This is a genomic window from Nostoc sp. FACHB-110, assembly GCF_014697425.1.
Lineage (GTDB): Bacteria > Cyanobacteriota > Cyanobacteriia > Cyanobacteriales > Nostocaceae > Nostoc_B.
Map to the genome: position 1 here is coordinate 1 of NZ_JACJRU010000011.1, position 115,343 is coordinate 115,343.

General features: G+C 40.3%; 91 protein-coding genes and 1 pseudogene (1 of these 92 running past the window's edge). 45 read left to right on the plus strand and 47 right to left on the minus strand.

Annotation, left to right across the window (positions count from 1 at the left end; all coding sequences use genetic code 11):
• Positions 1-168: 168 nt before the first annotated feature.
• A complete protein-coding gene (locus tag H6G69_RS12785; protein ID WP_190686966.1) occupies positions 169-591 on the plus strand; it encodes an EamA family transporter in 423 nt (140 codons plus the stop codon).
• Between the two features lie 3 nt (positions 592-594).
• Here H6G69_RS12785 and H6G69_RS12790 read toward each other — a convergent pair whose 3' ends face one another.
• Positions 595-2,436 carry a bifunctional serine/threonine-protein kinase/formylglycine-generating enzyme family protein gene (locus H6G69_RS12790; protein WP_190686979.1) on the minus strand — a complete coding sequence of 614 codons (1,842 nt, stop codon included), beginning with the start codon at positions 2,434-2,436 and terminating at the stop codon, positions 595-597.
• Positions 2,437-2,949: 513 nt separating this feature from the next.
• Entirely contained in the window at positions 2,950-3,759 is an 810-nt protein-coding gene (locus tag H6G69_RS12795) for an ABC transporter permease (protein WP_190686982.1), read from the minus strand.
• Between the two features lie 339 nt (positions 3,760-4,098).
• Between H6G69_RS12795 and H6G69_RS12800 the strand changes: the two genes are divergently transcribed.
• The gene (locus tag H6G69_RS12800; RefSeq protein WP_190686985.1) at positions 4,099-5,184 is read left to right on the plus strand and encodes a glycosyltransferase family 4 protein; all 1,086 of its coding nucleotides are present in this window, start codon (positions 4,099-4,101) and stop codon (positions 5,182-5,184) included.
• A 253-nt stretch (positions 5,185-5,437) separates the two neighbouring features.
• Here H6G69_RS12800 and H6G69_RS12805 read toward each other — a convergent pair whose 3' ends face one another.
• On the minus strand, positions 5,438-5,839 hold the full coding sequence (locus tag H6G69_RS12805) for a DUF4189 domain-containing protein (protein WP_190686987.1): 402 nt from the start codon (positions 5,837-5,839) through the stop codon (positions 5,438-5,440).
• A 321-nt stretch (positions 5,840-6,160) separates the two neighbouring features.
• Positions 6,161-6,556: a DUF1499 domain-containing protein gene (locus H6G69_RS12810; protein WP_190686990.1), complete on the minus strand. Its 396-nt coding sequence runs from the start codon at positions 6,554-6,556 to the stop codon at positions 6,161-6,163.
• A gap of 180 nt (positions 6,557-6,736) precedes the next feature.
• Between H6G69_RS12810 and H6G69_RS12815 the strand changes: the two genes are divergently transcribed.
• A complete protein-coding gene (locus H6G69_RS12815; RefSeq protein WP_190686994.1) occupies positions 6,737-7,885 on the plus strand; it encodes an alanine--glyoxylate aminotransferase family protein in 1,149 nt (382 codons plus the stop codon).
• A 215-nt stretch (positions 7,886-8,100) separates the two neighbouring features.
• On the opposite strand, the gene H6G69_RS12820 is transcribed toward H6G69_RS12815, so the two are convergent.
• Positions 8,101-8,337, minus strand: a complete 237-nt coding sequence (locus H6G69_RS12820) for a hypothetical protein (RefSeq protein WP_190686996.1) — start codon at positions 8,335-8,337, stop codon at positions 8,101-8,103.
• A gap of 686 nt (positions 8,338-9,023) precedes the next feature.
• Between H6G69_RS12820 and H6G69_RS12825 the strand changes: the two genes are divergently transcribed.
• From H6G69_RS12825 to H6G69_RS12845, 5 genes are all read left to right on the plus strand, one after another.
• Entirely contained in the window at positions 9,024-10,031 is a 1,008-nt protein-coding gene (locus H6G69_RS12825; RefSeq protein WP_190686999.1) for a cyanophycin synthetase, read from the plus strand.
• A gap of 561 nt (positions 10,032-10,592) precedes the next feature.
• Positions 10,593-11,861 (plus strand): pitrilysin family protein, encoded by a 1,269-nt coding sequence (locus tag H6G69_RS12830; protein ID WP_190687002.1) that lies wholly within the window; start codon positions 10,593-10,595, stop codon positions 11,859-11,861.
• Between the two features lie 225 nt (positions 11,862-12,086).
• A complete protein-coding gene (locus H6G69_RS12835; protein ID WP_190687005.1) occupies positions 12,087-13,370 on the plus strand; it encodes a pitrilysin family protein in 1,284 nt (427 codons plus the stop codon).
• Positions 13,371-13,534: 164 nt separating this feature from the next.
• Entirely contained in the window at positions 13,535-14,413 is an 879-nt protein-coding gene (locus H6G69_RS12840; protein ID WP_190687019.1) for a peptidoglycan-binding protein, read from the plus strand.
• A 118-nt stretch (positions 14,414-14,531) separates the two neighbouring features.
• A complete protein-coding gene (locus tag H6G69_RS12845) occupies positions 14,532-14,888 on the plus strand; it encodes a phage holin family protein (protein ID WP_190687023.1) in 357 nt (118 codons plus the stop codon).
• Positions 14,889-14,962: 74 nt separating this feature from the next.
• Here the strand turns inward: H6G69_RS12845 and H6G69_RS12850 are convergent, their stop codons facing one another.
• The 3 genes from H6G69_RS12850 to H6G69_RS12860 form a co-directional block, all read right to left on the minus strand.
• Positions 14,963-15,352 carry a cobalamin biosynthesis protein gene (locus tag H6G69_RS12850; RefSeq protein ID WP_313950788.1) on the minus strand — a complete coding sequence of 130 codons (390 nt, stop codon included), beginning with the start codon at positions 15,350-15,352 and terminating at the stop codon, positions 14,963-14,965.
• A 614-nt stretch (positions 15,353-15,966) separates the two neighbouring features.
• Positions 15,967-16,143: a hypothetical protein gene (locus H6G69_RS12855; protein WP_190687029.1), complete on the minus strand. Its 177-nt coding sequence runs from the start codon at positions 16,141-16,143 to the stop codon at positions 15,967-15,969.
• Between the two features lie 271 nt (positions 16,144-16,414).
• Complete coding sequence (locus H6G69_RS12860; protein ID WP_190687032.1) at positions 16,415-16,942, minus strand: sigma-70 family RNA polymerase sigma factor; 528 nt, start codon at positions 16,940-16,942, stop codon at positions 16,415-16,417.
• A 594-nt stretch (positions 16,943-17,536) separates the two neighbouring features.
• On the opposite strand from H6G69_RS12860, the gene H6G69_RS12865 reads away from it, so the two are divergent.
• Positions 17,537-18,391, plus strand: coding sequence for a hypothetical protein (locus H6G69_RS12865; RefSeq protein WP_190687035.1), 855 nt, complete (start codon positions 17,537-17,539; stop codon positions 18,389-18,391).
• A gap of 74 nt (positions 18,392-18,465) precedes the next feature.
• Here the strand turns inward: H6G69_RS12865 and H6G69_RS12870 are convergent, their stop codons facing one another.
• On the minus strand, positions 18,466-19,743 hold the full coding sequence (locus H6G69_RS12870; protein WP_190687038.1) for an ankyrin repeat domain-containing protein: 1,278 nt from the start codon (positions 19,741-19,743) through the stop codon (positions 18,466-18,468).
• Between the two features lie 329 nt (positions 19,744-20,072).
• Here H6G69_RS12870 and H6G69_RS12875 point away from each other — a divergent pair, with 329 nt between their 5' ends.
• Positions 20,073-20,543: a DUF4079 domain-containing protein gene (locus H6G69_RS12875; RefSeq protein WP_190687041.1), complete on the plus strand. Its 471-nt coding sequence runs from the start codon at positions 20,073-20,075 to the stop codon at positions 20,541-20,543.
• Between the two features lie 98 nt (positions 20,544-20,641).
• Here H6G69_RS12875 and H6G69_RS12880 read toward each other — a convergent pair whose 3' ends face one another.
• Entirely contained in the window at positions 20,642-21,325 is a 684-nt protein-coding gene (locus tag H6G69_RS12880) for a DUF1997 domain-containing protein (protein WP_190687044.1), read from the minus strand.
• Between the two features lie 171 nt (positions 21,326-21,496).
• Here H6G69_RS12880 and H6G69_RS12885 point away from each other — a divergent pair, with 171 nt between their 5' ends.
• Complete coding sequence (locus H6G69_RS12885; RefSeq protein WP_190687047.1) at positions 21,497-22,153, plus strand: NAD(P)H-binding protein; 657 nt, start codon at positions 21,497-21,499, stop codon at positions 22,151-22,153.
• 191 nt (positions 22,154-22,344) lie between these two features.
• Positions 22,345-23,022 carry a glycoside hydrolase family protein gene (locus tag H6G69_RS12890; RefSeq protein WP_313950861.1) on the plus strand — a complete coding sequence of 226 codons (678 nt, stop codon included), beginning with the start codon at positions 22,345-22,347 and terminating at the stop codon, positions 23,020-23,022.
• Position 23,023: 1 nt separating this feature from the next.
• Here H6G69_RS12890 and menH read toward each other — a convergent pair whose 3' ends face one another.
• Entirely contained in the window at positions 23,024-23,836 is an 813-nt protein-coding gene (gene menH / locus H6G69_RS12895) for a 2-succinyl-6-hydroxy-2,4-cyclohexadiene-1-carboxylate synthase (RefSeq protein WP_190687050.1), read from the minus strand.
• Positions 23,837-23,913: 77 nt separating this feature from the next.
• On the opposite strand from menH, the gene H6G69_RS12900 reads away from it, so the two are divergent.
• A complete protein-coding gene (locus H6G69_RS12900) occupies positions 23,914-24,921 on the plus strand; it encodes a molybdopterin-dependent oxidoreductase (RefSeq protein WP_190687053.1) in 1,008 nt (335 codons plus the stop codon).
• The gene (locus tag H6G69_RS12905; protein ID WP_190687056.1) at positions 24,918-26,375 is read left to right on the plus strand and encodes an adenylate/guanylate cyclase domain-containing protein; all 1,458 of its coding nucleotides are present in this window, start codon (positions 24,918-24,920) and stop codon (positions 26,373-26,375) included. Before H6G69_RS12900 ends, H6G69_RS12905 begins: the two co-directional genes overlap by 4 nt.
• A gap of 87 nt (positions 26,376-26,462) precedes the next feature.
• Here H6G69_RS12905 and H6G69_RS12910 read toward each other — a convergent pair whose 3' ends face one another.
• Positions 26,463-26,909 (minus strand): hypothetical protein, encoded by a 447-nt coding sequence (locus H6G69_RS12910; RefSeq protein WP_190687059.1) that lies wholly within the window; start codon positions 26,907-26,909, stop codon positions 26,463-26,465.
• A 314-nt stretch (positions 26,910-27,223) separates the two neighbouring features.
• Between H6G69_RS12910 and H6G69_RS12915 the strand changes: the two genes are divergently transcribed.
• Complete coding sequence (locus H6G69_RS12915; RefSeq protein WP_190687062.1) at positions 27,224-27,901, plus strand: TrkA family potassium uptake protein; 678 nt, start codon at positions 27,224-27,226, stop codon at positions 27,899-27,901.
• 5 nt (positions 27,902-27,906) lie between these two features.
• Entirely contained in the window at positions 27,907-28,452 is a 546-nt protein-coding gene (locus tag H6G69_RS12920; protein ID WP_190687065.1) for a DUF3124 domain-containing protein, read from the plus strand.
• Positions 28,453-28,463: 11 nt separating this feature from the next.
• Here H6G69_RS12920 and H6G69_RS12925 read toward each other — a convergent pair whose 3' ends face one another.
• Entirely contained in the window at positions 28,464-30,014 is a 1,551-nt protein-coding gene (locus tag H6G69_RS12925) for a cation:proton antiporter (RefSeq protein ID WP_190687068.1), read from the minus strand.
• 556 nt (positions 30,015-30,570) lie between these two features.
• On the opposite strand from H6G69_RS12925, the gene H6G69_RS12930 reads away from it, so the two are divergent.
• On the plus strand, positions 30,571-31,167 hold the full coding sequence (locus H6G69_RS12930) for a hypothetical protein (protein ID WP_190687071.1): 597 nt from the start codon (positions 30,571-30,573) through the stop codon (positions 31,165-31,167).
• A gap of 257 nt (positions 31,168-31,424) precedes the next feature.
• Here H6G69_RS12930 and H6G69_RS12935 read toward each other — a convergent pair whose 3' ends face one another.
• The 5 genes from H6G69_RS12935 to H6G69_RS12955 form a co-directional block, all read right to left on the minus strand.
• A complete protein-coding gene (locus tag H6G69_RS12935) occupies positions 31,425-31,763 on the minus strand; it encodes a P-II family nitrogen regulator (RefSeq protein ID WP_015111218.1) in 339 nt (112 codons plus the stop codon).
• Positions 31,764-32,018: 255 nt separating this feature from the next.
• Positions 32,019-32,624 (minus strand): hypothetical protein, encoded by a 606-nt coding sequence (locus tag H6G69_RS12940; RefSeq protein WP_190687074.1) that lies wholly within the window; start codon positions 32,622-32,624, stop codon positions 32,019-32,021.
• Positions 32,625-32,814: 190 nt separating this feature from the next.
• Positions 32,815-33,636: a bifunctional hydroxymethylpyrimidine kinase/phosphomethylpyrimidine kinase gene (gene thiD / locus H6G69_RS12945; protein ID WP_190687077.1), complete on the minus strand. Its 822-nt coding sequence runs from the start codon at positions 33,634-33,636 to the stop codon at positions 32,815-32,817.
• 172 nt (positions 33,637-33,808) lie between these two features.
• Positions 33,809-35,419, minus strand: coding sequence for a hypothetical protein (locus H6G69_RS12950; protein WP_190687081.1), 1,611 nt, complete (start codon positions 35,417-35,419; stop codon positions 33,809-33,811).
• Between the two features lie 235 nt (positions 35,420-35,654).
• Positions 35,655-36,092 (minus strand): hypothetical protein, encoded by a 438-nt coding sequence (locus H6G69_RS12955; protein ID WP_190687086.1) that lies wholly within the window; start codon positions 36,090-36,092, stop codon positions 35,655-35,657.
• A 124-nt stretch (positions 36,093-36,216) separates the two neighbouring features.
• On the opposite strand from H6G69_RS12955, the gene H6G69_RS12960 reads away from it, so the two are divergent.
• Both H6G69_RS12960 and H6G69_RS12965 read left to right on the plus strand, forming a co-directional pair.
• Positions 36,217-38,061 (plus strand): S8 family peptidase, encoded by a 1,845-nt coding sequence (locus H6G69_RS12960; protein WP_190687089.1) that lies wholly within the window; start codon positions 36,217-36,219, stop codon positions 38,059-38,061.
• A 109-nt stretch (positions 38,062-38,170) separates the two neighbouring features.
• A complete protein-coding gene (locus H6G69_RS12965; RefSeq protein WP_190687092.1) occupies positions 38,171-38,404 on the plus strand; it encodes a hypothetical protein in 234 nt (77 codons plus the stop codon).
• On the opposite strand, the gene H6G69_RS12970 is transcribed toward H6G69_RS12965, so the two are convergent.
• Positions 38,391-38,714 (minus strand): thioredoxin family protein, encoded by a 324-nt coding sequence (locus H6G69_RS12970; RefSeq protein WP_190687095.1) that lies wholly within the window; start codon positions 38,712-38,714, stop codon positions 38,391-38,393. The genes H6G69_RS12965 and H6G69_RS12970 overlap by 14 nt on opposite strands.
• Positions 38,715-41,287: 2,573 nt before the next feature.
• Here H6G69_RS12970 and hetF point away from each other — a divergent pair.
• Positions 41,288-43,789 carry a cell division protein HetF gene (gene hetF / locus H6G69_RS12975; RefSeq protein ID WP_190687098.1) on the plus strand — a complete coding sequence of 834 codons (2,502 nt, stop codon included), beginning with the start codon at positions 41,288-41,290 and terminating at the stop codon, positions 43,787-43,789.
• Positions 43,790-43,804: 15 nt separating this feature from the next.
• On the opposite strand, the gene H6G69_RS12980 is transcribed toward hetF, so the two are convergent.
• Both H6G69_RS12980 and H6G69_RS12985 read right to left on the minus strand, forming a co-directional pair.
• Positions 43,805-49,804, minus strand: a complete 6,000-nt coding sequence (locus H6G69_RS12980; protein WP_190687101.1) for an eIF2A-related protein — start codon at positions 49,802-49,804, stop codon at positions 43,805-43,807.
• Positions 49,801-51,111, minus strand: a complete 1,311-nt coding sequence (locus tag H6G69_RS12985; protein ID WP_190687104.1) for an AAA family ATPase — start codon at positions 51,109-51,111, stop codon at positions 49,801-49,803. Before H6G69_RS12985 ends, H6G69_RS12980 begins: the two co-directional genes overlap by 4 nt.
• Positions 51,112-51,770: 659 nt before the next feature.
• Here H6G69_RS12985 and H6G69_RS12990 point away from each other — a divergent pair.
• The 3 genes from H6G69_RS12990 (at position 51,771) to H6G69_RS13000 (ending at position 54,990) form a co-directional block, all read left to right on the plus strand.
• Positions 51,771-53,672 carry a DUF3352 domain-containing protein gene (locus H6G69_RS12990; RefSeq protein ID WP_190687107.1) on the plus strand — a complete coding sequence of 634 codons (1,902 nt, stop codon included), beginning with the start codon at positions 51,771-51,773 and terminating at the stop codon, positions 53,670-53,672.
• A gap of 307 nt (positions 53,673-53,979) precedes the next feature.
• The gene (locus tag H6G69_RS12995) at positions 53,980-54,570 is read left to right on the plus strand and encodes a chromophore lyase CpcT/CpeT (RefSeq protein WP_190687110.1); all 591 of its coding nucleotides are present in this window, start codon (positions 53,980-53,982) and stop codon (positions 54,568-54,570) included.
• A 144-nt stretch (positions 54,571-54,714) separates the two neighbouring features.
• Complete coding sequence (locus tag H6G69_RS13000; RefSeq protein WP_190687113.1) at positions 54,715-54,990, plus strand: DUF5132 domain-containing protein; 276 nt, start codon at positions 54,715-54,717, stop codon at positions 54,988-54,990.
• 93 nt (positions 54,991-55,083) lie between these two features.
• Here the strand turns inward: H6G69_RS13000 and H6G69_RS13005 are convergent, their stop codons facing one another.
• The 4 genes from H6G69_RS13005 to ndhL all read right to left on the minus strand — a co-directional run bounded on the left by H6G69_RS13005 (position 55,084) and on the right by ndhL (position 57,546).
• Positions 55,084-55,728 carry a cell division protein ZapB gene (locus tag H6G69_RS13005; protein WP_190687117.1) on the minus strand — a complete coding sequence of 215 codons (645 nt, stop codon included), beginning with the start codon at positions 55,726-55,728 and terminating at the stop codon, positions 55,084-55,086.
• A 288-nt stretch (positions 55,729-56,016) separates the two neighbouring features.
• Complete coding sequence (gene trpA, locus H6G69_RS13010) at positions 56,017-56,814, minus strand: tryptophan synthase subunit alpha (protein ID WP_190687120.1); 798 nt, start codon at positions 56,812-56,814, stop codon at positions 56,017-56,019.
• 183 nt (positions 56,815-56,997) lie between these two features.
• A complete protein-coding gene (locus H6G69_RS13015; RefSeq protein WP_190687122.1) occupies positions 56,998-57,309 on the minus strand; it encodes a DUF3007 family protein in 312 nt (103 codons plus the stop codon).
• A 24-nt stretch (positions 57,310-57,333) separates the two neighbouring features.
• A complete protein-coding gene (ndhL, locus tag H6G69_RS13020; RefSeq protein WP_190687124.1) occupies positions 57,334-57,546 on the minus strand; it encodes an NAD(P)H-quinone oxidoreductase subunit L in 213 nt (70 codons plus the stop codon).
• Positions 57,547-58,782: 1,236 nt separating this feature from the next.
• Here ndhL and H6G69_RS13025 point away from each other — a divergent pair.
• From H6G69_RS13025 to H6G69_RS13040, 4 genes are all read left to right on the plus strand, one after another.
• Positions 58,783-60,621: a response regulator gene (locus H6G69_RS13025; protein WP_190687128.1), complete on the plus strand. Its 1,839-nt coding sequence runs from the start codon at positions 58,783-58,785 to the stop codon at positions 60,619-60,621.
• A gap of 164 nt (positions 60,622-60,785) precedes the next feature.
• On the plus strand, positions 60,786-63,437 hold the full coding sequence (locus H6G69_RS13030; protein ID WP_190687131.1) for a PAS domain S-box protein: 2,652 nt from the start codon (positions 60,786-60,788) through the stop codon (positions 63,435-63,437).
• Entirely contained in the window at positions 63,434-63,820 is a 387-nt protein-coding gene (locus tag H6G69_RS13035) for a response regulator (protein ID WP_190687134.1), read from the plus strand. Before H6G69_RS13030 ends, H6G69_RS13035 begins: the two co-directional genes overlap by 4 nt.
• 453 nt (positions 63,821-64,273) lie before the next feature.
• Positions 64,274-64,693, plus strand: coding sequence for a response regulator (locus H6G69_RS13040; RefSeq protein ID WP_190687138.1), 420 nt, complete (start codon positions 64,274-64,276; stop codon positions 64,691-64,693).
• Positions 64,694-64,768: 75 nt separating this feature from the next.
• On the opposite strand, the gene H6G69_RS13045 is transcribed toward H6G69_RS13040, so the two are convergent.
• The 9 genes from H6G69_RS13045 to H6G69_RS13085 all read right to left on the minus strand — a co-directional run bounded on the left by H6G69_RS13045 (position 64,769) and on the right by H6G69_RS13085 (position 75,120).
• Positions 64,769-65,632 carry a TauD/TfdA family dioxygenase gene (locus tag H6G69_RS13045; RefSeq protein ID WP_190687141.1) on the minus strand — a complete coding sequence of 288 codons (864 nt, stop codon included), beginning with the start codon at positions 65,630-65,632 and terminating at the stop codon, positions 64,769-64,771.
• Positions 65,633-65,695: 63 nt separating this feature from the next.
• Positions 65,696-66,793, minus strand: coding sequence for an aliphatic sulfonate ABC transporter substrate-binding protein (locus H6G69_RS13050; protein WP_190687144.1), 1,098 nt, complete (start codon positions 66,791-66,793; stop codon positions 65,696-65,698).
• Positions 66,794-66,990: 197 nt separating this feature from the next.
• Positions 66,991-67,815, minus strand: a complete 825-nt coding sequence (locus H6G69_RS13055) for a class I SAM-dependent methyltransferase (protein WP_190687147.1) — start codon at positions 67,813-67,815, stop codon at positions 66,991-66,993.
• 217 nt (positions 67,816-68,032) lie between these two features.
• Complete coding sequence (locus H6G69_RS13060) at positions 68,033-69,517, minus strand: amidohydrolase family protein (protein WP_190687149.1); 1,485 nt, start codon at positions 69,515-69,517, stop codon at positions 68,033-68,035.
• A gap of 177 nt (positions 69,518-69,694) precedes the next feature.
• A complete protein-coding gene (locus tag H6G69_RS13065; protein WP_190687152.1) occupies positions 69,695-71,179 on the minus strand; it encodes an amidohydrolase family protein in 1,485 nt (494 codons plus the stop codon).
• 80 nt (positions 71,180-71,259) lie between these two features.
• Positions 71,260-72,270, minus strand: a complete 1,011-nt coding sequence (locus H6G69_RS13070) for an ABC transporter substrate-binding protein (RefSeq protein ID WP_190687155.1) — start codon at positions 72,268-72,270, stop codon at positions 71,260-71,262.
• Positions 72,271-72,288: 18 nt separating this feature from the next.
• Positions 72,289-72,618 (minus strand): 4Fe-4S binding protein, encoded by a 330-nt coding sequence (locus tag H6G69_RS13075; RefSeq protein WP_190670343.1) that lies wholly within the window; start codon positions 72,616-72,618, stop codon positions 72,289-72,291.
• Positions 72,615-74,240, minus strand: a complete 1,626-nt coding sequence (locus H6G69_RS13080) for an FAD-dependent oxidoreductase (protein ID WP_190687158.1) — start codon at positions 74,238-74,240, stop codon at positions 72,615-72,617. The genes H6G69_RS13075 and H6G69_RS13080 overlap by 4 nt, the downstream gene beginning before the upstream one ends.
• A gap of 724 nt (positions 74,241-74,964) precedes the next feature.
• On the minus strand, positions 74,965-75,120 hold the full coding sequence (locus H6G69_RS13085) for a hypothetical protein (RefSeq protein ID WP_190687160.1): 156 nt from the start codon (positions 75,118-75,120) through the stop codon (positions 74,965-74,967).
• Between the two features lie 233 nt (positions 75,121-75,353).
• On the opposite strand from H6G69_RS13085, the gene H6G69_RS13090 reads away from it, so the two are divergent.
• The 5 genes from H6G69_RS13090 to H6G69_RS13110 all read left to right on the plus strand — a co-directional run bounded on the left by H6G69_RS13090 (position 75,354) and on the right by H6G69_RS13110 (position 81,364).
• Complete coding sequence (locus tag H6G69_RS13090; RefSeq protein ID WP_190687163.1) at positions 75,354-77,012, plus strand: iron uptake porin; 1,659 nt, start codon at positions 75,354-75,356, stop codon at positions 77,010-77,012.
• Positions 77,013-77,274: 262 nt separating this feature from the next.
• On the plus strand, positions 77,275-78,414 hold the full coding sequence (gene ssuD / locus H6G69_RS13095) for an FMNH2-dependent alkanesulfonate monooxygenase (RefSeq protein ID WP_190687166.1): 1,140 nt from the start codon (positions 77,275-77,277) through the stop codon (positions 78,412-78,414).
• Positions 78,411-79,235 carry an aliphatic sulfonate ABC transporter permease SsuC gene (ssuC, locus tag H6G69_RS13100; RefSeq protein ID WP_190687169.1) on the plus strand — a complete coding sequence of 275 codons (825 nt, stop codon included), beginning with the start codon at positions 78,411-78,413 and terminating at the stop codon, positions 79,233-79,235. The genes ssuD and ssuC overlap by 4 nt, the downstream gene beginning before the upstream one ends.
• A gap of 249 nt (positions 79,236-79,484) precedes the next feature.
• A complete protein-coding gene (locus tag H6G69_RS13105; RefSeq protein WP_190687172.1) occupies positions 79,485-80,258 on the plus strand; it encodes an ATP-binding cassette domain-containing protein in 774 nt (257 codons plus the stop codon).
• 158 nt (positions 80,259-80,416) lie between these two features.
• Positions 80,417-81,364, plus strand: coding sequence for a D-2-hydroxyacid dehydrogenase (locus tag H6G69_RS13110; RefSeq protein WP_190687175.1), 948 nt, complete (start codon positions 80,417-80,419; stop codon positions 81,362-81,364).
• A 103-nt stretch (positions 81,365-81,467) separates the two neighbouring features.
• Here the strand turns inward: H6G69_RS13110 and H6G69_RS13115 are convergent.
• The 4 genes and pseudogenes from H6G69_RS13115 to H6G69_RS13130 all read right to left on the minus strand — a co-directional run.
• A pseudogene (locus H6G69_RS13115) lies at positions 81,468-81,602 on the minus strand (IS982 family transposase); the annotation flags it as partial.
• Positions 81,603-81,642: 40 nt separating this feature from the next.
• Positions 81,643-82,227 (minus strand): Uma2 family endonuclease, encoded by a 585-nt coding sequence (locus tag H6G69_RS13120; RefSeq protein ID WP_190687180.1) that lies wholly within the window; start codon positions 82,225-82,227, stop codon positions 81,643-81,645.
• Between the two features lie 18 nt (positions 82,228-82,245).
• Complete coding sequence (locus H6G69_RS13125; RefSeq protein WP_190687437.1) at positions 82,246-82,830, minus strand: Uma2 family endonuclease; 585 nt, start codon at positions 82,828-82,830, stop codon at positions 82,246-82,248.
• A gap of 156 nt (positions 82,831-82,986) precedes the next feature.
• A complete protein-coding gene (locus tag H6G69_RS13130) occupies positions 82,987-83,625 on the minus strand; it encodes a peroxiredoxin (protein ID WP_190687182.1) in 639 nt (212 codons plus the stop codon).
• A gap of 292 nt (positions 83,626-83,917) precedes the next feature.
• On the opposite strand from H6G69_RS13130, the gene H6G69_RS13135 reads away from it, so the two are divergent.
• The 4 genes from H6G69_RS13135 (at position 83,918) to H6G69_RS13150 (ending at position 87,955) form a co-directional block, all read left to right on the plus strand.
• Entirely contained in the window at positions 83,918-85,630 is a 1,713-nt protein-coding gene (locus tag H6G69_RS13135; protein ID WP_190687185.1) for a VWA domain-containing protein, read from the plus strand.
• Positions 85,631-85,638: 8 nt separating this feature from the next.
• Positions 85,639-86,361: a hypothetical protein gene (locus H6G69_RS13140; protein WP_190687189.1), complete on the plus strand. Its 723-nt coding sequence runs from the start codon at positions 85,639-85,641 to the stop codon at positions 86,359-86,361.
• A 59-nt stretch (positions 86,362-86,420) separates the two neighbouring features.
• Positions 86,421-87,500, plus strand: a complete 1,080-nt coding sequence (locus H6G69_RS13145; protein WP_242072055.1) for an extracellular solute-binding protein — start codon at positions 86,421-86,423, stop codon at positions 87,498-87,500.
• 104 nt (positions 87,501-87,604) lie between these two features.
• On the plus strand, positions 87,605-87,955 hold the full coding sequence (locus H6G69_RS13150; RefSeq protein WP_190687195.1) for a hypothetical protein: 351 nt from the start codon (positions 87,605-87,607) through the stop codon (positions 87,953-87,955).
• Here H6G69_RS13150 and hpsP read toward each other — a convergent pair.
• From hpsP to H6G69_RS13185, 7 genes are all read right to left on the minus strand, one after another.
• On the minus strand, positions 87,952-89,127 hold the full coding sequence (hpsP, locus tag H6G69_RS13155) for a hormogonium polysaccharide biosynthesis glycosyltransferase HpsP (protein ID WP_190687198.1): 1,176 nt from the start codon (positions 89,125-89,127) through the stop codon (positions 87,952-87,954). The two genes, H6G69_RS13150 and hpsP, sit on opposite strands and share 4 nt — an antisense overlap.
• Positions 89,128-89,129: 2 nt before the next feature.
• Positions 89,130-90,305, minus strand: coding sequence for a hormogonium polysaccharide biosynthesis glycosyltransferase HpsO (hpsO, locus tag H6G69_RS13160; RefSeq protein WP_190687201.1), 1,176 nt, complete (start codon positions 90,303-90,305; stop codon positions 89,130-89,132).
• 67 nt (positions 90,306-90,372) lie between these two features.
• Positions 90,373-91,353: a hormogonium polysaccharide biosynthesis glycosyltransferase HpsN gene (hpsN, locus tag H6G69_RS13165; RefSeq protein ID WP_190687440.1), complete on the minus strand. Its 981-nt coding sequence runs from the start codon at positions 91,351-91,353 to the stop codon at positions 90,373-90,375.
• Between the two features lie 195 nt (positions 91,354-91,548).
• On the minus strand, positions 91,549-93,210 hold the full coding sequence (gene hpsL / locus H6G69_RS13170) for a hormogonium polysaccharide biosynthesis protein HpsL (RefSeq protein WP_190687203.1): 1,662 nt from the start codon (positions 93,208-93,210) through the stop codon (positions 91,549-91,551).
• A 394-nt stretch (positions 93,211-93,604) separates the two neighbouring features.
• Positions 93,605-94,687 carry a photosystem II q(b) protein gene (gene psbA, locus H6G69_RS13175; protein WP_190687206.1) on the minus strand — a complete coding sequence of 361 codons (1,083 nt, stop codon included), beginning with the start codon at positions 94,685-94,687 and terminating at the stop codon, positions 93,605-93,607.
• A gap of 649 nt (positions 94,688-95,336) precedes the next feature.
• Complete coding sequence (locus H6G69_RS13180) at positions 95,337-96,836, minus strand: MBOAT family protein (RefSeq protein WP_190687209.1); 1,500 nt, start codon at positions 96,834-96,836, stop codon at positions 95,337-95,339.
• Positions 96,837-96,925: 89 nt separating this feature from the next.
• Positions 96,926-99,931 (minus strand): DUF1574 family protein, encoded by a 3,006-nt coding sequence (locus H6G69_RS13185; RefSeq protein ID WP_190687212.1) that lies wholly within the window; start codon positions 99,929-99,931, stop codon positions 96,926-96,928.
• A 217-nt stretch (positions 99,932-100,148) separates the two neighbouring features.
• Between H6G69_RS13185 and H6G69_RS13190 the strand changes: the two genes are divergently transcribed.
• The 4 genes from H6G69_RS13190 (at position 100,149) to H6G69_RS13205 (ending at position 104,319) form a co-directional block, all read left to right on the plus strand.
• Entirely contained in the window at positions 100,149-100,385 is a 237-nt protein-coding gene (locus H6G69_RS13190) for a hypothetical protein (RefSeq protein ID WP_190687215.1), read from the plus strand.
• A 100-nt stretch (positions 100,386-100,485) separates the two neighbouring features.
• A complete protein-coding gene (ppc, locus tag H6G69_RS13195) occupies positions 100,486-103,521 on the plus strand; it encodes a phosphoenolpyruvate carboxylase (protein WP_190687218.1) in 3,036 nt (1,011 codons plus the stop codon).
• A 139-nt stretch (positions 103,522-103,660) separates the two neighbouring features.
• A complete protein-coding gene (locus tag H6G69_RS13200; protein WP_190687220.1) occupies positions 103,661-103,909 on the plus strand; it encodes a hypothetical protein in 249 nt (82 codons plus the stop codon).
• Between the two features lie 104 nt (positions 103,910-104,013).
• Positions 104,014-104,319, plus strand: a complete 306-nt coding sequence (locus H6G69_RS13205; protein WP_190687223.1) for a DUF4090 family protein — start codon at positions 104,014-104,016, stop codon at positions 104,317-104,319.
• A gap of 232 nt (positions 104,320-104,551) precedes the next feature.
• Here H6G69_RS13205 and H6G69_RS13210 read toward each other — a convergent pair whose 3' ends face one another.
• Both H6G69_RS13210 and H6G69_RS13215 read right to left on the minus strand, forming a co-directional pair.
• Entirely contained in the window at positions 104,552-105,115 is a 564-nt protein-coding gene (locus H6G69_RS13210; RefSeq protein WP_190687225.1) for a VCBS repeat-containing protein, read from the minus strand.
• Between the two features lie 265 nt (positions 105,116-105,380).
• Positions 105,381-106,799, minus strand: a complete 1,419-nt coding sequence (locus H6G69_RS13215; protein WP_190687227.1) for a DUF3370 domain-containing protein — start codon at positions 106,797-106,799, stop codon at positions 105,381-105,383.
• A 294-nt stretch (positions 106,800-107,093) separates the two neighbouring features.
• Between H6G69_RS13215 and H6G69_RS13220 the strand changes: the two genes are divergently transcribed.
• The 5 genes from H6G69_RS13220 to H6G69_RS13240 form a co-directional block, all read left to right on the plus strand.
• Positions 107,094-109,352, plus strand: a complete 2,259-nt coding sequence (locus tag H6G69_RS13220; RefSeq protein WP_190687236.1) for an ATP-binding protein — start codon at positions 107,094-107,096, stop codon at positions 109,350-109,352.
• A 320-nt stretch (positions 109,353-109,672) separates the two neighbouring features.
• On the plus strand, positions 109,673-114,226 hold the full coding sequence (locus H6G69_RS33890) for a PAS domain-containing protein (RefSeq protein ID WP_190687250.1): 4,554 nt from the start codon (positions 109,673-109,675) through the stop codon (positions 114,224-114,226).
• A 130-nt stretch (positions 114,227-114,356) separates the two neighbouring features.
• The gene (locus H6G69_RS13230; RefSeq protein WP_190687252.1) at positions 114,357-114,743 is read left to right on the plus strand and encodes a hypothetical protein; all 387 of its coding nucleotides are present in this window, start codon (positions 114,357-114,359) and stop codon (positions 114,741-114,743) included.
• On the plus strand, positions 114,743-115,075 hold the full coding sequence (locus tag H6G69_RS13235) for a hypothetical protein (RefSeq protein WP_190687254.1): 333 nt from the start codon (positions 114,743-114,745) through the stop codon (positions 115,073-115,075). The genes H6G69_RS13230 and H6G69_RS13235 overlap by 1 nt, the downstream gene beginning before the upstream one ends.
• Before the next feature lie 228 nt (positions 115,076-115,303).
• Positions 115,304-115,343, plus strand: the start of a protein-coding gene (locus tag H6G69_RS13240) for a histidine phosphatase family protein (protein ID WP_190687256.1). Its footprint extends 599 nt past the window's final position; 40 of the gene's 639 nt are visible here — the first part of the coding sequence; the start codon lies at positions 115,304-115,306; its stop codon lies beyond the right edge, outside the window.

Consider the following 115,343-nt stretch of genomic DNA (forward strand, 5'->3'; position numbering starts at 1 on the left):
CCTCCCTTGCCTATCGGCATCGGTCGGAAGATTGTCGTCAATTAGCCTGCCATTCATCTCATCACCTCCCTTCGGGTAGGTGAGAGGCTTCTGTCAGTTCAAGCTAAATTGGCTATGAAAGGTTTTTGAATTTCTGGGATAATTTCTTATATTTCACGATAATTGCCAATGCTCTCAAGTTTAAGCTGGCTGGTGTACGCCCTATTTTCAACTTTGTTATATGGCTTTTGGGGCTTTTTTAGTAAGTTAGCAACAAACCATATCAATTCTTATAGTGTATTAATCTACGAAGCTTTTGGCGTTATTTTAGTAGCGTTATCTGTATTAGCCAGAATAAATTTTAAACCGGAAATAGACGCGTGGGGAATTTTTTATGGGTTTTTAGTAGGGATTTGTGGGGTGTTAGCCACATTATTTTTTTTGCTGGCGGTTAGTCAAGGTCATGTTGCAGTAACGATAACTTTCACAGCTTTATATCCTGTAGTGACGATTTTATTGGCTGTTTTAATTCTCAAAGAACCAATTACTCTGCGCCAAGGTATTGGAATTGCCTTAGCTGTGACGGCTATGATATTTTGCGCGACTGAATAAAATTTAATCTACAGAAAAGACAACCCGAAAACCACAAATTCTCAAGCCACCATCGGCTTCATTCCAACTGCGGCTAGCACTACGGCACAGTTCAGCCCCAAAATTCCAAGAACCTCCGCGCAATACTCGACGGTTCATGTCGCCACCTTCTTCCCAAACTCTGCCATCTGTGGGTGCGCCATGATAATTGTTATGCCAAGGATCAGCACACCATTCCCAGACTAAACCGTGCATATCGTACAAGCCGAAGGCGTTAGCTACTAAAAAACTACCGACATCGGTGGTTTCTTTGCGATATCTAGTTTTGGACTCGATTAAATAAGTGTCGCTGTCGCTGTAGTTGACTAGTTCTGTGGTGATTTTTTCCCCAAAATGAAAGGCCGTTGTGGTTCCGGCGCGACAAGCATATTCCCATTCCGCTTCGCTGGGTAGGCGATATTCGCGTCCGGTTTTTTGGGAGAGTCTGAAACAAAATTCTTGTGCTTCGTGCCAAGAAACGTTTTCTACTGGTCGATTTGACCCTTTAAATCTGGAGGGATAAGGATTTAGGGTTTGTTTGACTTTGGGTAAGGCAGCAACAGCACGCCATTGTGCTTGGGTTATAGGATATTTACCCATAAAAAAGGGTGCGATCGCTACTCGATGTTGCGGACGTTCATCGGCATCACCTTCAAAGTTGGGCGAACCCATTTTAAAAGTACCACCGGCAATGGCAATCATGTCTAGGGTGACACCTTTACTCAATTCTTCCACAAAAAACTCGGCAGTTGAGCGATCGCGGCTAACTTCTCTACCACCTGTGTCTACTGTCACTACTTCAAATTCACAAGTTTCTAAAGCTGGTAAAGGTGGGGCTATTTTTGGTGGTGTTGTTGGTAATCTTAATAATGTCGTCTGCGTAATTTGTGGTTCAATAATCACTGTTTTAGCCGATTTCAAATCATTCAGAACTTCTACTGCCGATTGATATCTTTCACTGGCTAAATGTTCGAGTAATTTATCTAATATTCTGCTTAAATCTTCACTAATAGAAATACCTTGTGATTTCACATATTCCCGCCATAACCATTGTGCGTTCATGGCATCATAAAGGGGGTCTTTAATTTGCCCATAAGCATCTTGAATGGGCAAACATTGAGTTAATAACCGCACACAAGTTACACCCAAAGCATATAAATCACTAGCAGGACAAGCAAAGCCAGCCATTTGTTCACTAGGAGCATAACCCATTGTATAAATAACTGTAGCTTGTCTGGCTATACTAGTTTGGGTGACTTGTTTTGCACCACCAAAGTCAATTAATACCAATTTACCATCAGCATCACGGCGAATAATATTTTCTGGTTTAATATCTCGATGAATAACATTACTAGAATGAATAAATTCTAATACAGGTAATAAATCTGTTAATAACTGACGAATTTTTTCTTCAGTAAAAGGGTATTCTTGAACTTCTTCTAAAAGAGTTCTACCTTGAATAAATTCCTGGACTAAATATAGGCTAGAACCTTGGGCAAAATACGCCAATAGCCTAGGAATTTGGCTGTGATTTTCGCCTAATTCATACAAGCGAAAGGCTTCTTCTTTAAAAAATTCTGCTGCTTTTGTACGTTGTCCGGTTCCTTGAATTTGCGGAAAAAATTGCTTGATGACACAAGGTGCATCTAGTCTATCTGCATCTTCAGCTGCATAGGTTTTGCTAAATCCGCCTTCGCCTAATAGCCTTAAGACGCGGTAACGGTTTCTCAGTAGTGTACCAAAATTGCTTTGTCCACAAGTTATACAAAATCTGTTACCGTCAGCATTGAAAGGATGGGAACAATTGGGATTTTGGCAGATTTGCATAGTGAGGAGGAAATAGCATCTTGTCCAAAGTTAGCCCCAATATTATCGAATTGAAAACCGATTTCTAGACAAATAAATATACAGCAGGTAATAGATAAAAGAGGAAAGTCAACAAAGTTGAAAGCTTCTAATAAGATAGCTTTCTTCTAAAAACTTGCACCTAATTCACCTGTAATCTGCTGTTAATTATATTTCATCTGTATAAATAGCACCATGAAACAATCCAGATGAAAGTAATTAATTTATTTATCGCTTTGTGTTGGGTACTGTTGAAGTTTGAGAATGTATATTAGCAAATAATTTCCATTCCAAAAAGAATAATATTGTATAAATATTGAACTTGTCAAGGGTAGTCGAAAATTATAGATAAGTAGTATTTAGTTCTTAATTTATTTTTAATCTTAAGCAGGTAACAAAATTGCCAGTCTCTAATGCTGACTGAAAAATCACATCCCCGATTTCTTTAAGAAATCGGGGATGTGAAGTATATTAATTTTCACAAGTTCATGATTGCTAATTATTAATCTGGCGCTCACCAGCAATTCGTGTTGATTCAGCGATAAAAGCGACGATTGCTGATACTGTAATTAAAATAACACTTAGAGCATTAATATCAGGTTTTACACCAGTTCTAATCCGACTAAAAATTTCCATTGGTAAAGTGTTAGAACCACTACCTGCGGTAAAACTAGCAATCAGAAAATCATCTAAACTGAGAACAAAAGCTAATAAACAACCCGCGATAATTCCTGGCATTAATTGGGGTAGTAATACTTTAATAAAAGCTTGTACTGGTGTTGCGCCTAAATCTAATGCAGCTTCTTCTAAGTGGGGATCTAAGTTGTTGAGTCTAGAAGCTACAACTAATGCAATGTAAGCCAGACAAAATACTACATGGGCGGCAACAATTGTCCAAATACTCAAGGGAATGGCAAAGGCAGCGAGGAAAACAAGAGTAGCAACAGCGATCGCAATATCAGGAATAATTAAGGGTAAGTAGGCCACGCCCTGATACAAACTCTTACCAGGAAACTTATAACGCGCCAAACCTACCGCCATTAAGGTTCCTAATACAGAGGAAATACCCACAGCACAAAAAGCCACTATCAAGCTGTTACTCAAAGCCGATAAAATGCGATCGTCACTAAATAACTTACTATACCAATCAAGAGTGAATCCTTGCCAAGTTGCACTGTAAGGAGATTGGTTAAAACTATAAAAGCTTAACACTAGTATAGGTAAATACATAATAAAAAATACAATTACCGAGAAAACCGCTTGCCATAAGACACGCGGTTTTTTGTTGATTGGTGAAATATTCATAGTTATTGTTGATTAAATTTCTCCACTTTTTTAGTGTATTCTATTTAACCAAAAAGTCAATGAAGCCAGATGTATCAATTATGAGTATTTTTATTTCCTGAGATGAAGCTAATTTATCTACAAAGATAGACAAACAATGTAGAACTTAAAGATTAAAATTATAAAGCAATTACCGATAATTTTGATGTTAAACTTGAGTTAATAATAGTAGTAAAAACCTTTGAGTTACAACTCTAGTCATTACTGTTCATTCACAACTCATAGATATTTAACTGTAAACAACTGTGAAGCAAAAGTGAGACACCACTAATTCAAAATTTATTTTTTAGGAGGTTTGTAATGAGAATAGCTCAAGTTTCCCCACTGTGGGAGAGAGTACCACCTCCAGCTTATGGTGGTATAGAGTTAGTCGTGGGGTTACTGACCGATGAATTAGTCAGGCGTGGACACGAAGTCACCTTGTTTGCATCGGGTGATTCTATCAGTTTAGCCAAACTAGAATCTGTACATCCTCGTGCTATTAGACTCGATCAAGAGGTCAAAGAATATAGCATTTACGAAATGTTGCAGTTAGCGTTGGTGTACGAACGAGCCGATGAGTTTGATATTATTCACTCTCACATGGGTTGTGCTGCATTACCCTATGCAAATCTTGTAAGTACGCCTACCGTTCATACTTTACACGGGCCTTTTACTTGTGATAATAAAAAGCTATTTCAACATGCAAAACGTCAAAATCTTGTCAGCATTTCTCACGACCAAAGAGACTTATCGCTAGATTTAAACTATGCAGCCACAGTCTACAACGGTATTGATGTTAGCAGTTACAAATTTCATCCCCAACCAGAAGAACCGCCTTATTTAGCTTTTTTAGGCCGGATGTCTCCAGAAAAAGGGCCACACTTAGCGATAGAAATCGCTAAACAATCTGGCTGGCGTTTAAAAATGGCTGGTAAGGTAGATGTAGTTGACGTGGAATATTTTGAAAAAGAAGTTCAGCCTTTTATTGATGGCAAACAAATTGAGTATTTAGGTGAAGCTAACCATCAACAAAAAAATGCACTAATGGGAGGTGCATTCGCCACTTTATTCCCGATTACTTGGCGAGAACCTTTTGGATTAGTCATGGTAGAGTCAATGGCGGCTGGGACACCAGTGATTGCGATGAAACTAGGGTCTACATCAGAAGTAATTGCCCACGGTAAAACGGGTTTTGTTTGCAATAATATTGCAGAGTGCGTCAATGCCATTGACAAAGCGGCTGAATTAGACCGTTATGTTTGCCGTCAGTATGTGCAGAATCATTTTAGTTATCAAAGTATGACTGACGGCTATGAAACTGTTTATCGGCAAATTCTCCAACCGAAATTTACCAAGAATGGTCATTTGCGTAGTACAGTTCCTTCAGCAATTGCTAAGAGATAAATAAGTAAGTATACATCCGTCAGAAGCCAGGAGCCAGAAGGTGAGAAAATTTAATCACACTCTTCTGGATAACAATAGAATAATTCTCCTAAATTACTCTTAAATTCTGACTTCTATGGTATGAATCCTTACATAAATAATCTATTTGGTGAGGGAGCGAATGAGGTCATAAGTTACAGGGATAATAAAAAATCGCATCCTCACTTTTTAGAATGCGATCGCAGTTTTGTAAATTTTCTCAGCAAAATAAATATTATCGGGCTTGTTTCACAAAAACAACTTCACAATCCTGTCCACCGTATTTTTCGCAAGTTTCTACAGCATATTTTTCAGCTAGAGATTGGTCAGATCCCCATCCTGTACCATAACTACCATCAGAACCAACAGCTAAAGCTCCCCAAGCATTTCTAAACCACAGTGGTACTGTACAATCTTCTGCATCACTTTCACTGCGGCAATTTTGCAAAGCAGCATTAATCGCTGCTTGTTTTGTTCTAGCAATTCCTGATGAATAGGTTTTAGTTGAAGGAGAATAAGAAATGGCTCCAAAGATATTTCTGGTAGCACCAGCTTGAGCAGTTTGGGTAATGGCAGGTACTAAGGAAATTACAGCGATTGCGGTTAACAAGCTCTTGCGGAAATTAGCTTTTAGCATATTATTAATTCCTAATAATATTGGTTGTTGCAACTATTATTTGCCCAACTTGCTAATTTCTGGATTCGCATTTATACTAATTTTTTTATGAAGATACTCTTCATGGTGATAAATTTAGGACTTACGCAATAACTCTCTAAAACGCTTATTTCTTCGTGACCTTTTTAGTTCGTTTTTGCGTTACTTGTGCGTAAGTCCTAAAATTAATAAATGTTTACAGAAAAAACAACCTAGAGTCAATTGAAAATACCTATTTCGGCAGGCTGATCTATTGAGAATATCAAGCACAATTTTTCATCATGATGCCTGACTAAAATTGAACTATAATTCGTTGAATTTGTCCCGAATTGTTTCTATCCGTTGACGATTAACGCCCAAGTCACTTTGCCCCAAACGGGATGCGGAACGGACTTGGATAACATTAGCATTCCGGTCTAAGAAAAATTCAACATCATCAACAAATCCCATCAAAGCACTTTTAAACTCTGCATATAAATAGTCTTGGCTTTCGCTAATAATCGTTGTTCTTGGTAAAGATTGAACAATACTTTTGAGATGAGCGATCGCCTGTTCTGGGCTAGTATGAAAAGTTAAAGGCGCAATTTGATGAATTGCATCTGTACTTTGGCTAGAAACACAATTGGGCGAGTTAGGGCATGAGGCTAATTTGCCATCACGTACCCCTAAATTATGAGGACGCTTACCTGCAAATATCATAATGTTGCGAGCGGATAGAGGAATCTGATTTGATTACTTAACATATTTGTGTAGGCCAAGAACAGAGAACAGGGAAATATTGCCAAAGTAGGAGATGGAAACTTGTCGTCATCAAGACGATACAACGGTGATGCGATCGCTCTATGATGCGGTAAGTATGTCTATCAAACAACAATAATTATGTCGCAAACCATCTCAATTAACGACAGTCAACGCTTACAACTCAAACCTCTAGAAATTCCCACCAAACTGCTATTAGGGCCTGGCCCTTCCAATGCTCATCCTAGCGTTCTCCAAGCGATGAGTACCACACCTTTAGGACACCTCGACCCAGATTTTTTAGGTGTGATGGATGAGATTAAATCCTTATTACGTTATGTCTGGCAAACTGAAAATCCTTTGACTATCGCCGTTAGTGGTACAGGTTCCGCAGCAATGGAAGCCACCATTGCCAATAGTGTAGAACCCGGTGATGTTGTCTTAATTGGCGTGGCGGGATATTTTGGAAATCGTCTAGTCGATATGGCTGGCAGGTATGGTGCTGATGTGCGTACCATTACCAAACCTTGGGGGCAAGTTTTCTCTTTAGAAGAACTCCGCACTGCTGTGGAAATTCATCGTCCGGCTATTTTGTCCTTGGTTCACGCCGAAACTTCTACAGGTGCGCGTCAGCCATTAGAAGGCGTTGGTGAACTGTGTCGAGAATTTGGCACACTGTTGTTAGTTGATACTGTCACCAGTCTTGGCGGTGTACCCATCTTTTTAGATGAGTGGGGAGTTGACTTAGCCTATAGCTGTAGCCAAAAAGGCTTGGGTTGTTCGCCTGGTGCTTCTCCTTTTACCATAAGTCCCCGTGCGTGGGAAAAATTGCAGCGTCGCAGCACGAAGGTGACAAATTGGTATTTAGATATGAATTTGCTGAATAAGTATTGGGGTAGTGAGAGAGTTTATCACCACACAGCACCAATTAACCTTTACTACGGTCTACGAGAAGCTTTACGTTTAGTTGCCGAAGAAGGGCTAGCAAACTGCTGGCAGCGTCATCAAAAAAATGTTGAATACCTCTGGGAAGGCTTGGAAAGTTTGGGACTGAGTATGCACGTTGAACGCGAGTACCGTTTACCAACTCTTACCACAGTCCGTATTCCTGAAGGGGTAGACGGTAAAGCCATTGCCAAACAATTACTAACAGAACACAAAATTGAAGTTGGCGGTGGACTTGGTGAATTAGCAGGTAAAGTTTGGCGTGTCGGACTGATGGGTTTTAATAGCCGGAAAGAAAGCGTTGACCGATTAATAGAAGCATTAGGACAAGTTTTGCCTAAATAGCAGAGGTTAGGGGTGAGAGGTTAGGAGTTAGGAAAAATAATTTTTCATTACTCCCTACTCCCCATTCCCTAATTTTCATAAGAATTTTCATATTATTAGGTGCGTTAAACGGAAAGTAACGCACCTAACTAGTAACGGCAATTGCACCCTTAATCCTACTGAGAATTTGTAGTTAAATAACAGCTTGTCGTCAGATATCACTTCTGCCGACATTTTTAAGCTACAACTTCTTCACGTTGGCAATCAAAAACAACCATAAAAGACGAATTAGGCATCATTTGGCGTAAACGCTGCATATAGCCATCAGCATCAGAACGGCTGCGGAAGCGTGCGACTATTTCCCGTTCTGCATCGGGTTGTAAGCGGGCAATTGCCCAAGAATTTAGACGCTCTTTGTAGGCGATGGGGTGGTTTTCCTGGGAGGTAGCTTTGATTTCGGTATTTTGTGGCATGATGTATGATATCCGTGTGTAATTTTCAGTAAAGGCGTTACTGAGTCTCTTGGCGGGGATGTAATAACGCCTTTTTTCAGGCTGCTGCCACCTTGTTATTCCATTATTTTTGGATTGTCAAGACTGAAGACACTGCTTTACAAGAACTTAGCTTGAAAATCAAATTTGCGATCAGTCTCAAACCTTTTACTGGTAAGTAAAACAGTTAAACAATCAATCCAAATTCAAAATTGTGAACAAGTGTGACATCTCCATTAGTCTTACCTACATTTACAAGCAAATTTAATACCAACAGGAAAGATTTCTTAATGTCGTAAAGTATACAATAATTTGTTTTAATACTGAGAAGATTGTTGCTGATGCGATTTTTGCTACAGCCAAAATCTTATTAATTTTTCCAAACTTTTTAGATATCAACAGGACTTACGCGTGAAAACGAAAAATCAAAGGTCTGGAGAAGGGGGTAAGGGTTTAGGGGTGTAGGGGTGTATGTATCCAAAACCCATTAACCCCATGCCCGACACCCATTAACCCAGCCTCCACAGACAATCTTTGTGCGTAAGTCCTAATCAATTTCTCTGAATTTGCGACACTCTAAAAAAAGTGATTTTGTCTTGCTGAAATTTATTGACCAAGCCTGGTCAATTCGTTACAATTTCTGCGAATTATACTTGTGGATCAAGCAAATGCCATTAGTAACATCAATAATTCAAAAAATCGCTGCCCAGATAGGTGCAGTAGTCATAGTAGATCCAGAATACGAATTTGTCGGACACATCACATTTAAAAACGGAAATAAAGCTTGTTTTAGTAATAGCAAATTAAATATTAATGGTTTTGGCTCTGCTGAAATTGCTAAAGATAAAGCATATTCCAACTTTTTTCTGAAACAATTTGGCTATAAGGTAACTGAGGGTAAAACTTTTTTTAGCAAAAAATTGTGTGAAAAAATAGCTAGTCCGAGAAATATTGATGCCGGGTTTGAATATGCCAAAGAATTGGGTTTTCCAGTAATTGTGAAACCAATTAATCTGAGTCAAGGTAAATTTGTTGTTAAAGCTTATAATAAAACCGAATATTATCAGGTTGCCAAAAAAATCTTACGCATTACTCCAGGATTCATGGTTGAAAGATTTTATCCCGGTAATGATTATAGAATTGTAGTGATTGATAATGAAGTCATTGCTGTATATCAAAGAGTTCCCCTATGTGTGGTAGGAGATGGCAAGTCTACGATTTTAGAATTGTTACAGCAAAAAGAGGAAGAGTTTATTGCAAATGGCAGAAAGAAGATTATAGATTTTAATGACTTCCGCATCAAACGCAAATTAAAACGGCAAAGGCTGAAATTTGAAAGTATTTTACCCCAGAGTACTGTTGTGTATCTTTTAGATAATGCCAATTTATCAAGTGGCGGTTATGGAGTAGATTTCACTGAAAGTATTCATCTCGATTTTCAAAAATTGGCAATAAACATTACTAAAGATATGGGTTTGCGATTGTGTGGTTTGGACATTATTACTAATGATATTGCCAAATCCATGAATGATTATGTGATTATTGAGGTGAATGGTTCTCCGAGCTTAACTCATTATGCTTCTATAGGTGAGGCTCAAACAAGAAGAGTGGAGGCTCTGTATTTCAAAATTCTCCAAGCTTTGGAAAATGAACAAATTTACGTTCAGTCTAATTAATTAACATACAGCATTTTTGATATGGATGAGGTACATTTTCTAGTCTCTCCTCCTTGAAAGATGTACTGCACCAAACTGAGAAACGCTGTAAGTGCAATTTCTCGATTTTATTCAATATAAACAATCAAGAGTAACCCTACTTGTGGTTTATCAACTGATGTGTGCTTGTTACCCTTCAATTGAGGCTATCGTGTGTACCGTGAAGTCGCCGATTGAATCTAGGACTAGTACAGGTCGGCGTAAATAAACAGACTATCTAGAATTGCTCAAAGGCTTGTGGTATCGTTATTCTTTCTTTTTACTTTTGCCTTTTTACTTTTGCCTTGTTGTACTAGCCCATTTTTGGGGTTGTGTGATGGGCTGATTTGTAGTTGGGTAAAAAGAGGTGTAAATTTGTTGGGTGAAGAAAAAATGAAGCTGCGTAGCTGAACAAGCGTAATTTCCAACCCTTAATAGTACATTATTAATAAAATTGAATCTGTATCAAATGATTCTAATTTAGATTTCGTTAAGAGTTAAGATGTCCAAATTACGTTAAATTGTGGTTAAAACTACTAAAAATTGTCACAACAAAAATTCATCAATCCGGTTTTCCCAGCCTCAGTTATCAAACTAGACAATGGTTTAACGTTGATTCATCAAGAGATTCCCACAACGCCCGTGGTTGTGGCGGATGTTTGGGTGCGTGCTGGGGCTCTCAGAGAGCCAGAACCGTGGTTTGGGATGGCTCATTTTTTAGAACACATGATTTTTAAAGGCACAGACAAACTAGCCCCAGGTGCATTTGATCACAAAATAGAAAATCGGGGTGGAGTGAGTAATGCGGCAACTAGCTACGATTACGCGCATTATTGCGTGACAACGGCTGCACCTTATCTGGCAGATACCCTACCACATTTAGCCGAGCTTTTAGTTAATGCCACAATTCCGGATGATGAATTTGGGCGGGAAAGGGATGTAGTTCTAGAAGAAATTCGCTCTTGCAATGATGATCCTGATTGGTTAGGATTTCAGTCTTTAATCAAAAATATTTATCAGCACCATCCCTATGGACGCTCTGTATTGGGTAGTGAAATAGAACTCATGCAGCAGTCACCAGAAGATATGCGCTGTTTCCATCGCGCTCACTACCAACCAGAAAATATGACAGTGGTAGTAGTAGGGGGAATTGACAAAGCAACAGCCTGGGAATTAGTGAATCAATCATTTGCTGATTTTTCCCCACCAGTTGATTGTCCGCAGTCTGTTCAGGTTAAGCAACCAGTGATTACTGGTATACAGCGTCAAGAACTGTGTTTACCACGCCTAGAGCAAGCACGATTAATGATGGCGTGGACTGCACCAGGAGTTGACCAACTCCGCGCCGCCTATGGCTTAGATGTGTTATCTGTATTCTTGACAGAAGGGCGAATTTCGCGCTTAGTGCGTGATTTGCGTGAAGAAAAGCAATTAGTCCAGGGAGTTTGTAGTAATTTTTCTCTACAGCAAGAATCAAGTTTATTTACCATCACTGCTTGGTTAGAGCCAGAAAACTTAGATAAAGTTGAATATTTAATTCGGACTCATTTGTATGATTTGCAAACTGAAGGAATTAGAGAACAAGAACTGGCTCGAATGCGGAGGCTGTTATGTAATGAGTATGCTTTTTCGACGGAAACACCAAATCAACTGACAGGATTGTATGGTTATTACAACACTATCGCCCAAGCTGAAGTTGCGGTAACTTATCCGCAGCAAATTCAGTCATTTACTATCCAAGAACTGCAACAATTAGCTCAACAGTATCTTTCTCCAGAAAATTACGCTGTAACGATACTCAAACCATGCTAGTTCATAGCCTCTGGCTGTTTGGCTGTTGAGGCTTGACTCTCGAATTTTAGATTTTAAATTTTGGATTTTGAATTGTTCTTTTGGTTCAAGCTCCAGCCCACAAAATTTGAGATTTTGGATAAAGGAATTGTCCAATATAAAATCTTAAATCCAAAATTGGTTAATTCCTTTGTGGTAACAGTAAATCTAAAATCTCAAATCCAAAATCTAAAATTGTCTGATCTAATGACTCAAACTGTAAAACCTTCTCTTTCTCATTCTCCTATCCATCGCACTGTACTCAACAACGGCATTGTAGTTTTAGTAGCAGAAAATCCGGCGGCGGATATTATTGCGGCTCGGTTGTTTCTTCGTGCAGGTAGTTGTTACGAAAAACCAGAACAAGCAGGTTTAGCACATTTACTCTCGGCTGTGATGACTAAGGGCTGTGATGGGCTTTCCAGCTTAGAAATTGCTGAACAAGTAGAATCTGTGGGGGCGAGTTTAAGCGCAGATACATCGACAGATTATTTTTTACTGTCTTTAAAAACAGTTACCTCAGACTTTCCCGAGATATTAGCATTGACGGGAAAGATTTTGCGATCGCCCACTTTCCCCGAAGCGCAAGTAGAATTAGAACGGCGCTTGACCCTACAAGATATTCGCTCACAAAAAGAGCAGCCTTTTACCTTGGCTTTTGAGCAAATGCGTCAGGTGATGTACCAAAGTCACCCCTATGCAATGTCTTTGCTGGGAGATGAAACCACTGTTAACAGCATTACCCGCCAAGATTTAGTGCAGTATCATCAAGTGCATTTTCGTCCAGATAATTTAGTCGTGAGTATTGCCGGACGCATTACTTTAACAGAGGCGATAGCATTAGTAGAGCAAGTTTTTGGTGACTGGGAAGTGCCAGCACAACCACTACCAATTCTCCACTTGCCCCAAATTCCCGTCAACCCGCAACAACGCCTCAAGCCGCTACAGACACAGCAATCAATTGTGATGTTGGGTTATTTGGGAGCCGAGGTAAGTTCTCCAGACTACGCGCCACTCAAATTGCTGTCTACCTACTTGGGTAATGGCTTATCCAGCCGTTTATTTGTGGAATTGCGAGAAAAGCGGGGTTTAGCTTACGAAGTTTCTGCTTTTTACCCAACTAGGTTATATCCCGGCGCATTTGTCGTCTATATGGGTACAGCCCCAGAAAATACCCGCATTGCTTTAGAAGGACTGTGGACAGAAGTAGATTTACTTGGTTCTACAGAAGTACCAGCAAGTGCTTTCCAAGCAGCGAAAAATAAAATTTTGGGACAGTATGCCCTAGGTAAACAAACTAACGGACAAATTGCTCAAATTTACGGTTGGTATGAAATTTTAGGCTTGGGCATTGACTTTGACAGTAAATTTCAAGAGATCATTGCCGCAGTCAGTATTGACGACGCGAAAGCAGCTGCTAGCCGCTATCTACACAAACCTTATTTATCTTTAGTTGGTCAAGAGGATGCAATTAATGGCGCGTTAGGGTGAAAAGAGGCTAGGGGTTAGTTGGTTCATAACATCTGTGCAGAAACGACAAAACCCTCTCCCCTGCGGCTTTAATGATAAGTCTTTAACAGGACATGATATAACCTCTACTCCCTAGTCCCATACGGCTGTAAGATGAGCATCAGAAGATTCTGGGAGTAAATTCCATGAAAGGCAGTCTAACAGCAAGTATCTTGAAATACTTAGAGTTACCGCACGCATTTCGTTTTTTGAGCGTTAATAGGTTGTATTGGTTACTGCTGTTATCCTCCACACCTTGGTTAATTGGGTTTTTTGCGCAAGTTGCCGTTGCCGCACCTCAAGAAATTGCTCAAGCAGTTACCGGAGTAACTATCAGCCGTCCTACCCTCAAAGTTGGCAGCCAAGGAGAGCGTGTCTCCGAGTTACAAGCAGCACTCCAGCTTCTGGGGTTTTACACAGGGAAAGTTGATGGAGTTTATAGCGAAAATACCGCTAATGCCGTTTCTCGGTTTAAGCAAGCGGTTGGCTTAAACCCTGATGGTGTAGTGGATGCGGCGACTTGGCAAAAATTGTTCCCAAAAGAACCCACACCTACAGCTAATACGGCTGCGGCTTTACAAGCTCCAGCATCAACAAATGCAACCACTACTAAACCAGAACCCAGACCAGCTAACCCCCGAACTCGCGCAACTCAAGTACAAACTCTCGCACCGGAACCTAGACCAGTTAACCGCCGAACTTCTACACAAAGAACTTCTGCTCGCCCTTCTTCGTCAACTCGCAGCACGCCAGCTATCACTTTTCGCCAGGTTCCCGGCCTTCAGTACACCTCAGAAGGTTATCCAATTTTACGCTTAGGCAACCAAGGTGCAGAAGTGACGACATTACAACGACAGTTGCAAAGGTTTGGCTTTTTGGATAGTGGTGATGTAGATGGTGATTTTGGCAAAACTACCGAAGCCGCAGTTAAGACTTTGCAAAGACGCTATGGTTTAGAAGATGATGGTGTCGCTGGTGGTGCTACTTGGGAAATTCTCTTGCAGCGATCGCCTGGGCAACGATAGGCTAAACATCATTGTTAGTCGTTGGTCATTTGTCAAAAGGCAGGAGACCACTATGCTGAATGCTCAAGGATAAAACTTCATCCTTCATCCACAACCCCACTCCCTGTTTGAGTTTGATATGAAGCACTTTTTGTTAACTTGGTTGGCTACTGCGGTAGCTTTACTCATTACGTCTAGAATTGTTGATGGTTTTGAAGTAAATAACTTTGTTGCGGCTTTGGTTGCAGCCTTAGTTATTGGTTTGGTTAATGCCTTTATTCGTCCGATTTTGCGGCTTTTGGCTTTTCCCATTACTTTACTGACTTTTGGGTTATTTACATTTGTCATCAATGCAATTTCTCTTTGGTTAGCAAGTGCTATTACCCCTGGTACTGGTTTTGAAATCAAAGGTTTTTTACCAGCTTTACTTGGCTCAATTGTCTTATCAATTGTTTCTAGTGTAATTAATTATTTTTTGAGAGCTGTTGAGCAGTAAATTAACAGGGACAAAGGTTATAAATAAAAATGCGATCGCTATGTCCTCATCTATACATTTTTACTGGTAATTAATCAATACTGTTGTTCTTGGGCTACTGCTAGTGTTACTACCCCTGGTTGTCCGGATAAGCGAAAAATCTGCTTAGGTAGCAACAACTCAAAATCCCATCGCCCAGCAGCTAAGATAGCTGCTGCTTCTGCAACGCTTGGTGTTCCCACGGCTGTGGTGATGATTTCTTGTGGGTGGGGAACTTTGATAGTAGACAAATTTTTGGCAGAAAAAGTTTTTAGTTGCCAATTGTATAGGCGGCACAATTCTAATAAAGCTGCTTCTGAGGCTTTAGTATCAATGGTAGCAAGTCCGGCGATCGCATTTTGATTGAGTAAATTTTTTTGAAAAACTTCCTGAATAGCTATTGCCATTAATTGCTGCGAACTATCTCGTTTAAACCCAATTCCCACCCATAAAATTTGGGCGTTCTGGTGAATTTTTTGATTTAATTTATTAGTTGAATTAGCCAGAAGTCCCGAATTATATTAGTTTGTTGGCTTAACTTTGAGCTTGATACCTATAAATTGATCGATAGAATACTGTTTGCAGAAATTAAACACTATATATTTAGCAATGTCTAGCACAGTAGGAAGCACCAAGGGAGAGAATGGGGAAGATGCTTAGGTTATTTCCTAATCTTTTGCTTCATCATTATCTTTGATGCACAAACATTTTGCCTGTGCTTTACCTTGGTGTTTCAGTTTCTTTGTTCTCCGTCGCAGTAGGCGAAAAATAGCTGCGGTGGAGTTTTGCTTTGTTTGGGTTATTATGCACTAGAGTATTTTATCTATCCCTAGTATATTAAGTAAATACCGTGGATTTTATTCTTTGTCAAGTTCTTCGTAAAAATCGATAAATTTAGAACTTGAGGTTAAAATAAATAGTCAAAAAACTTGATATTTCTATGTAACTAAGCACATTTGGGTTAACGTTAATATTTTTGCTTTCTCGTTCTACGAGTAATAACAACCAAAATTATTCATCTGCAAGCATAATTTTGGTTGTTGCTTCTCTCAAAATATTACTATCTAGACTGAGATTTGGGAATTGTTAAACCAATATAACCCCCAACTCCAACTTTAGCTAAATCAACAAAGGTAGAACGGTAATTTTCATCCATAATTGCTAGGGCTAATGAACCACCAACCAGTGTAATCACGACTACTGCTAACACAGTATCCTTGAGCTTGTTGTTGTTCATAAAATTATTTTCAACTCATTTATCGGTGTAATTAATTAGTAGCTTTTAAAATCAAAATGTGACTTTAGTAATTCTAAATACAAATAGTAATTAAGCTAAAATAATTAAAATTAAATCTCGAACAAAAGTAGAGTGTATTGTCGCCCAGCGCAATATTATTATAAATAAAATCTAATTCTTTTAGATACTCACATTTAAAAGCCTCCTAAACAGACTTAGGAGGAGGTAGAATTGTATTCAGATTATGTTCTGATAAAATTTAAACTTAATCTCAATATTTTTCTCTCAACTCACATAATGCCCTCTCTCCACGTTTTCTGGCAGTTGAACTACTAATTTTTTTTCCTTCTTCTTGGCTGAGTAATTCGGCAATTTTATTCCAGGAAAGATGTTGAAAAAATCTCCAAAGCAAAAGTTTTTTATTTCCAGGTGTTAATTGCTGAAATTTTTGACAAATTTCTGCTTGTTCATCAAATGGAGTGTGTTGTTCTATTTGTCGATTAGCAAAGTATTCTATTTTATCTGAATCTGTTGTTTCCGAACTTTTCAACTTATTAGACTGGTTGCTAATGTAGCGTTCACTAACTACTTTAGCCCAGGCAATGGGGTAAGAAACTTGCTTTCCTGATTGCAATGTCTCAACTAAACACAGCAGCACATGATTAATGATATCTTCTTCGGATAGAGCATGATTCATGTTGCGTACACGTAGCCGCAGCTTTATGTAATTTCTTAGTTTATCTGATTGCAATATCTCAGCTACTTCTGGATAGGCATCTCTATTTCTTGCATTTGTCATCTTTTTGAGGTGATTTTTATCTAACCAAAGTTTTTGCGCTGAATTAGACTTGCTGTTGGGCCAAGTATTTGACTATCAATAAAATGGGACTTACTACCAATCTGAGCAGTTGTAATATTTCTTATTTCCCTTAATTACAAAAAAATCAAGGAAAAACCCCTCTTTACTCCCGTGTATAATGCCTTTCTAAATTATTAGTGCTTTTGCTTGATGGAATGTGACTAAAATTTTTTCTCATGGCACTTTCAAAACTGTCACAGTATCTTGATTTTCAACAACTCGTGGGCAACGAGAATGGGGAGTGGCGAGTGGGGAAGAGATTTGTTTATAATTCCCAAACGTACTGCTGTAGTAATAAAAATAAAATAAGTAATTAATAATACATATTTTTAATAAAAATACGTATTTCAACTTATTTCTGTGGTTCGTGTCACATTTTTGGGAAAGTCACCACTATCTATCTAGAGAGGGAATTGGAACGCTAAATACAAGATGGCTAAGATGCCTCAAGTCTTTTACCTTTGTTTTGATTCAGAGGTAGACATTTATCATGAATTGCAGTTTGTTAGCCAATAGAACAATACCTAATTGATTATGGATACTGTAAACCAATCAAAAAATAAGCACATTTATACAACGCCAAATAATTTGCTGAATACATTGTTATTTTGGAAATTGAAACCAATTGAAAATCAATCCAATACTTATGCAAATCAGCTTAAGGAGCTAGTTGGAGAATATCGCATATTAATAACTATTACTGAGCCTTCTCCAGTGGAACAAAGCCGGATTGAGGAAATTTTAGAATTAGCAATGTATGACACTGTTCTGAGCAAATTACTTGACAGTGTTGAGCAAGATATTGCTAAAAAGATAGGTTTATTTGAGAAAAAGAATAGTAAATTAGTTTATTTTCCTCGAGGTATTTCCCATCCAGTTCAAAAAACTGATGTAGACAGACCGCATATTGATATAGTTTCAGCAATTTTAGGTGGAGCCATAGCTCTGCTTGGAGTATATATTTTTAACCCATGTAACATATTGGGGATAAATTATGGTAAAGAAATGGATTTAGGCTCATCATACGATTCCAAATCAAAAATTGCATCAATCACTCTGAACGCACCAAATACTTTCTTAAATTCTGGAGATTTTGTTGTGGTTCACAGAGATGATTTTGACAACAAAAATCATATTTTATCGACAAATTTAAGACAACCAAAAATCCAACAAATAGCACAAGAGCAGCAAATTTGTTTTGAAAGTATGCAACAACAAGCAGAGCTAGAGCAAAGACTTGCTGAGAAACAGGAGTCTTTACAAGAGGCGAAAAAATGGCAAGAAAGAGCGCAGTCTTATTTACAGAAAGCCCAGTATTTCCGCAAGATTGCAAATACACCTGCTTTACGAAATACTTCACTCGGTATAGTTAAGACTGGTTGTCATTAAAAGCTGCGATCGCCCCTCAATTCTTGTGTAATTGTAGGGGTGATAAACTTGGTAAAGCAGTTAAATTGCGTCTACTATTCTTGCGCCCCAGCTTTTTGCAGTAATTTGACCACATTTTTATAGCCATTAAATTCTGCCAACATACAAGCAGTATAGCCACCGCGATTTTTGAGGTTGATATTTGCACCAGCTTGCACTAATATCTGCACAGTTTCAACATAACCGCCAGACGCAGCCCACATTAATGCTGTCGCACCTGCTGTATCTTGAAAATTGACATCTGCGCCTTTTGTTATCAATAGCTGAATAATTTCTCTGCGGTTACGTTCAGCCGCTTTCAGTAAAACTGATTTACCATCACTACTTACAGTATTAGGATTAGCACCATAGTCTAGTAATAGTTGGACTATTTGAGTTTGTCCTAAAGATAAGGCCGCCATCAACAGAATTTCTGTTTCGCCATCAGTTTTGCCCCCATGACTTAGCAGTGTGCTAGCAATTTCGCTATGTCCTTGCAATACAGCAACTAAAGTTGGGGTATCGCCTAAATTATTTCTCATTGTGACATTTGCGCCACGACTAAGTAATACCTGTACTATGTCAAGATGGCCTTCGACTACGGCAATATGTAATGCGGTTTCACCGTCTTTGTCTTGGTGATTAATTTGGGCATCTTTATCTAGTAAAGCATGAGCGATCGCACTATTACCTGTAGCGGCGGCGGCGAGTAATGCTGTACCACCATCTTTATTTTGCAGGTTTACGTCTGCGCCTGCTGTTAACAATGCTTGTACAACATCTAAATTACCTAAGTCAACAGCAATCATTAACAGTGTTTCGCCGTCTTCGTCTTGCAGATTTACATCCGCCCCACTTTGGGCTAAAAGTTTTACAACTACGGCGTGTCCCTGCTTCAGTGCCAATTTTAAAGCGGTGTCATCATCGTTATCGGCAATATTCACCTTTGCCCCAGCCGCGAGTAATATCCGCACTATCTCTACATAACCTTTAAGTGCAGCTGCCATCAAAGCTGTGCTGCCATCTTCATTGATAGCATCGACATTAGCACCTCTTGATATTAAAAGCTGTACAATATCCACTTGATTGTTACTTGCAGCCAACATCAACGCCGTCAAACCATAGCGTTTTCTGGGTAAGTTGATATTTGCCCCAGCATCTAACAGCGATCGCACAATTTCGGTGTAGCCTAAATTAGCAGCAAACATCAACGCTGTGGTTCCATCGAGATCGCACGCATCTACATTAGCACCAGCCGCTAAGGAAGCACTTAACCGTTTCATATCTCCAACTTTCGCAGCCTTCAGCAGCAAAATATCGTTGTTTTCAGTCATGAATTAAATTCTACCCAGGCAGTTTTCTCGTCTAGTCCCCAGATTTAGTTTGAAATTGTTTAGGTACTTTTGCAAGAGGGGGGCTAGAGGTTAGAAAACAGATATTTCGTAGACAAGCATTGTGGTGAAAAAGGTGTAGAAGGCTGTTTTGAAACTCAGTAGTGACCAAGCCCCGTTGGGCGGGGTGTGGGGTGTAGGGTGCTGACAAACAGATATTCATCTCCACTCCCTAATTTCTAGCCCCTAGCCTCTTATCCCTAGCCCCTAGTCCCTTTTTTATGACACTTGTGCTAATTTTTATTAAGATTTAAGAATTGGGCGAGAACACGATGAATCTGGAACTGTCTCCTGCGGTTAAATACTGGCTGAATTTTTTCCACCCTCTAATCATGTGGGTACTTTTAGCACTTTCACTTTATGCTGCTTACCTGGGACTGCAAGTACAGCGTACCAGAAACGCTCAAGGGGAAGAAAAAAAAGAACTAATCAAAGGCAAATATAACGTTAAACACTACCAAATTGGTTCTGTCATCTTAGCGTTGATGGTAGCAGGCGCAGTTGGTGGAATGGTTGTCACCTATATTAATAACGGTAAGTTATTTGTAGGAGCGCACTTAATTGCAGGGTTAGGCATGACGAGTTTAATAGCCTTTTCTGCGGCTTTATCTCCTTTTATGCAAAAAGGTGCAAATTGGGCGCGAGTGACGCATATTCTCTTAAATTTTGTAATTTTAGGTCTGTTTACTTGGCAGGCTATTACGGGCGTGCAAATTGTTCAAAGGATTCTTAGTAACGCATAGCCAAAGGTCAATAGTCTAAAAATTGACTATTGACCAAAACAGGATGAAATTTTTTGCTGTTTCATCCTTCATACTTCATCATTCACACTTGAGTTAACCTATCGTTTCCTTTTGGAATTTTTAGTAAAAGGTATACCCAAAGATTGATGAAAATCTTCTTGAACTTTGTGCGTTAAACGGCGAGAAACTTGACGAACGATTTGATTTAGCAAGCGATCGCCTGTAGATTGAATTAGAGATTTAGGTAGTTTTTGAATAAATCGGGGAAAGTGAAGGTATACTTTCAAATCTAATTCCCATTCTACCCGTGTGACCTGTGGGGCGATGGACTCAGCATCATCATTTACATATTCTTTGAGTTGCATTGATGCTCGATAATCTACATCATAGCCAGGTGCTTGGTAGTCAGGAATGGGGATAGTCCGAATGCGATAAATTCCTGCTTCCGGTGGTAAAAGTTCTAAACCAATTTTTGGTTCTACTTCATAACCAAAAGAGCCAAAACGCCCAATAATCAAAGCATAGCCATTTTCACCTAATGGCTGTACCTTCATTGGTTCAGCGCAACGTGTGAACCATGAAGCATGAGCATTCAGATATTCAGCAACTTGATGTACTGGGGCATACATTTCCATAAAATCGCTATAGGAACCGCAAAACTGAGTTTGTGTCCCCACAGTTACATCAGTAACCGCGTCTTGAGTTTCTAATAAATTGGAATCTACAGGTAAAATAGTTTCTTGTATTTCTAAAGATTGATATTCGCCGTTTGTTGAAAGCATGAATGCAGTCCCCTCAGATTTGGCGTTTGGCTATATTAATCATTCCCAGGTGGCTGGGCTAATTTCGCACGCAAGATTCTATTTTGGCTGAAATCTCAATATTCTGTCATACACTTCATCAAATTACTAAAATACTGATAAACATACTAGTTTTTGAGGATAGCGTTTGTCATGAAAGCATTTGTAGCAGGGGCCACAGGTGAGACAGGTCGGCGAATTGTTCAAGAGTTAGTAGCGCGGAATATTCCTGTACGGGCTTTAGTACGGGATATACAGAAAGCTAAAGCGATTTTACCTCCCGATGCTGAGTTGGTTGCTGGAGATGTGTTGCAACCGGAAACTCTCGCTACGGCTTTAGGAGATAGCACTGTATTGTTATGTGCTACTGGTGCAAGACCAAGTTTTGATCCAACAGGGCCATATAAAGTAGATTTTGAAGGTACGAAAAATTTAGTAGATGCTGCAAAAGCTAAAGGTATTGAGCATTTTATCCTAGTTTCCTCTTTATGTACATCTCAGCTATTCCATCCTTTGAATCTGTTTTGGCTGATTTTAGTGTGGAAAAAGCAAGCTGAGGAGTACATTCAAAAAAGTGGACTCACTTATACAATTGTGCGTCCTGGTGGGTTAAAAAATGAGGATAATTCTGATGCCATTGTTATGCAGAGTGCAGATACATTATTTGAAGGGAGTCTTCCTCGGCAAAAAGTTGCCCAGGTCTGTGTAGAAGCAATATTTGAGCCAGCCGCCCGCAATAAAATTGTGGAAATTGTGGCGAAACCAGACGCTAGTACCAAAACCTTGAGGGAACTATTTCAACAGTGCTAAGTCAAAGATGAATCAAATTAATTTTCATGGATGAAGAGATCCCTGACTGCTGGAAGAAGTTGGGGATCTCCACAATCTCATTCATCAAAATTAAAGCAATAATTCGCAGATTACCATTGACTATTGACTATTGACGAATAAAAAGGAGTGATAATCTGAAAGATTTTAAATTTAAAGGTGTTGAAAAACTAATTGGCCCCATAGCTGCGCTACTCGGCTTGGTATATTTGTTGCAGTGGTATATTTTTGGCGACTTGCGATCGCCATCTGATCCCGTTTTTAATGTTCAACAACCACCCTTAGTTATGAAAGGTGGCGATCCTTATGTGCGCGCTTTAATGCGAACTATTTCTGCTAGCGAAGCAAATGGTAATCGTCCTTACTCTTTGTTGTATGGCGGACAGCAAGTAACAGACCTGAGCCACCATCCGGAAATCTGCGTTACTATCACGGTTGGGCCAAACACTGGTAACTGTTCCACCGCCGCCGGAAGATATCAAATTATCAATACCACTTGGTATCACATTGCACCGCGCTATCATCCTGCACCGATGAGAATGGTATTTTGGACTTCTTATAGTTTTGAACCAGAGTATCAAGACGTAGTCGTGTATCGTTGGTTATCTGATTCTCAAGTTTGGGGAGTTGATATTTCTCAATTGCTGCGTCAAGGAAAATTAAACGAAGTTTTGCGGCGATTATCTCCTACTTGGACAAGTTTAGGATATGGGATCGAAACCAATGCCGTTAGTAGTTCTTTACCCAAGATTTATCAAAAAATGTTGCAAGAAGAATTAGCCGTCAATCAACCCATCCCTGAAAATACGACTACTAAACCTACCGCGAGTCCAAGCAAAACCCCTAATTAATTTAGGCAATAGATAAAAACTCTTGAATACTTATTACAAAATCTCTAGTATTTTCTAAATGAATATTATGTGCAGCATTTCTAATAACTGTTAAATTGGCAGATTTACAGACTTGAGACATTCTCTGATTAATATTTAAAAATTTTTCATCATTTTCACCTACTAATAATAGTAGGGGGTTTTTATTAGCTTCTAGCTTTTCCCATAAAGATGGTTGACTTCCAGTTCCCATCAATCGCAAAGACTTAGCTAACTCCAAAGGATGATTTTCTAACCGACTTTCTAACATTCTGTCAAAATTTGCATGATTTTTAATCGAACCAAAAATTGGCTGATTATACCAATTAAGTAAAAAGGCTCGAAACTCTTCTGGGGAAATACTTCGAGTTAACTTTCTAGCTATTTGTTCATCTTTTTGTATCCGCTCTAATCTTGCTTTTTCTGTAGCTAACCCAGGCGAAGCTGATTCTAATACCACTTTGTCAAAACGTTCAGGAAAATGCAGCGTTAGATATAAACCTAATCTTCCCCCCATTGAGTAACCAACCAAAAAGCATTTAGCAATATTTAAATTATCTAATAAATTGATTAAAGCCTGAGCAGTTTGTTCAATTTGATAATACTCATCTTTGCCGATAACTTTAGTATTACCATGTCCAGGAAGGTCAATTTTTAGATAAGAAAATTCTTTACCAAGTAATTTAACTACTTCATTAAATTCATCTAATTTACCAATAAATCCATGTAAAAAAAGAATTACTGGCTGTGCATTATTTTTGATTAAATTATAATTAAATTGATAATTATTTAGCATATTTAAGCAATTTATACGTAAACAAATTATAAAAGAATGTAGTATTTTTAGGCAATCACGGTAAATTCTACTTAATAATGTGGAAAAACTTAGCCTTAACATCTTTAACCATCGCCATTATCTGTGTAGGAGGTTGCAAAAACCAACCAACAGATAAACAACTAGAAGTATGGCGCAAAGAAGCGATCGCTCGCAATGCAGAAATTGTGGCAAATAACACTAAAAAAGCACAGCAAAATCAGTGGAATTTGCTAATTCAAGGTGAAACAGTTACGGGCAAATCTTTAAAGTTAAATTGGCAACAGTTACAGTCTTTAGCCACTAATCATGTTAAAACCACTGATCCTTTAGACATCTCCCATTCTCAAGAGATTTTTGATTTTCGGGGTGTAACAGTGTCGCAACTGTTACAACAATTTACTGAAGCTAGTCAAGTTACGGATGTGACTTTTGTTTCTTTTGATGCTTATCAAACTACCCTCAGCCTGAAAGATTTATGGCAATATCCAATTACACTAGCCATTGCTAAAAATAATCAACCAATTGCTCGTGCTCAAGGTGGGCCGCTTTATTTAGTTTTTCCCTATACTCAGTATCCCCAGCTAGAACAAAAGTATGATGCCAACAATTGGGCGTTTTATGTAAGCAATATCATAGTGGGAACAGAAGCAGTTAAATTACAAGTTAATCAACATCAAGTCAACTTAGCTAGCTTAGATAAATTACCGCAAGTCACTTTAGAGCAAACAGTTGGTTATCGCATTTCTTGGCCTAGTGGCAAAGTTAAGCTTTATGGAGTTAGACTGCGGGATATTTTCTCTAGTCTCCCAGAACCATTACCCGCCCAAGGAGGAGTCATCATTCGCGGTAAAGCACCGTTTTATGAAGATGCTCCCGTGCGGTTGTCTACTCAAGACTTATCTGAGTGCGATATTTTACTCGTGACTCGTTGGGGCGAAAGCCGCGAATTAATTCCCGCCAAGATGGGAGGCCCTTTAACTTTAGCTTTCAGTTCTCAATGTCCTGCCAAACTTAGCCAATCGCGTTGGGTAACATTTGTAGAAGAATTAACTACTACACCATGAAATTATTTAGTTTCCGCTCGATTCGGACGCGAATCATGACTGCAACGACATTATTAAACGTGGCGTTAGTAGGTGCAATTGTTTTGGTATGGGCAAAAACTGAAAATACCCTTTACCGAGAGCAGAAATTAAATGAAGCAAGATTTGTGTCTAGGGTGTTGGGGACTTCTACCTTTGCTAATCACCTCGAAGAGCGCAACTGGAGTCAAATGCGGCTTAACTTGAATGCAATGATGCGAGAAAACCCAGATTTTGTTTATATTTTAGTGTCGGATGCCCGGCTAGAAAATCAAATTATTGCTGCCTACCCAGAATATTTACAAGGTCAATATATTCCCGATATTGTGCCCTTAAAAGTAAGTGATGCCGCCTGGAAAGCATCGCCCAAGTCTAGCTCTATAGAGACATTTGCGTTAACAGATATCTACTTTGGCAATCATATCAGGGCTAAACGTGGCGATCGCATAATTGAAGTTGCTTTGACAATTGCCAGATTATCGGGTGAAAAAAGCGGCACTTTACGCATCGGTGTTTCTCTGCACCAAGTTAACTTGGCTGTCGCTAATGCAGTCAATAAAGCCTTGATAGTCGGTGCTATTGGCTTGGTGGTGAGTTTGGTTTGTGCATATATTTTGGCACGACGCTTGAGTAACCCTATTCGCCGCTTGCAAACTAGTGCGGCGCAAATTGCATCTGGAGATTTGCAACACCGGGCAGAAATTACCAACACCGATGAAATTGGTGCATTAGCAACTTCCTTTAATGAAATGTCTGCTGCATTGCAAAGTTCATTTAATAAATTACACAAAACTTTAGTATCGTTTGAATTATTCGTACCGAATAAATTTATTTTAGCGATCGCACCCCAAGGCATCGAAAATATTGAGGTAGGTATTGCCGTCACGCGCCACATCACAATTTTATTTTGTGACATTCGCGGTTATACCTCAATGTCAGAAATGATGACACCATTAGAGATATTTACATTTTTGAATGAATACCTAGGTTGTATTGGGCAAGTAATTGATCGTTCAGGAGGGTTTATTGATAAATATATTGGCGATGCTGTGATGGCATTGTTTGATGATGACAATACAGATGGCGCACTTAAAGCAGCAATTTTAATGCACCAGTCGTTAGAAAAATTTAATCAAGAACGCATCCAAAAAAATTTACCCAAAGTGAAGATTGGCATTGGCTTGCATCGCGGTGAAGTAGTCATGGGGACAGTAGGATTTACTTGCCGCATTGATTCTACAGTCATTGGTGATGCTGTGAATATTGCTTCGCGCATTGAAGGCTTAACTAAACAATATGGCTGCGATACTTTAGTAACTGAATCAGTGATTAAAAGCTTATCTCAACCGGAATCATTCTCCTGGAGATTGGTAGACCAAGCAGTAAAATTAAAAGGCAAAGATGAAGCGATCGCTGTTTACGAACTACTGTTATAAACTTTGAAAATGCAAAGGTGCGTTGCGCTACGCTACAACACACCCTACTAACTACTTTTATTTGGGCTTTTTTGTAGTATTTATTCTCTACTTACCAAAAGCATCTTTAACGCTATCAACGGCGCGCTCAACAACATTTTTGGTGTTGTCTACTGCTTTTTGAGTGCGTGCTGCGTCTTCTTCTGCTCTTTTGTGAATACGAGCCGCATCATCTTTTGCTCTATTTTCTAGCAGGTTATCACCATCGGTGGCGCGATCAACTTTAGAGGCATTGCTTCTAGCTGCTTCTTCCACTTTGTCTGCGGTATCGCGGATAAAATTCTTAGCGCGTCCAGCATCTTCACGAGTTTTGCTTTTAACTTTGTCGCCTGCATCTGCGGTGGCAATTAAGTTAACACTAGGAGCCGCAATTGCTGTGGTGTTAGAGAAAAATGCACCTTGCCAAATAAATGCGATCGCAGATACACAAAATACAGTTGTAGCTATCCAACGTCCTATAACAGAAAACTGTTTTGTAACATTATTTAGTTTCATAGAATTCAATTTCCTTGAACCTTAGCAATCTAATTTTTACTTGATTTGATAGAGATGCTAAATCGTTCCACAGACAGAGGTTTTATCGTCATAAGTTATTAGCTAAATTCACTCTTTTAATAGATTGATAAATTAATGTCATGTAATTTACTCTTTCATTAGAAATAGGGAATAAGGAACGGAGAATCAACAATACTAAAAACAGATTTTTATTTGGTGATAGTAAATCTTAATTTCCTGTTCCCTATTTCCTCCCCACACACCTAACTAAGCTGTAAAGTAAATTAAGAAACCATTAAGCATTAGGAGCATTAATGTACATCCTAATTGGTGGAGCAGGCTTAGTAGGACTGAGTTTAGCTCAAAAATTGGTAGAACTAGGGCATACAGTCGCTGTGATTGATATTGACCCTACTGCTTGCCGTTATGCACGCGAACAAGTCGGAGCAATAGCTTTTGAAGGTAGTGCTGTCAGTACAGAAATGCTATTAGAGGCGGGAATTCGCAAAGCCGATGCTTTAGCAGCAGTTTTAAGAAGTGATGCCTTAAATTTAGCAATGGTAACGCTAGCTAAACATTACGGCGTTTCTCATATTGTTTCCCGAATGCGTCATTCAGATTTTGTTGAACCCTTACGTTTAGCTGGAGCAAATCATGTAATCAGCACTGTAGAACTAGCAGTTTCCACAATGGTCAATTCCATTGAATATCCGCAAGTAGAATCAATGATGCATTTTGAGCAAGGACAAATTGAAGTTTTAAAACTTTCTCTTGCTAAAAATTGCTATGTGGTTGGTCGTAGTCTTGCCGAAATTGCTCAAGATGCCCGATTTCCGACAGGTTCATTAATTATTGGTTATCAATCTCATCCCCACCAAGATTTGATGATTCCTAACGGGAGTACAGTATTAGAACCTGATTCTACTGTGTTGATTGTGACTAAACCAGGTTCTTTACATCAAGTGATTGATTTTATTGAAGGCTGTAAATAATTTGAATGAAATTAAACCGCAATTTTTATTTAGCACTTGCTTTGATTTTACTGACATCTTGCCAATCATTAAATAGTTCATCCGAGCAAAAAAACACTAGTAACCCAACAAATTCACCGCCAAAAGTGGTCACTCTTGAGCAAAATTTTAAGAGAGTTGCAGGGCAAACTATTTATGTTCCCGTTTATTCGGAGATTTATCATCATAATCGACAAGAAATTTTCTATTTAGCTGCTACCCTCAGTATTCGCAACACAGATTTAAACAATCCCATCATTATTACATCTGTGCGCTACTATGATACAAATGGCAAATTAGTCAAGCAGTATCTAGACAAGCCGATTCAACTTAATGCTTTAGCTTCTACTGATTTTTTTGTCACTAGAGATGATACTAGTGGCGGTGTCGGTGCTAATTTTATCGTTGAATGGGTAGCAGCCCAAGCAATTTCTGAACCGATAATTGAAGCAGTCATGATTGGTACTGATTTTCAGCAGGGAATTTCGTTTATTAGTCCAGGGAGAGTGATTAAAGATATAGCCAAAAGATGAAATTGAAACGTTTAATCATCATCTAGTTGTAACAGCAATTCATCAATATTGTGAATGCGCGATCGCCCAATTTCTTCTGATAGAATGCGCTTACGTATAGCTTCAGTCAAGGCGACTTTTTCGGCTAACAATAACCGCCGTCGAATGGCATCAAGTTTACTGAAAGCCTCGCTACCTTCAAACTTACCTGTGCGGCGATTATAAAATTCACGTAATGTTTTTTCCGCAGCAGCTATTTGCACTTGATAAGCTGAACGCATTTCTTCATACACAGCTTTTGGCAAAACCCCACTTTTTAATAAACTATCTAATTCATCTTGTGCGGCTTTGGCTGTAATTAATTGTGCTTGCAATTGTTCAACTTGTTGATGTGTCTCCGAAAATTTAGATAAATTTAAACGTTTTATCATCCAAGGCAAATTTAATCCCTGCGCTACTAAAGACACTAAAACACTGCCAAACACTATAGCAATCAGAATATCTCTTCCTGGTAGTGTTGTAGGTAAGCTTAAAGCTAAGGCCATTGAAAGTGAGCCTTTAATATTACCTAAAAATAATAAATGTTGCCAACGCAGGGGAATTTTGCGGTCAAAAAACCTGACCCCAGCTAATAAAGGATAAACTGTAAGCACTCGCCCGACTTGATAGGCTAAAACTGCAATTAAAATGGCAGGTAAAGTTTGCCACAAAGTTATTAGGTTTATTTCTACACCAATCAACAAAAAAATAAATGTATTAGCTGTAAAACTGGCATATTCCCAAAAACTTAATAAGGTAATGCGATTAGAAGCAGAAGTATTGCGCGAAAGTCCAAAATTACCAAAAATTAAGCCCGCAATAACTACGGCAACAGCACCCGATACACCTAAAAATTGTCCGACTTGAAAAGTACCTAAAGCAACTGCAACTGTTAATAATAAACTGCTCAGGGGGTCATCTAAACGAGCAAATATCGGTATGCTTAAATATCCCAACACTAACCCGACAATGCAACCGCCTACAGCAATAAATAATAGTTGTTGAATTCCTTCAATGATGGTCAGTGAACCTGTAGAATAAACTTGCGCAACCAAATTAAAAGAAACTAAAGCAGCCGCATCATTAAATAAAGTTTCTCCTTCGACAATTGTCGAAAGCCGCGCAGGTACAGGTATTTCTTTAAAAACGGCAATCATCGAAACTGTATCTGTATTGGCTAAAATTACGCCTACAAATAAAGCAGGTATCCACGCTAACCCCAGCGCAAATTTTAACAGCACAGCAATAATTAAACTAGAACAAATCGCCCCTGGGCCAGCTAATACCGCAATTGGTTTAAACGTGCTGCGTAGGCGACTAATATCTGTATTAATCCCAGCATCAAAGATGAGTATTGGCAAGAAAAGATTTAAAACCAAGGCAGGATCTAAACCAATGCGCCGAGACAATAATTCTGTAATTGGCAAACCTGCTAATACTAAACCTGTTACGTAGGGAACGCGCAACTGTCGTGTGATGAGAGCTACAGATGTAGCTATCAGCAAAAGAATAATTGAAATACTAACTAATTCAGCAACACTCACGTTAATTATAGGAATTGGTTGTGACTACTTTGATAAACCTTGCCAAAAAAGTAATCCCTATGTCAAATCTGTTAGGGAAGAATAGGTGATTTTTCAAACTTAAAATATGATTTTTATGTACAGCAAATCTGTACATTATATTTCCAAGTTAACAAAATGTGTAAAAGCATAAAAGTAAAGTTACCAAATATAGATTTAGTTCATATATGAGGATTAATTGGGGAATTGTCCGACGGCGATCGCTACGAACATCAAGAGATTTAAGAGACTAAAAAAGACAGTTTAAAATTTTCTAAACATGCTTATATAGCAGACTGGAATGAACATTTTTATAGTCATCAATAAAATATCACAAAAGCTTCTACCCTTGACTATTCCATTAGGTAGAAGAAAAATCATCTTGCAATTATTTAAAGTAAGCCTATTCAGGAAATCGTCTCTCTTATTGTTGTGATTATCAAGTCTCAACACAAAATGTCTATTCCTGAATCACTAAATAAACTCAGTATTAACAATTAATAGTCAAACAGATAGTCGCAAATCTGGCTTAAATATCATGCAAATTAACACAAATTTTCTGACAAAATCTTGGCTTAGTAAAGCAGTATTTTTAACATTACTAGCAAGTGGATTTAGTGCTTGTAGCCCCAGAACCGAACAACCTGATCTGGTGGCTGTTCCTACATCGCAAGCAACGGTGACTGTTACTGCTACTCCTGCTGCACCACAGCCGACAACTACAGTGGTTGTCACCGCTACGCCGCAGGTAGTAACGACTGTAGTTCCCACCGAACCAATCACAGATGTATTAGTAATTACCAACGCCAACAAACAGACACTTGTCAATCGACCAGTGCGATTTTCTAATGTTAATGTTCAAAGTGTAGTAGGCGATCGCACTTTTTGGGTTGGTTCAAGCACTACCCAACGCGTATTTGTAGTTTTAGCTCCCAATTTAGACGCAGGTAGTATAGAAAACAAAGTCGTTGTCAAACCAGGCCAAACTCTCGATTTAGCTGGTGTATTAAAGCCTGTACCCAGCGTCCAACAAGCACAAAAGCAATGGAAAGGTTTAACTGCGGCGGAAGCTCAAGGATTAAAAAATCAAATTATTTATCTAGAAGCGAATCAAATTAGTTTTAAGCAAAGCTAAGGATATATAGGAGAATCTAGTTGTGTGGTGGGCGAAGCGCAGCGCAAGCGCGATAAGTAGGGAATGGGGAGTAGGAAAGAAGATTTTTCTGGGTGTACTGATTTTTTTCATCAATCAAAGATGAGTCCTATATAACAACAGGCGTTGCTAATTTTAGAGACAAGAAAACCTCTGAAAGTAAAAATTTTCAGTGTTTTTCATCCCTTTTCAGCAACGCCGATAATTTAGATGCAGTATATCGCGTCTTGATTCAGAACTTATACGGCTTCAGTATTCTTTTCTCCGGTACGAATCCGTACAACCTGCTCAACAGGAGAGATGAATATTTTACCATCACCGATTTCCCCTGTACGGGCAGCAGAGATAATTTTATCTACTACCATGTCAACTTGGTTATCTTCAACAACAATTTCTACCTTCAGTTTTTGCAGAAACTCAACGGTGTACTCAGAACCACGATAGCGTTCTGTTTGTCCTTTCTGCCGTCCAAATCCTCGAACTTCAGAAACGGTCATCCCGACAATACCAGCGTTGACTAAAGCTATTTTCACTTCGTCGAGCTTAAATGGACGGATAATTGCTTCTACTTTTTTCATGCATTCGGCTCCTAAATTTTCATAGGTTTGTTTATCTATCTAACCAGATTCACTGTCGGACTCTCTTACCATTAGCGCGATAACAAAAACATAATGTAATAATTGCAACTTTTTTTAAAGTGTATGGTTTTGTATATGCAATTTTCGCATCACGTTTTGAGTAGGAATAAGACAAGTGACTAGAGGAGTTTAACTCTAGATGAAAATCGTTGTAAATACTATGTTTAAGTATATTTGTTAACAATTAAAGTAAAGTTAACGACTTTGATTAGCAAACAAAGGACGGACAATCAAATATCCAGCACCAAAAGCTGTCAGCATAATTAATACAATCATAATGATTAACCACCAGCCATTGGTTTGTTTGGGTTCTGCTGCCATTGAAGGATAATAGCTGACTGGTTGTTCTTCGATAAATACTGTTTCTGGGAGGTTGGAAGTTATTTCTACCAGAGGTACAGCAAAATCTGGACGGCGTTTAGCTTTGGGTGCTTCCTTTTGGCGTGGACGCGCTGGCTTTGTCCGTGGACGCGCTTGATTTTTAGGCTGCTTGGGCGGATTTTTTACCTCAGCCTCAGTGCGGGGAGAATCATCAGCATCTATACTTCCCACACTCCGAAAATCTACTAACTTTTGCAGTTGTGAAACAGACTGTAAAACCTTAGTAATTTCCTGACGCAAAAATTGATTTTCTTGCGCGAGTTGGTGATTTTTGGCGGTGAGTGCATCTAACTTGGCTTGGGTAGCTTCTAACTCTGCTGCCAATTCCCGATATACGTACAATGGCACAGAAGAAGGATGATTTTGAGAAACGGGCCGTTTTGCAGGTTGGCTAGGAACAGCTGCTGTGGTTGTTCGCATCGGTGAATTGGTATCAAAAGTTAAGGTAATGAAATTGTACAGAGATGCTATTGCAAATGGCTAGATCGGAAACTATGCCCAAGAATAATAGATAAATGCTGAGATAGCAAAGATTTTTTTGGGTTTAGTTAACGACTAGCGATCGCCAAAATCTGCAACTTACAAATTACAATATTCCACGAGATAGAGGTCAATTTCGTAACAAAGGAAAAAAGTGTCCTACAGGGCCTTGACCTTTGCCAATACTGAGAGAGTAAGTGAGTGCAGTTGTAACATAGTCTTTTGCTTGTTTGACAGATGTTAATAAATCCTGCCCTTTAGCTAGATTAGCGGCGATCGCGGCTGATAATGTACAACCAGTACCGTGGGTATTTTGCGTGTCTACTTGCTGTGTTGTCAAGGTTTCTAAATGTTTGCCATCAAACCAGATATCAACACCACGGGCATTTCCCTGCATCCCGCCACCTTTAACCAAAACTGTCTTCGCCTTTAAATTGCGGTGAATAGTTTGGGCAGCTGCCCGCATATCATCCAAAGAATGAATTGGGAAGCCACTCAAAATCTGCGCCTCGTAGCGGTTAGGGGTGATAATAGCCGCCTGGGGAATCAACTGTTGACGCAGCGTTTTAATAGCATCATCATCAATTAACTGCGCCCCAGTGCGCGATACCATCACTGGGTCAACCACTAAGTTAGTGATTTCTAAAGCTGCTACTTGCTGGGCAACCGCCGCAATAATTTCCTGATTTAGCAACATCCCCGTTTTTGCTGCATTAACACCAATATCCTCCACCACCGCTTGCATTTGGGCTACAATCGCCTCTGGTGGCATCGCATCCACTCGCACCACCTCCAAGGTATTTTGTGCCGTAATGCAAGTCACAGCACTAGTACCGTGGACACAGTGAAAAGCAAAGGTGCGTAAATCAGCTTGAATTCCCGCACCACCGCCACTATCAGAACCAGCAATGGTTAAGGCAATAGGTATTTTCGATGTTGTTTCGGCATTCATAAGAGAAAAGTATGAAGTGTGAAGTGTGAAGTGTGAAGTGTGAAGTGTGAAGTGTGAAATTTAATGTCTTAGCCGGCCGCCTCCTGCTTGTTGACTACTAAACTATTTAATAGAAAACGTCATGACTTATCCCTCGATAAGCGAATTAATTTTATACTTCATACTTCATACTTCAGTTGACCTTCAATGGATTTGGTTGAGGGTTTTGGGGTCTGGTTTGCGGCACAACTGTAAGATACGGTTGCAGTTTAGCTGAGTCAACCCAACCAGAGTAATATTTTACGCTAGTAGATTTGGCAGATATCTCAACTAACTCTAAATCACCGCGCATAGCATTCCAATTCAGGGGAACTTCTGGGTTTAGTTGTCCTGAACCAATGCCTTGGGGGCCACCCCCAGATAAATTCAGCGATACTTCATCTAAGCTGCGAACAAAGCGTTCTCCGTTCCAATGCCATTCAAACCCAGGCCAGTCTATAGAGGGTTTTCCTGGCGGTAAGGAACGCCCAAACTCGTAATTGCTTGCACCTTCATTAAGTTTTGCCGTGAAGCCTTGAGGATATACCACTTCATAACGTCCTTGGTTCGTTGGGAAATTAATAGGACTCCACCACAATACTTCTACAGTATTATTACGAGACAAAGATGCTACTGAATTCTTATTAGTTGAGGCACTGTAAAGCGGTAATGTGTCTGTTAGTTTAGCCATTGCTGTAAACCGCCAACAAGACCAATTTTTTGGATTATCGGCAGCTTGCCATTTTACTTGACAAACTCCGTTAGCGGTACTCACCCAAAGAATGTCATTTTCTAATCTGAGTTTGTCAGGAATTGCCCCGACTATGGGACTATTATTTGTGCTGTATGCACTTAAAGAACCAGAGTTAGGACTTTTACCATCAGGACTATAAGCAACTAATCCTTTGGCTGGGATGTAGAGATTACCTTCACCACTAACATTCGTACCCATCCAAAAAGTAGGACTATTGGCATTGCCAGTAATAACTAAATCTGTGATTTGAGTGAACGCCAGTGCATCTGGTTGAATTAGGTTAAATTTAGCAGTTTTTGGGTCGTAACTAATAATAGTTGCAATCCCGTTGTTACCTTCACCTTGTTCAAATGCGATTGACCACCAAATTTTTTCTCCATACACTAAACTAGATGTCACTCTGGGAAAACCTAACTGATTTCCTTCGGCAGAAAACCCAGCTTTTACTACTGCATTTTGCAAATCTTTGAGAGTGTATACAGTTTGCCGTTGAGGATTTTTATTATTTGGTGTAATTAGTTCAAAAACAATCTTATCTTTGGTTGGATCGCTTACTTCTTGCCTGGTAATATTATTTTCTGAACCTAGGGAATACTTTGGTTCATGAAGGACGCGATACTGATAATTTTTACCTTGGAAATCGATATTCTTAAATTTGGGGTTTACCAAATCTTGCGCGAAGGCTGAATAATTTATGGGCGGTTGTAATTCTTTAGGTAGAGTCCCTTTTTGCACTGCCCAAGTATTATTAGCTCGACAGAAAACAAAATCTTGCTTTAAAGTTTGAAACTTAATTGTGTCATCATTCGCTATAATATTGCGAATATGCCAATCAAAGCGATCGTAAAAACCTTCATTTTGATTTTGTACTGGTAAAGAGACTACAGATGGTTTAGGGCAATTTTCGGCTTTAGCTTTATTGGTATTAGTTGCTAGAGAAGTGTCATCAAAGCCAGAACTACAAGCATTTATCAGTAAAAATGCACCCAAAACCGCAATATTTTTTTTCATATCTAACCGTCTTCTGACAATAAAGTTTTTTCTAAATTTACTAATTCAACTACAAATTCTCTTGAGGATATTTCTGATTTAATTGAGCGAAAATTATGTTTTTAATAAAAAAATATCTATGATTTATAGCAATTGCAATTTTTAGATCCCCGAATTATTTGAGAAGTCAGGGATCTATTTTTCTAGCAAGTTTTATCTAAGTTGCCAATCCAAAATCTAAAATTAGATGACTATTCTATGATTGGTTTTGTTCCGCAGGCAAATTTTGTAATGCCCCTTGTAAATACTCTGCCCATTTTGCAGCCAAGGGAATTTCTGTAAATGGAATAGATACAGATTTAGCAGGTTCAGCAGTAATAAACTCTAACTGAATAGAACGACCTTTTATTGGTGGTGTTTTAATATCAGCTATACTGTTATCTACCAAAAGATTGATTTCTTTAACATCAAGCAAAGAAAATGTTTTTAGATTAATTGGGCCTTTTGGTGTGGGTTTTCCCCAAGTTATATTGTTGTCTTTTTGACCCAAAACTGCATAAATATCATACTTCGCTCTGTCAAATTGTTCTGCCCAAATCCGGTATGATTCAACTTTTTGATACTCTTTTGAGCCTTGCCAAGCTAACCAAATAAAAGCTATCAAAAGAGGCAACCATAATAAACCACGTTCCATTGTTTCAACAGTCCTGAGTCGTAAGTAAGTGAAAGTTTAACTAACTAAAGTGACAAATGCAGCAATCAGGGAGACAGATAAGTTATGTTAGTGAGCAAACTGGCAATAGCGGTGACGAGTTAATATGAGAAGGCTAATATTATTGTGCCTGTTTATCGTTGGGCTAGGGGCTGCTGTTTTTGGCTTCTTGAATGTTCAGGGACTAGCAGCCAAAGGTAATTTTGAAACGATTGTGCTTGATTTTCGGGAAGATATAGCCAAAGATGAAATCAACCGAGATTTACAAGCGATCGCTCAACAATACAACGTCACACCCCAACTAGATAATAAGTTTTCTGCACAAGATAATGTGTATATTATCAAAGGCGATCGCCAACGGCTCAACCAACTGAAAAAATCTCAGTTCGCCAAAGCCACGGAATTTATCGAGCCGAATTTTATCTATACAATTCCCCCAGAACCCAAAGCTACTAGTTTAGGAGAATTGCCCCAACCCCAAGATAATGAAGCCAAACCTGCGTTAACTGGCCCCAACGACCCATATTACAGCAAGCAGTGGAACCTGCATAAAATCAGTGCTGAAGGGGCATGGAGTCAAACTAAAGGTAACGGTATTACCGTTGCCGTCATTGACACGGGTATTACCCAAGTGCGCGACTTAAAAGAAACCAAATTCGTCCAAGGCTACGACTTTGTTAACGACAGAGAACAAGCCACAGACGATAACGGACACGGTACTCACGTTGCTGGAACAGTCGCCCAAGCTACTAATAATCAATATGGTGTAGCCGGAATTGCTTACGAAGCAACACTTATGCCACTAAAAGTTTTAAATGAGTATGGTGGCGGTACAGTTGCCGATATTGCCGAAGCCATTAAATTTGCTGCTGATAAAGGCGCAGATGTAATTAATATGAGCTTAGGTGGTGGTGGTGAAAGCCAGTTAATGAAAGATGCCGTTGATTATGCCCACAGAAAAGGTGTAGTCATCATTGCTGCAGCTGGAAATGAAAGTGCCAATGGCGCAAGCTATCCAGCCCGTTACCCCCATGTCATCGGTGTTTCCTCCTTCGGCCCAGATGGCGAAAAAGCTGAATACTCAAACTACGGTGCTGGCGTTGATATCTCCGCGCCTGGTGGCAGTGAAGCAGGTAAAATTTTGCAAGAAACCATCGACGAAAATGGCCAAAGCACATTTTTGGGACTCCAAGGTACTAGTATGGCTTCCCCCCACGTTGCTGGTGTGGCAGCTTTAATTAAAGCTAGTGGTATTAAAGAACCAGATGAAATCTTAACAGTCCTGAAACAATCAGCAAGAGTCATGCCAGATGATGGCTTAAACTATTACGGTGCTGGACAACTCAACGCTGAAGCCGCAGTTAAACTAGCTACCCAAGGACAAATCAGTTTCACAGATTTCTTCCGTTGGTTGCGGGATAATGGTTATCTTAACCCTGGCTTTTGGATTGATGGCGGTGCAATTGCACTGTTACCTAAAATTTTGATGGTCTTAGGTTCATATCTACTGGCTTGGTTTTTGCGGGTTTACTTCCCCTTTGCTTGGAGTTGGCCTTTATCCAGTGGCTTAATTTTTGGCAGTTCTGGGTTATTCTTCCTCAAAGGTATTTATATATTTGACCTTCCCCAATGGCCTTTCCGCGTGTTAGGCAGTTCTCTACCAGAACTAGGCAACACCTTACAGGGTACTGATGCTTTAAATCCCATTTTTGCCAGTGTCCTCATTCCCCTAGCTCTGATTCTATTACTGCTGGGACATCCTAGCTGGAAATGGTTTGCTGTTGGTTCCACCTTGGGCGTAGCAGCTTGCTTGACAGTTAGTGCAATTTACAACCCAGCCGTTTGGGGCTTAGGTAACGGTTACTGGGCAAAAGCCTTTCTTCTTGTCAATGCTGTACTATGTTACGGACTAGCCCGTTTGGCAGTTAACAACGAAAAGCAAGTGGCATAAAATTAACAGGCAATAGTGAGTGGGGAATATAAAATAACCCCCACTTTCTACTCAGCACGGGCTAAACGCCCCGCTACCGCTAACAGCACTCAGCACTCAGCACTTAATTATGAGCATTACAGTTACAGGAACTATTGAACGTCGTGATATTGGTATGGGCGCGTGGGCTTTTGTTGCAGATGACGGCAAAACCTACGAAATTCTTAAAGGCGCGGATAAAAGCTTGCTAAAAGCTGGGCAGAAAGCCAAAGTTACCGGACAGGTGCGTGAAGATATCATGACAGCAGCAATGATTGGCCCAGCCTTAGAGGTAAAATCTTTTGAAGTGATTAATTCTGACTAGCTGCGGGATTTACAACTGCTTGCAGACGACTTCTAAACTCTCCTTTGGGATGTCCGCCTTTGACCTCGCCAATAATTTGAAATTCTCCTTCTGGAGATTCACAAATAATATAAGTAGGCCATCCCATATCTGCTTTATCGGGATATTGAGTTAGCAAAATTTTACGATATTTGCGATAGGTAGCTGTATCTTGCATTTTGACATCAATAAACTGCAAACCCAATTCTTCTGCTACTTTTTGGTCATAAAAAGACATTTTATGACAGATGCCGCACTCTTCAGAAGAAAATTTAATAACAGCTAAACTCATATAATTTTGCGCCTCCCTGGAATTAGGCAATGTATCTTATCATAGTTTTTACAACTATGCATCTTACTCAAGACTGAACAAGGTGCAATATAACAGTTAATGAGAATTTAATCAAAAAATTTATATTTTTAGCCAAAAATTATTTTTTAGAAAATATTTTGAGGATCGTATTTTGTGGAGTATGTGACAAAAATTAGCCAAAGTCTAAGCTAGGACTTTATTATGAGCAATTCTATAATTTGCTATCCACAATTTTTTTACAATCTGTAATCTGGCTTTGACAAATCACTAGAAATCTGACTATAAACTATGATAAGATAGACAAACTTACGATTCTCACCAGGGTAGCTTCTGCAAAGCAACTGAGCGATCGCAAACAGAATTTCCACAATCCATCTGCTAATCTACCAATAGTAGAAGGGTGAATAAGTGAATTCCATATTTTAGGCACTAAGAGTATTTTCAAACTCTATCTGTGGCAGGATAATTGCGAAAATTCAGAATCCATCTCGGTCAACAAATGCTGACACTGATAGACATAAAACACTATTTGCACTAGTATATTGTCTGAAACTTACGCTAGAATATACGCCTAAGCAACTACCAACAGTTTCAAGAAACAAACGCAAGAGATTTTTCTAAGAATCCCCAAGTAGGTGTTAGCCAATCAGGGGAGTTGAGTATCAGGGTGGATCTACCAATTAATTGTTCCAAAGTCTAGCAAAGTTCTCCGGATCAATTTTTGCAAAGGTCGTTTGTTGTTGTTGATTCAAGAATCAAGGTGACTACTAAGCCAGAAAGTTAGTTATCTTAGTACATCTACCAATAATCTGTTTCTAGGATTCCGAAGTATGTTCCGGATAAAAACGCCAAAAACTGATATGCTGTTAAATCAGCATAAAAAAATCTACCAGTTGTGGCCAGTACATAGGGGAGTTATTTATTAGGGCGCGTTGATGAAAAATTAGTTTATTCGAGAAGTTATTTATATCTTCCGAATAAGAGGTTGCTATTTACCAACCATAAAAAATCTCCCAGTGTTGGCAGTAACTAGGAGATTTAATTATCAGGGTGCATTAACTACAACTATTTTGTTCTCAAATTTCACAGCATCTACTGGAACAATTTATATCGACAATTTATCATTTACAAAAAAATCCCCCAACCAGTGTTAGCCAGCTAGGGGGAGTTAGTTATCAGGGTGCATCTACCAATTAACTGTTCAAGTTTCATACTGCATCTCCCGGATAATTTGCACAAAAAAATCCCCGAACCAGTGTTAGCCAGTCAGGGGAGTTAGTTATCAGGGTGCATCTACCAATTAACTGTTCAAGTTTCACATTGCATCTCCCGGATAATTTGCATAAAAAAAATCCCCGAACCAGTGTTAGCCAGTCAGGGGAGTTAGTTATCAGGGTGCATCTACCAATTAACTGTTCAAGTTTCACATCGCATCTCCCGGATGAATTGCATAAAAAAATCCCCTAACCAGTGTCAGCCAGTCAGGGGAGTTAGTTATCAGGGTGCATCTACCAATTAACTGTTCAAGTTTCATACTGCATCTCCCGGATGAATTGCACAAAAAAAATCCCCGAACCAGTGTCAGCCAGTCAGGGGAGTTAGTTATCAGGGTGCATCTACCAATTAACTGTTCAAGTTTCACATCGCATCTCCCGGATGAATTGCATAAAAAAAATCCCCGAACCAGTGTTAGCCAGTCAGGGGAGTTAGTTATCAGGGTGCATCTACCAATTAACTGTTCTCGTTTCACATCGCATCTCCCGGATGAATTGCATAAAAAAATCCCCGAACCAGTGTTAGCCAGTCAGGGGAGTTAGTTATCAGGGTGCATCTACCAATTATTTATTCCATAGTTAAACTGTATCTCCCGGATGAATTGCACAAAAAAAATCCCCCAGCCGGTGGCAGCCAGCCAGGGGAGTTAGTTATCAGGGTGCATCTACCAATTAATTCTTCTAGAGATAATTATTCTTTTCCGGACAAAAGTTGCTGCCATTTTGTTTGTTATTAGGACTTACGCTGCAATATGAAAAATCAAGGAAGTGTGCGTAAGTCTTGTCAAAAAAAATCCCCAGCCAGTGTCAGCTAGCCAGGGGAGTTAGTTATCAGGGTGCATCTACTAATTGATTGTTCCAAGTACGATCGCCCAATCCGGAGAAAATCCTTATAATTATTGCTATCAACCCAAAAAAAATCCCCAGCTGGTGGCAGCCAGCCAGGGAAGTTAGTTATCAGGGTGCATCTACCAATTAACTGTTCTAGATGCGATCGCCCAATCCGGATCAAATACTCGTAATATGATGGTTATTGGGCAGAAAAAATCCCCCAGCCGGTGTTAGCCAGCTAGGGGAGTTGAAGATCAAGGTGCATCTACCAATTAACTGTTCTAGGCAGATGCTCCCCAATCCGGATAAAGTAATAACAGCTAGGGTTAAACAATTTTGTTGAGAAACATTCAGTAGCGGGATGCATCTAAGCTATCAGAAGAAGCGAAAAATCGACTTGAAACTTTCGCGTTTCAAACCAGATTTAGGAGGCGAACAGGTAAGTTTGTGACCCAGGAATTTCACATTTCCGTGACTCCAGTAGGGCAGAATGACTACTTGGTGCGGACGGAACAAGTCGCGCCTGGGGTTCCTTTGGCAGAAGAACTGGTGACTTGGCCTGTGGCTGATTGGTTGGCGGCGGCGGGACATCTGATGAATGACCCTTTAAGGTCAGTATTGCAGGGAGACGCGTTGACGAAGTCCGCCTTAGGCATCGCCAGAAATTCTGTAAACTTAGTGGCATTAGGTCAGCAATTTTATAACGCCCTATTTCATGGCACTCTCAGAGATAGTTGGATTACTGCCCAAGGGATCGCCCAAAATCATCAACAAGTGTTGCGTCTGAGATTGGGTCTCAAGGATAACAGATTAGCACGTCTGCCTTGGGAAGTCATGCACGCAGGCGATCGCCCTTTGGCTACTGGCCCCTATGTTGCTTTTTCGCGCTATCAAAGTGGTCTGCTCAATACTGCCCGTTTACCATCAAGAAATTTACCGCAGCAACCTGAAGATGGCATAGTCAGAGTTTTAATGGTGTTGGCTTCGCCCACAGACCAAACACGGCTGGGTTTATTGAAGCAAGAAGCCGTCAGGCTACAAGCGGAATTGCAGCGTCATCTATCGCGCACTGATAACGGTCAATTGCCGGAAATTGACTTAACTATCTTAGACCAACCAGGCAGAGAAGAATTAACCCAAGCCTTAGAACAAGGCAGATATCAAGTTCTGCATTACTCAGGACATAGTAATTTAGGGCCAAATGGCGGCGAAATTTACCTTGTTAGTAATAGAACTGGCTTAACGGAAACTCTGAGCGGTGACGATTTAGCTGGTCTACTTGTTAATAACAATATCCAAATGGCTGTGTTTAACTCCTGTTGGGGTGCATACACAGCCACATCCGACACAGCAGAAGAAACAGGCGAACGCAACCTTACCGAAAGTTTAGTCAGACGCGGGATCAAATGTGTTTTAGCAATGTCAGAACGCATTCCTGATGAAGTTGCGCTGACACTGACCCAACTTTTGTATCGCAACCTCAGCCAAGGCTACCCGGTGGATTTGTGTGTGAGTCGGGTGCGTCAAGGATTAATTTCTGCTTATGGTTCGCACCAAACTTATTGGGCGTTGCCAATTTTGTATTTGCAACCAGAATTTGATGGGTTTCTTGGCCCGGAGATTTCTAACTCTACCAGTACCGAGTCATTGAATGATTATACCCGCAGTGTTAAGGCAACTACCTCTACAGCATACGCGGCGATCGCTGATGATGCACAGATGCCTTTACCAATTGAAGAGATGATCCCACCTGGTTTAGGTAGTCATGATGCTTCTGATTTGGACTGGTTAGGCGAAGAGACTTGGGGCGATTTAGTTGATGAAATTGAATATGACGATCCCACCTATGCGGAAGATTCAGCAATAGTTTCAGATTTATTTCGCCAGTTAGATCATCAAAAAGCCAGCAATAATCAATCTCCTCGAGTCGAAGAACCACCCTTAACTAATCCAGAAAATCATTTCCCAGCTAGACAAAATACAGGACAAGTCACACCTTTTCATCGCCAGGGATCATGGGGAAATCCCGGAGAACCACCCAAAGAAACGCCAAGCACAGAAAAACAACCCCATCCCGATTTAGTCTCACTGCCAACAGCCCCACCTCAACGCCGTCCCCGCCGTAATTTGCGGCCAGTGTTAGGGATTGTGGGTGCAGGTGCGATCGCTACAGTCATTGGTTTAGGATGGTGGTGGCATCGGCGCATCTCTGCTTTTCCCGATATTCCCCAAATACCCACTGAACAAGCTATATCAAGAAGTAGTCCCAAAATTAATTTGCAGGATAGCCCAACATCTGTGGTGACTAACACCGCGACAGAAAAATTAAGCCAAGGTGATTTACCTGCTGGGTTGGCTGCAGTCGAAGAATTATTAGACCGGAATGTCTTGACGGCGGCGCAAACTGCCCTAGATTTAATTCCCCCAAAGCAAGTTAATGAACCTTCAGTTAACTTTATGAAAGGTCGATTAGCTTGGCAGTTGATTCAAACTGGAAATAAAAAATATAGCATTGATGATGCCCGTCGCTATTGGGAAACCGCAGCCAAAGCCGAACCTGATTCGCTGTTGTATGCCAATGCTTTAGGGTTTGCTTACTACGCCGAGAATAATCTCAACCGGGCGAATGATTCTTGGTTTAAGGCATTGAATTTAGCTTTGAATCAACAAAAAACTAACTCTAACGCGGCAATATCACCTAAAACTCCGCCAGTACCTCGTGATGCTTTGACTCCCTATGCTGGTTTAGCCCTTGGTTTGTATAAATCTGCTAACAATCAACCTGCGACAAAACAAACGCAGTATATGAATGAAGCGATTAAGCTACGCAAACTAGTTATCAATCAAGACCCTGTAAACTTTCAGGCGAATAAATTGAGTAATAATTGGCTATGGACAGAAAAAGCCATCGGCGATTGGCGATCGCTTCTGGAGCAGAAAGTGGAATAATTACATAGGAACTAACTATTGCTTTTGATTGTAGATATCGTCACATAGATGGCGATCGCTTTCCGCCTTGGGATTATTCTTGAGATAATCACGCGCTGCATCACAACCACGCTTGAGGAGTTGATTTAAGTCAAAATCCCAAACAGATATTCTGTTATAATCACCAGCAGAAGCAATACTCTTCCCATCTGGACTAAAACTCACGCTACTGTTTCCAAAACGCTCATAAGTGCTTAATAAAGTGCCTTCAATACTCCAGATTTTAACTGTTTTAGGGTCTGCTGAGGCAATCATTTTGCCATCTGGACTAAAGCTGATGCTGGTCACAGTATCGTAATTATTTAAAGGAGTAACTTTTTCTTGATCCAGACTCCAAATTTTGACAGTGTTGTCTTTACTAGCCGATGCAATTAATTTCCCATCTGGACTAAAATTCACATTTGTGACACCGTTACCATGTTCTTCAAAAGATTTAATTACTTGACCGTTAAGTTGCCAAACTTTAACTGTTTTATCATCACTAGCTGAGGCTATTAACTTATTATCTAGGCTAAAACTTATACTATTAACCTTATCTTTATGCTCAGTAAAATTCTTGATTAAATTACCTTTAATTCCCCATATTTTTACAGTTTTATCTTCACTTGCGGCCGCAATCATATCACCATTAGGGCTGATACGAACACTGGTTATAGAATTTTTATGTCCTGGTAAAGACTTTAACAAATGTATTTTATTAACTGAATTAGAAGAAATACGCCATAACTTAGTAGTATCATTACCACCAATAATAGCTATTTTATTACTATTAGGGATAGCTATTACATCACTAACCCGATTACTTGGTTCCTTGAAGGACTGTAAATTTAATATTTTTGTAACTTTTTTACCATTAATTTTCCAGAATTGGACTGCATTGTCACTGGTGCTAATAGCCAGAGTTTGGCTATCTGAACTGAAGCTCATAGTGAAACTAGCATCATTGAAATAACCAAAGCGGTCAGTTTTAGAATTAGGAATACCTTGGATTGTTGTGAGGAAAGTGCCATCGGTATGCCAGAGTTCTATAGTATCTAAACCTGTGCGAATAGCTAAAATTTTACTATCAGGACTGAATCTGAAAGCAGAGTCACTATTCTCGCTTAAATTTATCCTTCTACTTTTAACTTTAATAGTTTTAATTAAAGTACCATTTTGCTTCAATAGTCTGACTGTGTTATTAATATCAACTTTAACAAAAATCTGATAATCAGGACTATAAATTCCCGTATTATTAGCAGTTGAAATTAGATGGCCATCACGCCTCCAAAATAAAAATTTTTCCTGAGAACTGGATACAGTTACTATAGTTCGTCCATCATTTGTAAACATTGTTTCAGAAATGGTCTGGCTTTCTTCTAGTGGACGAAGTGTTGTTAATAAAGTCCCATCCATACGCCAAATTTCTACTAATTCAGCTTCTTCATTATCTTTTATTCTATTGCTAATAGCTACTATTTCTCCATCATGACTAAAGTTAATAGACATTTTGTTCTTAGATTTTAGGCTTTTAATTAATTTTAATTGACCGTCTAGGCGTAAAAACTTGATGACATTATTCTTGTCCAAAATAGCTAAATTTTTACCATTACGACTGAACCCAATATTTTGGATATTACTATTCATAGTAGTAATCAGTTTTCCATTCTTCCTAAGCCATATTTTGAGTTTATTTTGACTAACAGTGGCAATGATTTCTCCATCAGGACTGAAGCGAATTTTCTCCACCTTATCTTCTGGGTTTGCCAGAGATTTAATAAGTTTACCATCAGTAGAAAAAAGATTTACACTGTTGTCATTTTGTACCAAAGCAATACTCCTTCCATCGGTGCTAAAACTACCATCAACAAACTCACCTGAAAGGGTTTTTAGTAAAGTACCGTTCTGTTGCCAAAGTTGTACTGTGCTATCTTGACTAGCAGAAACTAACATTTGGCTGTCAGCACTGAAATAGATTTTTGTATTACTACCTGGTAAAGTTGCTTTACTAATACCGTCACGCTGCCAAAGTGTTGCTGTACTGGCATCGTCAATAGAGGCGACTGTTTGAGGATTAGGGCTAAAAACTACTTCATTTATCCGTCTTTCGTTGGGAAACTGAAAACTGCTTTTTTCTAAACTCCAGAGTTTTACAGTTTTATCTTCACTCCCCGAAACAAGCATCTTACCATCAGGGCTAAAATTAAGGCTAGTTATTGTATTCCTATGTCCCTTGAGAGTAAAATTGACCCTACTTCCTTGATCTATTTGAATGGTGGATACTGTTATATCATTATAGGAACTGAAATCTATGCCAGCTACATTTATAGTTTTGGTATCACTACTCCAACTTAAAATGTATGTAATTCCATTAAAATTAATATCTTGTATAAAAGAGCCATCAACACTTCTAAGTTTTATGTTAGAGCTTGTTAAGCCGAATATAGCAACACTTTGATTATCAGGGCTAAAACTAACAGAGCTACCATTTATATTTTTTAATGTTTTAATTTTCTTACCATTATGATTCCATATTTTGATTGTATAATCTTCGCTGATAGAGGCAATTAGTCGCCCATCTGGACTGAAACTTACGCTGTTAATACTACTATCATGTCCCTCAAAAGGTATAAGTTCTTCAGATTTAATTTCTTCACCTTTTAAATTCCAAAGTTTTAACTTGCCATCTTTACCACCAGAAATAATTTTTTGACCATCAGGACTGAAGCTAAAACTAGTAACTTCATCTTCATGCCCTGGAAATTTAGTCAGTTCATCGCCTTCCAAACTCCAGAGTTTTAAAGTTTTATCTTCACTACCAGAGAGTATATTTTGACCATTGGGGCTGAAGCCAAGACTTGTAATTTTTTTGTCATGAGCTTTAAAATCTTTGAGCTTCGTCCCCTTTCTACTCCAAATTATTATCCTGCCATCAGCACTACCAGAAACTATTTTTTGACCGTCAAGACTAAAACTTACTTTAGTCACACTGTCAGTATGACCTTCTAAAGTGTTAATTTCTCTTGTGGTATAAACCGCATCTTGCAAAGCAGTCTTTACCTGCATTGCTGTTTCTGGTTTTACGCCAATTGACCACCATTGTTGTAATCGTTTGCCAGCTTTGATAGTTTCTATTAATGCTTCTAAATCTCGATTTGAATTCAGCTTGCCTTTTGCATTGCCACTCATGGCCAGCAATTGAGCATTATTCTGATTAACTAATATTAATGGTAAAAATATTGCCAATGCTCCTGTTATGGTTCCTAATGAAACTTTCCATAGTAACCCGCGACGTGTTTCTAGTAGTTGTTGTTTAAGAACTTCGTTTAATTTGGCTTCTGTTAACTTTCTTTGTTCTCGCTCTTTTTCTAGTTCTTTAATTAATCTTTCTGACTGTTGTTGGCGAACAAATGGAACTAAATAATCATGTACTAGTTGATAGCGCTCTGCGGGAACTGCTGGGATTTTAAATATTAGTCCTGATTTAATTAATATTTCTAAAATTAAGTCGAGTTTTTCAGGTTGGACTTCTAATTCTAATTCTAAATCGGCGCGAGTTTTTAAAGGACGCAAGTTGTTTTCATCTGTGAGCAGATATAACACTAGTTTGGCTATCTGCTCATTTTCCGTACCGCAGTCTTGAACTATTTCTTCTAAAAAGCGTCCGACAAATTTTTCTTTGGGGCCTTGTTGTTGATATTTTTCTAGTTTGGTAATTCTTTCAGTTTGCAGTTGCACGCCTACAACTTGCAATTCAATTGGTCGAACTTCTCCTAAGTCTCTGGCTAAATCTTTGACTAACTCATCTACGAGTGATGGTTCAAAAACAAATGGTGTTTTAGCTGTCAGGATATGGATAACGGCTCTTGCATCTTCTGGGGAGAAGTTATCTAAATAATAGAGAATATCTTTGTCGAGGATATTGTTGTTAATTACTTCAAAATCAGCTAATCGATTGTTACATTCCAATAGGTAATACAAGTAGTCTTCGCGCAAGGATAGAATGACTTTAACAAAGGGGATGTCTAAGCATTCGCGTAAAAATTCATAAAATGGTTTTCTACTAGCCGGGTCTTTGTAAACAAAGAAAAATTCTTCAAATTGGTCAAATATTAAGACTGTTAATAAGTTATAATCATCATGTTTGACAAACTGCTCTAAGATAGATTTATCATCAGTAAATATAGGTATATCTTCGCCTTCGTAGGGTTTGAGGGCTAAAGGTGTTAAATTAGCGATCGCCTCTTTCAATCTATCTCCTAATTCCCTCAACCAATCTGGATAAACTTGCTGCAAAACAGGCAAAACATCACGCGTTCCAATTGACTTTTGTTTTAATGCGGGAATTAACCCAGCTTGCAAAATTGAACTTTTACCTACACCAGATTGTCCATGAATAATTGTTAGTTTATGATCGTGGCGACCCATGCGTTCAATTAAACGCTTTATATCTGGTTGTCTCCCAGATGCAGCAATTTCTTGCGCGACTGTATCGGAGTTTTCAGCTAATGCTAAGGCGGGGTTATTTACTTGCTGTTGTGGCTGCAATCTTCCCGCACCAATAAAGGCACGATAACTATATTGTTGTTCAATAGAACGCCGATATTGCTTAATATTAAATGCCGTTAAATATTCACATTTTTTAAAATAGTTGTCGCGCAATTGGGCTAAAATGCCAATATAAAGCTCTGGATCGTATTGAGCTTTAGTGTCAGTTTTGGCAGTTTCTAAGGTTTGCAATGCTAATTCTGGTTGGTTGAGCGCAGCTTGCGATCGCCCCAATGCAAACAAGTACCAACCGCGATGATAAGAGTTTTCCCACTCCAAATCTGCCTTAGTTTCTTCACTAACTGGCTGCTGTATATTTCTTTGATAGTTGTCTAACAAACTTAGAGCCTGTTCAGCAGCAGCTTTGGCTGTATCTGGTATTGATTTGGCCAGTGCTACCTCGGCTTTGAAACTATATGCTCTTGCAAGTTTCAACGGATGTTCATAAATTTGATGCAAGACTAAGGCTTTGTTGGCTACAGCTTCTAATTCCTCCCAACGCTGGAGTTGTTGCAAAACTACACCCAAGGCGTTGATGAATTTGGCTGCTAAGTCTCGGCGATTTGCTTGCTCAAAGACTGCGATACATTTTTGAAGATATTCAGTAGAAGTCGCACGAGAACTTTCTTGTTCGGGGAGATACAGCACGGCAAATGTACTCCACCATATACCCAAGGAATAAAGTACCGCCGCACGACGTTCTAAAAATTGATCAGTTTGTTCAAACAGTGCTAAACTGCGCTCGTAATGTTGTCGAGACTCTTCCATAAAATTGGCAGTAGCTCGACCAAGCATAAATTCCAAGCTGGCTTCGAGTTCTAAAGAAAGACTCAAGCGACGATTTTGTAATTCATTGGCTGCGGCTTCTAACTCCACTCGGCGAGACGAGCCAATTTGTAAATTGAGTGCAACTTGATCAAGATATCTCCCCGCACCCGCAGCTAAAACTCTAGTAAAGATTTCATCGGCTGTTTGCTCAATAAAATTAATTAAATCAGCACTGGCGATCGCAAATTCAACTGTCGTACTCCAACTGTGTAAATCGGGGGCGACGCGGATGAGTTTTTGCAAGACTTCATCTGTCACCCACAACACCAAAGGAAAGTGAAAATTTTTGCGAAATTCTTCTCTGACTTGGTTGGCTGTAATTAAAACTTGTTCTAGATGATTGACCGACTCTAAACCAGAGACAACTAACGCTTGGGGATGCTGTTCACGGATGCTATTTTGGATAGTTTGGTAAATGGTTTTAACTGATTTATCTAAAACTATTTCTTGAATTTCTACTTCGCTTGATGCTTGCAAAGTTTGCATCAACCGTCTTCTGACACTTGTAGCATTACACAGTGCCAAAATTAGCGAAAATTCGCCGCCAGAAGTAGCGATCGCCCAATTTAATTCTTGTAAAGAATTTTCGTTATCTGTTTCGAGTCGGTACAATTCGCTCATAATTTTAACCCTGGTGCTTCTGCCAAAATTGGATTCAGGTCAAACCAAAAACCATCGCCATCGCAATATTCATACACAAATCGGCTGTGTACCAAACTGCGATAACCATCATCACCGTTGACTTTTTTGTTTTTTCCCACTTGACGCAGCAATTTCCATTCATCATCGGAAATTGCCAAGGTCATTTGATTGCAACGATACTTAATGACGTTTTCTAAAACATCACGTCCCAAAGGTAAGCGTCTTTGCTTTTTAATCCAGTCATAGAGAAGTCTGAGTAATTCTCTGACATGACCACCACTCACACAGCACAGCCTTTCTAAAGTATCGGGGTGATCAAAAATCTCTGGAATCAAATCCAGACGTTGTGCTTCTGGGACATCAGGAAAGGCTCTCGCCAACACCATTTGTTTGAGGAGATACATACCCTCTGCACAAACAGTCCCATCACGTTGTTGTACTGGAACCATTGGTAGTACTTTGGGATCTACTATAAATCGCTGAGTTAATCTTTCGATATCGTTAGAAAAGCGCAAAGATAAAGGAATTGTGTACACAACATGGCATTTAAGTTGACGTAACTGTTCACCCCGATCCACAAATAAATATTCTGGTTGGGGTCTTCCCCAAGGTTTTTGTGCAGTATCGAGGCGGTCAAGATTATCAACAATCACCACTAATCCTTTTTTGCCATGTTGCTGTAATTTAACGATCGCAGATTCGATGAGTTCTTCGTTAATCACATCTAAAATACTTTTGGTACGAGGGCCAAGATATTCGCGTAACTTGCTGCGAAATTCTGGACTATTTTTGGCCTTCGCGGTAATTTTACCAATCCCAATTGTGAACTCTGCCGACCACTCCAGTTCTACCTGCACTAGTTTGGCTGCGCCTTCGATAATTTTTTTCAAACCTTTGGGTTCAGGAATTTTGAGTTGTTTTTCTAGAGCGTCGAGACTTTCGGTAACACGACGTGCGATCGCTAGTAAAATATCACCAATATCAACATCACTCATTTCTAAGTCTTGACTAGACTCAAAATATACTACTTGATAGCCTACTGCTTCTAATTCAGCTTTGAGTTTCAGCAGTTCTGTAGATTTACCACAGCCGATATGTCCGGTAAATAGTTCACAAGTCGGCTCATGTGGCGAAAAAAACGTAATATTTTCTTTTAGCTCCTCAATAATCCTGCCACCACGCACTGAAGAGAAATCAATATAATATTTACGATCCTCAGCGTTTTCTACCGCCAAAGTTTTGCTAGGGTTGCACGCCTGGTAAAATTTCTGTAAGTCCAGTGTCATCAAATACCTCTTAACAAGGCTTCCTCTTAAATTTATACAAAAGCGTAGTTACTTATTTCTACAAACTTTTAAGTAAGTTTACATTTATTTAAAATAACTGTATTATTAATTTTCGCTGTTAATTTCAAATTAGCAACATTAAAAATTGTTGGGCAAAAATACAGATTTTTTGTTGAATAAGTAAAATTTACAGACAATTAAAATAAGACGACCTAGGCAAACACAAGGCTTTTAATATTTAATTTTTCATAAAAAATAAACGTATTTTGTAGAAAAATGTAGCTTTTGCCAAAGACTAGGTATACTAGTCATTCTAAAGCCACTATTTTTTAACAGTTATTTTTGAAGGCTCTTATCCGTTAAGAAGCCGGAAGTATTTTGATTGGGAATAATTGATGGATGTTATATAGCGATTCCCAGTTAAGTGAGGTACAGGTAATATTTTGAAACGCAGAGGGTCGCAGAGTTAAGCGCAGAGGTACGCAGAAATTTGTACTTCAGCAGACTAGGAAACGCTATATTCAATTATTAATAATTTTTATCAAAAAGTATTTTAAATAATAATAAAAATATAAGAAATAAATTCGCAAAAAGAGATTTTATGAATTATACATTGAGTTGCTAGTGCTAAATTTTAAATCTCAAATCTACCATTCAAAATGTTATCACCCATTATTACAGTATCTTTACTATCGGCTGTGGCGATCGCTTCTCCTGTTGCACAAACTAGTGAACCAGCAGCAGCAGAACCGACTGTGGCAAGTGCCAATATTTTGCCAGCAGACACACCACTAGTAGGCTTAGTCAATACTCAAGCCACAGCTTGGGAATCCTTAAATCGTTTTTATCTATTTGAGAGAGCCTTTACAGCCGCAGCGCAATTTTTACCTCCTACGATTAAATTCAACTATGCACGAGATATAGAGCCTTTGTTAAACGGGCCAGTGATGTTTGCGTTTCTGCCCAAGGTTGAGGGAACGACTGCAAGCATAGATAATAATTTTGTTCTGCTAGTTCCAGTCAAGGATGAAACACGCATCCAGTCTTTTCTAGATTCAATGAAGGCAGATTCACAACGGGTAAAAGTTCGGGAATATAAAGGCATCACTATTTTGGAAATGCAGCCTCCCAAGAAACCAAAAACACCAACACCGCCAAGTTTACCCGAACAAACACCATTACCAGAATTACCAAAAGCTCCTTCACCAACAAACGACACCCCAAAAAGCAAGCAACTTCCTACATTAGGCAAACTCAAAGCAGCAGCAATGCCTGATTTAACTAATCCAGATTGGCTAAATCAACAACGCGGATTTGCGATCGCTACTTTACCAGGTTATGTTGTCTCAGGCTTCACTGCTAAATCTATTGAACAAGTCATAGATACTTCTCAAACAGATAAAAATCTGGCGCAAAATCCCCAATTCCAGCAAACACTCCAGCATCCGCAGTATGGCAAATCGTTATTTACAATTTATGAAAACTTGCCGAATTTTGTACCGCTAATCAATGATCTAGCTAAAGACCCTAGTCTACCATTCCCAGTAATTGGTACTGATAGCATTAACCTCGATCAACTCAAAAATTTTGGCAGTGTCAATGGTTTTTTAACAGTCGAACCAGAGGGTTTACGCTTTCAAGCTACGGCTTACCGCCAAACACCTAAATCAGAAAAAGATAACTTTCAAGTAGAACAACCAGAGGCGATAATATCGAAATTGCCCGGTGCAACTTATTCAGCCTTTACTGGCAGAAATATCAATCAGCGATGGTTGATGTTAGCTGAAGCTGTGAGTACAAAGCCACAACTAAAAGATTGGTTAACTCAATTGCGTAGTTTTGTCCGCACTAGCACCGGACTTGATTTAGAAAAAGATATTACCAGTTGGATGGATGGCGACTATGCTTTCTTTCTGTTTCCCTCCAAAGGTGGACTTTTAGGTTCCATCCCCGATTTAAATTTAGGAATTGGCATAGCCATACAAACAAATAACCGCGCTGCTGCTGAAAATACGCTCAAAAAGTTAGATGAATTTATTAAATCTTTCTCCAACGGAGAAGTAGTAGTTAATACTCACGATATTAAAGGTAAAAGTGTTACTAGCTGGGATGTAGGCGGTGGAGCCTCACAAAGCTCACTGGTTGGTCAAACTGTTACTAGCTGGGAGGTAGGAGGTGAAGCTTCACAAAGCTTGCTTGCTTACACTTGGACTGACAACAATACCATCGTCATCACAACCGGATATGGGGCAATTCAAGATTTAATTCCCCAACCTTATATTCAATTGCCTTCTACTTATAACTTCCAAACTGCGACTAATTCCTTACCCCGTCCCAACTATGGATATTTTTATTTGAATGGTGGGTCTACTTTGTCATGGATTTATGGTTTCTTGCCTAGTATCTTTAATAATGAAAGTGTCCAACCTTGGAAATCACTGATCGGTTCAGTCTATAGCTTGAGTGCCACAACTGCAACCACACCAGAACAAGAACAATTTGACTTTTTAATGGTTTTGGCTCCCACCAGAAAGCCAATTGAGGCGGGGAAGAAAGAATAGGAGAAATGACGTTAACTAGTAGCTTGGAACTAGTTAACGCTCCTGCGGCACTAGTACAACAAGGCAAAAATAAAAAGAAAGAATCGTGATACCACAAGCCTTTTAGCAATTTCCGATGGTCTGTTTATTTACGCCAATCTGTACTAGTATTACCAGCTTCGCCAACTAACAAAAAATTAAGGTTTCAAACTGCACAGACTAGTTTTGCCGAATTCTAGTTCATAAAATTTCATACTTCCGACTTCACACTTCAGACTTCACTAAAATACTCAAAGAGATTTTTAAGCAACCAATAGATAAAGCCGTAATGACAAGTTCTACAGATATAGCTACCTTAGCCAAATGGATGGCAGCTGATTTTAGCAATCAAGCGCAAGCTTTTGAAAACCCACCATTTTATGCACATATTCGCGTGTGTATGCGTCCCTTACCGTTGGAATTGTTATCTGGGGTAAGTTTTTTTGTGGAACAAGCCTACGACTACGCGCTAAACGACCCTTATCGGTTGCGAGTGTTAAAATTAATCAACACAGGCGATCGCATCCAAATTGAAAACTACACTGTTAAAAAAGAAGAACAATTTTACGGTGCATCCCGCAAATTAGAACTCCTTAAAACCCTCACAGCCGATGACTTAGAGAAACTACCAGGTTGTAACATGATTGTCGAGTGGACTGGTAACAGCTTTAAAGGTCAGGTAGAACCCGGTAAAGGCTGTATAGTCTTTCGCAAAGGCCAAAAGACTTATTTAGATAGCGAATTTGAAATTGACGAAGAAAAATTCATCAGCCTTGACCGAGGACGCGACTTAGAAACCGATGAACATATCTGGGGTTCAGTCGCAGGGCCATTTTACTTCGTGCGCTGGGCTAGCTTTGCCGATGAAGTGAAGTGCTGATTGATGTACATCTTTACTTGTTGACTGTTAACTTTTAAGGGTTGACTGTCAACAAAATTCCTCAAACCTCCGCGTACCTTGGCGTTAAAAAATCTAGAACAGTATTAAAATAAACTTAGGCAAAACCAGGGAGGTGGACATATTATGTCAATTAAGCTTTTACCAGACCTTGGAGATTTAACCGAAGGACTTGGAGTCACGGGTATTATTGGGATAGTTCTGATCCCTATATTATTACCAGTAGTGACTGGTGTAGGCAGACCAGTCGCCAAAGCAGCTGTCAAACGTGGTCTTTTGTTCTACGAAAAGAGCAAAGAAGCGATCGCAGAAGTTAGCGAAACCTGGGAAGATATCATAGCCGAAGCTAAAGCCGAAATTGGCGAAGAACGTATGAAATCGGCTGAACCTAGAGAAATCTAAGTTTCAGCGTCACAACGTATACACAAAAAAATTAAGCATCAAGGCGAAAAATTCACCTTATGCTTGTTCAAACTGCAAATATCTAATTTTTCTTTAGTGCATTTCGTCGTACTCTTGCGCTTCAACGCGTCTTGCCTCACCCCGCGAAGGTGGGAGAAATTCAGCCCGACGGATAGGAACTAAAGGTTGTGTAGAACCTTGATAGGGATGAATTACCTGCACTGTCCGAGTAGGACGGTTACGCGGCGAGAACAAAGCCAAAACCCCAGCTACAACAATACCTCCACCAACGGTGATAGTTGCGCCGCCTACAGCCCAAACAATAGGTGATGACCACCAAGCATTTTGAGGTGGTTGAAACGCTTCAGATGCTACTTTTTGGCTATTTTGCTGTGCTAATAGCAATTGTTGGGCATTTTGATTATCGAATAGGCGTTGGTTTGCCCCTCTTAGCTGCTCATTATCGGTTTTTAAACGATTCACTTCAGCTTTTAACTGATCCAATTCTGTACGTAACTCAGGGTTGGGTGCAGTGGGTGGCTGTGTATTGGGATAAGGCTGCTGTCCATAAGGATATTGCGCAGTTGGCTGCATCACTTGGGGAGCCATTACAGTGGGGATTTGGGGTGTTGTAACCGCAAAGTTAGGTTGTAGGGGAGTATTTGTCCCCTTGAGCAATACTAAAGCCGCCAGCCCAGCCACAGCGACTCCACCGATAAATGCCATACTCTCACTCATCGCGCTTGCCCCTCAACAGCGACATAACTATTATTGTTGGTGACTGACACACTCTCACACTCATAATTGTTTGCTTACTCAAATTCACCTAATACTTTAAGTATAAGCGGCAGTATCAGCTAGTTTTTTTACAGCCTGCAATCTGCTGTTAATATTCAAAACTATAAATGTCAAATTGTCTACTAAACCAGGGTAAAAAAACTCTACTGTTATACTTTCTTAATCTAGTCATTGGTCAATAGTCAAAAGATATTTTACCGTATTCCCCAACTCCCTACTCCCTGAATCCTACTGAACTAGTGCAGCTTTCAAGCTTTGGCAAAATTGAGCGATCGCATTTAACCCCTCTTCAGGAGTACCTTCTGCGAGGCGTTTGACAAAAGCACTACCAACAATTGCCGCATCTGCACCCCATTCTTTGACTTGAAGGGCTTGCTCTACTTGGGAAATCCCAAAACCTACACCAATGGGTTTATCAGTAACATTACGAATTTGTTGGAGTAAATCTGATGCGCGTGATTCTAGTTGCGATCGCATTCCCGTCACCCCAGTTACGCTGACCAAATAAATAAATCCTTGGGAAGCGCTAGCAATGGCTGAAATTCTGTCAGCCGAACTAGTCGGTGCTACCAATAAAGTTAAATCAATTCCTATCTCACCCGCAGGTTTAAGCAAGCCAGCCGCTTCTTCTAGAGGTAAATCAGGTACTACCAAGCCTGATACTCCTGCTGCTGCAATTTGTTGCAGAAACTGTTCAATGCCCCGATGCAAAATCGGGTTGTAATAACTAAATAAAATAATTGGTGCTTGGAGATTGGGTGTAACTGTTTGCAGCATTTCTAGCACTGCTTCTAACTTCGTGCCTTTTTGTAAAGCCCGGGTAGCAGCTGCTTGAATCACAGGCCCATCCGCCAAAGGATCGGAATAAGGCACACCTAACTCAATCAAATCAGCACCGCTACGATCGAGAATTTGCAAAGCAGCTGCGGTGGTTGCTAAATCTGGATCACCAGCAGTAATAAACGGAATCAGAGCGCACTCTTGATTCCGTCTTAAAATTTCAAAGCGATCGGAAATGGCAGTCATTAGTCAAGATTCAAAAGTCAAGGGTCAATAGTCAAAAAAATGAATCAGAAACTAGAAAACGGGTAATCCTTATGGAAGTCAAGATTTTTATATCCCATAACGGAAACAAAAAATAAAAAATGTCCCCGTTCCCTATTTCCTTTTTCACTGACTATTGACTATTGACTCACAGAAAGGATCACTTTACACCTGAGATTGCTTTTCTTGTTCAACCTCAGCTTGGATTTTGGCTAGTTCTTCAGGGGTAAGTTCGTCCAGCCGCTTTTGAAAAAACGCTTGTTCATAATCTTCCCGTTGTTGATGGTAGGTCATATCTTGATTCACAGCGCGAAAAACATAAGTGCCTAACCAACCAATCAACCCAAGCATTAGCACAACTTGGCTCCATATCCCAGCTTGTTGGCTATCTAAGCCAAACAGCTGCAATCCCACATAAGCCAAGCCGCCAGCGATAAAAATACCCAAGCCAATTCCAAGAGCGTCAATGCGTCGCATGAGAGTTATGACCTACCCATCTGGTTACACTTCTATTTTGCGCGGTTGCGGTCGAAGATTCACAAACGGTGAAAGAACTAGCAACCCAGGAAAGAAAAAGAACACCAAAAAGTACATAAAACCACGCTCAATTGAGGTAGCTACATACCAGCGTTGCTTCATGTACAGGAGTACAGCCACGGGGAAGACTAACAAATAAGCTCCAGCCAAAATCAGATACAGCAGGGCTACGATCATAGATTTTTTCTCTTTTATAGACAAGGCCATTCAGTGCATCTGTTTTTCATCATAGGCTGAACGCGCAGCTTGAGGAAAGCTAAACAATTTTAGATTTTCGATGAACTATCAACTCTCGATAAAACTAGGACTTACGCACAGGCTACGGAAGAACGTAGACGCGATAGCGGCTTGCCGCAGGCTACCACAGAGGCGCAGAGTTCACGGAGAAATGAGAGTTTGAGAGAGTTTTTGCGTAAGTCCTAAAAACCTTGATAAACAAAGACTTTTTTGCTGCCTATCTAACCGTCGAAAAAATTTCGCACTTTTTACTAGACAAATCTCAGGATGATGCTAAAATGGCAAAACCAGTATCAAATCGGCGTGTTTGTTCACCCAGATGTATGATGCTTGTCTAAAGTTTGAGATAGCAAACAACTGCGATCGCCAAACACAGACAAATTTCTAAAATCTAGTTGCACAAAACGCACATTGATGGTGGAATAGATGAGGAGGTATTTACTGCCTCTAAAAAATAACTGACTCCTAAGTAAACTTGGGGGTGTGGCGGAATGGCAGACGCTACGGACTTAGCTAACTGAGCCTTGATCGAGAAATCTTTCAAGTGTCAGCTCTCAAACTCAGGGAAACCTAAATCTGATTACAGACAAGGCAATCCTGAGCCAAGCCTAAAGCAAGTAGTGAGTTAAAAGTGCTGAGTGCTGAGTAATTGTAAAACTCATACTCTAAAATTTAAACTCAAAGTTTTAGGAAGGTGCAGAGACTCGACGGGAGCTACCCTAACGTCAAGACGAGGGTAAAGGGAGAGTCCAATTCTCAAAGCCTAAATTAGTCTAAGCTACTAGGCAGTAGTGAAAGCTGCAAGAGAATGAAAATCCGTTGACCTTAAACGGTCGTGAGGGTTCAAGTCCCTCCACCCCCACTAAAAAGTAAAATCAATCAAGCTCGTTGTTGTGACTTAATGTACAAGATAGTCATAACGGCGAGCTTAAGTAGTATTAGGCTGATGCTTTTAAATTACCATTGTTAAAAAATCTATTTTATTAACAAAAGTAACAAAGTATTGCAATCACAGCATAGATTGATGTAGCAAACGATACTGAAATAGATACAACTCATAGCAAAGTGCTGAGTGCTGTTAGCGGAGCGGGGCGTTTAGCCCGTGCTGAGTAGTAACTCAGTATTCTCTGGCATTTCAGCTATAAACATCGTCCTAATCTATGCTTCGACTGCTATATGAGAATCTTGTTGGTAGAAGATGACAAAGTAACTTGTTATGCGTTAGCCAGCTTGCTGCAAGCAAATAACTATAGCGTAGACATAGCAAACGACGGACAAACAGGCCTAGACCTAGCAATATCAGGAAAATATGACTTAATTTTGCTGGATTGGTTAATGCCGCAACTGGATGGAGTCAGCCTCTGTCGGCAACTTAGAGCGCAAGGCTACCAGAAACCGATTTTATTGCTCACGGGAAAAAATTCTCAAGCAGATATTGTCACAGGCTTAGATGCTGGGGCAGATGCTTATGCGATTAAGCCCTATAGTCCAGAAGCCTTATTAGCCAAGATTCGGTCTTTGTTACGCCGTACAGGGGCAATTGTATCATCAGCGTTATGTTGGGGAAATCTTTGTTTAGACACCAATTCTGGCAAAGTAACCATTGAGGGCGAGTTAATTTCACTCACAGCCACAGAATATAAACTGCTGGAATTATTTTTACAAAACCCCAATCGCATCTTTAGCCGCAGGATGATTTTAGATCGGCTTTGGGGATTTGATGATGCGCCAGTCGAAAATGCGGTTACAACTCATATTAAAGATTTACGCAAAAAGCTCAAAGCCGCAGGATTTACACAAGAGATTCTGGAAACAGTGTATGGGATGGGTTATCGTTTAAAGTCATTTCCAGACAGCATTGTTGCTGATCAAAGAAAACTTCTGCAAGCACCTCAAACTCAAGATTTAAACTCTATTAACAAAGTCATAGAAAAATTTCAGAATTCGTTTAATCAACCAGTAAGAATACTAGAGCAATATTTACTGGCTCTTTTAGCTGGGAATTTAGATGAGGAACAAAAAAAACAAGCATTAAATGAAGCTCACAAATTAGCAGGTTCAATGGGGTCGTTTGGTTATCCAGAAGGTTCTAGGATAGCTAGAGCAATTGAGCATTTATTAATATCTCATCCGACTCTGACATCAGCAGAAATATTGGCTTTTTCTCAATTAGTCAAAGCATTACAACAAGAGTTAATCAAATCGCCAATAACTTTAACTACCCAAGCAAAACCGCTAAATCAAACCCATCATGTGCTGGTCATTGATGATGATACGATGCTGACCGAGCGTTTGCTGACAGCAGCAACAGGGTGGGGAATGCGAATGAAAATCACGCCTGATTTAGCCAAGGCTCGCTCGTACTTGAACTTAACCACTCCTGATGCAGTGCTACTAGACTTGAGCTTTCCCGGTACACAAGAAGATGGATTCAGCTTTTTACAGGAATTAGTAGCACAATGGCCCGACATTCCAATTGTGGTTTTCACTGGACGAGATAGCTTGTCTGACCGATTAGCGGTGTCACGCTTAGGGGCGAGACAATTTTTGCATAAATCTGCCACAACTGAGCAAATTTTTGAGGCGATCGCACGTATTTTAACACCAGCTAAATCATCCGAAGCCAAAGTATTAATCGTCGATGACGACCCAGTAATGCTAGCAGGATTAGCGCAGCTACTCACTCCTTGGGGATTAGAAGTCATCACCCTATCTCAACCACAGCAATTTTGGGAACTATTAACCACAACATCACCCAATTTAGTATTGCTGGATTTAGAAATGCCGATAGTGAATGGATTAGATTTGTGTCAAGTTGTGCGCCAAGATGCTCAGTGGGGAGATATACCGATTTTAGTGGTCACAGCCCACACAGATGCACAAACTCTCCAACAAGCTTTTGCAGCTGGAGCAGATGATTTTATCAATAAGCCAGTGCTAGGGCCAGAACTAGTAACAAGAGTACTCAGCCGGATTGAGCGAGTCAAGAAGAAGGGTGTGGGGTGTTGGGGGTAGGGTGTAGTGAAGTCCGCTTCAAGGGGCGAGGATGCCCCAGATAGTGCCATCGTCTTAAAAAACGAGGCTTGTGACGAAGGTGGTTGTTAGAGCAGTATTTTCCCCTACACCCCACACCCATTCCAATAGGGCTGGGAATTAGCAGTACTCAAAAATAAAGACTTATGAAAATTTATCCGCGATTTATGTCTTACGGTGTTGCTATTGGTGCAGCAGCGATCGCTTTAATATTATTGCTATGGCTAGAAACACTGGTATCTCGAACTATTAGTGCTTTTTTTTATATAGGTATCCTAGTCAGCACTTGGTATGGCGGTTTTCGTTTAGGGTTAGTGACAGTTGTTGTTTCAACACTGGCAATTGATTATTTTTTAATGCCCCCGCAATATCACCTGTTTCCTTCTCAGCCAGAGGATGCTATGCGCCTAGGCATTTTTATAGTGGTGGGATTAATTATTAATCTGTTGACTAGTCATTTTCTCAAAAGTAAACAACAGATTAAACAACTTAGCCAAAAATTAGCTCAAGAAAATGCCGAGCAACTACGAATGGTTTTAGAAATCAACAACGATATTACTGAGCGGAAAAAAGCAGAAGCAACATTACAGCAATATATCCGGGAATTTGAAGATTTGTACAATAATGCACCGTGTGGCTATCATTCTCTAGATGCAGAAGGTAAATTTATTCGGATTAATGACACAGAACTGAAGTGGCTAGGGTATAGCCGTGATGAAATTCTGCACAAGCAATTTTTAGATATTCTTACGGGTGACAGTCAACAAGTATTTCAAGAGAATTTTCCTCAGTTTAAGCAGCAAGGTTGGATTAATAATCTAGAATTTGAAATTGTCCATAAAGATGGTACAACCCGATGGATTAGTTTAAATGGTACAGCCATTAAAGATGAAGCCGGACAATTTTTGATGAGCCATTCAACAATTTTTGATATTAGCGATCGCAAATGTAGTGCCGCAGTACTTGAGCAATATAAATACATTGTATCTAACGTCAAAGACGGTATTGTTCTACTTAATCGAGACTACAATTATCAAATTGTTAATCAAACTTATCTCGATTGGTACAACAAAACTGAAACAGAAGTTTTAGGACATTCTGTCTCGGAAATTTTAGGTCAACAGTTTTTTGAAAGTTTTATCCAACCGCGCATAGATAAATGTTTGACTGGAGAAAATAGCCAGTATGAAAAATGGTTTAATTACCCAAATCGACCACCACAATTTATGAGTGTGACCTACACACCTTACCGTGAAGCAAAGGGCAATATTTCGGGTGTAATTGTCAGCCTGCGCGACCTCACCAGACTCAAACAAGCCGAACAACAGCTAGAATTTCAAGCTGTCATTGCCCGCAACATGGCAGAAGGAGTTTGTTTGGTACGTGCTAGTGATGCCACAATTGTCTACGCTAATCCTAAATTTGAGCAGATGTTTGGCTATGGTTGTGGTGAACTTAACTTTCAACACGTTTCAATTTTGAATTATGCAACTCAATCAATAAGTGCTGAAGATGTTAACCAAACTATTCGCTCTATGGTCTTCCAAAAAGGAGAAGCTACCTATGAAGTTCATAATGTTAAAAAAGATGGAACTCCATTTTGGTGTAGAGCGACGGCTTCTGTGTTTCAACATCCTGAATATGGTGATGTTTTGGTAGCCGTTCATCAAGAAATCACCGAACGCAAACGCATAGAAGATGCTTTACGTCAAAGTGAAGAGAAATTTCGGCAACTGGCAGAAAACATCCAAGCAGTATTTTGGATGACAAATATTCAAACTCAGCAAATTCTGTATATTAGTCCGGCTTTTGAAACCATCTGGCAAAGAAGTTGCCAAAGCATTTGTCAAAGCTTTTCAGCTTGGTTAAATGCCATTCATCCTGACGATCGCCCGCTTGTTGATCTGGCATTTCAAGAACAAGTAAAAACAGGAAAATCAGATACCAAATATCGCATTATTCGCCCTGACGGTTCCATTCGATGGATACGCGATCGCGCCTTCCCAATTAAAAATGAATTAGGGGAAATAGTGCGAGTTGCAGGGTTAGCAGAAGACATCACAGAACTACAAAAAGTAGAGCAAATTAAAACAGAATTTATTAGCATTGTCAGTCACGAACTCCGCACACCTTTAACAGCAATTCGAGCCGCTATGGGTTTATTAAAAACTGGTATTTACGACAAAAAACCAGATAAATTTAAACGCATGATTGAGATAGCCGCAATTGATAGCGATCGCTTGGTGCGCTTAGTCAACGATATACTCGATTTAGAACGCTTAGAATCGGGTCGCGCTGTTTTAGAAAAAACTAATTGCAATGCAACTGACTTAATCGAGCAAGCAGTCGCAGGAGTGCAAGCACTTGCGAAGGAGCAAAATATTAAATTTGATGTTCGTCCCAGCAATGCTGACGTTTGGGCTGCTGCTGATGCAATTATCCAAACACTGACCAATCTCTTAGGAAATGCAATTAAATTTTCCCCTGCTGAGGCCATGATTACTGTGAGTGTGGAACAGCAGAAAGATTGGGTTTTATTTAAAATTAGCGACCAAGGGCGGGGTATTCCTAGTGATAAATTAGAAGCTATCTTTGGCAGGTTCCAGCAAATAGATGCAACAGATTCCCGCATTAAAGGTGGTACAGGGCTTGGCTTGGCTATCTGTCGTAGTATTGTTGAGCAGCACGGTGGGCAAATTTGGGCAGAAAGTATTATTGGCGTAGGTAGCACATTTTTCTTCACTCTACCAAAAAGTCGCACAAGCCCAGAAATCAGGGGAGAAAATAATGACCTATGACTAGAAAATTATTGATTGTCGATGATGAAGAACGCATCCGCGAATTAGTGCAAGCTTGTCTAGAAGATTTAGGTGGATGGAATACCCTAACTGCTGCATCTGGACAGGAAGGATTAAAAATTGCTCAGACAGAAACTCACATTGATGCCATTTTGCTAGATGTTTCTATGCCTAATATGGATGGCTTTGCTGTGTATGAGCAACTTCAATCTCATACCTCCACCCAATCCATCCCAGTGATTCTGCTCACCGCCAAAGTTTTACCAAGCGATCGCCACCGTTTTTCTCAAATGGGAGTTGCTGGAGTCATTAGCAAGCCTTTTGAACCTACAAGTATTTCGGAAGAAGTAGCTGAAATAATGGGGTGGGCAGATGAAATGTAAAGTTTTGTAAACAATCTTGATTCTTTATTAGTTCTTTATTTTTTTTATTTATAGTTCTTAATTGAAAGAGAACAGAAGTTGTCGAAATTTGCCGACAAGATTTAGCTGGTTGGGATGTAACGATTGCTGACTCTCTGTATTTAGCTGGCTGGGATGTAATAATTGCTGACTCTCGATTAATCAGATTGCTCGTAGTCTAACTTACTAATTTCTAGACTACGATGATTTATCTGTACTCCAGATGAAGAATGAAATTAGATTCTGCAATACTTTTTATGCAAAAGTAGCGATTTTAAAAACCGAAAAGCTGACTCGACAAAGAAAATATACTTGTCTAACATCCATGTTTCCTGTTTTCTGTTCACAGGCGATTAACTCAGCATAAAAAGTACGGTATAGTCTGAAATTACTACTTTACCATGAAGATTTTTCAATTTTCTGGAGCTTAATTAAATGAATATTATCGAAGAGGTAAATATAACAACCAAAACGATATTACTCATCGATAATGAAGTTAGAGTACGCGAAGTTGTCGAACTTTGCTTACAAGATTTAGCTGGTTGGGACGTAATCATTGCTGACTCTCCATTAATTGGATTGCAACTATCTGCAATCAATAGTCCTGATGCGATTGTTATGGATTCATCAGGACATAACATAATTAATTTTCAGTTGATTAATCAGATCAGAAGCAATCCAAAAACTCAAGCAACTCCGATAATTTTCTTCAGTGCAGAAGCCAAGTGGCTTGATTCGCATATTTTAGAAAAGTATCAAATTGTCGGTGTTATTCTTAAACCCTTTGACCCTATTTCACTTCCTACTCAAATTGCTAAAGTATTAGGCTGGAATTTGCCATCAATTAGTGATTAATATCGTGTCCGGTGTCATGATAAGTCTTCAACCGGACACGATATCTCACATTTGGGATGCTTCCAGTGCAAGCTTTTAAAAAGGACGGCTACCTGCGAGGCTAACTCGCTTCATTACGCGGCGTTCATTGGGGTCAAAAGCTTGACGGTAGTGTAAGGTAGCTTGATTGTCCCAGTAAACAATATCGCCGACAGACCATTTATGTTGGTAGTAAAACTGCGGTTGATTTAAATGTTCTCGCAACTGTTCGATGAGTTCTGCACCCTCTTCTGGTGCTAAACCGACAATTTCAACTTCTGTGGCGTAGTCCAAATAAAGAATTTTCTTCCCGCTTTCTGGGTGTGTTCTGACCAAAGGATGGGGGAACACAGGACTAATTAACGGAATATTGCGGTCAAGACGATATTTGGTTCTGGGTGCGGAGCGATCGCGTAAAAATGGATTGTAGGTAATTAACTGTAAATCTGCAATTCGGCGTTTAGTTGCTTCATCCAAAGTTTCATAAGCCAAATTCAAGTTTAACCAATAAGTATCACCACCTTGGCTTGGCACTTCCAAAGCATAAAGCAACGAACCAGCAGAAGGACGCGGAGTCCAATGGTGATCGGAATGGAAGGCTAATTCTCCCGTACCTGTATAACCACCATCAACATTAGAAACGTTAATGACTACTGGTGTGACACCTGGTTGAGAAGCCAACACAGGAACGTCATCTGGGGGAACATATAAATCGCCAAAATAATAGGCAAAATTCACCAGTTGCTCATCAGTCAACTTTTGATTTTTGAAGATTAAAATGTGGCGATCGCGCAAAGTTTGTTTCAGTTGTAAAATTACTTCCGGTGCAACAGGTTGACTCGCATCCAACCCAGTTACTACTGCACCCAAAGGTGCATCAATTTGGGTAATTTTTACTTCTGTTAACGTCAATGTTGGCATAATTTCTCCTCACGGTTGCACGAAAAATTTCTACAAAATTCCCCACTCCCTACTCCCTATTTCTCACTTTTTCGCCAACACATCCGCCGGAGTGATTTTGGCATATTCTTCAGGAGTTAAAAATCCTTCTCTCACATTTACTTTTTTTGGTATTTGACCTAATGTAAACCATTTATCTGCAACTTCTTGCTGTTTAGCAATTACTTGTTCGGTAATTGGTTTCAAGCCATAGTCATACTTCTCGTGCATAATTTCTAGGGTAGGCTCATCAAGCTGAGTCACTGGAGCTAATAATTTTGCTACTTCTGCACGATGCTCCTTAGTCCAAATTTCTGCTTTTTCTAGCTCCTCAAAAAATACTTTGATGACATCGGGATGCTTTTGATAAAAATCTCTTGTAGTTGAGTAAAAATTACCTGTATCGCGTAAACTTCCCCCATCTAAAAGTACGCGACCAACTTTCTTTTGTACTGCTCTAGTTACAAATGGTTCCCAAATAAACCAGCCATCTACTTTGCCTTGGCTAAATGCTACGTTAGCATCTGGTGGAGGTAAAAATACAGACTGTACATCACTTAATTTTAATCCACCTGATTCTAAGGCTTTAACTAAAAGATAGTGACCAATTGATGCTTTTTGAAAAGCAACTTTTTTACCTTTTAAGTCAGCAATAGATTTCACAGGAGAGTTACTAGGAACTAGCAGTGAGACAGCTTTACCACTAGGTTGCGTAGTAGCTAGATAGACAAGAGGTGTGCCTGCGGCTTGGGAAAATACTGGTGGTGATTCTGCGGTTGATGCAATATCAAGTCCACCCGCATTTAAAGCTTCTAATTGTTGTGGCCCCGCAGCAAATTCTGGCCATTCTACTTTAAAACCGAGTGTTTCTAATCTTTTTTCTAAATTACCTTGTTTTTCTAAAACAGCTAGTGCTGAAAGTTGTTTTGAACGCACAATTCGCACCACTTGTTTTTCAGTATTAGTGTTAGTTGGTGCGGCATTATTTGGTGCGGCTGCTTGTGGTTGGTTATTGTTAGATGGTGCATTACAACTAAACAGAGTCGTTGATAATGCCAAAGAATAACCGGCTACAAATAGTAGAGAACGACGGTTAATTTTGAGATGTTTCAGGAAGTTAAATTTTTCGGGTGAGATTGACATAGTTTGCTGAGTAATGCCTGGATAAAAATTAAGAAATAGGGTGGATATTAATTACCCACCCTGTATTGACTCGATGAGGGACTGAAAACTCAATCAACTGTTAGGAGGCAACTTTTAAAAACCTATATTCTAGAAGGTTGTAGATTAATCAAAATCTATTACATCAACCCTCTTTTTAACTTGAAAATTTTGCTTGGTTAATGCTTCCAAACTACATGAATATTAGCTGTAATTTCTTCTGTAAATTCTCCAGAAGGTTCAACTGCTAATAATGTCTCTTGCAAATCAGCTTCAAATGCTGGCGCATTATCACCAAAGAAAATTTTTAAGGCAAAAGCTGTTGTGTATAAATAGCCAAGGTAACTAGAGACTGTCCAAGTTTTTTGAAATGGAACTTCAAACACTTCTTGACGAGCAAAAGCAGAATTAGCAATTACCACTTCATGGGGAGGATCTACTGGTTTACGAACACCTTGTCCTCTTTGTCCAGTCCGACGTTCTTCACCTAACCATTTTTTGACAACACTAATAGCGGCTTGTTTCCAAGGAAGATTACTTGACCAAGGATTTTCGTTAGTATTAATTAGGGCTATGCCACCATCATCAGCAAGTAGCTCATAAAGTTTTTCTAATACTAATTCTCGCTCCATCCAATGAAAAGCTCTACCGATGGTAACTAAATTAAATATTCCTAAACTAGAGTCAATAAGTTCTGCGCCTTTTTCTATCCAAGTAATATTATTTGCCCCCTCTGATGCTGCTTGACGTTGCGCTTCTTGCAACATTTCTGAAGAGGGATCTATCGCAATTACTTCGGTAAATTGAGTCCGCAAAGGAATAGCAATTAATCCTGGGCCACAACCTAAATCTAAAAGTCTGCCTTGACCGTTAAGCTTAAATATTTCTGTTAATTTAGCAAATAACTCAGGTGGATATTTAGTTCTGTACTGAGCGTAACCTTCCGCAGCACCTTCAAATAAGGTTGGGTCATAATTAGGAAGGGTTTTTAATGCTTGTACCATTATAAAATTTCCTTTTAAGTTAGGAAAATAGGATGGACATTTAATTATGCCCACCCTAGAGTTAACGAGTAGACAACTGTATTGAAGTGTGAAGTCTGAAGTATGAAGTGGGAAATTTTTATCCTTCAGACTTTTACTTCTTAATCATGATTTTTTTGACATGATCAATTGCAGAAAACCTGATTTATGAAGTTGTATTGATTTCAGAATTCTTACTTCATACTTCAGACTTTTGCAAATATTTTTCTGCATCTTTTTCAACTGCTGTACCTTTGAAAAAGTCGCGGTTGAGGCTGGTGTACAACTCTAAAGGATGGATGGAGAGGAAATAACGTAAATCTTCTTCAGTGATGATTTCCTGCTCTACCATTGCGTAAGCATTGGCAACAACAGCAGTAATATCCGGCACATCCCAGTGACCAGCATCGGAACCTAAGAAAGCTTTGACTCGATTGCCAAAAGGTAAGGCTGCTCGGTTAAATGCCTGTGATACACGGGTATCATCAGATTCTGTGCCGAAGTAGAAGTGATTCAAGAAGCGATCGCGCACATCTTCTGGTTTCTCAATTCCAGCTAAGGCAAATTCATCTAGTTCACCTGGGTCTTCGGGAGCCAATAAGTGATGGTGGAATCCTAAACCATCGCCAATTTGATCCAACCGACCATGCACTAATTCGCCACCATAACGCGCATAGTATTCGGTGAGGGCTTCTTTATCTACTAACCTGGGGTCATTCCCGCTTAACAAATGCTGTTTGTTGCGGGTTTCCCAATGCCAGATAATATCGGCGTATAAACTAGCACCCCAAGCCGAACCACCTTCCATAAAGGCAAATTTCAAGGAGGGGAAGCGACGGGTAACACCACCAAAGAATAGGGATTTACAGAGTGCTTCGGCGGCGATCGCAAAGTGGTTGATGTGATTATACTGGGCGTTAGTAACGGAGCGTTGAGTCGTCCAACCTTGGCTAGAAGCGTGCGTCGTTGGTATCACCTTTAATTCAACGCACTTCGCCCAAAATGGATCGTAATCATACTCACTATCCAAGCCAAAGTTATCAATCCAAACCACTTCATTCGCTACTTCCGGGCCATACTTCTCAAAAGCCGGAATCGGACGACGCACGTAACCAGGGATTTGAATTGTTTTCAGTCCCAAAACATTCACCGCATATTCCAATTCTTCAATCGCCTCTTGGGGCGTGTGCATTGGGATAGCTGCAATTGGGGTGATTCTATCAGCATAGGGACGGAAAATATCAGCGTGGTAAATGTTAATCGCCCGACAAACAGCCCGACGCATTTCTTCATTGCCAATATTGGGAGCCATCGTCGCCAAGTTAGGATAGACGACAGCAAAATCTGTACCCGATTCTTGCAGCCGTTCGTGCAGTAACTTTGGCAAGCTGATAGTAGCTAGATTTAAAGTATTTTTGGTAGGACGACCCCACCAGTTAGGCCGATTGGTGCGATATGCAAAACGCTCTTCCCAGCTTTGCTTGTACCACTTAAAGCGGGAAGCCCCTGGTAAATGTTCTTTGAATCGTTCGGCAATCGCACTTCCACCAACTTGTTCTAAATAATCTAAGACTGCTGGTTCAAATTCCTGGGTATGGACATCGGTATCGATGACCGGATAACCCAGCTTTTCCCGAATCTGCGCTGACCTAGATTTTTGTGGACGTTCTAAGGCAATGGTCATGATGGTTTACCTTAATTTAATTAAGAAGGCAGGAGGCAGAGGGCAGGAGGCAGGAGGTATGATTTATCTGTTAGGAAATTCACGCAAACAACTTCTCAAACTCTTATAACTTCGCGCCCTACCCTGCGGGAAGCCGCTAACGCGTCTATGCGCCCTTTGCGGTTCGTTTCTTTTTCCTCAAACTGATTGATTTGCCAAATACTCTTGTGCTGCTGTTTCCACCGCCGTTCCCTTGAAGAAATCGCGGTTGAGGCTGGTGTACAATTCCAACGGATGAATCGACAAGAAATAACGCAAATCTTCTTCGTTCAAAATCCCGCGTTCGACAAAAGAATAGGCATTAGCCGCAACCGCAGTAATATCAGGCACATCCCAGTGACCAGAGTCAGAACCTAAGAAAGCTTTGATGCGATCGCCATAAGGATTCGCCTTCCGATTAAAAGCATGGGCAACACGGGTATCATCTGATTCTGTGCCGAAGTAGAAGCTATTTAAGAAGCGATCGCGGATATCTTCTGGCTGCTTCACTCCTGCTAACGCAAACTCATCCAGTTCACCAGGATCATGAGGTGCTACCAAATCAGCGTGGAAGCCTAAACCACTACCCAAGCCATCCAAGCGGCCATGTACATGTTCGCCACCGTAGCGGAGGTAATACTCTAAGAGTTCTTCGCGGTTGACATTGGCCGGGTTGTTAAATTCCAGCATGTGGTCTTTATTGCGCGTATCCCAGTGCCAAATCAAATCAGTGTAGAGACTCGCACCCCAAGCCGAACCGCCTTCTAAAAAGGCAAATTTCAAGGTCGGGAAGCGATGAGTCACACCACCGAAGAACAAAGCTTTACACAGTGCTTCTCCAGCAGAAGCAAAGTGTCCAATGTGGTTGTATTGATAGTTGGATATAGAACGACGTTGTATCCAGCCCATACCACTAGAATGGGTGGTAGGAACAACTTTTAATTCGACACACTTCGCCCAGAAGGGGTCGTAATCATATTTACTATCTAAGCCGTAGGTATCAATCCAAATAGCTTCATTGGCAACTTCTTCGCCATACTTCTCAAAGGCGGGAATCGGACGGCGGACGTGTCCGGGGATTTGAATAGCTTTTAACCCTAAGACTTTGACTGCATATTCTAATTCGGCGATCGCTTCTTCGGGAGTGTTCATCGGGATTGCTGCGATCGGTGTCAGGCGATCGGCATATTGGCGGAAAATGTCGGCGTGGTATGTATTCACCGCCCGACAAACAGCCAACCGCATTTCCTCGTTACCGATGTGGGGAGCCATTGTTGCCAAGTTAGGATACACAACTGCGAAGTCTGTACCAGCTTCTTGCAGTCTTTCGTGTAGTAACTTTGGCAAACTAATAGTGGCTAAATTCAGCGCATCATTGGTTGGACGAGTCCAAAATGGTGGACGTGCAGTCCGATAAGCGCGGCGTTCTTCCCAAGATTGTTTAAACCATTTAGAACGAGATGAACCTGGTAAATGGTCTTGGAAACGTTCAACAATTTTGCTTCCAGCAACTTGCTCTAAATAATCTAAAAAAGCCGGGGGAAATTCTTGGGTATGAACATCTGTATCAATGATGGGATAACCCAATTTTTCCCGAATCTGCGCCGATTTAGTTTTTTTCGGCCGCTCTAATGCAATAGTCATAGGAATAATCCCGGTTATATGTTTTCAGTACATGGCGGGGATGGCAATCTTTTTTAACTCAGACTAGAGATGATGCAAGACTATTTCACCATCCAATCTGATAAAGCAAAGTCTGACTTCGCTAACTTTTGCGCTACCAGAAAATTTTTCGTACCTTCTAAAAGTTTCACGCCTTCAGATGGAAATGGTTCTTCAGGAACTTGATTGAGTGGGTACGATGTCTTGATAATGTTGACTGGATATTTACTAGTCTGAGCGTGATATTTGTAATATTCTTCGGAGTTAGCTTTTAAATCTTTGACAGATGTTGTCAGGATTGTATTGAACTTCTGAGGAAAATCTGGCTTTTGGGCGAGAAACTTTTCTGTTGCAACTACTAATGATGTCCCCGACAAACCTTGATGATCTGCCGATGAATCAATTATCGGAAACCCTTGGGATTTGAGAAAAGGCCCCATATCGCTAGAAGTTGCATAAGCCGCAATATCACCACGTTCTAAAGCTGACTTTGCCTCGGTACTCATTAAGTGAACAACTTTGACATCTTTAGCCAATTTTGTCTGATCTAATAAACCCAACAGGTAGCGGTGCATATATGAGCCTTTTTGGGTAGCTATTTTCTGCCCTTTGAGTTCAGCTAAAGAATTTGCCCCGTTTTTCTTTGCTACTAGCCAAGCGGTGTTATTAAATTGAGTAATCCGCAGCAACTTGGTATGAATACCCCTAGCTTTTAGAACTACGGCTGGTGTATCCCCCAAAAAACCAACATCTATTTGTCCTGCAACCAGAGACTCATTCAAATCTGGGCCGTTACCAAATCTGGCAAAGGTAATATTCTGAAATCCAGATTTTTGCAGTTCTCGTTCTAATATTCCTTGTTTTTTTGCCCAACCTAAAGGCCCTGTAGGTTCTGCACTCCCCACATAGCCTATGCGTAAGGTAGTTACAGCCGGACTAACATTTTCTGCTTGGACTTTAGAACTATTACTGCCTTGGCTACAAGCTGTTGTTAGTAGCAGCAGGAAGCAAACAACTACAGTTGATATTGTTTTTGGTCTGAAGAAACTATTTCCTACTGCGAACGACAGCATATCTATATTGATTACTCCTTATTTCATCTGTTTTAAGACTTGAAATGTTTGGTCGGTTTTGGCAGTAGAAGTTTGCTGCTTTCCCCAACCAACATTTTTGCGGTAACTGCCCAATAATCCGGTAGCCGCTAATTCTGCCTCGTTAACTGAGGTTTGTAGCTCCGTGTCTGGTGCTACATAAAGAGCGTCAACGGGGCAGTATAATTCGCACATAAAGCAGGTTTGACAATCACTTTGACGTGCAATTGTGGGCGGTGCATCAGGTACAATATCAAATACGTTTGTAGGGCAAACGTTAACGCAGAGATTACACTGAATACATCGTGACTCGCTGACTAACTCAATCACGCTGCTGCTCCTGCTACTGATAAAGATTTATCGGTACTGCTGAGTGGTTGAGTTTTAACCCAAACTTGATCTAAACCACCGCTAATTAAGTAATGCTGTTGATTCGTATCTTGTTGGGGATAGTCTTGGTGTTTGTGCATACCCCGTGTTTCTTTGCGTTCCAAGGCACTGTTGTACATCCATCTTGCTGTCGCTACCATTGCGGCGGCTTCTCGCGCTCGGATGAGTTGACTGTCTTCTATTTGGGTATCGCGGATTATTTGCCACAGATTATCCAGGCGGGAAAGAGAATCGGATAAGCCTTTTTCTGTGCGGAAATAATTGCGATTGTAGGGGAAGACTTCGGTTTGTACGGCTTGGATAAATTCGTTGATGTTTGGGCTAGAAACATTCTCAGCTTGTGGTTGTAATGCTGCTTCACCCACGCCGCGAACAAGGCGTTGATTTGCTTGTTCTCCTAAGTTTAAGGCATACTGCGCCGCCGAATTTCCCGCCCAATAACCAGAGGAAATTGCCCAAGCGGCGTTATGGCTACCGCCACCTGTAAACCCACCACAAATTAATTCGCGGGTAGCCGCATCACCAGCTGCATACAATCCAGGAACTGAAGCAGCGCAAGTTTCATCAGTAATCCGAATGCCACCTGTACCGCGCACTGTACCTTCTAGGCGTAAGGTAATGCGAAAACGTTGAGTAAATGGGTCAATTCGCGCTCTGTCAAAGGGTAAGAAGAAGTTGGGCTGGGCTGAACGCATAGATGAGCGCATTTCTGGGGACGCTTGATCTAAAATTGCGTAAACAGGCTGTTGCAGTAAGGTTTCTGCAATTACAGACCGTCCACGTTGGGAACCTGCGCCAGGTACGGGCGTGCCATCTTCATAGGTAAAGGTAGCCCAGTTGTAGAAGAGGGTTTTGGTGACTGAGGAAAAGGCAGGAGAGATGCCGTAAGCATTGGAAAACTCCATACCCGACATTTCGGCACCTGCTTCTGCCGCCATCAAGTAACCATCCCCAGTTAGGATGTTGCACCCTAACGCTTTGCTCAAGAATGCACAACCACCTGTGGCGATGATGGTTGCTCCTGATATGACTCTCCACTTTTCATGAGTTTGGCGGTTAATCCCAGTTGCGCCGGCAACTTTGCCTTCTGCGTCTACTAAAAGTTCTAAGGCGGGGCTGTGGTCTAAGATTTTTACACCTGCCCGTTGAATTTGCCGCCGCATTAGCCGCATATATTCTGGGCCTTGGAGCGATCGCCGATATGGTTTACCTTCATCATCAGTGGGGAAGGGATAACCCCAATCAGCTAGTAAGTTGACGTTCGTAAATGTCTGATCCAAAACACGCTTCATCCAATGGCGGTTGGCTAAGAATCCCCCTAATGATTCTCGACTCGCCATTGCAATTTCTCGTGCTTCTGGTTCGGGTGGTACATACCAAACTCCATTACCAGAGGCCGCCGCACATCCCGACGTACCACAGTAACCTTTGTCTACTAAAACCACCCTCGCCCCACCAGACGCAGCACTCCAAGCAGCCCATGTACCTGCCGGGCCACCTCCAATTACAAGCACATCAGCCTCTAAATTGAGTGCAAAATTATTTACTAACGTCTTTAACATTCACCTTCTCTCCCCATTGATAGCTGCACACCGGAGAAAATTGTTCGCTTTTTTACTAGCTGCTTACTAACAGCCTCGCTACAAATTTTGCGGTGGGTTGCCAGTAGATTCGCTGTAAGGCTTTTCGTACGGCAACTTGACCGATTTACCGTAGTTTAATTCATAACGAAGTTTCTCATGGTTCACTAAAAAAAGCAAGTATCTATGAGCAATTTTCAAGTAACGTTATATGAAGTCACCCTGCTGGGAAATAAAGTCTTGCTTTTTACATTAGTTTATGCAACTATCACAAGAGTAAGCATAAACAACGTAATATCGATAGACTTACTGTTGTTTAAATATCTGCTATTGATGCTAGACCACAAGTTGGCTTGTTTCTCAAGTAGTCTCAAAGTTACTAAAGAACTGCCAACTAAAAAAATATCCAATCATCAGGGGTGCAGATAAAGACAAAGATTCTTTTTCAATATCTATGATGCTTCATGGTTAAATAATTTAATTTTTGCCAGTCCCTATTCAATAGTCAGTGAGTGAAAAATAGCGTTAGTAGTATATTTTGTCATGGTACAGCCAGACTCAAAAAATGGTTTTAAAAATTCATGAAGATTTTTTGATAACCAGCATTTGTCATTAAAAATAGATATTTTTTTAAAAAAGTTACTTGACAAATTAGCTATAAAACCAGAGAAAATTAACAATAATTTATCTCTATTGTAGCCAAAAGTCATCTCAGAGATAAAAGCTGATTTTTGATGTTGAAGAAAGTTACAACTAAAGTCTTCTCATCAAAATCACCATAGCAATTAACAACAAAACAATTGCCTTCAATCATCGGTAATTTAAATTTTTTAGCCAAGATAAATCCTTCTATAGGACTCATATTTGATTGGGGAAAAAATCATTACACCCACAAAAAGCTTCTTTCCTACTAGCTCAACCCTATTACCTGATTACACAACTAGATTCGCAAATCAAACCGGGTTCCGATATTTGCGATTTATTCAAGCTAAAAAATCAACTGTTATCTGATGGTGTAAGCACTTGTATCTCTAAAATTTTTGTCTTGAAGACAGAAACAACATAAATCCAGTGAATAATTGTGAGTCCAGACCCATGTCTAAAGTTTTGTGGAAATATTTGCTAGTTATTCCAACTGTATTGAATGGCTTGTTATTTTTTGCGTCTGTAGCAAATGCAGATGTTGTTCCCAACATAGAAGCACAACAAGAGCCTGTCAAAGAAAATATCTTGCCCACGCAAATAACTCCAGAAGCTTCTTCTTCGCCAACAGAAATTACCGGACAAGTCACATCCGTGTCGCAACTATCGGATGTCAGACCTACAGATTGGGCGTTTCAGGCGTTGCAATCACTAGTAGAACGCTATGGTGCGATCGCCGGCTATCCAGATGGTACATTTAAAGGCAATCGCGCTTTAACGCGTTACGAATTTGCCGCAGGTTTAAATGCAGCACTTGACCGCCTGAGTGAGTTGATTGCTTCTAATACTGCTGATTTGGTCAAAAAAGAAGATTTAGCAACTCTGCAAAAGCTACAAGCTGAATTTGCTCCAGAATTGCAAGAGTTACGTGGGAGAATTGAAAACTTAGAAGTGCGGACTGCGGAAGTAGAAGCCAATCAGTTTTCCACCACCACCAAACTACTAGGTGATGCAATATTTGTTGTCGGTGATACCTTTGGCGATCGGGCCAATAATACAGCTGCTAATGATACAAAAGACGATAGTCGGAGCTTTTTCGCTTATCGTTCTCGATTGACTTTCCAAACCAGTTTTACAGGTAGAGATCAATTATCAATGATTTTAAGCAGCAACAATATTCCTAACCTCACTAACAGTACGGGGACAGCCATGACCCGTTTCACCTTTGATAGTGATGGAACCGAAGGAGTATATGTTAGTCAGATAGTTTACCGTTTTCCTGTGGGTAAAAACGGTACTGTTTGGGTAGGCCCGAGAGCATTGCAACCAGCCCTTTATACACCGACACTTAACGCTTCTATTGGTGGTTTAAATGGCGCGCTTTCTCGTTTTGCCACATTTAACCCAACTGTTTATCGTCCGGGTTTTGACGGTGCAGGGGCAGCTTTTGGATACAAATTTAGTAATCAATTGCAATTAAGCTTAGGTTACACAGTTAATAACACCCAAGCGAATCTACCAGACACCGGATTTTCTAACGGTAATAGCATCGCATTTGCTCAATTGACCTTATCGCCTAGTCGCCAGTTAGATGTTGGTCTAACTTATGCACGTAAATATTTTGGCACTGGTACTGGTTTTAACTTGACTGGTGGTACAGGTAGTGCTTTTGCTAGAAATCCTTTTCAACAGAATGCGACTACAAGTGATAATTTTGGGCTGGAATTTAACTGGCGAGCTAGCCGTCGTGTTGTTTTAGGTGGTTGGTTTGGCTATACCTTAGCGCATCAAGAAGTCGGCACTGATAACGATGCAACTATCATCAATGGCGCGCTGACGGTGGCATTCCCAGATTTGTTTAAAGAAGGTAATGTGGGTGGATTTATTGTTGGTGTACCGCCTAAAGTTACAAGTAACGACTACAGACCAACACCAAGTGCAGCACGTCGAGAAGATCCAGATACTGCTTTACATTTAGAAGCTTTTTATACCTTCCGCGTTAATGACAATATTAGGGTGACACCAACTGTTTATGTCATTACTAATCCAGAGCATAATGACGCTAACGATGCCATTTGGGTGGGTGCGTTACGGACAAGCTTTAGTTTCTAAGCAATCAGTGAGTTAGAGGTTTTTGGTAGACGGCAAAGTTACTGGTACAGAGTTTGAGCCTTCTGGAGCCTGTTTTTACAAGTAACCTTGACTTCCTCTATTAATCTCAAAACAACCTATCTTCTCACACTTGCTCTCTAAATTACTTCTTCAAATAGACAGAATAGGGTCTTGATTTTTTCATTATTTACGGTACAATCATCACTATTAAATACGGTAAGTCTACCAAAAAACCGTAGTTTATTAAGCTAGCTTAACAATAATGCAAATTCTTTGGTTTATACCCACGGCGCGTGACGGACAATATTTAGGAACACAGCTTGGAGGACGGGATGCAACTCCAGAGTATTTACAGCAAATTGCCCAAGCAGTAGATAACTTAGGCTATACAGGTGCTTTATTGCCCACAGGGCCTTTTTGTGAAGATGCCTGGATAACAGCCGCCTCTTTGATTTCTGTTACTAAGCGGATGAAGTTCTTAGTAGCAATTCGCCCTGGAATTAGCTCACCAAGCTTTGCGGCCCGGATGGCGGCAACCTTTGATCGGCTGTCGCATGGGCGATTACTAATTAACGTCGTCACAGGTGGAGAACCAAAGCAATTAGCAGGAGATGGCTTGCATCTAAGTCATGACGATCGCTATGACTTAACTGATGAATTCCTCACAGTTTGGCGGGGAATTATGAGTGGGGAAACAGTGAATTTTCAAGGTAAATACCTGGATATTCAAGGCGGTAAACTGTTATTTCCACCTCTTCAAAAACCCTATCCGCCACTGTGGTTTGGTGGTTCATCAGCAGCAGCCCAGCGAGTTGCCGCCAAACACGTAGATGCTTATTTAACTTGGGGAGAACCGCCAGAACAAGTAGCGCAAAAAATTGCTGAAGTTAAGCAACTAGCCGCCGCCCAAGGTAGAAGCGTGCGTTTTGGGATTCGTTTGCACGTCATTGTGCGCGAAACCGAGTCCGCCGCTTGGGATGCAGCCAACGAGTTGATTAAATACATCGATGAAGATGCGATCGCCCAAGCCCAAAAAGCCTTTGCTAGTTCCGATTCCGAAGGGCAGCGAAGGATGACACAACTACACAACGGCAGTCGAGAAACTCTAGAAATTAGCCCCAACCTCTGGGCAGGAATTGGATTAGTCAGAGGTGGTGCTGGTACAGCGTTAGTTGGTGATCCCGAGACTGTAGCTGCCAGGATGTTGGAGTATCAACAACTAGGGATAGAAACCTTTATCTTCTCTGGATATCCCCATCTAGAAGAAGCTTATCGGACTGCCGAATTATTATTTCCTCACCTGCCTTTGCAAAGTGAACCAGAACTAACACCGCCCACACAACCAGTTTTGACTTCCATTGCCCGGGAAAAACTTGCTAAACAACTAACGAGTGCCTCATGACTATAACTTTAAAAAACGCCAAAAATATCAGCATCTCGCTGAATGAGTTATTCCAAAATCAGCAAATCCAAAAAATAGTTCCTTGGATTGTGCCGATTAGTGTAGTCATACTTTGGGAGCTATCATCCAGAGTTGGTTTACTTTCCAACCGAATTTTACCTGCACCAAGCGGTGTTGTCATTACAGCAATTAAATTGGCTTCTACCGGAGAATTATTTCAACATATAGGAATTAGCGCTGGACGAGCAATTTCTGGTTTTGTAGTTGGGGGTAGTATTGGGTTTAGTTTAGGTTTACTCAACGGGATTTTTCCAATTGCCGAAAAACTCTTGGATAGTTCCCTACAAATGCTCCGAACCATTCCTAACTTGGCATTAATTCCCCTAGTGATTTTATGGTTTGGCATTGGTGATCAAGCCAGATTATTTCTAGTTTCTATGGGGGTATTTTTCCCTTTATATTTAAATACATTTCATGGAATTCGTAGCGTCAACCCAGGCTTGATTGAAATGGGAAGAGTCTACGGATTAAAGCCTCTACAACTTTTGTGGCAAATAATTTTACCAGGGGCATTATCTTCAATTCTTGTCGGTGTGCGCTTTTCTTTAGGAATTATGTGGTTGACACTAATTGTTGCCGAAACAATCGCTGCTGATTCGGGATTAGGTTACATGGCGATGAATGCCCGTGAATTCATGCAAACTGATGTCGTAGTTTTGAGTATTTTTATTTATGCCTTATTGGGCAAATTAGCAGATGCGACTGCCAGATTTTTAGAAAGAAAATGGTTAGCTTGGCATCCTAATTATCAAAATGTATAGCAATCCTAACGGAAGAATTCAGCACCCAGGAGCCAGAAGTCAGAATTTAAGAGTGATGAGCGCATAATTAATATATTTGATTGAGAAAGCTGCAACTAAATTTTCTAACCTTCTAAATCCTGAATTCTGAATTCTTACATCTTAACTTCTCTTCGAGAGAGGCAGTGGGGAATAGGGAGTAAACTTTTTACAACTCCTATAGACAGAAAACCCCACAAACAAAAATTAACTATGTACTAAGGAGTTATTATGAGTATTCATCCACAAGGAACACAATTAAGTATTTTAGATTTAACGAAGGCTTTCGGTAAAAAAACTGTTTTAAATTCCATCAATTTGGAAGTATCACCAGGAGAATTTGTGGCGATTGTTGGACGTAGTGGTTGTGGTAAAAGTACCTTATTACGCCTTGTCTCTGGTTTAGAAAAAGCAAGTGCTGGTGGGATTCTTTTAGATGGTGAACCATTGCGAAAACTGAGTAGTTCCGTCAGAGTGATGTTCCAAGATCCCCGCTTGCTGGAATGGAAGCGCGTCATTCAAAATGTAGGCTTAGGATTACAAAACAATTGGCGGGAAAAAGCCCAGTGGGCATTAGAACAGGTGGGATTACAAGATAGAAGCGACGAATGGCCATCTGTACTCTCTGGAGGACAAAGACAAAGGGTATCTTTAGCCAGAGCCTTAGTGAGTCAACCCCGCTTATTGTTATTAGATGAGCCTCTAGGCGCGTTAGATGCTCTGACTCGAATTGATATGCAAAAATTGATTGAAAAACTGTGGCAAGAACAGCAGTTTACCGCTTTTTTAGTCACTCATGATGTGGAAGAAGCTGTAGCCTTAGCTGACCGTGTAATTGTCATTGACGACGGCAGAATTGCTCTAGATTTACCTGTCAATCTACCACGCCCCAGAGACAGAAGTAATGAAGCTTTTGTTAGCATCAGAGAAACAATTCTTGACCAGGTAATGAATCGAGAAGGTAGCTATGCTTACAAACAATTGTTGCAGTTAGGCAGTTATTAATTCAGGATTGATGTGGTGATAGGGAAAGTAAAGGGTGTGCAAAATGAGTGTAGGGGTTGTCATAGTGTAGATGCAAACAAACCCTACACTTACATATTCTGATAACAGTCAAGTTTCCGCACAAATAATAATAACCCTGTAATTCGGTAACTTAAATTATGAAAATCATTTTGCCGATTGAAATTGCTGCCGAAATTGAACCGCATTTGCCATCAGATACTAAGGTTGTATTGGTTGATAGTGAAGGTAATCTGGATTATGATGGGACGGATGCAGAGGTTTATTTAAGTTGGTTTTTTCTGAAAAACCATATTTTGCATAAAGTGTTAGCAGCAGCACCCGCTTTACGTTGGCATCATGCGCCGAATGCAGGGGTAAATCATATTTTGACTCCGACTTATTTAGAACGTGATTTGATTCTGACGAATGGGGCAGGAGTTCATGCAATTCCCATCGCAGAATTTGTTTTAACTTATATACTCTCCCACGCTAAAAATTTAGCACAACTACAAGCTTTACACGCTGAACATCAGTGGAAAAGAGGTTTTCCAATCCAAGAATTAACTGATGCTACTTTATTAATTATTGGTGCTGGTGGTATCGGTCAAGCGATCGCTGCCCGCGCCAAAGCTTTTGGCATAAGAATTATTGGCACTCGCCGCCATCCACAACCACTAGCCAATTTTGACCAAGTTGTGGGTGCAGATGAATGGCGATCGCTTTTACCAGAAGTAGATTATGTAGTAGTTGCTACACCACTTACCCCAGAAACTACAGGTTTGATTGACGAGAGCGTATTGCGATCGCTCCCGCCTCATGCTTATTTAATTAATATTGCCCGTGGTGCTGTAGTTGATGAACCAGCAATCATCAAAGCCCTCACCGAAGGTTGGATTGCTGGGGCTGCCTTAGATACAGTCGTTACAGAACCTCTCCCATCAGACAGCCCTTTGTGGTCAGTCCCCAATCTTTTCATTACCCCTCATTGTTCCGGTCATTCTCCCAGAGGCAAACAGCGCTCCATCGAATTATTTCTCGACAACTTCAACCGTTACCAAACAGGTCAGCCTCTACGCAATGTCGTAGATAAGCAGGCGGGGTATTGAATTTAGGGAATGGGGAAGTATTTTTTGGAAGAGAGAACGGAAGAAATCAAAACACAAGACATCTTTTCCTATTCCCAATTCCCTAATTAACGCGATGTGCGACTTAATATTCCGTAACAAGTGCGTCGAATTGAAGAGGGTCACAATTGTGGCGATTAAGCCAAAAACAGACAGTATGAGCTAAAATCTGGCGATTGAGGCGACTGGTGAGATGCCACATATCTCTGGCTCGAACTTTTGACTAATGGAGATGAGAGCATAATGCCTCGACAATTGTTTTACCAGATTTTATTCATCTTTAAACTAAATCCCGGCAGTACAGGTTCACCACTGACTGTATCAGGATTTTCTAAACATTCTTCTAGTTGACCAGGACGATATATATATACTCGGTAATGTTTGCGGTCAATTAACCAACCTAACTGCACCCCTGGTTCTTGCATATATTCTGTCATTTTATCTTTTAGGGGTTGGAGGCTATCGCTAGGCGATCGCAATTCCACTACAAAATCTGGGCAAATGGGTGCAAATCTTTGTTTTTGTTCTGCTGATAAAGCATTCCACCGTTCTAGTTTCATCCAGGAAGCGTCAGGAGAGCGTTTTGCACCCGTGGATAAGGTAAATCCTGTACTGGAACTAAACGCTATTCCTGTACCATCTTGTTCTGACCAAACTCCTAGCTGTACAGCAATATTAAATTCTCTGTTACCTGTCTCTGAACCCGTAGGTGGCATAACTGAAATTTCTCCAAATTGATTACATTCAATGCGTAAGTCACGATTTATCTGACAGAACTCGAAAAATTGTTCGTCTGTCATTTGCATTGAAAGCGGCATTTGGATGACTAATGGAGATGAGAGCATAATGCCTCGACAATTGTTTTACCAGATTTTATTCATCTTTAAACTAAATCCCGGCAGTACAGGTTCACCACTGACTGTATCAGGATTTTCTAAACATTCTTCTGGTTGATTAGGACGATAAATATAAACTCGGCGATGTTTGCGGTCAATCAACCAACCTAACTGTACCCCTGGTTCTTGCATATATTCTGTCATTTTATCTTTTAGGGGTTGGAGGCTATCGCTAGGCGATCGCAATTCCACTACAAAATCTGGGCAAATGGGTGCAAATCTTTGTTTTTGTTCTGCTGATAAAGCATTCCACCGTTCTAGTTTCATCCAGGAAGCATCAGGAGAGCGTTTTGCACCTGTGGATAAGGTAAATCCTGTACTGGAGTCAAAGCAAATACCTGTACCATCTTGTTCTGACCAAACTCCTACCTGTAAAGCTAAATTAAAGTTACGATTTCCTGTCTCTGAACCCGTAGGTGGCATAACTGAAATTTCTCCAAATTGATTCATTTCAATGCGTAAGTCACGATTGACTTGACAGAAATCAAAGAATTGTGCATCTGTCATTTGCATTGATGCTGGCATTTGAAGTAATAAGGGATCTGAAAGCATAATGCTTGGGCGACTGGCTTTATTTTTATTCTCATGCAAAAGCGCAAAGTCGCCAAGAATAGAAACTTGCAACTTTGCGCCTTGATACAAAATTTTAATGACTTTAGCATACCCAGTACTGATTGCTGAATGCCATAATTCAGCACTCAGCACTCATTACTTGTTAGGCTGAGGAGTTAACCGCAGATAGGGTTTGACTACTTCATAACCTTTGGGGAATTTTTCTTTCAATACTTCGGGGTCTTTGAGGGAGGGGACAATAACAACCTTATCACCATCTTTCCAGTCTGCTGGGGTGGCTACGCTGTAGTTATCGGTGAGTTGCAAGGAATCAATTACCCGCAACAGTTCATCAAAGTTACGTCCGGTGCTGGGGGGATAGGTGAAGGTGAGACGCAGTTTTTTGCTGGGATCAATTACAAATACTGAACGCACTGTTACAGCCGCGTTAGCGTTGGGGTGAATCATATCGTAAAGGTCAGAAACCTTACGATCTGCGTCTGCCAAAATAGGATAGTTGAGTGTGGTGTTTTGTGTTTCTTCGATGTCGCCTACCCAACCATTGTGAGATTCTACATCATCAACACTGAGAGCGATCGCTTTGACGTTGCGCTGGTCAAATTCTGGCTTGAGTTTCGCAACTGTACCTAATTCAGTTGTACAAACAGGTGTGAAGTCAGCAGGGTGAGAAAACAGCACCACCCAGCTATCACCAGCCCATTCGTAAAAATCTATGTCGCCATGTGTAGAAGCTTGTGTAAAGTTTGGTACTGTATCACCAAGACGGAGAGCCATATGAGATTCCCTGTAGATAAAGAGGCAGATGTAGTCTACTTTGCCATCATCCCATAAAACATCGGTTTCCCTATCGACTTTTAGCTATTTGTAACAAAATTTTAATTTTTTAGCACAGAGGCAGGGAAAGATGCGTGTGACTAGATGAGGCTTGATTATTATACAGATATAATGTTTGTCTTTTACACTCCATCAGTTAACTGAAAATTAACTTTTTGATCGCACAATCAAATCAGGATTCACCAATTGATTGCAGAGATTGTTAGATTACTAATCATTTTGGGAGAAGTGCATGATTTGTCAAAGGTCGCGGTTTGCCACTCATCTTGTAGTAATCTCTGCTTTAGTGTTCATGACGGGGTGTAACACTAACTCAACTGCCGATAATAATTTTACAGGGTTAACAGTTAAATTACTGATTGGTAGTGCCTTGGGTGACTTTTGCAACCAAGCGGCAAAAAACTTTAATGCTACCCAGCCAAAGTTAGATAACGGTACAGCTTTTCAAGTGAAATGCGAATCTTTGGGTAGCGGTGATGTAGTAACTAAAGTGGTTACTTTAGCAGAACAGTTGCAAAAGGGAACAGTCCAAGCCGACGCAGCAGATTTTCCGACAATTATTTCTCTGGATGGAGATATATATCACAGCCAGTTAATTTACCGCATGAATCAACTTTTTCCCGGAAAAAATTACATCCCAGACATCACAGAGTCGCCACTTATTACTAATACGCCAATGGTATTTATGGCGCAAGCTGACATCGCCAGTGGTTTGCGAAAAGTTGCAGATCCTTATAAAGCTTTGGTGACGGCTAAAACTCACCGCGATATTGACCCAGCTTCGCCACCCTTGACAGTTCATTATGTCCATTCTGCTCCAACTCGTTCTAATTCGGGGCTGCAAACACTGGTAGCCCAATACGCTAGCGTGTCGGGTAAGCGTCCTGAAGAAATCACTGTGGCGGATGTGCAGAAATTTCAACCGCAAATTCAGCAAATTCAAAGCAAAATTACTCGTTATGGGGTTTCGACTAATTCTCTCGCCCAAGCAATGGTCAAGAATGGGCCTTTTTGGGCTTCTGTTGGTTCAGTCTACGAATCGAGTGTAATTGTAGCTAATTCCAGTTTAGCGACAGGACAACAGCGTTATGAGGCAGTTTATCCCAAAGCTACTTTTACATCTAATATGCGGGCGATTATCCCGAATGCACCTTGGGTAAGCGCGGATGAAAAGGCAGCTGCAGAAAAGTTTATCACTTATTGGCGATCGCCTGAAACTCAAAAAATTGCCACTGATTTAGGTTTACGTCCCGGAACCCCAGGAGTCGCTTTAGGTGCTAAGTTTACTCCCGACTTTGGTGTAGAAGCCCAAGCTAAATATGATTCACTGCGTCCACCAAAGCCGGAAGTTGTCGATGCAATGCTGAAATCATGGCAAGAGTCAGCAAAAAAACCATCGTTGGTGGTGGTTGTTGTTGATTCTTCTGGTTCTATGTCGGGTGATAAATTACCTGCTGTCCAAAATACTTTACAAAACTATATTAAGAATTTGGGGCCGAAAGAACAAATTGCTTTGATTGATTTTGACTCGCTAATTCGTCCGCCTGTATTAGTTGATGGTACACCCCAAGGACGCGATCGCGGTTGGCAATTTATCAATGGACTGCAAGCTGAAGGTGGGACAAAATTATACGATGCAGCTTTAGAAGCGAGAAATTGGCTACAAAAAAATCTGCGGAAAGATGCAATTAACGCTGTGTTGATATTAACTGACGGTGAAGATGCCGGGTCAAAAATTAATTTGAATGAGTTAGAGCAAGAATTGAAAAAAAGTGGTTTTGCAACCGACCAAAGAATTGGCTTTTTTACGATTGGCTATGGTAAAGAAGGTGAATTTAAACCTGATGTTTTAAAAGAAATTGCCGAGTTAAATGGAGGTTATTATTCTCAAGGCAATCCTGAGACAATTTTGCAGGTAATGTCAAACTTACAGGTAGAATTTTAAACTAGTTTATGAAAATTGTTAATCCTCTTTATTATCCATTGGCAGTGTTAGCTGGGGGAATTTCTCTATTTTTGGGAGTGCGTTTATTACAATTGCCCAGCTTAGTTATATTACCAGTTGCTTCGGGGATAACTCTAATTAGCGCGAGTTTGCTCAAATCTCGTGAACCCCAAGTTTTTGAATTAGCAAATCCAGAATTAGAAAAAGAAGTTAACGCCGTCAAACTCTCTGCTTTAGGATTGGTAAATCAATCAGAAAATTTGCGTTTAGAAGCCCAAAAAATACTCAATGATTCATTTCAAATAGAACTTTTAACAGCATTGCAAATAAATGGCGATCGCATTTCCACTTTACCTAATAAAATCGACACATTAGCCTGGAATTTATTCAGCAATATTTCCATACTTTCAGTCAGTGCTTTACAGCAGCAACTAACAGAAGTCCAAAAAAAGTTAAGTGCAAGTTCTGGTGTCGCCCAAGAACATCTCAATCAACTAGCTGCCAGCCTAAAACGCAATCTTAAATTAGCCCAAGATGGTGAAGATACGAGGTTAGCCAGAATTATCAATATTTCCACATTAATTCAAGATTGTACTGGCATATTGCAACAATTACAAACTAAATTGCGAAACTCAGATTTAAGTGATGCTCAACAAATTCAGCAGATGCAATCACTCAGCGATGAACTTACTAGCTTGGTAGACAATCTCGATTTATTAGTCCAGAAATAACTAAAATTATGCCACCAGGATTAAAAGCTTCTAAAACAAAATCAAAATCTGCAAAAGTTATGACTTCATCTGCAATTATTATTGCAGCTTTGGGTTTGACTTATATTCCGCTTCCTGGCTCTAATAAAACTGTAGTTATTGTTAGTGGTACAGAACTACAAGAACCACTGCAAGAATTAGAAGCGAAATTTGAACAAGTAAATCCTCATATTAAATTAGATTTAAAATTTCAAGGTTCTCAAGAAATTGTTAACAATTATCTTGACCAGAAGAATGATTTTAAAGCGACTATCTTAATTCCTGCCAATGGAGAAATTTTAGCAGAATTAAGCGATCGCCTCCGCACCACCACCCAAACCGAACCCTTTTACAATACTCCCCAACCACTAGCAAAAACTCTATTAGTAGGTATTGCTTGGCCAGAACGAGGTAAAGTCCTCTTTCCTAATGGACGCTTTCAATGGTCAAAACTAGAACAAGCAATGCAAGCAAGTAACTGGGGAAAAGTTGGTGGTTCTACTAATTGGGGTAGTTTTGATTTTGTCACCACAGACCCCACTCGGTCTAATAGTGGTCAGTTAACTTTGGAATTGTGGACACAATCAAAATTAGGCGGAAATATCAACGCCGATAGTTTCAACAATTCATCTATACAAACGCTATTTAGTTTAATCAAAAAATCAGTTTATCAACCACCTCGTTCTACCGATATTCTCCTACAAGAATTTATAGTCAGAGGCCCTAACGATGCTGATGTTGCCACTGTTTATGAAAGTATAGCTTTATATCGTTGGCAACAATCAGCCGCCAGTAAAGGCAAACCTTACCAAGTTTATTATTTAGACCCATCCATTGAAACTACTGCCACCGCCGCAATTGTCCGACGAGACGTAGACGCAGGGACAGCAAAAGCCGCCAAGCAGTTTTTAGACTTTCTCACCCAACCAGAACAACAAGCAGTATTTATAAAATACGGTTTTCGTCCGGTGAATAGTAATGTTGATTTAAAGACTGTACCTAACAGTCCGTGGAATCAAAATATTCCTGGGGTAGAAATTCAGCCAAGTGTGAAAATCCTTCCACCACCAGATAGCAAAACAATTACAGAAATTCAACGTCAATGGGAAAGGGCGAATTAAATTGCAGTATGTGAACTGATAACTAGTGCAACTATGCGCCAGCAAAATATAGAAGAAACACTTTTTTCTTCCCTTATACCTCTGTGTTTCTTGAGAGTTAAAAAATGCAATTAATCAAAGGATTGATATTATTTTTCGTAATATTCGTTTTACCTGTAGGGATACAATTACTCTGTTTCACAGAAAGCGTGTTTATCTTCAATCCTTTAATTGATACTAAATTACCACCAGGTTTTACACCGCAAAAGTTCGACAGTATCAAACCAGGAATGAGCAAATCTGAAGTATCGCAAATATTACCAGAACCGACTTATTCATCAGATGATGGCGGTTCTTGGCATTATGGTGAAGACGGTGCAGCACCCTTTGGAGATTTTGCGTGGTTTGATTTTATAATACGCTTTGATGTACAAGGAAAAGTGACGAAAACAGAACGTCAAACATTGCATGACTAAATTTTCACAGTCAATTGATTATAAGCTTGAATCATTTGCCGGGCGATCGCATCCCAGCTAAAATTGTCTAAGGCATATTTTTGAGCATTTTCTCCCCGGCGTTGGCGTTCTTGGGGATTTTGCAAGGCTTGTTGCAATAACTCCAACAACGAAGATACCTCTGTTTGACCCACCCATCCCGACTGACTATCGCTTACTTGCTGCCAAATATGCACCTGGTCAGAAATCACTACAGGTATCCCCGCAACCATAGCCTCAGCCACCGCAATACCAAAGTTTTCGTAATAAGAAGGTAAAACAAATAAATCAGCCGCTTGCAGTAAATTAGCTTTCAATTCACCACTTACAAAGCCTGTAATGGTAGTATGCGATCGCAATGGTGAATTTTCGATTTGAAATTTGATTTTATTTTCATAGTCTGGGTCTTGAGGATTTGTCCCAGCTAAAACAAAATGAAACTTGTAATTATCCGCCAACAGCTTTTCTAAAGCTGGAATCAACAAATTCAAACCTTTCTTCGGGTCAATACGCGACATAAACAACACCAAAGGCACATCTTCCGATATACCTAACTGACTGCGTACTGGACTTGATTGAATTCTTTGCGTCGGTTTTACACCCAAAGGAATTACTAAATCTTTTGTCTTGACTCCAAATCTGGCTGATATTTTTGCTTCTTGTTCACTAGTAAAATGAATTGCGGCTGCACCTGCTAAATTTTGGCGTTCAATCAACTCGACATACAGCTTTTTTAATTGTTTTTTCTTTTGTAAATCAGCCGGGTCAAGAGTACCTAAAGGACGCAAAATATAAGGTAATTTTTTGTCACGACATACCATCGCGGCTGCACTACTAATAGGCGAAAACAAAGCATGAATATGGGCTAAATCAAACTCCTTAGCATGAATTTTTAGCCAATTAAGTAAATCCAGCGAAAATTTATAGCGACGAAATGGCGCACAACGAAAGTAAATTATTTCATAACCATCTTGTTGAATTGGGCGATTTAAAGGTACATCTAAAGGTTGTTGACCAGTATCACCATTACTATCTGTGGTCAGAATCGTAACTTTTACACCTTCTTTTGCTAAAGCCGGCGCTAACCCTAAAACCATTTGGCTAGGGCCACCATAAATTAACGAAATAGACGGAACAATTTGTAAAATTTTCATGCCTATTTACTCTGAAATAATTCTTGATAAAACTCATACTGCTCTTTAGCAAGTGCCTTATTAGTGTATTTTGCCATTGCTTTTTGATAGCCATTTACAGCTAAATTTTGGTGTAATTCTGGTTGCTTGAGCAATTTTTTGATGCACTCAGCAAGTAGTTGAACATTTCCTTCGGGAAATATTAATCCACTCTCACCAATCACATGAGGTATTTCCCCAGAATCAGAACCAATCACAGGCACTTGACAAGCCATAGCTTCAATTAATACATGACCAAATTGTTCTTTCCAACCAGCAGCAGTTAAAGTTTTAAATTTATAAGTAGTTTCGGAAGGTAGCACCAAGCTACTCATTAAATTAATATAATTAGTAACTTCGTGATGAGGAACACTTTCTACCATAATTAATCTGTCTTGGATTTGATTATCTGTGGCTATTTTCAGGATTTCATCTCGCAGTTCGCCTCTTCCTAAAAGCATTAATTTCCAAGATTCATTTTTTAAAGTTACTAAAGCCTGCAATAAAGTCAATAAACCTTTTTCTGGAACAAATCTTCCAACAAAACCCACCACAAAATCATCAGGTTTAATGCCTAACTTAGCAGCTAATTCTGGTTGTTTTTTGGGAGAAAAAAGAGTTTCATCAACGCCCAATTGGGGCATAACTTTAATTGCGCCCTGATACCCTCGTTGCCGTAAAACTTCTGCTCCATCTTGATTCCCAGAAATAATCCCGTGGCTATTATTGAGATTAAATTTTTCTAATAAAGCCGCAGGTAATTTTAATGTGTAGGGTAAATTCCACCAAGTAAAGAAGATATTTTTTGCCTTTAATCCCAACAATTTATTTAAAATAATCGTCTGACTATATGCCAAGCTTCTTGATGCTTGTTCTACTTGAATAACTTGCGGACGAAATTTCTGCATCAAAGATATTAAATCAGTTCCAAATGTCAATAGCCCTTGATGATTTTGACTGAAATTAGAAATCGGCACTATTTTAAAATTACCTTCATCTTTATATTGACTTTCAATCGTCTTATTCTGTACACCACCGGGCTTCCAGATTTTAGGCACAACAACCGTAACCTCAATATCTGGTGCTAACTGAGCTAAAGCACGTAGTTTTTCACAATTCAGGTCTACTATATATGTATGACTAGCAACTAAAATTCTCATAGTAAATTTTAAGATAGATTGATAAATTTAACCGCAGATAAATATCATTTATCTGCGGTGATAAAATCTAAACTTGTTCATCCAAATGGCTATAGATTTGTCCATCATTCCACACTGACTGAATGACAGTACCTAAAGCCTTCAGGAAACCCAAAGTGTAAAAAACAGCGCGAGTGAGAATTTTGATAGGTGAACCACTTTTATGACAAGGTGGTCTTCCGAGAACATGACAATCAAATAAACGGGCGTATAAACGTAAGGCTTGAGTCAAGGTTAAATTTTTCAGCCCTAATAAGAAGTGGTTGTGATAGAAAGTGAGTTGATATTTGAGCGATCGCATACTAATATCATGACAACCCCCAGTCTCTTCACCCAAATGCACTAAATCAGCTGCTGGGTCATACCAAATTTTGTATCCAGTCTGTCGCAGTCGCAAGCAAAAATCCGATTCTTCCCGGACTGCACTCCCGCGAAATCTCTCATCAAACTTCAGTCCGTATTTTGTGAAAATTTCGCGCCGAAAAGACATATTGCAACCCCTAGCTGTTAAAACCTGCTGGGGCTTAATCGTATGTACCAAATCAATATGATACCAAGCAATGCCAGGATCCATTGCTTGGGGAGGGAGATATTCAATTTCTAATTTTCCGCCAGAATCACCCAATTTCATTCTGTCAAATACTCGTCCGGCTACAGCTCCCACCTCTGGATTCTGCACATAATTTTTCGCATGAGCCATTAAAAAGCCAGGCGTTAATTTTACATCATCATCAATAAATAAAATTATTTCCCCAGATGAGCGACGCACACCATAGTTTCGCGCGCCTGGTAAACTCGCCCAATTGAGGCGAAACAATTTAATTTTCCCCTTTGCAGCTACCTCTTCTAAATAAGCTTGAACTTCTGGTTGGTGCTTTGGAGATTGGTCTACTACCAAAACTTCAAAATTTGGATAGTCCTGATTAAGAATATCAACGATACTATCGCGTAGTGGTTCATCTCGTCCGTAAGTTGGTATGATTACGGAAATTAAAGGCAAATCATTCATGTTTTTGATTGTCAAATAAATTGGTGTTTTGCTAGTAAAATCGCCTAATATAGGACTCATATTTGATTTTTGAAAAAAATCCGTACCCCCAAACTCACTCTTTTCTACTCCCCACTCTCAGACTACGCAGATAATTTCAATAATCAAACCGGATTCCTATATGATGTTTATCGCTTTTGCTAGAAATGTAATGAATTAAAACTTAATTTTTAAACCTTTCTTATTTTTTGCTTTTTCAGGGTTAGCATCTTCCTTCTCTTGTTTATCTATTACTGGCAATTTGAATAGTATGCCTGCACAAAACCAGTAATATACAGCTACAGGATCTACATCTAAAGGATAGTAATAGGTGTTGTAACTAATAAACAATATAAACACCCACATCGATGCTGCGTAACTGCGGAGATTACGGTTTTTTATCGAGCGATAAGTTGTGAACGCCGTAAATGTCAGGGTAGTAACTACAGCGAGAAAACCCAATACGCCAAAAATCCCAATCTCATATATCAATTTGGGGTAGTAAGTCTCCACTAGCTTGGTTTTACCTAATGCACGAGCAGAGTTAGTCGCTCGACCTAAACCGCTTCCTAGAGGGGTATCTGTGTCTTTTAAGTTTTCTTCAAATTGCTGAATGATAAAATCTTGAGGTGGTGAAGCATTCCAGCGAGTTGCAAAACTATCAATTCGCTCTTGGACAACCACAGGGTTAGTCACAACGGCAATTCCCAAAATCATCACTAACCCTACTCCTATGGGGATAAACCGTTTCAGGTTAACAATTTGACCAGTCAGCAATAGTAACATAACAAAACAAGTGGGTACTAAGCCTAAAGCGATTCTTTGTCCAGAAATTACCGCATTGACAAAGATTAAAGCCATAGAACCTAAACTTGTGAGCCGCCACAAAATTGATGGGTCAGAAAAGCCTGTAGCAAAGGCAAAAAAAGTACTAGAAATTAAAAACCATGCCCATTGCCAAGGTGCAACAAATGTTCCTGGTAGGCGAATTATTCCTTGACTGGGACTGTAGACTAGGGAACCACCAAAATAACATCTAGCCTCAAGTGTGGCTTTAAATAAGGCAGAACCTTCTAAATTTTTAGTTCCTTCACAAATTCCAGTTAGTAAGAATAAGTATTGGATTAATCCTAAGACACAACAGATAATAATTAGAGTAATTTGTAGACGCGATAATAATAAAAAATCTCGCTTAGTGCGAATTAGGTAGTAAATACAAGTAATTAAAGGTAAGTAACCTAAAAGGACTTTGAGACCGAGAATTCCTAAGCCTATGGGAAATTCTTTGGCTTGTGTTTCTAATAGTCCAACTGGCGGAGGGTTGAGTTGTTGTCCACCATTGACAAATACGAGAGTGAGGAAACAAGAACCCAATAAAATAAACAATGGAATTTTAATTTGCTTGGGGATAATGAAAGGTAGTGACTGTTTGCGACAAATTTGCCAAAGAGCGATCGCGGCTGGGACGTAAAATGAATCTTTAGCCAATTGCAAAATCGGACTATTGCCAATGTAATAGGTAATGGTTCCGCCAAAAGGGACATATATGAGAAAGCCAATTAAAGCCTGACGAGGGTATTTATAAGAAAAAGACATCACCAGAATTCCCAAAACAGCTGGCAATGCTGCCTTGATTCCAGCCGCTAAAAAAATCAAAAAGCCCACAAATAGACTGATACCAAGGGTTTTACCAAGCAAGTCCATGAATTCTTTGCGGGCTTTAGTTGCTTTACGTTTTTCAGCTAATCTTTCTTGAAGACTAAGTTTAGGAGCTTCCTGTTGAGGCTGCTGATTTGAGTTTTTAGATTTTTGTGATTTTTTTGATTTTATTGTTGGCATAGCAGCCCTTAGCCTATCTGCTTAATCCCACAAGTTAACACCCGATAATAACATACGTAAATTTTTTCTCTGAATAATGCTGGAAATTTTGTAGTTGAAACCGATGCAGTGCAAGCAGCAACAGATACGGGTTGAGAATTAATTGTGTGGCTGATTTTTGAATTATTGGCTTTCCAATGTTCGTAGCACAACTTATAACCTGGTTTTGAAACTAACTGCTTGCACCCTGGAACTGTACAAGTCTCCATAATTTAAAATTTCAATCAAGCGGATACCCAGACGATAACATCTGCAATAGGTATCAACCCCCGAATTAACACTGGAATGGAAATCAGACCAATAAAAAAGCGCCCCCTTTCAGGAGACGCTTTTTTATTTAGCTAAACTTCAAGAATTAGCCGTTGATAGCAGGTGCGCTGATTGCAACAGGAGCAACTTCACCAGCAGCTAAGTCTAAGGGGAAGTTGTGAGCGTTACGCTCGTGCATTACTTCCATACCCAAGTTAGCGCGGTTGATGATGTCAGCCCAGGTGTTGATGACGCGACCTTGAGAATCAATCACTGATTGGTTGAAGTTGAAACCGTTCAAGTTGAACGCCATTGTGCTGATGCCCAACGCGGTGAACCAGATGCCTACTACTGGCCAAGCAGCCAAGAAGAAGTGCAAGGAACGGCTGTTGTTGAAAGAAGCGTATTGGAAAATCAAGCGACCGAAGTAACCGTGTGCTGCTACGATGTTGTAGGTTTCTTCTTCTTGACCGAACTTGTAACCGTAGTTTTGAGATTCGGTTTCGGTTGTTTCACGAACCAAGGAGGAAGTTACCAAAGAACCGTGCATTGCGGAGAACAAGGAACCGCCGAATACACCAGCCACACCTAACATGTGGAAGGGGTGCATTAGAATGTTGTGTTCTGCTTGGAACACGATCATGAAGTTGAATGTTCCGGAGATACCCAAAGGCATACCATCAGAGAAGGAACCTTGACCGATGGGGTAGATCAAGAATACTGCGGTAGCAGATGCCAAAGGCGCAGAGTAAGCTACGCAGATCCAAGGACGCATACCCAAGCGGTAAGACAATTCCCACTGACGACCCATGTAGCAAGCACAGCCGATCAAGAAGTGGAAAATTACCAACTGGTATGGGCCACCGTTGTACAACCACTCATCTAAGGAAGCAGCTTCCCAGATGGGGTAGAAGTGCAAACCGATAGCGTTGGAAGAAGGCACAACTGCACCAGAGATGATGTTGTTGCCGTAGATTAAGGAACCTGCTACAGGTTCACGGATACCATCGATGTCTACTGGAGGTGCAGCGATGAATGCGATTACGAAGCAGGTGGTTGCAGCTAGCAAGGTAGGAATCATCAATACACCGAACCAACCGACATAAATCCGGTTTTCAGTGCTGGTGATCCAGTTGCAGAACCGCTCCCATACGTTTGCGCTGCTGCGCTGTTGTAAGGTTGTGGTCATTGTTTTATGAGTGCAATGTTTCGTTAAATATTAGACAGACAAATTTTTTGTTGCCTGCTTTTCATAAGTCTACATGAATTTACTTTATTGCAATGTTTTACTTAATATTCTGTAACAATTTTTGGGAATTAACTCACTCAAATATAAACTTTTGTTTGGTATCTCTAGAGGTATAAGATAGCTAAAGCCTTGATTAATAATGCTTTTATTGTTTAACATCAAATTTTAAATGAATAAGATTGTTTTTATTCTGAACAAAAATTTTTCATCAGCAATTAATTTGTAATTTATCTGATATTTACATAAGTTGATTTTTGTTCATAAAAGTATGTAAATACTTCTCATAAAAATATCTGGTAAGCATCATAAATCCATAACAGGACTTACGCACAAAGATTATCTGTGAAGATTGGGTGTCAGGGTGAAAGGGTATGGGGTGTAAGGATTTTGAATCAGTAAACCCCTGAACCCCTACACCCTTGCCAAAACCCTTGATTTTTCGTTTTGATGCGTAAGTCCTACATAATTGATCAAGGTTTTCAAAGATAGCTATCGCCAAGGTTGTGAGGACATACACTAAAAGGTTGTTTTAAAAGTCTAATTTATTACTTGTCTTGGCGATTAGAAATCGCGGCTACATAGGCAAGTTTTAAAAATCAAAGTATATGTAAGGTAAGCCACCTTCGGGAGCTAATAACCAAACAATGTAGAAGCATAATGGCACGAATACAAGCTTAATTGGCCAGTTTAACTCTAGTTTTAATCTACCGTTTACAGCGTAAACCAGAGCCATGAAAGCTGCTAAAATCGACAATATCCAAGTTAACTGGTAGGGACTAATAGTTAGAGCTTCTACGTATACTTTTTGTGCAAATTGAGCATCAGCATTATGTCCCCAAAGGCGTTGAATGACTAAAGAAGAGTCTTGGAGATTAGGTAAGCGAAACCAAATCCAAGAAGTAAAAACCATGAACTGAGTTATTAGCCAAGCTACAACTATTCCAATAGGATTTTGCCAGAAGTGAGCGAGTTGTTCATGGCGATCGCTTAAATCATCTACCAGGCGATGAACTGCTAAAGCAATACCGTGCAGAATACCCCAAATAAAAAAGCCCCAAGCAGAACCGTGCCAAATACCTGCAATCACCATCACAATAAATAAATTCCAGCAGGTACGCATCAAACCACGACGAGAACCGCCCAAAGGAAAGTAAACGTAATTACGTAACCAATCACCCAAAGTCATGTGCCAACGTCGCCAGAAATCTGCAATGCTGGTACTAAAATAAGGAAAGTCAAAATTCTCTGGTAAAACCAACCCAAAGAGCAAAGCTGTACCCCGGGCAATATCTACATAGCCGTTAAAATCTAAATATAATTGCAAACCATAGGCAAAAGTTGCTAACCAAAGGTCGCCGCTACCTGCACGTTGCAAATTACCAAAGCATAAATCAACAAAAATACCTAAATTATCAGCCAAAAGCCCTTTTTTTACAGCACCTCTAGCAATTAACCACAAAGCCTCTGTGACTCTCTCGGCTGTGGGAAATTCTAGGTTGTTGAGTTGAGTTGCAAAATTGTGGTAGCGCGTAATTGGCCCAGAAATCAATTTAGCAAAGAAAAGTTTATAAGTAGCAAACCTGAGAAAGTTATTAGTTGCTGGTGCGCCACGATAGACATCTATTAAATAAGCAATACACTCAAATGTAAAAAAAGAAATCCCTAAAGGTGCAATTAATTTAAAAGCTGTTTCTGAAGAATTTGTTTCTACAGGAAAAAGAGAATTAAATATGACGGCAAAATACTTAAACCCTAATAGTAAGACTACATTGATGAGAATACCAATGCACAACAATTTTAAGCGGCGACTATTCCAATCGGCTTGAGCATATTGCCACTCTTCATTAGAAATTCGCCAATCAATATTATGCTCGCCAGGAGAAGTATTTTTGCCAATTTCTCTACCTAAACGAAAGTTAATAAAAGTCAGTGCTAATAATAAAGGTATATATTGAATACTCCAAGAAGCATAAAAAGCACAACTGGCAATAAGTAAATTCCATAAACGCCATTTCTGCTCGGCTATTGCCCAGTAAAATCCTAATATACTCAGTAAAAATATTGCGTAAGTAATTGATATAAAGCTCATACTTTAGTTATTGGTCAATAGTAATTGATTATTTATTATTGCTAGTCTAACTAGGTTATTTTACTCCTAAAACATTCAGCAATTAGCACTTATTTAGTTGGCCAAGAAATCATCGGATCAATCGCTAGTTTTCGAGAAACTTCGTATGCACCAAAGCGGTTAAGATGGCTCGGGTCGGAAAAATAGTCATTGGTTCTAGTCCAAATTTGGCTAAAATCTCGATAAATAAAGTTAGGATTAGTGGCTAACCTAAGCATATATTGTTGAAATTCTTGCTCGGATTTTTTGCGGACTGGATCTAAATATTCTCCAGTTAGAGGCATATTAATAAATACCAAGGGAATTTGCCGCGATTGGGTAAACCGTAAAACTTCTTGAAAAGCTAAATCTTGCTTGCCTTCGATATTAAAATCTTTGTAGTCGTTGTCATAGTTGCCTGTAACTCGCGGATGTTTTTGATAATATCTAGCTGGATTAAACCTGATAGATAAAGGCAAGAATCCATCAAAGTCAACTGCTTGGAGTGCTGTTTCTTCTTCTAAATTATCTGAGGTAGTTTCAGATGTTTTTTCATCTTTAGCTGCATTACTCACGAATGGTAAATTATCTAATTGTTTGTGGAGTAAAGTTTTGATGTGGTTACGATTGGGGTAACTACTGGAAAAGATAGCCAGAAAATTATTTAGACCATTATTGATAGTTTGATAAGTATTAAGTTCTTCTGATTGTTTTTCTATTTTTGGCTGCTTTTGTGTTTTAGCAGATTCTTGTTCAAGGGCAGCAGTTTGTACATTTTCCATAACTTTTTTGTAGCCAGGAGAGGCGGCGATCGCATTAAAAGTTATGTCTTCGCGTCCACTATTAAAAGCACGAGAACCATCAGCCCAAAGAATCAATTTTGGTAGTTCTGAAGGCTCAAGTAGTTGGCGAATAATAAAATCTACTACTTGTGATGTGGCTCCATTAATCCCAAAGTTAAATACATCAATATTGGGATAACCTTGTTTTGCTAGAGCCTTTGATAATTCGGCTGGATCTACACCGCGCAAAGCTCTAGAAGAGCCAATAATTAATACATCTGGTGGATGTCCTTGAGTATTTAAGCGCTGTTTATATAAAGCTAATTGTTCGTCTAATTGTCTAGCATTGAAACTCGGCATTTGCGATCGCGCTGCTAATAAAATTGCGGCGGCTGTGGCTTTTTGCTTTAATGGTGCAGCTGTTAAAGTTTTTGGTTCATCACCACTATCAATAAACCCAGAAGCATTAAAAATCGAATTTTTCTGGTGGGCTAATTTTTCTCCAGAGGCACTGTTTAATAATTCAGTTCTCTGAGTTTGTTTGACTTCTCTAGTTACAGGTGCTGGTTCATCAGGTGTAGGCTTTACACTAACTACCTGGGTTGCACTGGGTAGAGTCCGTGACACAATTTGCCCGAGTATCCAATCAGTTTGCAAAGTGAGCAATAGCCCCAATGTTCCCCAAACTAAAGCTACTTTTAAACCGCCTTGCAAGTCTGGCTCGACGGAAGTTGACTGACCTGTTTCTGTAAATATCTGTGTGCCTAAAAGTACATTTTTAACTGTAGTCGTAGCACTAGCAACCCAATCTCGCGCTACTTCTGCGACAAAATTCTGCACTTCCTCAGAAGTCAAATCAGCCCGGAAAATGGGTTCTTGGTCATCTTTAACTAACAGTTCGCCCACATATTGCGAAGTCGCCGCAAACTCTGGGGTAGCTTCGGGAACTAAACGCTGGCGTTGGACAAAATCTACACCATGATGCCAAGCTGGTTCTTTGTTACCAGCACGACGACCATAAACACGGATGCCGGCGACACCAGATAATTTTAATTGCCGCATAAATTGGGTGACTTTGGTCGCCACTTGCTTGCGCGCAGGGCAAACTGGTGCATCACACATAATGTGCAGTAAGTCACCTTTATGTAACAAGATGACGCGAATTCCTCCGGTTTTCAGCCGCCATTCTAAATCAGTATTGAGTAAGCGTTCTAGTAAGAAATGAATGGCTGGTTCATCACCTTCTATGGCTAACTCTAAGGCGGAAGTCGCCAGGGCTGGATGTTGGGCTGCGGGTAAAGATAGCCAATCAATCCACGCTGGTTGCTTTTGAGCAGTTCTTTGCCCGTAAATCGTAGCACCAAGAATCCCTTGCGGCGCGATCGCTTCTAGGTGTGATGCGATAATTTCTAGACATTGGGTTTTATCTGGTGCGGCTGCATCTTCTAAAGGGTCAAAAGCTGGAGAGCAAAAAATATGTAAAGTTGATTCTTTGAGCGATGCTTGGACAGTGACTTTAAACTCTAACAATACATCGGTTAGCAGTCTGGCGATCGCTTGCACATCCCCCCACCGCGCCCATTCTTTGAGCATTACTTCGGGGGGCGTTAAATCTATCCGCAGTAGCCAATCATAGCTAGTTTCCCCACTTACCTGGGAAGCAATGATAGCATCTTGATAGCCAGGAAGTTTTAAATGTCTGAGTTTCTGCGCTATTGGTTCAGCTAGCAGTGAAGGGTCAGGACTATAGGCAGATTGACAAACAATCCACAACCGATTGGATGAAACTTGATTTTTGCCTTGGGGTTGGTACGGCTTAACTTTAACTTGTACGGCTACGCCCAAAGAACTAAGCGTTTCACTCAAATAATGAGCGATCGCTTGCACATCACCACGACGCGCTAAACTTTCATTAGATATAATTAACGCTCCGCCTGGCTTGGCGGCTTCCGCGTCTTTTAAAGCTTGCTCTACCTGTTCTAAATGTTTATCTAATTGATTGAGATGTACACGGTGACACCATTGAGGACGATTATCGCCCTTTTTCCGCCCATAGACCAATACTTGGTATATTGAGGGTTGTTCTTGACTTGTTAAGACATCTAAATCTGTTTGCTGTAGTGCGTGAAGTAAATCAGAGAGAGTGCGCCAGCGTGAAGGACACTCGGTTGCTTCACAAAGGATGTGTAAGTCATTTCCCCGCAACCGGACTTTCACCCCTAAAGTGTTAATCCCTGTTGCTTGGCTTACCCATTGCACTAAGGTTTGCTGGCTATCTGGTAATACTGTTTTCATGGGCAGTTAACTTTACAGGAAGCGAGTATTTGGGGGTATTGCCTGCGCTTGTAAACTAGAACCATAGGTTTATCATATTTTGCTGTTTTTTTTTAACACTTTTGTTACCTTCTGTGCTTGCAAAATAGGCCAAGATAGTCTTATATCGTTGCAAGTCTTACAGATGTTTATTTCTGCGTTTCGTTTTATTCGTTTGCCCACAACCTAAAAATTAGCAATGCCTTCTATTACCTCCCAATCTTCAACCAACCCTGGATTAAATCTGGTTCTGTTTAGCATTCCCCAATCTCTCCTGTTAGAAATAGGTACAGCGTCTATACTACTGCTGCTCACCTCTCAAAAGGCCACTGTAAAAGCCCTAGAATCTATAGGGCAAGCTAGTGAAGAATTATTTCGCGGCGATCGCCTGCCTATTCTTCCCTTCCCTGACGATGAATTAACAAATAAAAGCTAAAACTTATACTTTAAAAATTAAAACGTTCATAGAAAACAATGAGCGTAATTCACAAAGTTCAAAAATGTAAACAGTAATTGGCTTTACAAGAGAAGCAAATATGAGTACGCTTTTATACTCTGTGTCCCACGCTGCGAATTATTATCCAGCATCAGAATTATTCTTACGTCGTCGTCTCCAAATAGTTGAAGAATTATGGGAGAACGTATTGCGGCAAGAATGCGGTCAGAAAATGGTCGATTTGTTGCGCCAATTGCGAGATTTGTGTTCGCCGGAAGGACAAGCCACAAACGACCAAGCAGCATCAGCAGTAAAATTGATTGAACAACTGAATATTAATGAAGCTATTCGCGCGGCGCGTGCTTTCGCGCTGTATTTTCAGTTAATCAACATCATAGAGCAAGAATACGAGCAAAAACAGCAATTAACTCGCTATTCGGAAGTCGAAACAGAAGTCACAACTGTAGAAATAGTTTCGGAAACGAGTTACTCTTCTAACGACAAAGAAGATGATGCATTCGTCAACAAAGGCATAGGGACGGATGTATTGGCTAAAAGTTGGGTTAGCAAAATGCACAACAAGCAAAAAGGGACATTTGCGACCCTGTTTCCTTATTTATATGACTTGAATGTGCCACCCCAACAAATTCAACGCCTGATTTCGCAGCTAGATGTGCGCTTGGTATTTACCGCCCACCCCACAGAAATTGTGCGTCACACTATCCGCGACAAACAACGGCAAGTCGTCAATTTGCTGCAAAATATAGATGCAGCCGAAAACCGTGCAGGTGCTTATCCTTGGGAGTCGGCTGAGTTACGTGAAAAGTTACTCGAAGAAATTCGCCTGTGGTGGCGGACTGATGAACTGCATCAATTTAAACCCACAGTTTTAGATGAAGTAGATTATGCTTTGCACTACTTCCAAGAAGTATTATTTGATGGCATTCCACAACTGCATAAACGCTTCAAATATGCTTTGAGTAAAACTTTTGGCTGGTTAGAACCGCCACGCAAGAATTTTTGCTCTTTTGGTTCTTGGGTAGGTTCTGATAGAGATGGCAACCCATCAGTTACGCCCGAAATCACTTGGAAGACAGCTTGTTATCAGCGTAAAATGGTGCTAGAACGCTATATTCAATCAGTGAAGACGCTGATTGAGTTATTAAGCATTTCTATGCACTGGAGTGATGTACTGCCAGATTTATTGGAATCCCTGGAATTAGATCAGTCTCAGTTAAGTGAAATATATGATGCGTTGGCTTTGCGTTATCGCCAAGAACCGTATCGACTAAAGTTGTCTTATATCTTGAGGCGGTTGGAAAATACCCGCGATCGCAATTTAGCATTATATAAGCGCGAAACACCCACCAACGAAAATGCCCCAATGTATCGTTCTGGTGAGGAGTTTTTAACTGAATTAAGGCTAATTCAGCGCAATTTAAGCGAAACTGGCTTAAGTTGTCGGGAACTAGATAATTTAATTTCTCAAGTCGAAATCTTTGACTTTCACTTGACCCAGTTAGATATTCGCCAAGAATCAACCCGCCACTCTGATGCGCTGAACGAGATTTTAGAATATCTGCAAGTATTACCCCAAGCGTATAACGACCTGAGCGAAGAACAGCGCGTTGCTTGGTTAACCTCAGAATTGCAAACCCGCCGACCATTAATTCCGGCGGAACTGCCATTTTCTGAGAAAACCAACGATGTGATTGAAACTTTTAGAATTTTGCGATCGCTGCAACAAGAGTTTGGCGTAAATATCTGCCAAACTTATATTATTAGTATGTGTCGTCAAGTCAGCGACGTACTAGAAGTTTTACTCTTAGCCAAAGAAGCCAGATTATTTGACCCAGCAGTTGCAGTTGGGTCAATTCAAGTTGTGCCGTTATTTGAAACGGTAGAAGACTTGCAACGTTCTCGCAGCATCATGCGGGAGTTGTTTGAACTACCGTTATATCGGGCTTTGTTAGCTGGCGGTTACGAAATTATTCAGCAAAGAGATCCTCAGTACACAGCACTTAATCCCGACTTACAAGAAGTCATGTTGGGATATTCCGACAGCAACAAAGATTCTGGGTTCTTAAGTAGCAACTGGGAAATTCACAAAGCCCAAAAATCACTGCAAAAAATCGCCGAAGAATATGGCGTGAACTTACGGATTTTCCACGGTCGTGGTGGTTCTGTGGGACGCGGTGGTGGCCCTGCTTACGAAGCGATTTTAGCACAACCAGGCCACAGTATTAACGGGCGAATTAAGATTACCGAACAAGGCGAAGTATTAGCTTCTAAGTATTCTTTGGTGGATTTGGCGTTATATAACTTAGAAACCGTCACCACCGCCGTCATTCAAGCTAGCCTATTGCGAACAGGGTTTGATGATATCGAACCGTGGAACGAAATTATGGAAGAAATAGCAGCGCGATCGCGGCAACATTATCGTGCTTTAATTTACGAACAACCAGATTTTATCGACTTCTTCCATCAAGTCACCCCCATCGAAGAAATCAGTCAATTGCAAATTAGTTCCCGTCCTGCGCGCCGACCTTCTGGTAAAAAAGACTTAAGCAGTTTGCGGGCCATTCCTTGGGTATTTAGCTGGACACAAACCCGATTTTTACTACCTTCTTGGTACGGTGTGGGGACAGCCTTGCAAGAATTCTTGGATGAAGAACCAGAAGAACACTTGAAATTACTACGCTACTTTTATTTGAAGTGGCCGTTCTTCAAAATGGTGATTTCCAAAGCCGAAATGACCTTAGCTAAAGTAGACATCCAAATGGCACAACATTACGTGCAGGAATTGTCCAACCCCGAAGACAAAGAAAGATTTGAGAAAGTTTTCGAGCAAATTGCTAGCGAATACTATCTCACCAAAGATTTTGTCTTAAAAATCACTGGTCATAATCGACTATTAGATGGCGACCCTGTATTGCAACGTTCAGTGCAGTTACGCAATGGGACAATTGTACCTTTAGGCTTTATTCAAGTTTCTCTACTCAAACGCCTACGCCAAGCCAAAAACACCACCGCCACCTCTGGCGTAATTGACTCTCGTTTCAGCAAAGGCGAGTTACTCCGAGGCGCACTGTTAACAATTAATGGTATTGCGGCGGGGATGCGAAATACAGGTTGATCTGCACTTTGTTCTGACTTTTCACGTTATGTGGAAAAGTCAGAGGGTGTGGGGTGTGGGGTGTAGGGTGTAGTAAGACTTTCTTCTTTTCCCACTCAGCCACACCCAACACCTACCCCCTGTTTTTGACTATTGACTAATGACCAAAAACAAAATTTTCATCTGTACTTTTATTGCCTTAGCGTCAGGGTTTTTTGGTAGCTCCATTGGTGGACAAATCACCCTAATGCTGCACAGCCAAAAATGCCAAAATCAGCCTTGGGGTTTCAAAGAAATGTGTCATGCTTGGGTAGCACCTGGGGCTATGTGGCAAGGTAGCACCAGAGGACTTTGGACAGGTACAATTTTAGGGGCATTTGTTGGTGGCTTGATTACACGCCAGCCTTAACTTCGCGTACCTTTGCGCTTACCGCCCTTTTCCTTGGCGTTGGAACCAGAATAGGCACAGCAAACTGGTAAAATCTACGCAAAGCAAACAAAGAGCAAACAGCCATGACTGCCGAAACCAATCAAGTAAATTCTTCAACCACAGGTGCAGATGCCATTGATGAAGCGATCGCTAAAGGGATAGATTTTGATGGTACTCCTATTCCTAGTGCCAAGCTAGACCTTTATCATCAAGTCATGGGCTTAGAAGCAAATAGACAGCGTAGTGGTGTTTCAAATACAATGCGATCGCGGATTGTGAGAATCGGTGCTAAACACATTCCGCAAGCAGATTTAGATCAAAAGCTGATAGAAGCAGGTTTCGCGCCTCTCAAAGAAAAAGAAATTGCTTTTTTCTACGGTGGTAAATAGTACCGAATAAAACAAAACCCGCCATAACATTTGCTGTCCACACTGCATCCCCCACAGTATTTACTAACACCCATTTTCTCCAAAAGCTCCAGTCGATTGGGCGGGGATGAGTTGGTGCTGAAGTCGCTACTTTTGGTTGGGGTGTATTTATTGGCTGAGTTGGTGCAACTCCAGGCGGGTTTGTTTTCCTAACAACGTTTGGCGGATTCAAAGCACAATTCACTAGATCACTTTACCAGCCATTACCGATCTGTACTCGCGCTTGACTACTGTAGCCCCGCGTTCTGTCACCAGGGTAGAGCCACAAAAGACGTGTTGTGTTGTCCCTAGCTACAATATCCTGACGACCATCACCATCCCAGTCCGCTAACCCAGCGAAGGTGTATGTGTTCCAGCCATTACCGATTTGTACTCGCGCTTGACTACTGTAGCCCCGCTTTCTGTCACCAGGGTAGAGCCATAACAGACCTGTTGTATTGTCCCTAGCCACAATATCCTGACGGCCATCACCATCCCAGTCCGCTAACCCAGCGAAGGTGTATGTGTTCCAGCCATTACCGATTTGTACTCGCGCTTGACTACTGTAGCCCCGCGTCCTGTCACCAGGGTAGAGCCATAACAGACCTGTTGTATTGTCCCTAGCCACAATATCCTGACGACCATCGCCATCCCAGTCCGCTAACCCAGCGAAGGTGTATCCGACTTGTTGAGCGTGAAGGGATTTGATCAAGGAAGAAATGATCAAAGCAACACATAATGTTACTCCTGAAACAGAAAGTAAAGTTTGTCTCAACATATTTAATAGAGCCAGTTGGTTCAATAATTGCTAATACTTAATACTTAAGTTTAGTCTCTTTTTTTTACACAAGAAGTATAATAAACTTCTCAATTATTAATAATATTAAGTTTTGTAATATTTTCTCTAGTGCTTCGTAGGTAGTATCAGGATAACGGCTTGGTTACAGGCGCGAATTAATTAAATGTATCAAATGCTTAGAGAGCTACGCTTTTCAGTATTTATATGTAATACAACGCTCGTTTTTGCTCATCATGGTTTCCACCTATTTCAAAGTTCGCACCGTTAATACCTGCGGCGGTGTAGAATCAGGCGGATAAATTACATCTACTTTGACATTCCGTTGGCTTGCAGGTGGTAGAACAAACTGCACTAACGGTTCTAACACCTGACCAGTTCTATGCCATAAATGCACATACCGAGTTTTCTGTTGTCCTTGGTCATCAACATATCGCAGTCGCACTGTACCCCGGAAAAATGGAAAGTCAAGAGATGGTTGACGCAGACGGATACCACCTTTAGATAACTTGTCCTCTTTTAAAGGAGTTTCTAGAGTTAGGGTAACTTTTTGAGTTTGGTTTGTATGATTCTTTAACGGCAGATTGAGATTATATTCCACGCCATAATTACCGTGGGCTTCGTAGGCGGTATCAGGATAGCGCACTAGCATTTTAGCCGTTTGGATTTGTGCTGTACCTAATCGACCACCGCGCAGAGTATCTACAGCAAAAGAAATACCTTGACCAGGTTCTGGAATAGTTAAATACTGAGCCTGAGGATTATCTACTAAATTAGCTTGCCATTGGGAACCTTGAGAAACACCAGCTACACGTCCATAAATTAGGGAACCACCTGTAGCATTTGGTGGAGTCGGGGTTTTATCCCTAGGCCCAGCAAAGCCGCCATTATTTAATAAAGATTGCCATTCTGTGAGGGTAGGCGCGCGATCGGAACTATCTGGATTTTTCTTAGCAAACATCGCCATACTAGCTGCGTAAACTTTACCACTACTTCGCAAGCGCAGAAAGCTAGAACGACCATTTACTGGCTTTGCCAGATTTCGCACCGGAATTGGATGATTGAGTAGCATCCGATTTCCGCCTGGAGGGATGACTAATTTAGCAGGAAAATCTGCTTGACGCACGCCCCGCAGGACATCACTTACAGCCCTTGCGCCTGGGCCAGAATAAACTTTGCCATCATTATTTTCTAAGTAAGCCGGCAAGGTGACAAATGGTGCATCTTGCATCAAGTAACTGGCTGCTTGCAACACATCTACCGTTACAGGCTGTTTATTAGGGTTATGCAGAATTACACCGACGTAGAGGGTTTGTAAATCTTTGGGAGTGTGGGTGTAATGATGGGCAAATAAATCAAAGCGTCCTTGGAAAGGAAAATTGAGGTGTGCGGCTGGGACTTTTTTACCGTTAGCAGGAAAGGTAGACAGTAAAATCCCCTCATTTTTCACCCATTCTGGACTGTTGCTATTAAACACAGGAATTGTATCTAATTTGCCAGGTAAGGCACGTACTTCTCCTGGTTGCACAATTTCTTGCGGTGTTGGTTGTGGTGAAGTTTGGGCAATAACTGTGGAGTTAGTTGGGAAAGTATTGCAGCCAATTGTTTGAGTTATAGCAAATCCAAATAGAAATAAAGATACAGGTAATGCTAGTTGATTTAACATAAATAGGTCAGTAAACAAGTATGAAGTTGAAAGTTTTGGAGTTAGCTTTGAGAGCAATTGAGAATAGATGCTTTATTTCCTCTATGCTGGAGTTGCCAAATAGGTTTTACTAACTACACTGCCAGTGCCATAAATTCACAAAAATTTTGATAGCGATCGCTAATATAACCTCACTCAAAATTGAAATTGCAGAGTTCAAGCTACAATAATCTCAGTAATATTGCTGATATAGCCTGCTTTTAGTGGTGCGATCGCTATTTTTAGAAAAATCAACAGGAGTTTTGCCCGTAGGATATGGTTGAGACTATTGATTTAACAAATTGCGACAAAGAGCCTATTCATATCCCCGGTTTGGTTCAACCGCACGGAGCTTTGTTGGTTTTACAAGCTCATAACCTAGAAATTATTCAAGTCAGCAGTAACACCCTCAAAGTCATTGGTCATCAACCACAAGACCTACTAGGCAAGTTGCTCTCAGAATTACTCGATAAAAAACAAATTCAAAAAATTCAGCAATGTTTAACAGAGGACTTTGAATATGTTAATCCCCTCAATTTATCTATTAAGCATTTAAAAAAATCTATTGATTTCGATGGAATTGTCCATCGTTTAGATTCAGTGATTATTTTGGAACTGGAGCCAAAAAATACCAAAAAAAATCCAGATTTTTTAGATTTTTATCATCAGGTAAAAGGCACAATTATCCGCATTCAAAAAGCACCAACGCTGCTGGATATGTGCCAGATTGTAGTCAAAGAAGTACGACGCATTACTGGCTTTGAGCGCGTGATGGTGTATCGATTTGATCCACAAGGGGCAGGTTGCGTTATCGCTGAAGATACCGACCAAGAAATACCTTACCTAGATTTACATTACCCACCTTCTGATATTCCCAAACAAGCCCGACATCTTTATACACTTAACTGGTTGCGCTTAATTCCTGATGCTAATTATCAACCTGTCGCTTTAATTCCCGAGCATAATCCCTTAACTAATCAGCCTCTGGATTTGAGTTTGTCAGTGTTGCGGAGTGTTTCGCCCATACACTTGGAGTATCTCAAAAATATGGGCGTGACAGCTTCAATGTCCATTTCTCTCATCCAAAATCACCAGCTTTGGGGATTAATTGCTTGCCATCATTCTGCACCGAAATATATTCCTTATAGCATCCGCACTGCGTGTGAGTTTATTGGTCAGGTAGTATCAGTAGAACTAGCAAATAAAGAAGCTAGTGAAGACATTGACTACAAAATGCAGTTGAAGATTTTACAAACTCAGTTTGTGGAGGCTTTGTCTCAGTCTCAGTTTTTTCTCGATGGCATAGTGCAAGTCAAATCCCAATTACTAAATCTTGTAGATGCGACTGGGGCAGTAATTTGTAGCCGTAATCAATGTATCCAAGTAGGCGAAACACCTTCAGAAGCAGAGGTTCATGCTTTACTCGAGTGGATTAAACCCCATTTACATCAAAGTTTATTTGCCACCAACTGCCTCAGTAAAAATTATGCCACAGCCGAATCCTTCAAAGCGATCGCTAGTGGAGTTTTAGCCCTGGAAATTTCCCGCGTGCATCACAACTATATTGTCTGGTTTCGCCCAGAAATCATCCAAACAGTCAATTGGGGCGGCAACCCCAATAAACCTGTCGAAGTTTTAGCAGATGGGAGCCAGAAACTTTCACCGCGTAAATCCTTTGATTTGTGGCAAGAAACAGTGCGCGGCTGTGCTTTAGCTTGGAAAGCTTGTGAAATTGCCGCAGTCGCCGAACTCAGAAGCTTAATTGTTGGCATTGTGTTGCGCCAAGCCGACGAATTAGCCTCGATGAATTATGAACTGCAACGCAGCAACGAAGAACTCGATTCTTTTGCTTATATTGCTTCCCACGACTTAAAGGAACCGCTACGCGGCATTCATAACTACGCCAACTTTTTGATGGAAGACTACGCCGATATCTTAAATGAGGATGGTACAGCGAAGTTGCAAACCTTAGTACGATTGACGCAGCGCATGGAAGACTTGATTAATTCTCTGCTGCATTTCTCGCGCTTGGGACGCGCCGAACTCATCCGTCAAAGGGTGAATTTGGATGAGTTAGTTCAGCAAGTAATTAACACCTTGACGATTTCTCGACCACACAGTGAAATTGAATTTCGTGTGCCGCGGACTTTGCCAAGTATAGAGTGCGATCTCGCCCAGGTGACGGAATTGTTTACCAACTTGATTAGTAATGCCATTAAATACAACGATAAAGCTCAAAAATGGATTGAAATTGGCTATATTGACCCGCAGGAGTTAGATGCTACATCCTCAACCACCGCAATGAGTTTTTATATTCGTGATAACGGCATTGGGATTATGGAAAAGCATCTAGACAAAATCTTTCAAATTTTTCGTCGCTTACATGGAAGAGAAGAGTTTGGTGGTGGCACAGGGGTAGGATTAACCATTGCTCGGAAAATTGTAGAACGACACGGTGGCAGAATTTGGGTAGAATCTATCCCCAATCAAGGTAGTACATTTTACTTCACTTTATCTGTGCCAGACATTGCTTGACCAAATTTGAGAGATGTGATTTCTCTCCCACCTCTAGGGGTGCAGTAGTGCCAAGTACAGGCTAGATTTAAATCTGCTTAAAACCAATATCAAAGAAGTATTGCGCCAGATCAGACAGGATGATAATCTAAAAACCATTCCGGCTACAGCATTGACTAGATCCAAAAACCTAAAAAATCTTGAAAATTGCTACAGACTTAGATTAAGTAGCTACGCATTATCAAACCAAGAAATTTTGAGCCAATAAAACAAGATACGCTAACGCTCATACAGTAAGGGGTTGAAGTGACAGCACTTCTGGATCATCTGGAGTATTAATCATGGTAGGAACTGAGCGTAAAATCTTAATTATCGATGATTCTCCAGAAGACCGGGAACTCTATCGACGCTATTTATTGCGAGATGGTGATTATTCCTACAAGTTTTTAGAAGCATCGCAGGGCAAGCAAGGTATCAAACTCTTCCAGCAGCACCAGCCTGATGCGATATTGCTGGATTATCGCTTGCCTGATTTAGATGGGCTGGAATTGTTAAGTCAGTTAAAATCTTTGTTGGCACAGCCTTACTTACCTGCAATTATGGTGACAGGACAAGGTAATGAAGCGATCGCAGTTCAAGCGATGAAAGCTGGGGCGCAAGATTATCTTGTCAAAGAACAAATTACGCCCGAAGGTTTGCAACTAGCAGTCCAAGGCGCGATTGAAAATGTCGAGTTACGTAACCAACTACAGCAACGCATTGAACGAGAGCGTGTAGTCTCGCAAATTACCCAAAAAATCTATCAATCTTCAGATTTGTCAGAAATTTTGCAAACTACAGTCACCGAAGTTAGGCAGTTTCTCCAGACAGATCGGGTGTTAATTTTCCGCTTGCAATCAAACGGTTGGGGTATAGTAAAAACCGAATCAGTTGGTGCTGAATGGACGCCGCTGTTATCTACTTCGCTGTATGATCCTTGTCTGAATGAAAACTATATCGAATATTTTTGTCAGGGATTCATAAAAGTTAAATCAGATATTTACGATGGCAGTATTGATGCCTGCCACGTAGAATTATTGGCTAAGTTGCAAGTGCGCGCCAATTTAGTTGTGCCGATTCTGCAAGATGGGCAATTGTGGGGAATGTTAATTGCTCATCATTGTCGAGATACTCGCCAGTGGCAACCTTTAGAAATTGAGTTGCTGCAAGAATTAGCCACAGGTTTAGGTATTGCCCTACGCCAGGCAGAACTTTATCAGCAAGCACAATATGAATTATCTGAGCGCAGACAAGTAGAAGCAGAACTGCGCGAAAATGAACAAAGACTGCAAATGGCACTGCAAGCTTCGCGGATGGGAACATGGGATTGGAATATCCAAACAGGTGTGATTTCTTGGTCTGATAACCTGGAAGCTTTATTTGGATTGCAACCAGGAGAGTTTGACGGCTCTTTGGAGATGTTCAAACAATTATTACATCCTGAAGATAGCGATCGCGTCCAAGCAGCCATTGATCGAGCTATTACTACAGGCGAAGACTATAAAATTGAGTTTCGGGTGGTTTATCCTCACGGTAAAATTCGCTGGGCATTAAGCCAAGGAAAAGTATTCTACGACCAAAACAATCAACCAATCAGGATGGCAGGTAGTGATATAGATATCACAGAAACCAAAAAGTCAGCCGAAGCTTTGCGCGAGAGCGAGTTAAGATTTCGTCAAATTGCGGAAAATATTGATGCTGTTTTTTGGATTAAAGATGTTGCGGAAAATCGTGTCAGCTATGTTAGCCCCGCTTATGAACGCTTGTGGGACTTAAATTGCCAGGATTTGTATGCTGATCAAAATAACTGGTTTAATTTCATTCACCCAGAAGACCGAGAATCGATTAATAGAGCGTTTCAAGAAAAAGCGATCGCTGATCAATTTGATGAAGAATATCGGATTATCTTGCCTGATGGCAGCATTCGTTGGGTAAGAGACCGCTGCTTTGGGATTAAAGATGAAACAGGCAATACTTATCGCTTTACAGGCATTGCGGAAGATATTACTGCCAGAAAACAGCGCGAACTGAACAAGCAGTTTCTTACCCAACTTGATTTGCGCTTGCGACATCTGCAAGATGCTCAAACAATGATGCAAGAAACTGTCCGTAGCTTAGGGCAATACCTAGATGTGAACCGCTGCACATTGGGCAGAGTTAATTTACAGCAAGGTCTTTATATTCCAGAACAAGTATGGTCTCGCAATTTTGATCATCTTGCGCAAACTCAAAAACTATCAGATTTTGCAACTGCCGAACTGCAAGCTACCTTTGCCAGCAATCAAGCAGTTGTTGTCAATGAAATCACCACCGATCCGCGCACAGTTACTGTTGCCCAAAATTACCGCTTGTTGCAAATTTCTGCCTTTGTAGCTATTCCCTGTATTGATCAAGGAAAATTAGCCGCAGTTTTAACTGTTTCTACTCCCACATCAAGAGTTTGGAGTGTTAATGAAGTCACACTCTTACAAGAAGCAGTGGTACGTATCTGGTCGCTCATCGAGCAAACAAAAGTCACCCAAGCCTTGCGTGAAAGTGAAGAACGCTTCCGCACCTCTGTAGAAAACATCTTAGATTGTTTGGGCATTTACTCAGCAATCAGAAATGAGCAAGGGCAAATCATTGATTTTCGCACTGAATACGTTAACCATGCTGCTTGTGTCAATAATCAATTGACTTATGAACAGCAAATAGGGCGGGGTTTATGTGAGTTGCTTCCAGGACATCGGGAAAGTGGTTTATTTGATGAATACTGTCAGGTAGTCGAAACAGGAAAGTCCCTAGTCAAGGAAAATCTTATTTACACAGATGAGTATGGGCAACAAAGGTTAACTAAAGCATTTGATATCCGTGTCGCTAAATTTGGTGATGGCTTTGTTGCTACGTGGCGAGATATTACCAATCGCAAACAAACTGAAGATGCCTTGCGTAATAACGAACAACTTTTAAGATTAGCCTTGGCAGGAGCGCAAGCTGGCTCATGGGATTGGGATATTCAAACAGGCAAGGTGTTTTGGTCTTGGGAAAACTTTGCTCTGCATGGAATTGAGCCAGTCAATCATCCCCTAGAGTATGAAGATTGGTGTCAAGGCCTGCATCCAGATGATCTCGAACAAGCAAAGACAGATGTATCTCAAGTTGTTGAGCAAAGACAGCTAGAATACCGGAGTGAATTTCGCATTGTTCACCCGCAACGCGGCATTCGCTGGTTGTTGGCTCTTGGTCGCCTGATTATCAATGAGCAAGGCGAGCCGATGCGGTTGAGTGGGATTAACCTCGATATTACTGAGCGCAAACAAGCAGAAAAATCCCTCCAAGAAAGTGAAGAACGCTTCCGCAACCTAGCAGACAATATGTCACAATTTGCTTGGATGGCAGATGAACATGGCAATATCTTTTGGTATAACCAGCGCTGGTTTGATTACACAGGGACAACTTTAGAAGAAATGCAAGGATGGGGCTGGCAAAAAGTCCACCATCCTGACCATTTTGATCGGGTAGTGAGACATATTCGCCACTGCTTTGAAACAGGACAGTCGTGGGAAGATACCTTTCCCCTACGGGGACATGATGGGCAGTACCGTTGGTTTCTTTCGCGTGCTATTCCTATCTACGACCACCAGGGGAAAATATTGCGTTGGTTCGGCACTAATACTGACATTACTGAACAAAAACAAGCAGAGCAAGAACGTAATCGCCTGTTAGAACAAGAGCAAATAGCTAGGGCAGAAGCTGAACGTGCTAACCGCATTAAAGATGAGTTTTTAGCAATTCTGTCTCACGAATTGCGATCGCCACTTAACCCGATTTTAGGTTGGGCAAAGCTGATGCAAAGCCGGAAATTCGATCCAGCTAAAACAGCTGAAGCATTAGCAACTATTGAGCGTAACGCCAATTTACAATGTCAACTAATTGATGATTTGCTGGATGTCGCTAAGATTTTGCGCGGCAAACTCAATATGGATGTGGCTTCTGTCAATTTAGTGTTTGTCATTGAGGCTGCACTGGATACGGTAAAAACAGCCGCCTTTGCGAAATCGATTGTGTTAAATTCGGTCTTAGCCCAAGTAGGACAAGTATCTGGCGACTCGGCACGACTCCAGCAAATTCTGTGGAATTTACTATCTAATGCCATTAAATTTACACCCCCAGGCGGAAGAGTAGATATTATTTTACAGCGAGTTGACAATCAAGCCCAGATTCAAATCAGTGATACAGGCAAAGGTATTAATCCTGATTTTCTGCCACATATATTTGAGTCATTTCGCCAAGAAGATGCTTCCACCACCCGCAAGTATGGTGGTTTAGGGTTGGGATTAGCCATTGTGCGCTATTTAGTGGAAGCCCACGGAGGCACAATTCAAGCTGATAGTCAAGGAGAAGGCCAAGGAGCCACTTTTACAGTTAAGCTTCCTTTGTTAGATGATGAGTTACTGAAAAATCACCCTGACGAATTACTAGCGCAAGAAATAGATTTGACAGGCGTGAAGGTTTTAGTGGTTGATGATGAAATTGATGCGCGGGAATTGGTAATAGCAGTACTGGAACAATATGGTGCAGAAGTTTTAGCGGTTACTTCAGCAGCAGAAGTTTTAGCTTCTCTTGAATGGTTTCAACCCCAGGTCTTAATTAGTGACATTGGTATGCCAGAGATGGATGGCTATACACTCTTGCAAAGAATACGTTCTCTACCAGATGCACAAGGTGGACAGATAGGCGCGATCGCTCTTTCGGCTTATGCCAGAATGGAAGACCAACAGCGATCGCTAGCAGCCGGATTTCAACACCATATTTGCAAACCGCTTGATTTAGATAAGTTAGTGCAAACAGTCTTTGAACTAGCTCAACAGAATTAAATAGCACTTCAATTCTTTTTTGCGGGTTTTGCTAAAATTATTTGCCAACAGCTATTCATAACACTTCATACAGCGATAATTCTCAGCTATATTAAATTAAGTTTCGTCTTCTGATTCAAGAACTTGCTAAATGGAAATACTCATTGAATCAACCAAAGAATTTGAACAAGACTTGGAAAAATTTAATAATAGAGAAAAATTTAAAATTGTTAAAAAACTCAATCGGTATGTTGACCTAATTTCCAAAAAGAGAAATTTACTAGAAAATCAAGCATTTAAACTAAAAAATATTAAATTTAATACCGAGTATGATTCTTCTCTTTATGCCTTGATAATTGATAAAGATATTAGAATCATACTTACGATTGATGACGATCCAATTTTTGATACAACAGTCATCACTTTATTTAGAGTTGTTAGTACTGAAGATGCCTCAAAAGCCTATAGTTCCATTGCTGAGTATCTCTACCAAGATTTTAGTATGCAGAATCAAGAAATTGAGGTTCACTCTAGCTAATGCCACAGATTAAACCACTTTTTGATGAGCATGGTGTAATTTATGAGGCTATGAAAATTTTGCCAGAGGAATTAAAAATTGATTTTTTAGAAGCCTTAGCCGAATTAGAAGATAATGAATGCCACAGAACTAGGAATTTTCCGAAAACTAGACTGCGAAAAGTCAAAGGAATTAAACAAGCAATCTATCGCGCCGATATTGATAAATTATCCGGATGGCGGATTCATCTGCAATACATTGATGGCAAAATTCATTTAAATGACATTATCGAAGGGCAACGCCATGATGATGTGATTGAAGTAATTAAATCTAAAAAGCACAGATATGACTAATTATTGCTGATTTTAGGATTAAATCTATTTTTATATGAGAACTGATTGAAATATAAAAAGCGGAATTACCTAACAGTATTCCAATTACAGATAAACCTGCGTCAGTCTTAATATTGTTTTTGATTGACTTTTTTAATTGATTACTTTGTCCTGTGGTCACATAATCAATTGTGAGATTGATGGTAGTTTATTTGTGCATAAATTTATTTATCTTACGTGATACAAGCTATGACACTTAATTTATATTTACTGCGACATGGAGAAACTA

Coding starts and splice junctions, on each gene's coding strand:
- H6G69_RS12785 (WP_190686966.1), top strand. CDS start 169: ATGCTCTCAAGTTTAAGCTGGCTGGTGTACGCCCTATTTTCAACTTTG.
- H6G69_RS12790 (WP_190686979.1), bottom strand. CDS start 2,436: ATGCAAATCTGCCAAAATCCCAATTGTTCCCATCCTTTCAATGCTGAC.
- H6G69_RS12795 (WP_190686982.1), bottom strand. CDS start 3,759: ATGAATATTTCACCAATCAACAAAAAACCGCGTGTCTTATGGCAAGCG.
- H6G69_RS12800 (WP_190686985.1), top strand. CDS start 4,099: ATGAGAATAGCTCAAGTTTCCCCACTGTGGGAGAGAGTACCACCTCCA.
- H6G69_RS12805 (WP_190686987.1), bottom strand. CDS start 5,839: ATGCTAAAAGCTAATTTCCGCAAGAGCTTGTTAACCGCAATCGCTGTA.
- H6G69_RS12810 (WP_190686990.1), bottom strand. CDS start 6,556: ATGATATTTGCAGGTAAGCGTCCTCATAATTTAGGGGTACGTGATGGC.
- H6G69_RS12815 (WP_190686994.1), top strand. CDS start 6,737: ATGTCGCAAACCATCTCAATTAACGACAGTCAACGCTTACAACTCAAA.
- H6G69_RS12820 (WP_190686996.1), bottom strand. CDS start 8,337: ATGCCACAAAATACCGAAATCAAAGCTACCTCCCAGGAAAACCACCCC.
- H6G69_RS12825 (WP_190686999.1), top strand. CDS start 9,024: ATGCCATTAGTAACATCAATAATTCAAAAAATCGCTGCCCAGATAGGT.
- H6G69_RS12835 (WP_190687005.1), top strand. CDS start 12,087: ATGACTCAAACTGTAAAACCTTCTCTTTCTCATTCTCCTATCCATCGC.
- H6G69_RS12840 (WP_190687019.1), top strand. CDS start 13,535: ATGAAAGGCAGTCTAACAGCAAGTATCTTGAAATACTTAGAGTTACCG.
- H6G69_RS12845 (WP_190687023.1), top strand. CDS start 14,532: ATGAAGCACTTTTTGTTAACTTGGTTGGCTACTGCGGTAGCTTTACTC.
- H6G69_RS12855 (WP_190687029.1), bottom strand. CDS start 16,143: ATGAACAACAACAAGCTCAAGGATACTGTGTTAGCAGTAGTCGTGATT.
- H6G69_RS12860 (WP_190687032.1), bottom strand. CDS start 16,942: ATGACAAATGCAAGAAATAGAGATGCCTATCCAGAAGTAGCTGAGATA.
- H6G69_RS12865 (WP_190687035.1), top strand. CDS start 17,537: ATGGATACTGTAAACCAATCAAAAAATAAGCACATTTATACAACGCCA.
- H6G69_RS12870 (WP_190687038.1), bottom strand. CDS start 19,743: ATGACTGAAAACAACGATATTTTGCTGCTGAAGGCTGCGAAAGTTGGA.
- H6G69_RS12875 (WP_190687041.1), top strand. CDS start 20,073: ATGAATCTGGAACTGTCTCCTGCGGTTAAATACTGGCTGAATTTTTTC.
- H6G69_RS12880 (WP_190687044.1), bottom strand. CDS start 21,325: ATGCTTTCAACAAACGGCGAATATCAATCTTTAGAAATACAAGAAACT.
- H6G69_RS12885 (WP_190687047.1), top strand. CDS start 21,497: ATGAAAGCATTTGTAGCAGGGGCCACAGGTGAGACAGGTCGGCGAATT.
- menH (WP_190687050.1), bottom strand. CDS start 23,836: ATGCTAAATAATTATCAATTTAATTATAATTTAATCAAAAATAATGCA.
- H6G69_RS12900 (WP_190687053.1), top strand. CDS start 23,914: ATGTGGAAAAACTTAGCCTTAACATCTTTAACCATCGCCATTATCTGT.
- H6G69_RS12905 (WP_190687056.1), top strand. CDS start 24,918: ATGAAATTATTTAGTTTCCGCTCGATTCGGACGCGAATCATGACTGCA.
- H6G69_RS12910 (WP_190687059.1), bottom strand. CDS start 26,909: ATGAAACTAAATAATGTTACAAAACAGTTTTCTGTTATAGGACGTTGG.
- H6G69_RS12915 (WP_190687062.1), top strand. CDS start 27,224: ATGTACATCCTAATTGGTGGAGCAGGCTTAGTAGGACTGAGTTTAGCT.
- H6G69_RS12920 (WP_190687065.1), top strand. CDS start 27,907: ATGAAATTAAACCGCAATTTTTATTTAGCACTTGCTTTGATTTTACTG.
- H6G69_RS12930 (WP_190687071.1), top strand. CDS start 30,571: ATGCAAATTAACACAAATTTTCTGACAAAATCTTGGCTTAGTAAAGCA.
- H6G69_RS12935 (WP_015111218.1), bottom strand. CDS start 31,763: ATGAAAAAAGTAGAAGCAATTATCCGTCCATTTAAGCTCGACGAAGTG.
- H6G69_RS12940 (WP_190687074.1), bottom strand. CDS start 32,624: ATGCGAACAACCACAGCAGCTGTTCCTAGCCAACCTGCAAAACGGCCC.
- thiD (WP_190687077.1), bottom strand. CDS start 33,636: ATGAATGCCGAAACAACATCGAAAATACCTATTGCCTTAACCATTGCT.
- H6G69_RS12950 (WP_190687081.1), bottom strand. CDS start 35,419: ATGAAAAAAAATATTGCGGTTTTGGGTGCATTTTTACTGATAAATGCT.
- H6G69_RS12955 (WP_190687086.1), bottom strand. CDS start 36,092: ATGGAACGTGGTTTATTATGGTTGCCTCTTTTGATAGCTTTTATTTGG.
- H6G69_RS12960 (WP_190687089.1), top strand. CDS start 36,217: ATGAGAAGGCTAATATTATTGTGCCTGTTTATCGTTGGGCTAGGGGCT.
- H6G69_RS12965 (WP_190687092.1), top strand. CDS start 38,171: ATGAGCATTACAGTTACAGGAACTATTGAACGTCGTGATATTGGTATG.
- H6G69_RS12970 (WP_190687095.1), bottom strand. CDS start 38,714: ATGAGTTTAGCTGTTATTAAATTTTCTTCTGAAGAGTGCGGCATCTGT.
- H6G69_RS12980 (WP_190687101.1), bottom strand. CDS start 49,804: ATGAGCGAATTGTACCGACTCGAAACAGATAACGAAAATTCTTTACAA.
- H6G69_RS12985 (WP_190687104.1), bottom strand. CDS start 51,111: ATGACACTGGACTTACAGAAATTTTACCAGGCGTGCAACCCTAGCAAA.
- H6G69_RS12990 (WP_190687107.1), top strand. CDS start 51,771: ATGTTATCACCCATTATTACAGTATCTTTACTATCGGCTGTGGCGATC.
- H6G69_RS12995 (WP_190687110.1), top strand. CDS start 53,980: ATGACAAGTTCTACAGATATAGCTACCTTAGCCAAATGGATGGCAGCT.
- H6G69_RS13000 (WP_190687113.1), top strand. CDS start 54,715: ATGTCAATTAAGCTTTTACCAGACCTTGGAGATTTAACCGAAGGACTT.
- H6G69_RS13005 (WP_190687117.1), bottom strand. CDS start 55,728: ATGAGTGAGAGTATGGCATTTATCGGTGGAGTCGCTGTGGCTGGGCTG.
- trpA (WP_190687120.1), bottom strand. CDS start 56,814: ATGACTGCCATTTCCGATCGCTTTGAAATTTTAAGACGGAATCAAGAG.
- H6G69_RS13015 (WP_190687122.1), bottom strand. CDS start 57,309: ATGCGACGCATTGACGCTCTTGGAATTGGCTTGGGTATTTTTATCGCT.
- ndhL (WP_190687124.1), bottom strand. CDS start 57,546: ATGATCGTAGCCCTGCTGTATCTGATTTTGGCTGGAGCTTATTTGTTA.
- H6G69_RS13025 (WP_190687128.1), top strand. CDS start 58,783: ATGAGAATCTTGTTGGTAGAAGATGACAAAGTAACTTGTTATGCGTTA.
- H6G69_RS13030 (WP_190687131.1), top strand. CDS start 60,786: ATGAAAATTTATCCGCGATTTATGTCTTACGGTGTTGCTATTGGTGCA.
- H6G69_RS13035 (WP_190687134.1), top strand. CDS start 63,434: ATGACTAGAAAATTATTGATTGTCGATGATGAAGAACGCATCCGCGAA.
- H6G69_RS13040 (WP_190687138.1), top strand. CDS start 64,274: ATGAATATTATCGAAGAGGTAAATATAACAACCAAAACGATATTACTC.
- H6G69_RS13045 (WP_190687141.1), bottom strand. CDS start 65,632: ATGCCAACATTGACGTTAACAGAAGTAAAAATTACCCAAATTGATGCA.
- H6G69_RS13050 (WP_190687144.1), bottom strand. CDS start 66,793: ATGTCAATCTCACCCGAAAAATTTAACTTCCTGAAACATCTCAAAATT.
- H6G69_RS13055 (WP_190687147.1), bottom strand. CDS start 67,815: ATGGTACAAGCATTAAAAACCCTTCCTAATTATGACCCAACCTTATTT.
- H6G69_RS13060 (WP_190687149.1), bottom strand. CDS start 69,517: ATGACCATTGCCTTAGAACGTCCACAAAAATCTAGGTCAGCGCAGATT.
- H6G69_RS13065 (WP_190687152.1), bottom strand. CDS start 71,179: ATGACTATTGCATTAGAGCGGCCGAAAAAAACTAAATCGGCGCAGATT.
- H6G69_RS13070 (WP_190687155.1), bottom strand. CDS start 72,270: ATGCTGTCGTTCGCAGTAGGAAATAGTTTCTTCAGACCAAAAACAATA.
- H6G69_RS13080 (WP_190687158.1), bottom strand. CDS start 74,240: ATGTTAAAGACGTTAGTAAATAATTTTGCACTCAATTTAGAGGCTGAT.
- H6G69_RS13085 (WP_190687160.1), bottom strand. CDS start 75,120: ATGAGTCCTATAGAAGGATTTATCTTGGCTAAAAAATTTAAATTACCG.
- H6G69_RS13090 (WP_190687163.1), top strand. CDS start 75,354: ATGTCTAAAGTTTTGTGGAAATATTTGCTAGTTATTCCAACTGTATTG.
- ssuD (WP_190687166.1), top strand. CDS start 77,275: ATGCAAATTCTTTGGTTTATACCCACGGCGCGTGACGGACAATATTTA.
- ssuC (WP_190687169.1), top strand. CDS start 78,411: ATGACTATAACTTTAAAAAACGCCAAAAATATCAGCATCTCGCTGAAT.
- H6G69_RS13105 (WP_190687172.1), top strand. CDS start 79,485: ATGAGTATTCATCCACAAGGAACACAATTAAGTATTTTAGATTTAACG.
- H6G69_RS13110 (WP_190687175.1), top strand. CDS start 80,417: ATGAAAATCATTTTGCCGATTGAAATTGCTGCCGAAATTGAACCGCAT.
- H6G69_RS13120 (WP_190687180.1), bottom strand. CDS start 82,227: ATGCTCTCATCTCCATTAGTCATCCAAATGCCGCTTTCAATGCAAATG.
- H6G69_RS13125 (WP_190687437.1), bottom strand. CDS start 82,830: ATGCTTTCAGATCCCTTATTACTTCAAATGCCAGCATCAATGCAAATG.
- H6G69_RS13130 (WP_190687182.1), bottom strand. CDS start 83,625: ATGGCTCTCCGTCTTGGTGATACAGTACCAAACTTTACACAAGCTTCT.
- H6G69_RS13135 (WP_190687185.1), top strand. CDS start 83,918: ATGATTTGTCAAAGGTCGCGGTTTGCCACTCATCTTGTAGTAATCTCT.
- H6G69_RS13140 (WP_190687189.1), top strand. CDS start 85,639: ATGAAAATTGTTAATCCTCTTTATTATCCATTGGCAGTGTTAGCTGGG.
- H6G69_RS13145 (WP_242072055.1), top strand. CDS start 86,421: ATGACTTCATCTGCAATTATTATTGCAGCTTTGGGTTTGACTTATATT.
- H6G69_RS13150 (WP_190687195.1), top strand. CDS start 87,605: ATGCAATTAATCAAAGGATTGATATTATTTTTCGTAATATTCGTTTTA.
- hpsP (WP_190687198.1), bottom strand. CDS start 89,127: ATGAAAATTTTACAAATTGTTCCGTCTATTTCGTTAATTTATGGTGGC.
- hpsO (WP_190687201.1), bottom strand. CDS start 90,305: ATGAGAATTTTAGTTGCTAGTCATACATATATAGTAGACCTGAATTGT.
- hpsN (WP_190687440.1), bottom strand. CDS start 91,353: ATGAATGATTTGCCTTTAATTTCCGTAATCATACCAACTTACGGACGA.
- hpsL (WP_190687203.1), bottom strand. CDS start 93,210: ATGCCAACAATAAAATCAAAAAAATCACAAAAATCTAAAAACTCAAAT.
- psbA (WP_190687206.1), bottom strand. CDS start 94,687: ATGACCACAACCTTACAACAGCGCAGCAGCGCAAACGTATGGGAGCGG.
- H6G69_RS13180 (WP_190687209.1), bottom strand. CDS start 96,836: ATGAGCTTTATATCAATTACTTACGCAATATTTTTACTGAGTATATTA.
- H6G69_RS13185 (WP_190687212.1), bottom strand. CDS start 99,931: ATGAAAACAGTATTACCAGATAGCCAGCAAACCTTAGTGCAATGGGTA.
- H6G69_RS13190 (WP_190687215.1), top strand. CDS start 100,149: ATGCCTTCTATTACCTCCCAATCTTCAACCAACCCTGGATTAAATCTG.
- ppc (WP_190687218.1), top strand. CDS start 100,486: ATGAGTACGCTTTTATACTCTGTGTCCCACGCTGCGAATTATTATCCA.
- H6G69_RS13200 (WP_190687220.1), top strand. CDS start 103,661: ATGACCAAAAACAAAATTTTCATCTGTACTTTTATTGCCTTAGCGTCA.
- H6G69_RS13205 (WP_190687223.1), top strand. CDS start 104,014: ATGACTGCCGAAACCAATCAAGTAAATTCTTCAACCACAGGTGCAGAT.
- H6G69_RS13210 (WP_190687225.1), bottom strand. CDS start 105,115: ATGTTGAGACAAACTTTACTTTCTGTTTCAGGAGTAACATTATGTGTT.
- H6G69_RS13215 (WP_190687227.1), bottom strand. CDS start 106,799: ATGTTAAATCAACTAGCATTACCTGTATCTTTATTTCTATTTGGATTT.
- H6G69_RS13220 (WP_190687236.1), top strand. CDS start 107,094: ATGGTTGAGACTATTGATTTAACAAATTGCGACAAAGAGCCTATTCAT.
- H6G69_RS33890 (WP_190687250.1), top strand. CDS start 109,673: ATGGTAGGAACTGAGCGTAAAATCTTAATTATCGATGATTCTCCAGAA.
- H6G69_RS13230 (WP_190687252.1), top strand. CDS start 114,357: ATGGAAATACTCATTGAATCAACCAAAGAATTTGAACAAGACTTGGAA.
- H6G69_RS13235 (WP_190687254.1), top strand. CDS start 114,743: ATGCCACAGATTAAACCACTTTTTGATGAGCATGGTGTAATTTATGAG.